We start from the raw sequence: 115,343 nt of genomic DNA on the forward strand, positions 1-115,343 counted from the left end.
GGTGTGGAAGAGGGGAAAAGGCGGAGATTACCTCAAAACCTTACCTATTCTTATTGCTCCGTTCGGGCAGAATTTAGAATGGAAATTCATAAAACCTGATGACTGCTTTCCTTGATGCCGAAGGAGGGCAGTTTTTTGTTTTAGAAGCTCCGGCAACGGCGAGGAGGAATGAGCCTTCCGACTTCCCGCCGGAGGTGAAAGACCCTCCAACCTTTTCCTTCTTGTTGTCCGGAGCGTTGTTTTCTGTCCGATTACGAGACGGTGGCGTTTTTTATCCATTTTGCGTTGCGTCCCCGGGAGAGGAGTTTTATGGCGTTTTCTTTCTGGAGACATTCAAACACTTTGTTAATCGTACTTTGCGACACATCGGCAAATACGGTTCGTATATCTTCTTTTGTAAAAGGGGCTTCCTGCTTCATAATATAAACTTTAATTTTATCACTTTTATTTTTTTTCATTTGATAGTCGGCATCCAGCAATGTACAGGCTTCTAAAATAATATTCAACAGACAATGTAAGATGAAGGTTATATTGTACTCTTGAAAATCCCAGTTGGCAGAGGATTTTTTAAGTGATTCAAAGTAATCGGTTTCGTATTTTTTTATTAATTTATCTAATGAAATGTATTTCACCAAGGAATGTTTACTTTTCAAGAGCAAAAAATAAAGAAGCAGGCGTGCAATTCTTTCATTTCCATATTCAAAGGGGGAGATACAAATAAAATGGAAAATAAAATGAGCACTTAATATTAAAGGATCAATCACTCCCTCCTCTATTAACTCATTATATTCCCGGCAAAGCTGTTCCATGTATGCTGGTATTTGTGCAGACGCTACGGGCGGATGACAACAAAAAATAGGTAATTTTAGTTCCAGATTATCGGGAATTATTATTTCGTTCTTTCTCCATGTTCCGCTATCCGATGAAGCATATTTGAATAGTTGAAAGTGAGTTTCCAGAATAAAACTTGGGTCAATAGTACTGTATTTACACTTATTATGGATAAAGGTTAATGTATCATAGCAACATGATATTTCATTTTCTATCGTACTTTTTGGCGCTTTGTTATAAATTAATAGTTCTTTTAACCGTTTGCTGGTTACTTTCAGGTCTTTGTGCATAGAAAAAAAGTCCTGCGCCTGTTGAACTTTCATTGCTTTATGCAAATTTTCCAAAATGCATGGAAATTCTTTTTCATAAACTTCCAGCCATCCTTTATAATAGTTAATTTTTCCTATTAAGCTTACCGTTTCTAGATCGAGTGATAATTTTTTGAACTTTTCGTCAAAAAAAGACAGTATTCTACCCTTATTTTCCATCGAATTATACAATAACTCCGTTGTTTGTACCATTTTTTTACCTCCAGACTAATTCAAGCAAAGATTTATATACGTGATATTTAAGAAAAAAAGTGTAATTTTTCGTTTTTTTGGCTTATTTTCTGCCATTGTGTATGATAACGGTAGAAAATGCTTAGAAGAAGTTACCAAGTAAAGTTTTTTAAATGCCAGTATAACTCATCATGGAAAGGAGTGCCTAGGCCTCAAGACCATACCTCACCATCTGAGGCGAACTTGTCATCAAGCGATTCCTGCTTCAGAACTAGAAAGGAGGAAAGGATATGGACCGTAAGAGTCCTATCATTTCTATTAAAAGCATCAATAAATCGTACGGCGATTACCAAGTGATTAAAGATTTAAGTTTAGACATATATGAAGGAGAAGTTATCGGGTTATTAGGACCGAATGGAGCAGGAAAAACAACCCTTATATCTATATTATCGACACTGCTGCTCCCTGATGAAGGGGAAGGAGTAATTTGCGGGCGCAATTTGGTCAAAGAGCGGCACGAAATAAAAAAAGTTGTCAGTGTTGTGCCTCAAGATTTAGCTTTGTATCCTACGTTAACGGCCTATGACAATCTATCCTTCTACGCCGATTTGTATGGCTTAAAAGGGAGCAGAAAAAAGAGCCAAATCGCTAAAGCGCTTCAGTTCGCGCAGTTGGAAGACTGGGCAAACAAGAGAATTGATTCTTTTTCCGGCGGAATGAAAAGACGGATTAACTTGGTGGTTGGTTTGTTAAATGAGCCCAAAGTGGTCTTTTTAGATGAACCGACCGTCGGGATTGATCCCCAATCCAGAAATCATATTTTTAGCTGTATTCGCCATCTTGTAGACGATCTGGGGATTACCGTCATCTATACGACTCATTATATGGAAGAAGCGGAAATGCTCTGCGACCGGGTCGCCATCTATGATAAAGGAGAAATTTTAGATTTAGATACTCCTAAAAATCTAATAAAAAAATATGGTGAAAATGATGTGGAGTTTGTCGTACAGGATGCCTCCGGGAGCTTTATTGACAAAGTGGAATCGATTGAAGAGGTCAAGTCTTTTACCCGGAAGGATCAAAAAATCATGATTCAATGTGCGGACAGTTTTGCGGTGACACAAAAAGTAATCGCTCTTGCTCAGCAGGAAGAGGTACAAATTGATTCCTTGCTTGTGAAAAACTCCAATCTGGAACATGTCTTTTTACATCTAACCGGAAAAACACTGAGGGCTTGAAAGGAGGAGATAAGATGAAGTCTTGGTACATAGCCAAGAAAGATTTATTGATCCAGCTCAAAGATATCCCTGGCCTAATCTATTTATTCATTACTCCCATTATCGTTATTGCTGTTGCAAGTTTTGCTTTATCGAATGTGTTCGACAGCAAGACAGAGAAATTCAAAATTCCGATCGTTGTCCAAGATCAGGGTGAATTAGCAGAGAAAGTCGTTACCGAATTGAAAAAAATACCGGCATTGGACATTCAAGAAACTTATAAAGCGGATGGCACAGATAAACCTTATACCGAAGAAGAGGCAAAAAAAGAAGTCCAGACTAAAAAAGCGGCAATCATCATTCCGCAAGACTTTACGAAAAATGCCTATTCGGGCGTGGAGACGAAAATTGTCATTATCGAGGACAAGGTAGACCGCATCATTCCAAGCATCGTTTTCAATGCGGTTACGCAAATCATCGCCGATATCGAAAAAGGGATAACGCAGCAACAAGCTGCTGCAGCAACGCCAAGGAATCTGAAAGTAGAGTCTAAGGAATTAACAGATGAAGGCGAACATAAGCCCACTCCATTTGAATCCAATGTTCCGGGTTATGCGGTTATGTTTGTCCTTCTCGGAACGGCATCAGCAGCGGGTGCCTTTGTAGAGGAACGGGAGAACGGGACATTAAGGAAAATTCTTACTTTACCCGTAAACTCCTTATCCATCATTTTAGGGAAGATGTTATCTTGTTTTATTACGGCTATTGTTCAATGTGCCGTGCTGTTCAGTGTAGGCCATTTTGTATTCGGCATGTGGCTCGGAAAGAGCATTCCGGCATTAGCCCTATTAATCGTTTGCACGGCATTTGCGTCGTCCAGTTTAGCTATTCTGCTCGCTTCCATCTGCAAGTCCAGATCGCAGGCTAACGGGATTTCCATTTTAATTGTGTTATCGATGTCTGCCTTGGGCGGGTCGTGGTGGCCGTTATATATCGAACCGGAATGGATGCAGAAGTTGGCGCACATTACTATTACGGCCTGGGCGATGGGCGGCTTTAACGACCTTTTAATTTATAATAAAGGATTTTCGGCTGTTCTAGGTTCAGCCGCCGCATTAATAGGCATGGGGATTTTGTTCTTGTCCATATCTATCCGGAAATTTCAGGTTTCCGCCAAAAGCAGGTGAAGCAGTTGAATCCGGTAAGAGTTGAAGTCAAAGTTCGGTTCGGGGAATGTGATTTTATGGGAGTCGCCCATCATTCCCACTACTTTCATTGGTTTGAGATGGGAAGGTTTGAACTCCTGCAGAACTCGGCTATAGGAGAATATATAAAAACGAACGGATATTATTTTCCTGTCATTGATATCGGCTGCAAATACCGAAAAGGGGCCGTATTTAACGATATTGTCATTGTTGAGACCTATTTGAGAACGAAGAGCAAAGCTTATTTGGAATTTGATCATAAGCTGTTTAGAAAAAAAGGCCGTGTCCTCTTGGCAGAAGGGTTTTCCAAGCATGTATTGACAACGGCGGACGGCCAAATGTTATACCGGCTGCCGCAAAAACTGTTCGATATGGTTTCATTACTTTGCGAGGAGGGAGTCTCATGATTGCTTTTATTTTCCCGGGTCAGGGATCGCAAACCGTCGGTATGTGTAAAGGCTATTATGATAAGTTTCCTGAGATTTTCAATCCGTTATTTGAAGAGGCAAGCGATACGTTAGGCTTTGATTTGAAAAAAATATGTCTATACGGCCCGATGGAACAATTAACCGAGACAAGTGTAGCACAGCCGGCTATTTTAACCGTGAGTACCGGGATAGCCAAGGTTTTGGCATCCATGAATATTCGGGCGTCGATGGTTGCGGGGCACAGCTTCGGTCAATTCTCGGCGCTGGTAGAGGCTGGAGTATTGCAATTCAATGATGCTTTGCGCATTGTTCGTAAACGCGGACAAGCGATGAGCCAAGTGAAGATTCCGGGGTCCATGCTCGGGGTTGTGACCAATACAAGCGAAAAGATCTCAGAAATTATTGAGAAATCCGGACCGTATCAAATTGACGTCGGGGCTTATAATTCCCCGACGCAGGTTGTATTTTCCGGTGCCAGTGCCAATGTGGAACGATTCCAGAAAGACATCTCCCAGCTACCCGGCGTAAAAGTAAAAATGCTGGCCACCAGTCAAGCGTTCCATTCCCGCTTAATGAGCGAAATGGTGTCAGAGTTCATGGAGTATGTACAATCATTTTCGATGCAGCAAGCCCGGATTCCTATTATTCTTAATTGTTCGGCAGAAAAAACGGTGGATGCAGCGGCGATTTTAGAAGATATAAAGCTTCAGTGTACAGAAACCATTCTATGGGAGACAACGATAAATTCCCTCTTGGATGCCGGGGTCGAACACTTTATCGAAGTAGGTCCGGGAAATACGTTAACGAAGCTATGCTGGTTATTCCAGCGGAATATATCCGTTTCTTCGACCGAAACTCCCATGAAGCTAAAGAAAATGGCCGAATCATGGAAAAAGGAAGGTCAGGGGGAAGGCACAGATGTGTAACGGGATGTTTAACGGGAATGAAGTGTCGCTCGTAATCGGAGGATCAAGGGGAATAGGGAAAGCCATTGCGAAAGATTTGGCCAGGAATGGGCTGATTGTCTATTTTACTTATCAAAGCAACCGGCAGGCTGCCGAAGAAGTGGCGGCAGAAATCGGGAAAGAAGGCGGTAAGGGAATTGCTGTCCAGGCCGATCTTGCCGACCAACAATCTATTCAGGCTTTATACCAACAGATTCACGCTCAGGAAAAAAGAATAGATATTGTAGTAAATAATGCGGGTGTGACCAACGACGGATTCGCCGCGATAATGAGCAAAGAAAAATGGAGTGGCGTGCTGGATGTAAATTTAACGGGGACATTCTTATCCTGCCGCCAGGCATTAAAAATAATGATGAGACAAAGAAGCGGGGTGATTGTCAACGTCACCTCCACAAGCGGAATCGCGGGAGCAAAAGGACAGAGCAATTATTCCGCTTCCAAAGGAGGCATGATTTCCTTAACCAAAACGTTGGCGCTGGAAGCGGCCGAATACGGTATCCGCGTCAATGCAGTCGCACCCGGATACATTAAAACGGATATGACCAAAAGCATGAATCAGCAAGTGTTGCAGAAAATGCTCAAGTTTATTCCGCTTGGAAGAATGGGGGAGCCTGAGGAAGTAGCACACTTAACAACCTTTTTATGTTCAACTTATGCAAGTTATATTACGGGAAAAGTATATACGATCGACGGCGGGCTCCTTCATTCTTAATTCGAGGAAATTTAACAAAAGAGAGGTCAAGAGACATGCTTACGTATGAAAAAACAATAACCCAAGCTGAAGAGAGAAAACAACTTACCAGTCGAATCAAAGAAATTATTATAGACCGGTTAGATTTGAACATTGAACCGCATCTTATTACGGATGACCAGCCATTGTTCGGAAGAGGATTAGGAATAGATTCACTGGATGCATTAGAGCTTTTATTGGCGATTGAAGAAGAGTTCGGAATCGCTTTGTACGATGAAAATATGGTCGTACTGGGTTCTATTAATAAAATTGCGGATTTCATTGAAGAAAATAAGGAGGGGTGATGCGGGGTGAGGCCAGTGCTAACTGCGGATCAAATTCGGGATCTATTGCCCCACAGATGGCCGTTTCTTTTACTGGATAAAGTCATTGAATTGGAGCCGGGAAAACGGGGAATCGGCATTAAAAATGTGACCATTAGCGAACCTTACTTTGAAGGCCATTTTCCGAATGAGTCGATTATGCCGGGGGTTCTTATTATTGAGGCTCTAGCGCAAATGACGGCGGTTGTATATGTAACCGGAGAATTGGAGAAAAAAGGCGGGCAGATGAACGGTGAATTGGAAGTAGACCCGAGTTCATATGTTGGGTATTTAGTATCTTTGCGCAACATGAAATTTTTGAAGCCCGTTGTACCCGGAGATCAACTGCAATTACATGTTCAAATCGGACGGTCGCTAGGATTAATCTCTCAAGTGGAAGTTGAAGCTTACGTAGAAAATAAGAAAGTGGCAGCAGGAAGCATTCAAGTATCTAAAAGGGCTGAGCCGGTATGATTTCTCATGAGCCTATTGGCATTCGCGAATGTACAGAGAGTGATAGTTATCATTTGGCGCAATTTTACAATAAATATCAGTACGGGCCTGTCCGGTACGGGTATCCGTTAACAGAGAAGGATATAAAGCAGCTGTTTCTAGAACGGAAAATCAATTTATATCTGGCGGCAGAGTATAAGGGAGACATCATTGGAACGTTATTATTCTCGAATTTGTCAAGCCAAAGAGCGGCTGAACCGGATGTAGCATGGGCCGGATACTTTTTAATTCACCCGGAGTTTCGTTCGGGAAGCATTCCGGATAAATTTTTTACCTATGCCATCCGGAAACTGATTCAGCAAGGCATCCGATACATTGATACGGAAGTGAACCCGGAAGATAAGCTGGCCATGTCTCTCTATAAACGGGTTGGACTCTACCAGACGAGCAGGTCTTACATTAATTACGACGGCTATTTAAATTTACGAAGTTATTTGCCGTATCTAATCCGTTATTTTGTGGAAGCTTTTCAACCGCCTGACGGGGAATCCTTGGTGTCAAGGGGATGGAAGACGATCAAACCCGTACAGTCCATGCGGAATCTGAACAGTAATGCCATCGTAGAAAATGGCATTGAAACGGTCAAGTATTCCATTGACCTCGGTTCAAGAGAGGCAAACGGCTGGATTGACGTAAAAAGTCAAAAAATGACAAAGATACAAACGAAGCATGTTTTCTTTACAAGCTACATCAAGGAAGGGAACGATCTGGCGGCAGGACAGGAAGTACATGTCCGGTACGTATTTCAGCATCATTTTAAAGAAGCGGTCACAGCCGATATCTCGGCATGGTTGGGCCAACAAGCCATCTCGGAAACCACCCAATCCTTTGAGCCGGATCAGCGATATGAATGGGAAGCTGCCGTCCAATTAACCGAAACCTTTGATGGTGTACTGGTGACAACGTTAAAAACTAACGATTTTCAACTGGAACTCTTTTTTGGAGTGACCATTAAAGCCCCTTTGGAAGTGTATGTGAAGGAACCGCCCAAATTAGTGAGCGGCCGGGAAAGTGTTTATCCTGTCATCGTAAAAAATAATTCCGGCGAAAGTCGGAAATATACATTGCAAGTTCAATCTGATAATCCGGAAGTATTGGAAGCCGCGCTCTTGAAACCGATGGAAGAGCTCGTTGTGGAGTGTGGTGCACAAGTCACGCATGAACTTCAATTAAATGCCCGAAAGAACGGAGTTGCCAACCTGCTGATTTCGGCTGCGGGCCGGCAACACAACGATTCAGATACGGTGAGTATACCCGTTCCCGTCCATTCCTATGGACATGGCAACTCATACGAGGACGAGCAGCATCTGATCCTGGAAAGCATGTATTTAAGCGCAAAAGTAAATAAAAAAACAGGATGCTTGTATCTGTATGATTCTAGAACAGGACAGCAGTTAGCCCAAGAAGCTTGGCCGGATCTGGATTATCCTTTTTGTAATGCTGTGAAGGAACCGAAGCGGAATGATCTTACATGGGGCAAGGATTCGGAAGACCGTATACACATCGTCCACCGGCGGACAGGCTTGAAGCGCCGTATCTCCTTTTTCTCGGAAAAAACGTTGAAAATAGAAGATGATGCCGAATCAGGAGAAAGAATAAAGATTTATCCCTGGTGTATGCTCTATGCCGCGCAAATGACCGTACCTTTGAAAACGCAGGATATAAAGTTTCCCATGATTTACGGGGAAAAACCGTTTTCCTTGCATGACTTTGAATATGTGGACGGGTTTGATTTACCGGCTCGAAGCGAAGAATACCGGATGAACTATACCGTATTTGAAGATCAAAATGTGACATTGGGAATGATGTGGGAGGGCGCGGTAGAACGTGTACTCTACGGGTTACGATGGATGCCCTCACTCGTCTTTACGAAAGGCCCGAATGACAAATATATAAGCAAAACTCATTATTATACGGTGGAAGAAAAGGTAGAAGAGGTCTTCGCGAATATCGTGGAGAGTAAAAATGTTCTCGCTCCCTTTGCCGGTCCGGACGTCGCGTGGGCGGATGAAAAAATTATCAATACGAAAGAAGACCAGCATTATATCCTTCAAAATAATCGCTTTGCTCTCAAAATCGGGAAAAAGCAGGGGGCAATCACCTATGTTGCTTATCAAGGCAAAGAGATTGGAAAAGCAAAGCCTGCCTTGGAGGGATGCTTCTTTTTACCGGGTTTCATGATTCCCGATAATATCCCGTATTCCTTCAATGATAAGGGACTGGTTTTTCAATCTATGGCCGAACACCCCCGAGTTAAAGACGTGCAAACCGCTGATAAAGATGTGAACGGCCATGTTCTAAAGCTGCTTTCCTGCGATATGGGAGCTTGGCAAGTTGAATATTTAGCGAGTTATCATCTTCCGGCACTGCAAGTCAACATGAAAAAAAACAAAGATGATAAACATTTTGTGTTTCACTTTTTCTGGGGGCGGCAGGGAAAATCGTCTATTAAAAAAATGTATGGTTGGCAAAATGGAAAAAAACTCGTTATTTTACCAAAAAACCAAAATAGAAAAATATACGCAGACAGTAAAATGACTATCGAATTTGTTAATGGCTTATTTGTGACTATTTCCGTCACATCGGCCCATACAAAAATGGCTGTCTATGAATGGTTTAAAAAAGGAATCCAAATTGGTCTGTTTACCTGTGATGAGGGGGAAAATCTTACATTTCATTTTGCTGTCGGAGAAACCATGCAGGAGAGTATCTATTTTTCACAAATGCTACTAGAGGAACTGGAGGAATCACATGATGACTAATCAGACAGGTATCCAAACGAGGGAAAGAAGTGCGTATGAGGCCATTCGGAGCGGAATTGGCATAATAGAGTTGTCTTCCGCCGGAAAGATTGTCGTCAAGGGCGATGAGCATGTGGAATTTCTGGATGGGCTTGTGACCAAAGATATTCAATTTATGGAAGAAGAGAAAACCGCTTATGCGCTTCTGCTGCGGGATGATGGAACGGTGATTGATCTTGTCAATCTCTTTAAAAACGAAGATTCTATTACTCTCATTACGGCATCCGATAAGAAGGATCAAGTTCTCGCCTGGCTGCAAGAGAATCGGGAAAAGCAGGAGCATCAGGTAGAGATTGCGGATATCAGTGAAAGCCACTCCTTAATTGGATTTGAAGGACCTTATGCCTGGAAGCTTGCCCAGCAATTTTTGCACTTTGAAATCTCATCGCTTCCGTTTCAGTCGTTTGCCCCGACTACCTTCCAGGGGACAGAAATCATATTGGCAAGAACCGGGGTTACCGGAGAATACGGGTACCAGCTTTTATTTGAAAAAGAGCTCAAAGACGCGGTTGCGGAGAAGGTGAATTCTTTTGCAGAAATCGATCTTCAGGACGTAGATAAAGAGGCGCTGGAAACAGCCATGTTAGAGGTTCGCCACCCTTATTTTGAATTTAAAACAGGACAGGAACTGTCTTTATTTGAAGTTTGCCTGGAGTGGTTTGTTGATTTTTATAAAGATGCTTTTATTGGAAAAGAGTTTCTGGAGCAGCAATTGGAGAAAGGGATTAGCAAAAGAATCGTCGGATTCACAACGGACAGGGAAAATCCCGTATCGCTGGAGGATGAAATCTATGTGGGCGAGCATGCCATCGGAAAAGTCATAGAAATCAAAGAGAGCCCGGGATTACATGCCAAGCTTGGGATCGGATTATTACGCGAGCCATTTGCGGTTTCCGGAATTCACTTCCAAATCAAAGACAAACAAAACCGGGTATTTGAGGCGACAACGCAATCTTCCCCATATATTCTTTGCAAGTCGTGGGAAATGAAAACAATATAAGGGTGACAGCTATGAAGACTAATAAGCAGCGCATTGTTGTAACCGGAATGGGGATTATTTGTCCGAACGGCAAAAATCTGGATGAGTTCTTGGAACGGGTTAAAGCCGGAAAATCCGGCATTAAAGTCGTAAACAATATTGATATGTCCGATATGCTAACGAATTTGGGCGGAGAGATTGCTGATTTTCATCCGGAAGACTATTTTTCAGAAGAAGAGCTCAATGAGATGGACCGCTGCGGCCAATTAGGCGTTCTGGCTGCCAGGGAAGCGGTGACCCGTGCGAATCTGCGGATGAAGTCGCTCGATCCTTACCGGGTCGGAATTTCATTGGGAACCTCTTTGGGCGGGATGCTGAGCGGTGAAGAATTTCATGAGCAGTGGCTGAAAAAGGGCATTCAGCATGCGGATGAAGCTTTGCTTTATAAATATCTCATTCATACTCCCTGCGATAATATTACGCGCGTATTAGGAATAAAAGGACCCAAGATGGTTATTTCCAATGCCTGTGCGGCGGGAACGAATTCCATCGGATATGCATTGGACATCATTCGCAATGATAAAGCTGACGTTATGATCACAGGCGGGGTAGATCCGTTGTCCAGATTATCGTTGAGCGGCTTTAACAGTTTGCAGGCGTTGGTCCCGACTCCGCCGGCTCCATACAGCAAAAGCAACGGGGTAGTCATTGGAGAGGGAGCGGCGATCCTTGTTGTAGAAAAGCTAGAGCATGCTTTGGAACGCGGCGCTTCTATTTTGGCGGAAGTATTGGATTACGATTTATCTTCCGATGCGTATCACCAGACGGCACCGGACCCGGGAGGGGAAGGGGCGTTGCGGTCGATGCAGGGAGCGTTAAGAAAAGCCAATGTCGAGAGTAACGCGATTTCTTATATTAATGGACACGGGACAGGCACCCCGGCCAATGATATGTCTGAACCAAAGGCGATTCTGGCCTTAACGGGCGACCATAAGATACCGGTCTCCTCTACTAAATCCATGATTGGCCATATGTTGGGAGCAGGGGGAGCGGCCGAAGCCGTGACGAGTATTTTAGCCATTCAGCATGGTTTTTTGCCCCCGACCATTAATTTTGACCTGGAAAGCCAGAAATTTGATCTTGATTTCGTTCCGAACGAAGGAAGAGACGAGCATCTCGATTACGTCTTGTCGAATTCGTTTGCTTTTGGGGGGAACAATGCCAGCATTCTATTCCGGAAATACCAGGGCGGAAACGAACGGGCCGCTGAAAAGCCGATCAAGAAAGTGGTAATCACGGGTATCGGCGCTCTTGCCGGAAACGCCGCCAGCCTGGAGGAAGTTAAGGAATGCCTGCTTCAGGGGAAAAGCGGCATCTCTCCGATTGAAAAGTGGGAGGCGGAATCCTCTTCTTGTATGAAGGCAGGTCAAATCCCTGAAATCAATTTCCGGAAAATGATTCATCCCAATTTATTACGGAAAATGGATGCGATCAGCCGGAATGCGGTTGTATCCGTCAAAATGGCTTTAGAACATGGAAAACTGAAGATTGACCGTGATAACAGGGCAAAGATTGGCATCATTTTCGCTACGAGTACAGGCCCTATTGAAACCGTGGAAAGCTTTAACCGGATTATTATCCAAGAAGGGGTAAAGTCGGCCAATGCCAAATTATTCCCAAATACGGTCATGAATGCAGCCGCCGGCCACATTTCATTAAATTTTAAAGTGAAAGGCCCTACATCAACGGTGTCGTGCGGCAATGTATCCGGGATTAGCGCCCTGTATTACGCCTATTCTTTGATTCAGTCCAGTGATTACGACACGTTTATCGTTGTGGCTTCGGATGAAGTCAACAAACCGATCGTAGAGGGACATTCCCGGATTAACAAATTTTTAACATCAGACGAAATTCAACCGTTTGGCTCTGCCAGAAGCGGGACGATTCTCGGAGAAGGCAGTGTTGCTTTTATTATAGAAAGCGAGGAAGCGGCCTTACGAAGAAAGGCAAGAATTTTTGCAGAGCTCAAAGGGTTCGGGTTGACGTCGGATGACAGCAAAATCGGAGGCGTAAACCATACGGGGAAAGCCTGGAAAACATCTATGGAAATGGCCTTGAGCGAAGCGGGAATATGTGCTGATGATATTGGCTATATCGGTGCGGCTGCCAATGGACATCCGTACTTTGACAGTGTGGAAGAAAGGGTCATTCACGGTCTATTCGGAGACAGGGTGCCCGTAAGTGCTTCTAAGTCCGTATTTGGAGAAACCTTTGCTAGCTCGGGACTTCTTTCCTTGATTAGCGCTTTATGTGCTTTCGACGGAAAAATTCCTCCGACCCAAAATGTAACCTGTCATAACGGAAGAATTGATCTTGTCACAGAACAAGCCCGTGAAGCCGAGATAGACCATGCTTTAATTAGTTCGTTTTCTTATGGAGGCAACTACAATACCGTCGTCATTGGAAAGTACGAGCAATGAGAGTATAAAGCAAGGCTATCATGCGAGAGCTAGTTTTCTTGTCGGGTTATGGAAAAACCTGCCTAAATGGCGGTTTTTTAACCATAAATAATAATTTATTAGGAGTGAGAGAAATGAAGAAAAAGTTTTATTGTAGTCTTGTTTTAAGTTTGGCTTTAGCATCAGCAGCAATTGGTGGCAATGCAGCGTATGCGATTGGCGGTGCGGGATCAAGCAACTACTATCGTTATGAAGTGATAGATTCCCGTTCAGCCAAAGATTTTAATGAAGACAGAAAAGCAGCAGAAAAGTGGGGGAATAAAGAATACAAAGCCTGGAACAAAAAACTGAACGCAAGCGAAAAGGAACTCGTTAAAGAGTATACGGGGAATGCCAAGCCCTTTAATACTTATCTGCGGGCTAATGAAGGCAAATTAGGTTTTAAACCGGACATTGATAAAAAGATTGTGAAATTAGATGAAGCATTAAAGAAATCAACTGTAAGTGAAACGGTACTGGTATACAGAGGCGATGACACTTCTATTTTTGGTAAAGAGTTTCAAAATTCTATATACCAGGGGAATAAAGTGGATAGAGAGTTGTTTAGAAAGTTAAGGGATCAATACCAGGGAAAAACAAAAACAGAGTACGGATACTTGAGTACATCCCTTGTTTCTAATCAGCAGTTTGCAATGAGACCTATTTTAACCACATTAAAAGTACCCAAGGGAGCCCATGCCGGTTATGTGGATAACATTAGCCTCTATAAGGGGCAATATGAGCTCTTGTTGCCGAGAAATACAAAGATCAGAATAGATAAAATGTATATTATAGTAAATAAAGGCAGCGAAACTATAAAAATTGAGGCTACTGTACTGCCCTAAGGGCAACTTTTGAAAAAAAGTAAAGTTTTATCTATGCAGTTGGCGCTAGATAGCTCCGTTTTCTAGGATTCCTCTCGGCGTGCCTAACTGCAATACAAAGCGCATGGCCCGCTGTCGAGCCATGCGCGATTTCTACTTCACGATCCGAGAGCGATGTATCCGTCCCCCGCATCATGCGCTTCGTTCGCTTCCTCTTTCCGCCTTTATCCATCCGATGTCAGCGCCTGAACGCGCCCATTCCTCCGGCATCGGCGCTTGCCCCATTCCGCAAATGCGATATAGCTGCGTCAATTCCAGCTTCGTATGATCGCCAAGTACGTAGCGCAACGGATTCGATGCGCTTATCATCTCTGTCGTGAACACCTCGGGACTGGAGACGGAGGTCGCTCACGAAGAGCTGGCTTGACCGAAGGCGTTGTGAACGCCTGAGGGCCGGAGACAGCCGCCTGAAGCGTCCGCCCATGAGCCGCAGCATAGCGAGTGCCGTATGTAAGCCGCCGGCACGACAAGCAACGCCCCATCGATCACAGGCAATCCTGCGTTCGATGGGGCATGTTCGATCATATACAGAATTTTACTTTCCCGTTAAAAATCCATTCCTCCGGGGCGGACTCGCGCTCGAGTAAACGCTCTGCGCCCTGTTCCTCAGCATAGTGCCGCTCTTCCTGTCTTTACCTCACAACACGTATGCAATCCATTTGTTGCCACCAAGTGGATATGGAGATAGGATAGCATCCGGCCGGCGAGAATACAATCAAGCTCGGTATTATTTTATAGCTCGCCTTTTGACAGCCCTTTGGAGCCCATTAGATTTGCGTGGCCACATTTCTTCCATAATTTGATTGACTAGGGTGGATACTTATGGTAATTTAATTAATGATAATGATTATCATTATCACAGAGATGCAACCACCACCTATGCTTCATGCTTATCTTATATTAGCAAAAAGGAGGTTCCCCGTGGTTTCAAAAAAAGAGCTGCCGATAGACAGAAGCTTGCGGTCGCCTGACCGGAGCCGGAAAACCAACTTGAATGAGATCAAAGAATTTATGGATCAGCATTATGACGAATCTCTGTCGATCGGGCAACTGGCACGGATGGCCAATATCAGCCCCAAATATTTTGTCGATCTCTTCAAGAAAACCTATGGCCTAAGCGCTATGGATTACTTGACGGCCGTGCGCATGAACCACGCGAAGCGATACTTGGCGGAATCCGGAGAGCGTCTGCGCGATATTGCCTTGAAGGTTGGGTATAAGGACGAATTCTACTTTAGCCGCAGATTCAAGAAAGAAGTCGGTCTGTCTCCGTCCGACTTCGCGAAGAACGCGAGGCGGCATATCGCCGCCTGCTCCTCTGCGTTGATAGGGCAATTGCTTGCGCTGGATGTCATGCCGGTGGCGGCGCCGCTCGATCCGAAGTGGACGCCTCATTACTACCACGCTTTGCGCACGGAGATTCGATTCCATCTGATGCTTACCGCTCCTTATGCTTATCGCCCGTTCGAAGTGAATCTGAACCGGCTGGTGCAGGCTCGTCCCGATGCGATTATTGGCACCGATCATCTCACTTCCCTGGAGGAGACGAAAGTGAAGGAGATTGCTCCCACTCTCATGGTCTCGGCGGAAGACGGTTGGCGGGATCAACTGCAGAAGATTGGCCATTTTTTAAATAGAGAAGATAAAGCGGCGCAATGGATAGGCCGTTATGAACAGAGGGTTCAGTCCGCCCGGAAGCAGATTGGCGAAGTGTTGGGACAGGACAAGATACTCGCTTTGCGCATCTATGGACACCGCATCCATATCTATGGGAACCGCGGGCTGGAGGAGGTGCTCTATCACGACCTCAAGCTGGAATCCGCATGCCGGCACGAAGCGTCCAGCGGTCCGCCGTTGACATTAGCGCAATTGGCGGAGCTTGCCCCTGACCGAATTCTGGTCCTGGTATGTCCCGAAGCGTCGTCCCGCGCCTTCTGGCTGGCGCTGCAGCATTCAGCCGAATGGCGGAAGCTGACTGCGGTAAAGAACCGGTATGTCTATCCCATTACCTCCGATCCGTGGTGCGAATATTCCGCTGTCGCTATTACGCGTATGCTTGATGAAGCCTTGCTGCTGTTTACCGGAAATTGTCCAAATGGTTTTCTGGATAATGGCTATGGTGAATCCTTCGCCACCTGATCTATACTCAGTTCGGATGAGAATCATTATCACTTAGGGGGGTATACCGTGTCAAAATCTCAACTTCATGCCAAGTCCAGCTTCATGGCCCGCATGTCGGGGTTGCTGTGCTGCGTGCTTCTGGGAAGCGTGCTGACGGCCTGCTCGATGGCAGAGAGCGAGGCCGCGCCGACCGGTCAATCAAGCTCCGCAACCGTCTCGGAAGTGCCTGCGGCAGCGGCGGACAGCGGCGCGAAGCCTTCCGGCGGCGAGCGGACGGTAACGGACGAGCTTGGCCATGAAATCAGCATTCCCGCCGAGCCCAAGAACATTTTCGCTCCCAACATGGAGGACTCCTTGCTCAAGCTGGGCGTCAAGCCGGTAGCGCAATGGTCCAACGGGAGCATGGGGCATGATTACCTGCAAGAGGAATTGAAGGACGTGCCGAAGCTTGATTTGTCGGGAGGACTGCCATCGCCGGAGACGCTAATGGCTTACAATCCCGACCTGATTATTTTGCATACGGAGACCTATGCCCAGAACGGGAACTATGAAAGCTACTCCAAGATTGCACCAACCTATGTATTCAAAAATGCTTCCGGGAATATTGAGAAATCCCTTACTGCCATAGGCGATCTGCTCGGCAAAACCGAGGAGGCCAATAAGGCGCTGCAGGATTATCAGCAAAAAGTGAAGGAAGCCAAAGAAAAGCTGAAGGAAGCGGTCGGAGACAAAAAGGTGGCGATTATCCGCTTTGCCCACAAAGGCGTCAGTCTGATGGGCGGCCAATACCTGTGCGGTTATGTCGTGCACCGCGATCTGGAGCTCGGGATATCCAATCTCGTAGGGAATGAGAATAGCGCCAGCATATCTATGGAGATTCTTCCGGAATTGGACGCGGACTACATTTTTGTTCTCAATGCCTATAACCAGGGGACGGAGCGCATGACAGAAATGATGGAAAGTCCAATCTGGAAGAGCATGCCTGCCGTCAAGGAGGGCCATGTATACGAAGTCAGCAATAAATATTGGCTTGGCAGCGGGCTCATCGCTTACGAAAAAATTGTAGACGACACGGTTCGGCTGCTGACGGAATGAGCGGGGGGATGACATGACACGGAACATCATTACGCTGGATCATCTTGCGCGCCGACAGGTGGGCATTCCCCGCGCGGAGCAGTGGACGCTGCGCTCGCGGGCCGAGAACCGGACCTACCGGATTATTGTGGCGCAACCGGAGGGTGAACCCCCTTCTTCAGGATACCCGGTTATCTATTTACTGGACGGCAACTCGGTATTCGGAACGATGGTCGAAGCGGTGCGCCTGCAGAGCCGCCGTCCTGACAAGACGGGAGTGGCTCCGGCAATCATTGTAGGAATTGGCTATGAGACGGAGGCTTCCTATGCGCCGAATCGCTTTTACGATTACACGCCGATTCCCAATACGGAGTACAAGCGCAGATCCGATGGAGCAGAGCTGCCTGAACAAGGCGGGGCAGCTGAGTTCCTCCAATTCATCGAGGAGGAGCTGAAGCCGCAGATCGCAAGCGAGCTCCGGATTGACCGGAACAGGCAGACGATATTCGGGCACTCTCTCGGCGGTCTGTTCGTGCTGTATGCGCTCTTTACGAAGCCGAACGCGTTCCAGCACTATATTGCAGGCAGTCCGTCCATCCATTGGAGCAAGGAATATTTGCTGGAGCAGGAGCGGACATTCACGGCCCGTGTGCGGGAGGAGCCCGTCAACGTCCGGCTGCTGCTCGGAGTCGGGGAGCAGGAGAAAAGCCATGTCGCCCGCAATTGCGACAGCGCCAGGGAGCTTGCAGAACGACTGTCTTCTCTCTCCGATTCGGGAGTGAGCGCCGTATATAAAGAATTTGAAGATGAAGGGCATGTCTCGGTACTGCCGATTCTGATCAGCCGGGCATTGCGGTTTGCCCTGCATCCGGAACAACAATGAGGGGTTGACTAAGGTGGAGTATCCAGGAATCAAGGGAAAAGTCGCATTGGTTACCGGCGCTGCCCAAGGCATCGGGGAAGCGGTGGCGCGGGCGCTTGCCGGACTCGGGGCGATCGTCGCAGCCGTCGATCGGAATGCCGCAGGCGTCGAGAAGATCGCCGCCGAGCTGCGCGGCGCGGGGAATTACCGTGCCGCAGCATACCCGGCAGATGTCGGTGACCGTAAGGCCGTGGAAGAAGCGGTGGAGCGAATCGAACAGGAGCTGGGTCCGATTGAGATCGTCGTCAATGTGGCGGGGCTGCTGCGGGCAGGGCCCATCGAGTCGCTTAGCGACGAGGATTGGCAGGAGACCTTCAGTGTCAACGTCAACGGCGTATTTTATGTGTCCCGCGCTGTCGTCAGGCACATGGCGCTCCGCGGTTCCGGATCCATTGTGACCGTGGGGTCGAATGCGGCCGGGGTGCCGCGGATGCATATGTCAGCCTATGCGGCATCGAAGGCGGCCGCAGCCATGTTCACCAAATGTCTCGGGCTGGAGCACGCCCGGAACCATATCCGCTGCAATATCGTAGCGCCCGGATCCACGGACACGGATATGCAGCGGGCGCTATGGGGCGGCGAGGACCGCACGGGGGCCGTCATTGCCGGCTCGCCGGAGGCGTTCCGCTTAGGAATTCCGCTGCACAAGCTGGCCATGCCTTCAGATATTGCCGATGCGGTGATCTTCCTCGTATCCGACCGGGCGCGGCATATTACGATGCATGAATTATGCGTCGACGGCGGTGCGACCTTGGGCTGCTGAGATAGATGGAAGGGAGACGGTTGAAATGCTGAAATATGACGATGCGGCTCTTGCGGCATCTGCCACAGAGCTGCTGGAGCAATACCGGACGGGAACGTCCTTCTTTTTTTCTTCGCCGGAACGGACCCTGTTGGCGCGGGGAGAATGGGCGCGGGTGCCCGTTCAGGAGGGGCTCGACGGCTGCCATCGCCTGCCCGAGCGCGTGGCGGCTCTTCTCGCCGTGGCGAGACAGGCGGGCCATGCCATGCCGCTCGTTGCAGGCGCGATTCCATTCGCTCCTGCGAAGCCCTCGCAGCTAATCGTGCCGAACGATGTGCAATGGGCAGGCCCGTTGCGCTTCGATACCGGCCTGCTGCGGGAACGGCCCGTGGCATCGGCATGGGAGATCCAGCCGATTCCGGATCCGGACAGATTTATGGATGGGGTGAACGAAGCGCTGGCCCGTCTTGGCGAAGGCGAGCTTCAGAAGGTGGTGTTGTCGAGAACGCTGCGCATGACGGCGCCGGAAGCGGTCGATGTCCATCAACTATTGCGCAATTTGGCCTGCCATAATACCCATGGTTATACTTTTGCGGTCGATTTGGCGTCGGGAGATGACAGCGCGGCGAAAGCCCATACGGGTCCTCGCACGCTAATAGGGGCCAGCCCGGAGCTGCTCGTCACGAAGACAGGGGGGCGGGTAACGGCCAATCCGTTAGCAGGCTCTGCGGCCCGCAGCGATGATCCTGATGAGGACAAGCGCAGGGCGGCCGCGCTGCTGGCCTCCGGCAAGGACAGACATGAGCATGAAGTCGTGATCGATGCGGTCGTCGCCGCGTTGCGTCCCTATTGCCGAGCCTTGCATGTTCCCGCCGGGCCGTCGCTCGTGCAGACGAAGACGATGTGGCACCTCTCCACCAACATAACCGGGGAGCTTGCCGATCCTGCGGTTTCATCGCTGGAGTTGGCCATGGCGCTTCATCCGACGCCTGCCATTTGCGGAACACCCACGGATCTGGCTCGCGCCGTGATTGAGGACATCGAGCCCTTCGATCGGGCGTACTATACAGGCGCGGTCGGTTGGTGCGACGTGAATGGAGACGGGGAGTGGGCTGTCACGATCCGGTGCGCGGAGGCGGAAGGACGGACGCTGCGCCTGTTCGCCGGAGCGGGAATCGTCGCCGGCTCAAACGCGGCTTCGGAGCTTGCAGAGACATCGGCCAAGTTCCGCACGCTGCTGCTTGCCATGGGACTGGATCAAGAACAATGTTCAACGGTGAAGGAGAGATGAGCATGGTGCTGCCGGGATGTCCTGCATGGCCGGAAGAATGGGCCGAACACTACCGCGAACTGGGATGCTGGCGCGGAGAGACGTTCGGCGGAATGCTGCGTCAGCGCGCCGCGGCTCACGGGGATCGCGTTGCTATCGTCAGCGGCGATCGGCGGATAAGCTATGCGGAGCTTGATGCCAGCGTGGACCGCCTCGCTGCCGGATTCCGCAGCTTGGGGATTCGGCAGCGGGATCGGGTTATCGTTCAGCTGCCGAATATTCCGCAATTTTTTGAAGTTATTTTTGCGCTGTTCCGGTTGGGGGCCCTGCCCGTCTTCTCGTTGCCGGCGCACCGCAAGAGCGAGATCGTCTATTTATGCGAATTCACTGAAGCGGCGGCTTATATTATCCCTGATATCGACATGGGATTTGATTACCGGGAGCTTGCCGATCAGGTGCGGGAGGCGGCTCCAGGCTTGCGCCACGTGATTGTGGCTGGGGATCCGGGGAAGTACGCGGCGCTGGACGAGCTGTATGCCGATCCTGCGGACGATATCGAGGGGCCGCAGCCCGAGGATGCCGCCTTTTTCCAGCTTTCCGGCGGGACGACCGGGCTTCCTAAGCTGATTCCCCGCACGCATGATGATTACATCTACAGTCTGCGGGTGAGCGCCGAGATCTGTGCTCTGGATGAGAACAGCGTCTATTTGGCGGTGCTTCCCGTCGCCCATAACTACCCGCTCAGTTCGCCGGGAACGCTGGGAACGCTCTATGCCGGCGGCAAGGTTGTGCTGGCGCCTGGAGCCAGCCCTGACATTGCCTTCCCTCTGATCGCGAAGGAATGCGTCACGATCACGGCCGTCGTGCCGCCGCTGGCCTTGATCTGGCTTGATGCGGCGGGATCCCGCCGTGATGACCTGTCTTCTCTTCAGGTGCTGCAGGTAGGCGGAGCCAAGTTCAGCGCGGAGGCTGCCAAGCGGGTACGCGACGCGATGGGCTGCACGCTGCAGCAGGTCTATGGAATGGCGGAAGGGCTGGTGAATTATACGAGGCTGGATGATCCGGAAGACATTGTCGTGAACACACAAGGACGGCCGATGTCGCCATATGATGAAATCCGGCTGGTCGATGACGATGACTGCGATGTTGGGCCGGGGGATACGGGGCATCTGCTGACGCGCGGGCCTTATACCATCCGCGGCTATTACAAGGCCGAGAAGCATAACGCCAGGGCGTTCACGACGGACGGATTTTACCGTACGGGCGACCTGGCCCGATTGACCTCATCCGGTTATCTGGTCATTGAAGGCAGGGCGAAGGACCAAATTAATCGCGGCGGAGACAAGGTGGCGGCCGAAGAAGTAGAGAATCACCTTCTGGCCCATCCCGGTGTGCATGATGCGGCAGTGGTGGCGATGCCGGACGATTTCCTCGGGGAGCGCACATGCGCATTCATTATTCCTTATCCGTCCTCGCCGTTGACGGCTGCTGAACTGAAAGCCTTCCTCAGGGAGAGAGGGTTAGCGGCATACAAAATCCCCGATCGGGTGGAGTTCACGGATTCATTTCCCAAGACGGGGGTTGGCAAGGTAAGTAAAAAGGCGCTGCGCGAGTTCATTGCCAGTAAGCAGAATGCGCTCGCCAATCTCTCAAAATAATGATGAAAAGAGGGGATGTTATGGCTCTTCCTTCCATATTGTCTTATCCGATGCCTGCGGAATCTGACCTGCCGGCGAACAAAGTGGCTTGGACGCCCGATCCGAAGCGCGCCGTTCTTCTGATTCATGATATGCAGCAATACTTCGTCGACGCTTTCAACGTAGATGAATCGCCTGTCCCGGAATTATTGGCGAACATCCAGAAGCTTCGCGCGCAATGCACCGCTCTCGGTATTCCTGTCGTGTACTCGGCGCAGCCCGGCGGACAGAGCCCCGAACGCCGCGGATTGCTATGCGATTTCTGGGGACCGGGCATGAACGACGGGCCGGATCAGAAAAAAATCGTGGAAGCGCTGGCTCCCGGCGAGCATGATATCGTGGTGACGAAATGGCGGTACAGCGCGTTTCAAAAGACAGAGCTGCTGGATATCCTGCACCGGAGCGGGCGGGATCAACTGATCGTGTGCGGCATTTATGCACATATCGGATGTCTTATGACCGCATGCGAAGCATTCATGCAGGATGTGCAGCCTTTCTTCGTGGCCGACGCTGTCGCTGATTTCTCGGCAGACAAGCATCGGATGGCTCTCGCTTACGCCGCCGAACGCTGTGCGGTCACGATAACGACCCGGCGTCTCGTCGAGGACCTGGCCAGGCTGGGGGATTCGGCGTCTATTTCTGAATCCGCTCCGGCGTCTGAGCCGGGCCTTCAGGCCCAGCGCGAAGGAGAGCCCTTGCCATTGACGCGGCAAGCGGTGCGCGTTGAAGTGGCAGGACTGCTGCAGGAGCATCCGTCCCGGATTGCGGATGATGACAACCTGATTCATATTTGGGGACTGGATTCGATCCGGATTATGAGTCTGATCGAACGTTGGCGCCGCGGCGGAGCCGAGATAAGCTTCGCGGAGCTGGCCGAACGCCCCACATTGGCCGACTGGTGGCAGCTTATATCTTCCCGGATGAGCCGCTCTTTGCCGAACGGCGATTATTTTACTGTATAGAAGGAGGCGATGCTCATGCATGATCTTGATGATGGCCGCTGGCCTTTGTCAGGGGCGCAGTCGGGCATTTGGTTCGCGCAGCAGCTTGATCCGGACAACCCGGTATTCAATACCGGAGAATACATCGACATCCGCGGACCTGTCGACCCGGATCGCTTCGAGACGGCGGTACGCCAGGCCGTAATGGAGGCGGAAGCGCTGCACGTGCGCTTTGGGGAGGATCAGGACGGTCCTTGGCAGACGATTGCCCCTTCATCCGATTGGACGATGCATAGGATCGATGTCAGCAGCGAGGAGGATCCGCATGCAGCGGCAGAAGCCTTGATGAAGCAAGATCTGGCTCAGCCTGTCGACCTGCGCCGCGGTCCGCTGTTTACCGAAGCGTTATTCAAGCTTGCGCCCGATCGGTTCTATTGGTACCAACGCATTCATCACATTGTCATCGATGGTTACGGCTTCTCTCTGTTGACGCGAAGGGTGGCGCAGATTTATACGGCGCTCGCTCATGATTTGCCGATCAGTGAAGGGGCATTCGGTTCGTGGCGCTCGGTCCTGGAGGAAGATGCGGCTTATCGCTCATCGGAACGGCTGGATCGAGATCGGCAATTTTGGCTGGCCCGCTTCGCCGATCATCCGGAAGCAGCCAGTCTGGGCGAGCGGGCTCAGCGCACGGCGAGAAGCTTCCTTCGCCAGTCCACGGAGCTGCCTTCAAGCGTCATGGACGATTGGCAGGCGGCCGCAAGCGGAATGGGGGCAAGCTGGCCCGATGCCGTGATGGCAGCCGCTGCGGTCTATGTGCATCGGCTCACCGGCACGGACGACATCATACTCGGCGTGCCGATGATGTGCCGTCTCGGTTCCGCGGCAATGCGCGTTCCCGGTATGGTGATGAATCTGCTGCCGCTGCGAATCGCCGTCCGGCCGGATATGAGCGTGAGCGAGCTTGTTGGGCAGATCTCAGAGAATATGCGCGAGATCCGAAGGCATCAGGACTACCGGCATCAGGATCTGCGGCGCGACCTGAAATTAGTGGGAGACAACCGGAGGCTGTTCGGACCTCTCATCAATATCATGCCGTTTATCGAGGAACTGAACTTTGCCGGATACCGTGGCAGCATACGCAATCTGGCGGCCGGGCCTGTCGATGATCTGACGATTCATGTCTCCTGCGGCTCCAGCGGGGGCGGGCCGCGCATCGACTTCGATGCCAACCCCGCAATCTACGATGCAGGTGATCTGAGCGCGCATCTGCGCCGCTTCCTGCATGTGCTGGACAAGCTGGCTGCGTCCGATCCCGGCCAACCGATCGGCCGCCTGGAGCTGCTGCTGCCTGAAGAACGCCTTCAGGTGGTGGACGAATGGAATGACACCGCCCACGCGCTGGCGCAATGGAGCGTGCCGGCGTTATTCGAGGAGCAGGCGGCGAGCACGCCTGATGCCGTGGCGGCAATCTTCGAAGATACGGCGCTCCGTTATGCAGACTTGAACACGCGCGCCAACCGGCTGGCGCATCTGCTGATTGCGCATGGCGCCGGCCCGGATCGGATCGTGGCTCTGGCACTCCCGCGTTCGCTCGATATGGTCATCGCCATCCTGGCGGTGCATAAGGCGGGAGCGGCTTATTTACCGATCGATCCGGATTATCCGCCCGCCCGGATTGCCTATATGCTGAATGATGCCGCTCCGATGTGCCTCGTTACGGTCCAGGAGGTAGACTCCAGGCTGTCTGGTTCCGGCCTGATGCCGAAGATCTTGCTGGATGAGCCTACGACCAGAGACCGCCTGGAGCGGCAAGCCGAACACAATCCGAATGACGCTGACCGGCTATGCCGCTTGTCGCCGCTTCATCCGTCTTATGTCATTTACACCTCCGGATCGACAGGCAGACCGAAGGGCGTCTTACTTACCTTCGAAGGACTGGCCAACCTGCTGTTATGCATGCGGGAGCGGTTCGCGCTGGATAACCGGGATCGGCTGCTGTCCGTGACGACGATCTCCTTCGATATTTCCGTCATGGAAGTGCTGCTGCCGCTCACGACGGGCGCGAGCATCGATATCGCTCCGAAGGATACGATTCTGGATCCGCAAGCGCTGGCCCGGAAAATCAAAGAAACGGGGGCCACGGTTATGCAGGCGACCCCGACGCTATGGCAGGCGCTTGCCGCCAGCCATCTCGGCAGCCTCGACGGGCTGACGGTGATAACCGGGGGCGAGGCCTTGCCGATCGGGCTCAAGCTTGCTCTGCAAGATCTGGATTGCGAGGTTAATAACCAATACGGCCCAACGGAGACGACCATTTATTCGACCGCTGCCTTGCTGGGTCCGGAGCGCACGGGTAAGCCGTCTATTGGGGGGCCGATTTGGAATACGAGGCTATATGTGCTCGATGCGGCGCTGCAGCCGGTTCCGCCGGGGGTCGCAGGGGAGCTGTACATTGCGGGCGCCGGGTTGGCGCGCGGCTATCAGGGGCGGCCGGAGCTGACGGCGGAGCGGTTCGTGGCGGATCCGTTCGGGCCTCCGGGCACCCGGATGTATCGCACGGGCGATCTCGTGAAATGGCTGGCTGATGGCTCCATTGATTATTTGGGGCGTGCCGATCATCAGATTAAGCTGCGCGGCTTCCGCATCGAGACAGGCGAGATTGAGGATCTGCTCGTCCGGCATGCCGACGTCGCGCAAGCTGCGGTGATCGTCCGGGAGGATCGGCCGGGTGAGCGGCGCTTGGCCGCTTATGTCGTTCCGGCCTCGCCTTCCGGGATCGATCCGGACGCTTTGCGCCGCTACGCTGCCGGCCAGCTGCCTGACTATATGGTTCCCGCGGCGATCGTCATGCTGGAGGCCATGCCTCTGACGCCGAACAAGAAGATTGACCGCAAGGCGCTGCCTATGCCCGATTCTGGACAAGCAGCTGCAGGGCGCGGACCCCGCACCCCACAGGAGGAGATGCTCTGCGCACTGTTCGCCGACGCGCTCGGACTGTCCCGCGTCGGCATCGATGATGACTTCTTTGCGCTGGGCGGCCATTCCTTGCTTGCCGGACGAGTCATCCTCCGCATACGCGAGTCGTTGGGCGCCGACATAAGCATTGGCAGCCTTTTTGAAGAACCTACGGTCGCGGGGCTTGTCCGGCGGCTGGACGATTCGCGGGAAGCCCGGCCGGCTATACGGCGAGCCAAGCGGGAGGACGATATTCCGCTGTCCTTCGCCCAACGGCGGTTATGGTTCTTGTATCGTCTGGAAGGACCGGCCCCGACTTATAATATTCCGCTGGTCGCCCGCCTGTCCGGTGAGCTGGACATTCGTGCACTGGAGGCGGCTCTCGGCGATGTGGCGGACCGGCATGAGACGCTGCGTACCGTGTTCCCCGATGATGCATCAGGCGCCTCGCGCCAGCTGATTCTGGATGCCGGCGAGGCACGCCCTCGGCTGATCTTGACCAAGACCAGCGAGGGGGAGCTGCCTGAACGGCTGAAGGAAGCCGTCCGCTACTGCTTCCAGCTAGCGGACGAGCCTTCGCTTCGGGCCGAATTGTTCGAGCTTGGGCCGAATGAATACGTGCTGCTGCTGCTCCTGCACCATATCGCCGGGGACGGATGGTCGCTGTCTCCGTTGACGCGCGATCTGTCTGCCGCCTATGCGGCACGCAGCCGGGGGGAGCATCCGGCATGGCCGCCGCTTCCGGTTCAATATGCGGACTACGCGATCTGGCAGGAGCGCCTACTGGGAAGCGGCGGCGATTCTGACAGCCTGATGGCCCGCCAGCTTGAGTTCTGGACGCGGACGCTCACAGGGTTGCCGGAGGAGTTGGACTTGCCGGCCGATTACCCGCGTCCGGCAGCGGCCAGCCATCAAGGCGGCACCATCCGTTTCCATATTAACAAGGAGCTCCACGGCCAGCTCTTGGATCTGGCCCGAACTGGCAAGGCGAGCCTGTTCATGGTGCTGCAGGCCGCGCTGGCCGTGCTTCTGACACGGCTGGGCGCGGGCACTGATATTCCGATCGGCAGCCCGATAACCGGTCGGAACGACGATGCGCTTGACGGTCTAGTTGGCTTGTTCATCAACACGCTGGTGCTTCGAACCGATACGTCAGGGGACCCCAGCTTCCGCGAATTGCTTGCCAGGGTCCGCGAGGTAAATCTGAACGCGTATGCGCATCAGGATGTGCCGTTCGAGCGTCTCGTCGAAGCGGTGAACCCCGTTCGCTCCCGTTCTCGGCATCCGCTCTTTCAGATTATGCTGGTGCTGCAAAATACGCCGGCTCCCGCGCTCGATTTGCCGGGTGTTGCAGCCAGCCTTCAATTGGAAAGCGCGGACACGGCGAAGTTCGACCTGACCGTGGAGCTGCAGGAACGCCGCGATGCGAATGGCGGACCAGACGGATTAGACGGCATGGTGGAATACAGCGCCGATTTGTTCAAGCGCAGCACGGCCGATGCGCTGGCGGCCCGCTATGTGCGCGTGCTGGAGTCGGCCGCTGCCGCACCGGACAAGCCGATGGGTCAGCTTGATATTTTGATGCCGGAAGAGCGGCGGCGCATCCTGACGGAATGGAGTGCTCCCGAAGCTGCAGCGCAGCCGCCGGTCACCATTCCGGAGCTGTTCGAGGCCCAGGCCATCCGTTCGCCGGAGGCGGCAGCTGTCGTTCATGAAGGCAGCGCATTGAGCTATGAGGAGTTGAACCTGCGGGCGAACCGGCTCGCGCATCTGCTCATGGCGGAGGGAGTAGGTCCCGAGCAGCTCGTGGCATTGGCCTTGCCTCGGTCTATCGAGATGGTTGTCGGCGTATTGGCCGTGCTCAAGGCGGGGGCCGCCTACCTGCCGCTAGACCCGGATTATCCTGCCGAGCGGATCGCTTATATGCTGGAGTACGGGGCTCCTGTCTGCATGGTGACGAACGCTCAAGTATCCTCCAGGCTGCCAGAGACCGGAGGCCTGCCGCGGATCGTGCTGGATGAGGCCGCTGTCCAGGAGCGGCTGCAGCAGCAATCCTCTGCGAATCCAAGCGCTCAGGAACGCAGCGGGCTCCTGTCTCCGCTCAGTCCGGCCTATATCATCTATACGTCAGGGTCTACGGGCAAGCCCAAAGGTGTCGTTATCCCGCACCAAAATGTCTTGCGCTTGTTCGCGTCCACCCGGCACTGGTTCCGCTTTGGAGCGGAGGATGTATGGACCTTGTTTCATTCGTACGCGTTCGATTTCTCGGTATGGGAGATCTGGGGTGCGCTCCTGCATGGAGGCCGTCTCGTCGTGGTGCCTCATGCGGTAAGCCGATCGCCAGACGAATTCCTTCGCTTGCTCGCGCAAGAGGGCGTGACCGTCCTGAATCAGACGCCGTCCGCCTTCTATCAATTGATGCAAGCCGATCGGGAACAACCCGAGCTAGGGCAGACGCTTTCCCTGCGGTATGTTATTTTCGGAGGCGAAGCGTTGGAGCTGGGCCGGCTGGAGGACTGGTATCGCCGCCATCCGGATCATGCTCCGAGATTGATTAACATGTACGGCATTACGGAGACGACTGTCCATGTCAGCTACAATGAGCTGGATCGGGATAGTGCCGCCCCGGGAGCCAACAGCTTAATCGGCGGGCCGATACCGGATCTGCGAGTGTATGTGCTCGACGGGGCGCTGCAGCCGGCTCCGCCTGGAACGGCGGGGGAAATGTATGTGGCCGGCGCTGGACTCGCCCGCGGTTACTGGGGCCGTCCAGGATTGACGGCAGAGCGGTTCGTCGCCGATCCGTTCGGCCCGCCGGGCAGCAGAATGTACCGCACCGGGGACGTGGCGAAATGGCTCGCTGACGGCACCTTGGATTATGTGGGCCGCGCCGATCATCAGGTGAAGATTCGGGGCTTCCGCATCGAACCGGGCGAGATCGAAGCCGTGCTAGCCCGTCATCCCGAGGTCGCCCAGGCGGCCGTCGTGGTGCGCGAGGACCGGCCGGGGGACAAGCGGCTGGCCGCTTATGTGGTGTTCGCCGCGGGCGCAAGCCTCGGGCCGTCCGAATTGCGACGGCATGCCGCCTCCCTGCTGCCCGATTACATGGTGCCATCCGCGATTATCGGCATCGACGCGCTCCCGCTCACCCCGAACGGCAAGCTGGATCGCCAGGCGCTGCCGGCGCCTGAGCTCGCCCTGGAGTTGGACGGCGGCAATCCAAGAACGCCGCAGGAGGAGGTGCTGTGCGATCTGTTCGCCGAAGTGCTCGGGGTGCGGCGCGTAGGGATCGACGACAGCTTCTTCGAGTTGGGCGGCCATTCGTTGCTGGCGGTTCGCCTCATTAGCCGGATTCGCGAGGCGCTGGGCCGGGAGCTTGGCATCGGTAGCCTCTTCGAGGCGCCGACGGTAGCCGGGATCGCGGAGAGGCTCGATATGGACGGAGGTCACAGCGCCCTGCAGGTGCTGCTGCCGCTCCGAACCTATGGCGCGCAACTGCCGCTGTTCTGCGTGCATCCTGCGGGTGGGCTGAGCTGGTGCTACGCCGGCCTGATGAAGCATCTCGGCATGGACTATCCCATCTACGGCCTCCAGGCCCGGGGCATCGCCCAAGCGGAAGAGCTGCCGAAGACGCTGGAGGAGATGACGTCAGATTATATGGAAGCCGTTCGCTCGATTCAGCCGCACGGTCCTTATCGCCTTCTGGGCTGGTCGCTGGGGGGAAATGTGGCGCATGCGATGGCTGTGCAACTGCAAGAAGAGGGGGAAGAGGTCTCGTTTTTGGCTATGCTTGACGCTTATCCGAGCCATTACCTCCCGATTCGGGAAGAGCCGGATGAGGAGGAGGCGTTGACCGCGCTGCTTGCCTTGGGCGGCTACGACAAGGACAGCATTGGCGGTGTTCCGCTTACGGTCGCGAACGCCATCGAGATACTTCGCAGCGACAGCAGCGCTTTGGCTACGCTTGACGAAGCAACCATTCTGAATTTGAAAAAAACGTATGAGAACTCGGTCCGCCTTCTCGGAGCCTATACTCCGCAGCGATTCGAGGGAGATCTTCTGTTTTTCCGGTCGACGATTATACCGGATTGGTTCGATCCGATCGAGCCGGAGATGTGGATTCCCTACATAGGCGGACGGATCGATCGGCATGATATCGCCTGCCGGCATAAGGACCTGTGTCAGCCCGGGCCGCTTGCCGAGATCGGCGCGACGCTTTTGGCCAAGCTGAATTCCACGAACGGCGAGGCCGCCAGACAAGATGGGAGGGAGCTAATCCATGAGTAATCCTTTTGAGCAAGCGGACAGCGCTTATCTGGTGCTGATGAATGAGGAGGGGCAGTATTCGCTGTGGCCTGCCTTCGCCGCGGTGCCGGATGGATGGAGTACGGTCCTGGGCCCGGAGACGCGTCAGGGTTGTCTGGACTATATCACCCTGCATTGGGCCGACTTGCGGCCCCGCAGCCTGCGCGATTCTTCGGACCCTGTCCATGGAGCAACGCAATGAAAGCAGGATTGAACCCGAAAACGGCCGTATGTATCGTATACGTGGCAGCCATGTTCACGGTGGCCATGGACGCCACCGTCCTGAACGTTGCGCTGCAGACGATCAGCCAGGAGCTGCAAGTGCCTCCGGCCGCATCGGGAGTGCTCAATGTGGGCTATCTGGTAAGCCTCGCTGTCGTCCTGCCGGCGGCAGGCTGGCTAGGTGACAAGTGGGGGACCAAACGTGTCTTTATGCTCGCGCTTGCCTTGTTCACGGGAGCCTCGGCACTGTGCGGCTTCGCCGGCAGTTTGACGGCGTTGACCGTTTTTCGGGTCGTGCAAGGGATCGGCGGCGGGCTGCTTACTCCGATAGGAATGGCGATGCTGTTCCGCATGTTCCCCCCGCAGGAGCGGGCCAAAGTATCCCGGGCGCTCATTCTCCCGATCGCGGTTGCACCTGCGGTCGGGCCGATTCTTAGCGGGCTGCTTATTGAGCATCTGTCGTGGCGCTGGATATTTTATGTCCATTTGCCGATCGGGATTCCCGCCTTGCTGTTCGGAATCGTCTTTTTGAAGGAGCATCGGGAGCATGAGGCGGGACGCCTCGATGTTCGGGGCCTCCTCTTATCGGCGCCTGGCTTGGCTCTGTTGATGTATGCCCTTAGCCAAGGCCCTGCGCAGGGCTGGGGTTCTCCCGCGATCTGGGCAACGGGGGGGATGGGCCTCATCCTGATAGCAGCCCTTGTCACCGTCGAGCTGCGGGTGAAGCAGCCGCTGCTTGATCTGCGGTTGTTGGGCGACCGCTTGTTCCGCACGGCAGGTCTCGTCGCCATGTTCTCCGCGGCGGGCCTGCTCGGCATGCTGTACGTGTTCCCGCTAATGTACCAGAATGCGCTGAATGCCTCAGCGCTCGATACCGGCTTGACCACCTTCCCGGAGGCGCTTGGTCTTATGCTTGCTTCTCAGCTTGTGCCCTGGACCTATCCGAGGCTAGGCCCGAAGCGCGTCATGGTTATGGGGCTATTGTGCACGGCGATCTTCTTCGTGATGCTGAGCACGGTTGGCCCTCATACGAATCCATGGCTGATTCGGAGCCTTCTGTTCGGTGTCGGCGTCTTTTTGGGCCATACGGTCGGTGCCGTTCAGATTGCGGCATTTGCCAACATTCCGCCTGCATCGATGGGCCGCGCCTCGACCTGGTTCACCGTACAGAACCGGCTGGGGCCGGCCATAGGCTTGGCGATTCTGTCCGGCATTCTTGCCGTGGCGGGAACCCATACGATAAATGCCGCTGGAGGCATAGAACCGAACATCATGGCGTATCGTGCCGCTCTGCTCGGGGCCGCAAGCTTTCTGCTCATGGGCCTGTGCTGTGCGTTGTGGATTCGCGACAGCGATGCGGCTGTCACCGTTGCGAAGCAACCCCCGGTGAAGCCGGATGGGGGAAAATCGGTTCAAGCGTGAAATGAAGCGAGCGATTAAGCGGCAACGGGAAGGTGAAGGGCGGGACGCTCCTTCAATGCAATAGAGCTGCGGCAAACCGTTAACTCAACAGACCTTGGTTCAGTACGCTGAACTGAGGTCTTTTTTTCGTTGTCTGGGTTGGTCCCCTTTCTTATGCACATGGAATTACCGAACCGTGAAGCGGACTGAAATATTTTTTTCACGCCGCCCGGTTGTAATTATCCCTTCCGGATCTCCTCTATATATGAAAGAACACATATCGCGCAGGGCAGTTAACCGGGGAGAGCCGCCGCGGGGGATGCGCGCCGATCTTCCTTATCCCAATGATGATTCCGGTCTGCGCGGCCAAATTTGAGGAGGTGCAATGATGATTCGATGTTCGCAATCCGACAAACCGATCGTGACCGTGCCCAATGTCGTTCCCCAGGTTCATGTTTACGGGAGAAAAAGCGGAACGACCCGCTTCTTCCTCTCGGACAATCCGGAGACGATCAGCAGCGTCACGACATCATTCACGAACGGCTTTGCCACGCTGTGGCATGATACCGTCCGGGGAAGGAAGCGTGTGCAATATCGGCTGTTCGTATGGCATCTGAACCAGACGGGAGCTCCGATTACATTCGGCGTCACGGTCGAGAACGCATCCTGCGACAGCCCGATACGCGTTCGCCAAGTCAAGCATTCCATCGGCGTGATTGCGGACTTCCCCGCACTCGGCAGATGCTCTGCCAAGGCACTGAACGGGCGTACGCTCGCCCCGCTCATTCCTGACGACCGCTCGATCCGCGGCGGGCAGACCGGGCTGGTGAAGGAGTGGATCGTCCCTGACGGAGAGCTGGTAGGCGGCGTGATGGAATTTACGCTCTCCGGCCCGAAGGCTCTTGACTACCGGGTGCGAACCGTTGCCGCCAATCGTCCGGGGGCCGATGTGAGGCTCAATCATACCCCGGTCGTGCCCGCCTATCGGACGGCTGAGGGCAAGTCGCACCCGCGCGGCTCCTGGGACTTCGCCGACATCGAAGGCTTCGCGGATTCGATGTGCTCGCAGCCTGTCACGTATATCGCCGGAAGCGGAAGCCTAAGCTTCGCCATCCATAACGGCGGCAATGATAATCTGATGACGGCCGCTTCGAGCTATGATCCGGCGAATGCGGAAGTGGCGAACAAGGGGCATTACGGCGTCATCTACAAGCTGAATCTGGCGCTGAGCAATCCGTATCCTCGCCGCAAGACGGTGACCGTCTACTTGACCGGTCGCGGAGGGCTGTATGCGGGAGCCGTTCGCTGGAATCGGGGGCGGACCTATGGAGTGCCCCGGCTGTCGCCCGCCGTCGAAGCGGTCGAGGCTGCGACGGTCACTATTCCGGCCCGGCGCACGGTTGCTTGCCCTATCTATGTGTCGACCGCAGGCGCCTACAGCACGCCGGCCGCGGTATTATGCGTGACCCACGAATAAAGTCTAACACTGCGCCCTGATCGCCGATCAGGGCGTTCTTTTGCGGGAAGAATCGGGTTATAATTTCCGTAAATATCGGAGGAGAGAGGTAGAAAAACGGAAGGCGGACTTGACCTGGCGGATAGACGGTGCTCATTATGGCTATCGTATGTACCGCATCACCTGGAATCGATAATCAGGCGGATGCACTCTCCAGCCGGGACATCATTCGTTCCGGCCGGAATATGCGGCAGCGCCAGGGCTGCGCAGGGCTTGAATTGCGGGCCACGTGAAGGAGGCCAGATTGTCCGGGAGCTGCGACAACGGGAACCAGCGCACATCCTGCAGCGCTCCGCCTTCTTCCCGATTGCTGGCTTCGCCCGCGACGACGAGAGTCTCGAAGATGACCGAGATCCAATGCTCGCCCCGGCCCGGATCGATCGTCTCGGCGGTGCAGAGCAGCCGCTTCACCTGGATGTGAAGCCCGACCTCTTCTAACACCTCGCGAACGGTCGTATCCTCCAGCGTCTCGTATAAGTCCACCTTGCCTCCGGGAATGCTCCATTTGTCCTTCTCCGGCGGGCGTCCCCGCAGCACAAGCAGAATCTCGTTCGCTTCATTCATAATGACGGCGCCGACGCCGATTCTTGGTAAGGATGTTTCCATTTTTGTTCTCCTATGAATCTCTATTTTGGGATGATTATTGGGGATTCGGGAATGGGCCTGCCTCGTGTTTTACTATACATCCATGCGTCTAAGCAAGCAAATGAGAGGTGCATCGACAAGTTGCAAGCAGTAAATAGAAGGAGAAGTTGTTCCTCTTATGCTTGAACATATTGACACCCAAATTTAGTATATGATATATAAAAGGAAGTGTTAGCACTCATTCGTCTAGAGTGCTAAAAAAGAAGTATTATCGAAAGGAGACCCATCATGGCGAAAAAACAATTTAAAGCAGAGTCGAAACGACTGCTCGAGATGATGATCAACTCCATTTACACCCAGAAGGAAATCTTCTTAAGAGAATTGATCTCCAACGCCAGCGACGCGATCGATAAAATCTACTACAAAGCGCTGACCGACGATCAGCTCGTCTTCGACAAGGACAGCTACTACATCCGAATCACTCCGGACAAGGAGAACCGGACGCTGACCATCTCCGACACCGGGATCGGTATGACGAAGGACGAACTGGAGAACAATCTGGGCGTCATCGCCAAGAGCGGATCGTTCGCCTTCAAGAACGAGAATGAGCTTAAGGACGGCCATAATATTATCGGGCAGTTCGGGGTCGGCTTCTATTCCTCATTCATGGTGGCGGATGTCGTTACCGTCATCAGCAAGCCGTTGGGCAGCGAAGAAGCGTACAAATGGGAGTCGAAGGGCGCCGACGGATATACGATCGAGGCATGCGAGAAGGATTCGGTAGGAACGGATATTATTTTGAAAATCAAAGAAAATACCGAGGATGACAGCTACGATGAGTATCTGGACGATTACCGCCTGAAATCGATCATCAAAAAATATTCCGACTTCATCCGCTATCCGATTAAGATGGATGTGAAGGGCCATCGGCCGAAGGAAGACGCCGACAATGAATTCGAAGAATATACGGAAGAGCAGACCGTCAACAGCATGGTTCCGATCTGGCGCAAAAATAAAAACGAGCTTACCGCGGAAGATTACGAGAACTTCTATGCCGAGAAGCGGTACGGCTTCGACAAGCCGATCACCCATGTCCATATCAAAGCGGACGGCGCTGTCGTCTACAATGCGATTCTCTTCATTCCGGAGAAGACGCCGTTCGATTATTATACGAAGGAATACGAGAAAGGGCTGGAGCTGTATTCCAACGGCGTCCTCATCATGGACAAATGCGCCGATCTCCTGCCGGATTATTTCAGCTTCGTCAAAGGGATGGTCGACTCCGAGGATCTGTCGCTCAATATTTCCCGCGAGATGCTGCAGCATGACCGTCAGCTCAGCCTGATCGCCAAAAATATCAAGAGCAAGATCAAGAGCGAGCTGCAGCGCCTGATGAAGGAGGATCGGGAGAAGTACGAGCAATTCTATGAATCGTTCGGCCGTCAAATGAAATACGGCGTCTACAGCGATTACGGCATGAACAAGGAAGTGCTGCAGGACCTGCTCCTGTTCCACTCCTCGAAGGAGAAAAAGCTCGTCAGCCTGGACGAGTATATCTCCCGCATGCCGGAAGATCAGAAGTATATCTACTATGCGTCCGGTGACTCGATCGACCGGATCGAGAAGCTGCCGCAGACGGAGCTGGTGGCTGACAAGGGCTATGAGATTTTGTACTTCACCGATGATATCGACGAGTTCGCGATCAAGATGATCATGAGCTACAAGGAGAAGGAATTCAAATCGGTCTCCAGTGGCGATCTCGGCATCGACGGGGACGAGAGCGAGAAGGAATCCGACACGGAGAATAAGGACAATCAAGAGCTGTTCGATGCGATGAAAGAGATTTTGAAGGACAAGGTCAAGAACGTGAAGGCATCGAAGCGGTTGAAGTCCCATCCAGTCTGCCTCTCGAGCGAAGGCGAACTGTCCATCGAGATGGAGAAAATTTTGAAGGCGATGCCGAACAGCCAGGATGTTCAGGCGGACAAGGTGCTGGAAATCAACGTCAACCATGACGTGTTCCAGTCACTGCAGGACGCGTTGGCGAACGACCGCGAGAAGCTGGGCTTGTACACGAACCTGCTGTACAATCAGGCCTTGCTTATCGAAGGGCTGCCGATTGGCGATCCGGTACAATTCACGAATGATATTTGCAAAGTAATGGTATAGTTGAGGGCAAGGAGAGAACCCGATGCTGGCGTTAGCCGGTGTCGGGTTTTTTACGTACGCCCAGCATGGGCGTCATCTTTAGGGTGAACTTCCCGAACGGGGACTGGCTTGCTCCATCTAGGATCGTTTTCACATACGGTGATGTTAATACAGAGGTGGGGGGAATCTCCCCCTACCCGCAATTGATCATGCTTCTTCTACATTTGTATGTAACAGTTTCAAGCTGGTATCAAACTCTTTTTCGATAGCTTCGTCCCGTTGATAGGTAAACAGGCTTATGACAATACTGACGATAAGGTTGACGATAAATCCGGGAATGATTTCGTATATATCCTTAGTAATTTGCAAGTCAATGTTCTTCCAAATAATCACTGTTGTTGCACCTGCTAACATTCCGGCAATGGCACCCCAATTGGTCATTTTTCTCCAGTACAGGCTTAACACGATAACGGGGCCAAAGGAAGCGCCAAAACCGGCCCAGGCATATGCGACGAGACCTAAAATGGTTTTATTTTCACCGCCCAACGCGAGCAGGCAGGCGATGACTGAAATCGTTAGAACAGCCATTCTTCCAAAGAACACAAGTTCTTTATCCGAGGCATTTTTACGCAGAATCAGCTTATATAAATCTTCTGTTAATGCACTAGAGGTTACGATGAGCTGAGAAGAAACCGTGCTCATTATTGCAGCCAATACAGCAGCAAGGACAAGTCCGGCAATAAACGGATGGAATAAAATTTGTCCAAGTTGAATGAAGACAGCTTCTGGATTAGACAATGTATAATCTGTTTGTGTAAAAAAAGCAAGACCAACCAATGCTGTTAATGAAGCGCCAAGTAATGAGGCAACCATCCAGCCCATACCAATACGTCGCGCAGTTTTGGTCTCCTGTACAGAGCGGATAGCCATAAAGCGGACGATAATATGTGGTTGTCCAACATAGCCAAGTCCCCAGGCAACTGCGGAGATAATACCGAGCCCAGTAATGCCGGTAAATAAATCCAGGAGGGACGGATCTATGGATCTGATTGTATCAACTGTGTTGGCAAACCCACCCGTCTCGCTCATCGCTAACAACGGTACAAGGATAAGGGCAAGCAGCATGATAAGCCCTTGGACAAAGTCCGTCCAACTGACAGCAAGAAAGCCCCCAAACAATGTATAGGCAACAACCACTCCGGAAACGAGGAGCAGCCCCGCTAGGTAAGGAAGGGAGAAGGAGTTTTCAAAAAAGACGGCTCCTGCCACCATACCTGAGGAAATATAGAATGTAAAGAAAATAAGGATAACAATGGAGGAAACGATCCGCAGAAGCTTGGTGCTATCCTTAAATCGATTTTCCAAAAACGACGGAATGGTAATGGAATTCCCGGAAACTTCCGTGTATGTGCGCAAACGTGGGGCAACAAATAGCCAGTTAAGATAGGCGCCAACCGATAAGCCAATGGCAATCCAGGTATTTGACAGTCCCGTTAGGTAAATCCCTCCCGGAAGCCCCATTAACAGCCATCCGCTCATATCGGAAGCGCCAGCACTTAAAGCAGTTACAGCAGGCCCTAAGGAACGTCCCCCTAACATATAGTCCGTCAAGTTTGTCGTTTTGCGGAAAGCATACCACCCTATACCTAGCATAGTCACCATATATATCACGATGGCAATCATTTTTGGGATATTTTCTAACATTTTTCCACCTCCTTAAAATGATTATTATTCAATGTATAACCATCTCATTAACATATTGACCTGAATTTTCGAAACAGCCAGGATGTTCAGGCGGACAAGGTGCTGGAAATCAACATCAACCATGACGTATTCCAGTCGTTGCAGGACGCCCTCACGAACGACTGCGAGAAACTAGGCCTGTACACGAACCTGCTGTACAATCAGGCCTTGCTGATCGAAGGGATGCCGATTGCCGATCCGTTGCAATTCACGAATGATATTTGTAAAGTGATGGTATAGCAAACAATAAGAAAACCCGATGTTAGCAGAGGCCAGCATCGGGTTTTCTTGCATTAGTATAGGCTATAGTTCAATCTAATATCTATTGGTTTTCGTGCATAATATTCTTCTGAATTACCTTGGCTGTATGTTACTTGAAAACCAGCGAGTTGGAATACACTGGCACTGAAGCCTCCACTTCCCTGTTCATTATAGTTTTTTTGATATGTGATTGTTCCGGTTCCATGAGCTCGAATCGCAGTGGCAGGAAAATCTCCTGTGGATGGAATAGCTACAACATCTTTATCTTTTAAAGTAAAACCGCCACTGCTAATTACAGCCATCGTAGCGCTTTCAATCTTGTCTATTTGCCGGAAACTACCCGAGCTATATACGTTCATTTTTACTGTCAATCTTGTTACAGCGGGTCCGTCTTCCCGTTCTTCGTACCTAGTAACTATGTAGTGATCGCCTTGGGAGGAAAAACCGGAAAAGAGAGAAGGAACAGAAAATCTTGTGTCTTTTTCTATTTCCTCTCCATGAGTGGTAATTAAATCATTTGTGTTTTTATCGTATACCTCAACTTTTGCGGATAGTGTATCTTCACTTCTCACTGTATATACTTCGCTGTTGTTAGGGATTGTCACATAGGTGAACTTGAGCTTAATTTTTTGTTCAGAAGAATTTGGTTGTGCTGAGGTAATAGGGATACTTAGCAGAAGAGAGAGACAAACAACGAGGGAAAGTACGGAAAAAAACCTTAGTTTCTTCACAGGAACAACCTCCTAATAAATAATATTTTATATCAAAAATATGATATCATAGGAAATGTTGGGAGTAAACTAGCCGGGGGTTATTTGTAGAACGTTCTTGAAAGACGCGAAGGGGTACAGATCTAACCACGGCACGTGGTGGGACATCTCCACTTGCGGCGATCTCTTCATGATTTCCTCCATCGGACCATTTTGAGATAGATAGAACAAATATTCATGTCATCCTTGATAATGGTAAAAATGTCTTGTACCATCTTCCTCAAACGCCTGAAATTCAGGTCGATTATGGTGCAAATAACATCATGTTCGAGCATAGTATAGATGGGGAGAGAATGTAGGATTCAGCTTCAACTGATATACCCTAAGAGCCTTGTGGCAGGAAACAAACGAATGACCTCATTCTCGGTAAGATAGGCAGTTCGCCCCTCATTGTTTGAGATGAAATAATAGACTTTAACCGAGAGGCTATAATATTTCTAAGGAGGTGAGACAGAATGGAGGGAAGGCAAAAAGTGGATTTTTCGGAACTGACACAATATTTTAATGGCATACGTTCCAGTATTGGGGATGTCGCGGATCGAACCGGGGAATCACTGTGGAGAGTAGAAGCGCAGTTGGGCCAGTTAACGAGACAACTGGTAAAAATGAATACCCTACTTACCGTGCTCGTCGTAGCTGTTATCGTATATTTGGTGGTTAAATTGATCATGTTCAAAAAACATAAATCGCAAGCTTCTCAATAAACCAATGAAAGGGAGGGTGACTTTGAGTATCCGGAAAAAAACGGGAAAGTCACACTTCTTCTTGTCGTTGTGTTCATCATTGGTGCACTGTATATTCCCAAGCTAAATCATACGGCCAAAGTTATTTCATTTAATGAATTCGTTAAAGAGAATGTTAACGAAGAAGAGATCGAATATCTCTTCCTTAGTAAATCGATTATGGGGGAGTCCTCTAGAGATTCAAGCTTTAGAATATATGATACAGAAGAGAGGGAACGAGTACTCCGGATTTATTCCAAGATTAAAATGAAAAGGGAGGATAACCCCGAACGCCCTGTCTCAGAAGGAAAGGATTTACTTGAACTTTGGGAATGTGTATGGACTGCAATATGTGATTATGGTTACTGACCTTGGAATCGCGGATACATTCGATTATAAGTACGCGGCTTATTCGAACACGAACCCGGTGCTGGAACTCCAGTGCCGGGTTCTTTTGCTATGTCTGCTGCACTTGCAGCCGAATGGTTTTTCTCTTTTTTTACAAAACTCTTTCCCTCCAAAAAACAATAACCAGTCTTTACTTTTCCTACGAGATGGTCTAAGATAATAAATAAGTTTCCCTGGGTAAACATTTTTGCATAAAAACATATTTTATGGGGGAGGGGAAAACATGCGTCAATCTATAGATGTTAATAATTTACACATATCGTATTACGGAAAAGAGGTCATCAAGGATGTCAGCTTCTCGATGCAGACCGGCAAGCTTATCGGCATCCTCGGACCGAATGGGGCGGGCAAGTCGACGTTGATGAAGGCCATGCTTAATCTCATTCCCCGCGACGGCGGCGAGATTACGCTCGGGGGAGAACCGCTCACCTCGATGCGCCAAAAAATTGCCTATGTGCCGCAACGCTCTAATATCGATTGGGACTTCCCCATTATCGTGAAGGATACGGTGCTGCTAGGAACGTTTCCGACCCTCGGTCTATTCCGGCGGCCCACAAAGCAAGATAAAGAATGGGCGCTCGAATGTCTCCGCCAGGTAGGCATGGAGAAATTCAAAAACAATCAGATCGGCGAGCTGTCCGGCGGCCAGCAGCAGCGGGTGTTCCTGGCGCGAGCGCTTGCCCAGAAGGCAGAGTATTTCTTCCTTGACGAGCCGTTCGTCGGGATTGATGTCGCCAGCGAGAATGTCATCATTGATATTTTGAAGACGCTGCGGGATGAAGGGAAGACGGTGTTCGTCGTCCACCACGATTTGAGCAAGGTGGAGAGCTATTTCGACAATCTGATCCTAATGAATAAGGAATTGATTGGCTGCGGGCCTGTCGATCACGTCTTCCGCCCGGAATTGATGCAGGAAGCCTATCAGACGCCGTTTACGATGATAGGGAAATTGGGGGTTGGAATGTGATGGAATTCATCCGAGATTTAATGGCCTATGAGTTTTTGCAGCGAGCTTTTGTCACTTCGATTATTGTGGGTATTATTTGCGGCGTTATCGGCTGCTTTATCGTATTGCGCGGGATGGCGCTCATGGGGGACGCAATCTCTCACGCTGTTCTGCCGGGTGTGGCCATCTCCTATATGCTGGGGATCAATTACTTCTATGGGGCGGTCGTTTCGGGGATATTGACGGCGGTTGGGATCGGAGTCATCAATCAGAACAGCCGCGTCAAGAGCGATTCTTCCATCGGGCTGGTGTTCTCCGCCGCCTTTGCTCTAGGCATCATTCTAATTACGAGCGCCAAGAGCGCCACCGACTTGACGCAAATTTTGTTCGGGAATGTTCTGTCGGTGCGGGCATCGGATATGTGGCTGACCGTTGCCGTCGGAGGCATCGTGCTGCTGGCGGTCCTGCTCTTCTACAAAGAACTGCTGGTCTCGAGCTTCGATGAGACGATGGCCGCGGCTTACGGATTGAAGACGCGCCTTATCCACTATTCGATTATGATTCTGCTGACACTCGTCACGGTAGCGTCCCTGCAGACGGTTGGCGTCATTCTGGTTGTCTCGATGCTGATTACGCCGGCGTCCACCGCGTACTTGCTCACGAACAGATTGTCCACGATGATTGGACTCGCGATGTTCTTCGGCGCCTTGTCTTCGATGATCGGCTTGTATGTCAGCTTTCTCTACAACCTGCCTTCCGGCCCGGTTATTGCCTTGGCGACGACGTCCATCTTTGTGCTGGCGTTCCTGTTCTCTCCGAAGCAAGGAGTGATTCGGCGCATGCTGAAGATGAACAAGCGAAGAATGGCCGTCGGGAAGTAATAACGGGATAAGGATAAATCATGATAACAAAAAGGAGTTCAGGAAAATGAAAATGTTACAAAAATTCATGCTGCTGTCAGCGATGGCAGCCCTGCTAGTGCTGGCCGCGTGCGGGCAAGCGAATTCGGGCAAATCGGGGGATGTCCCCGCCTCTTCGGATTCAGCTTCCGAGTCAGGGGCGGAAGGACCGCTTAAGGTCGTTACTTCCTTCACGATTCTTGAGGATTTCGCCCGGGAAATCGGCGGCGAAGATGTCGAGGTTCACAACCTGGTGCCAACGGGCACGGATCCGCATGAGTATGAACCATTGCCGGAGGATATTAAAAAAGCGACGGATGCGGATGTCCTTTTCTATAATGGCTTGAATCTAGAGGGCGGCAAAAGCGGCTGGTTCTTCAAAATGATCGAGTCCGTCGGCCAAAAAGAGGAGAATGTGTTCAACCTGACGGAACGCGTAGAACCGATGTATATCGGTGGTAAAGACGGCCATGAGGAAGAGATTAACCCGCACGCATTCATCGACCCTGCCGTCGGCATCAAGATGGCGGAGGATATGCGGGATGCTCTCATGAAGAAGGACCCTGCACGCAAAGAGAATTACGAGAAGCGGGCAGACGAATATATCACCAAGCTCAAAGAGATTGATAAGGAATATGAAGAAAAAATCAATTCCATCCCGGAAGAGAACCGCATCCTCGTTACGAGCGAACGCGCATTCCAATATATGACGACGCATTATGGACTGAAGGAAGCGTATATTTGGGAGATTGATACGGAAGAGAACGGCTCGCCAACCCAGATTAAATCGCTGGTTGAATTTATTAAGGATCATAAAGTGCCGGTCCTCTTTATTGAATCCAATGTGGACCCGCGTCCAATGGAGACCGTCTCGAACGAGACAGGCGTCCGCATCGCCGAGAAGCGGATCTACTCTGATGAAATCGGGCAGCGGGGAGAAGAAGTCGATACGTATATCAAATATTTGGAATATAATCTTGAACTTATGCATAGCGAATTAAGCAAATCATAGCAGGACGAACCGAGTGCGTTTCCGTTACTCACCCGAGAGGAGCGCGCTTGAAGCATGAACTGCCGGTAGGCAACGAGCCTGATCGCGATTCAGAAAAGGGGGGAGGGCATGCGAACCCCGGGTATGGGGGATTACCTCGAACAGATCTACCTATTGACCAGAGCCAAAGGGTTCACAAGAGTATCGGATATCGCGCAAGCGCTGTCCATTCATGATTCCTCCGCTTCCAAAATGGCGCAGAAGCTGGGGAAATCGGGATATGTACAGTACGAGAAATACGGGAGAATCTGCTTGACCGATAAAGGGTTCCAGGTGGGGCAACAATTGTTCAACCGGCATCAATTGCTGGAGAGGTTTTTGCGGCAGATTGGTGTTCCGGAGGAACAGATCCATCAGGAAGTCGAGCAGATTGAGCATCATTTCAGCTGGAGTACGATTTCCCGGATTCAAGAGCTTGTCCGTTTCTTTGACGAGGAGCCGATCGTGCTGAGGGAGTTCCACAAAAGGCAGACGCTCTAGCTTGGTCTGGATGGCGGCCTGACTGCTTTCAAGCCAGTGCGCACTTTGCAGCCAGGCTTCAGCATCCGCCGAAGGCGTCGAGATGCTCTTCCTCCGCGATTGCCTGGATCTCTTCGGCCCCGATGCGCAGGTACATATAACCGTCCTGGGCCTGCTTCTGCAGCGCGCGCTCCTGGACGAAGCGGGGGCTCGCTTCCCCGGCGTCTTCATCGTAGACGAGAAGAATGCCGTCGGTCTTGCGGAACAACAGATCGTCTCTGGCGACGAACTGCCATTTTCCGATGTAAGGGCCGTTGCTGACTGCGCCGTAATAATCGACCTGCTGTATAAGCTGCTCGAAGAATGCTTTTTTCTCTTCATTCCATTGGTCCGCCTGCTGGCTGTAGGCCGTAATGATCGAGCATTTCAGATGCGGATATTGCGCCTTCAGCGCGAGCGCGGCTTCGCAAGCCCACAGATCGACCCCGTATTGGCCTGGGGTGATGACCCATTCGAGCCCTTCCTCCAGCAGGGGGATCAGCCGGGCTGCGATCGCTTTGCGAATGTAATGGATGCCTTGATGCTTGTTATTATAAATGCCGAGCTCATGAGCGCGGTAACCGGTAACAAGTAAGTTTTTCAAATGAACTGCCTCCAAGTATGGAATCATTGTCAATCGTTCGTTCTCATCCACCATTATACATGAGGCGGCATGAATGTGCCCCAGGCAGGGCGGCATGCGCCGCCGCCCGTGCCAGCAGATGGCTTCCGAGTGAATCGGGAGTCATCTTTTTTTGTTCCTGTCCGCCGCTTGATTAGATACAAAAACTGAAAAACTTGGCCAAATGTGCCGATATCATTAGTAACCTTCAATGGATATTTATTCAAGTTTATCGAAGAATGGGAAGTTGGCGGGACGAGCATAAAAATCTGGCGACGATTCAAGGAGGAGTCAGGCGATGACGCATCTGGATAAGAAGATTATTGAGCTGGAGCAGGCCAAGAAAAGGCTGGAGCAGCAGAAGAGCCGCAGTCAGGAGGCCCAGGAGGACGAGGATCGCGAGGCGCAAGCCGAACGGCATGCGGCCCGTGAGGAGCGGGAAGCGCAGTGGCGGCGGGAGATCCGGGAAGGAATGCGGAGCGGCCGCATCGACATCGCGGGCACTTCCGTCGAATTTCAGCCGGCAAGCTTTTTTCAACCGGGTATTCGTTTCTTGTTCCCCGGGGAGTTCCTCGTCTGCGCGCTTGATACCGAGCAGCAGAAGGTGTACCGGAACGAAGCCCATGCCGTCAATATCCTCTTGCAGTACACGGATCATCCCGGGCAGCCCATCGATATGACAGCGATGAAGAGCGAGATGATTCGCAATATGAAGAGCATGGAGCTGAATACCGAATGGGTGGAGGATGGCGTGAAGGAGGTGAACGGACGGCCGATTCACTACTGCGCATTTTTGAACCCGGTGGCGCACGGGAAGGTGTTTAACTTTTTGTTTTTCGCGGATGCGGGGCGCAAGCGGCTTATCGGGAACATCAATTGCAATGGGAAGGACAGCAAGCTGTGGTCCTGCATTGCCCAGGAAATGATCGATTCGATGGAGGTGGCGCGTAGATGAGCGTAGCGCAATTATCTTATCAAAATGTGAGAATTGCCCCTTTTCCCCATATGCAGCTGTTGGACATGTCTATCGTGCAAGAGGTGAACGAGCATGGGAAGCTCACGTTCACGGGCCGAATGCCGGAGGATCATAAGGACAATGATCTGTTCGCCATGAATGAGCAGACGCCGGTTCAAGTCGTGCAGATCACGGAGCAGGGCGAGGAGCGGGTTTTGTTCTCCGGTATTTTGTCGGAGATGCGGATCGAGAAGTCGCGGGATGTCTATTCCGTCTATGCGGAAGCGCTCACAAGCACGGTCATGCTCGATATCCGCGTGAAGAACCGGTCGTTCCAGGATGCTACGATGACCTACAACCAGCTCGTCCGCCATCTGGGCGGCGGTTACTCGAATTACGACGTGAACTATACGTCGGAACAAAATCCCCCCCTCGGGGCCTTGGTCGTGCAGTACAAGGAAACGGACTGGGCCTTGCTGAAAAGATTGGCCTCCCGTCTTGATACGGTGGTCGTGCCGGCCGAGAACTTCAAGGACATCAAATTCAGCTTTGGTCTGCCGGATACCGGGGCGGTCAAGAAGCTGTCTCCTTCCAACTATGTCATTACGAAAAAGCTGGCTGACTATATGAGCTACCATAAAAATGTCCGCAGGAATGCGATGGAGAGCGATTTTATTTTCTATGAGCTTACGACGGATCAATGGCTGCATCTGGGCGATGCCGTTGATTTCCAAGGGGCGCGGCTCTATGTCGGCAAGGCCGTGTCCACGATGGAACGGGGAAGCGTCACGCACACCTACACGGTTACGACCCGCAAAGGCTTGAACCGGCAATCGCCGTACAATGACGCGATCCGCGGCGCATCGATAGGCGGCACGGTGCTGGCCATTAACCGCGACAAGGTGAAGGTGCGGCTTGATATCGACAAGGAGCAGGATGCCGGCAAGGCCTGCTGGTTCCCGTATTCCACCGTCTATGCCTCCGCGGACGGCAGCGGCTGGTATTGCATGCCCGAGGCAGGCGATAGCGTCCGGGTGACGTTCCCGAGCGAGCGGGAGGAGGAGGCGTTCGCCATCAGCTCGGTCAACTCGTATGCGGGAGAGCCGGCAGGAGGCGGACCTCAGGCTGGACAAGGAGCAATATCCGGCGGCGGATCTGCGGGCGGGGGCTCGCAGGATCGGATGGGCGATCCGAATGTCCGGTATTTCCGCAACTCTTCGGGTATGGAGGTCACGCTGGCCCCCGGTCATGTGTTGATTTCCGCGAGTAACGGCCAGGCGACGATTCGGCTTGCCCAGGACGGCTCGATTACGATTGCCGGGCAGAACGAGGTCTCGCTGACCTCGAAGGAGAACGTGACCATCCGGGCGGACAAGACGCTGATGATGACCGCAAGCGAAGAGATCGCGATCGAGAGCCAGAAAGGCGGCAAGATCGTGCTCAACAGCGGGGGAGACGCGGAGTTGAAGGGGAACAAAGTACTTACGAACTAGTGTGCACTAAGGCGCTCCGCGCAGAAAGGGAGATTCGACGTGACAAGAGATGAGGCGCTGCGGCATTGGATGGATACGGCCGTTGCCACGAACCGGTGGGAGCAAATGCATGCGCTGCATCAGATCGTGATGAGGGACCGAGACAGGCTGGCGGCGGAATTCATCGCGTCGTTCAAGCAACTATGCCGTCACATTCGGCACATGCAGGACGAGAAGCGCAAAGGAAAAATCAAATACATTCATTACTCGGCGCTGCGGAGCCGCCTCTTGAGCGGCGATCACTGCTGCCGGATTGATGCGTATGACAGGCAGTGGTATGCGGATGCCGCGGACTGTTCCGCCGAATATGACGCGGGTTGGGCGTTCGGCCGCCTGGACGAGTTCAGGCGCGCTATTGCGGAGCAGGGTAAAAGGTACGTCGGCAAGGTGCTGCCGGCCGATGTGGAGGCGGTCATGCGAAGCGAGGCCGTCTGGTATACGGCCTACCTCGTCAAGCTGGCCCGCCATGCGATAAGGGAGGCGGTTCGCAGTGACGAGTTCGCCGCCATCGACAAGGAAGACGAGCTGTACATCATGGTCGGCGAGTACAAGGACCGGAGCGAGTTGGTCTATCGCTATGAGGTCCGGGAGAGGGACAGCCGCGAGCTGCGGGAGATGCTCTCCGCGGGCCAGCGGAACGAATATGTCTATGAAGTATTCAGCGGGACGGATCTGAGCGGGATGTATTTCTCCTTGCTCAACTTCAGCTACGCCAATCTGTCCGCAAGCACGCTGGCCGGCAATGCCATCTGGGGTTGCGCGTTCATCGGCTCGGACTTCCGCGGGGCCAATCTGGAAGGAGTCGATATGAACCGCAGCATCGTGCATGGGGCGAGCTTCAAGGAGGCGAACCTGCGGAACGCGAGCCTGGAGCATATTCAGGGAGGACTGTCCTTCCCGGCGCCGGAGGAGCTTCATATTCCGCCCTTCATGGAGACGAGCTTCCAGGATGCCAATCTGGAGCATGCGAGCCTCCGCGGGGCCGATCTGCGGGGGGCGGATTTCCGGGGCGCGGCTTTAAGGCAGGCATGCTTCACCGATGCGGGACTGGAAGGCGCGGTATTTGCGGCCGAGGATGTGAGGCATCTCGATTTGAGCGAGCGGCAGCTCGCGGGCATCGTGATTGTGGAAGGGTGCCGGGCCTGATGCCGTGTGATGAGGCGGGGGCATACGAGTGATCAGGAATGATCAATGGATAGGGAGCGGGAGGTCATATGGACTATTTCATCATTGCGCAGGATGAGAGCGCGGATCAACAATTCCGCTTCGCCGGCTTGAAGTCGACGAATAAAATCATCGAGGTGACGCCGGATCAGGCGGACGATATTCAGGACATTACCATCGTATTCGTCGAGGGCCAGGCCGACAGCGTCTACCCCGATTATATCGGCAAGCCGGTCGTGCTGGTGGCGGATGAGGTCAAAAGAGTGCTGGAGCTGCATGATCCGAAGCTGGTGTTCAAATGCGCCATCCTGTCAGATCCGAAGCACAGCATGCAGAAGGTATATTGGCTCCTGCTGCTTCCGCGGGTCGACTGCTTGTCGGAGCGGACGGAGTTCCAGAAGACGGGCGCGGTCAAACGCATCGTCATCGATCAGGCGAAGGCTGCCGGACATGCCATTTTCCGTGTTCAAGGCTTGCTGGAGAAGCATGTTTTTATCCCTCTCGATGTGGCCGAGAGCCTCCTGCGAAGGGAGCTGCTGGGGATTCGGCTGGAGAAGGTGGAGCATGATCGCGGAGATTCGGACGTATGCCAAGCGGATGCATTCCAACCGGGCGCATTCAAAGAAGGATCGGTGTGCTAGTGATTGATAACCGGAACGTTCAATAGATGGAAAGGTAAGGAGGAATAGACATGCATGAAATGATTGCGGACGGCGGAGGCGGCGAGGGTCAAGCCGAGCCGAAATATGTGGTGCACGGCGCCTTCTGCGCCTGCAGCCAGGGAACGCGCCCCGCTCGGCTCATTATCCCGGCGAGCCACGGGGATTACATCCATGATCAGCCGCAATTGAATGTGGAGGATCAGGTGCCGATGGTCAATATCCGGCCGTTCGGACTATATCAGAGCACGCAGAATCCTGCGGTGCAGGCCGTCATCGACGCGCTGCCGCCGATGCCGAAGCAGGAGGAGGCCGGGTGGTTCGCCAGCCTGTTCATCAAGAAGGAGGCTCCACCGCCGGAAGAGGTCCCGGCGCCCGTATGCGTAGCGATGTGCGTACCCAATGTGACGCCGGGGATGCTCTGGCAGTCGGGCAAGGAGAACGTGTTGGTCGAGGGTGCGCCCGCGCTGCTGAGCGACGGATGGATTACTTGCGCATACGGGGGCCTCATCACGATCGTGCACGACGGGCAAAGGGAATAGAACCTCGAGGAGGGGGAAGAGGATGAGGATTCGGTACGGGGGAGTAATCCTCGAACTCCCGGTTGAGCTTCAACGCCTGACCGGGCTTGTCTTAACGAGAGAGGTCAATGAACATATCCAGCTTCAGTTTAGCGCCATCATCCCGGAAGAGAAGAAGGACAGTTATATTCATGAACTCGGGTACGGCTCGCCGATCATCGTCTACCGGGAGCTGGAGGACAGCGGTGAACCGGACAGCGGGAGCCGGCAAGGGGAAGTGTTGTTCCACGGCTCGATCCGCCAGCTGGATATCCAGTGTGTGCGCGGTGTGTATACGCTGCAGGCTGAAGCCTGTTCCTATACGTGGGCGATGGACATCGAGCGCAAGCGGCGCTCTTTCCAACGGGTCGATATGACCTATGCCGATGTGATTGAGCAGGTGCTGCAGGACTATCCGCATGCCAATATGCAGGATCATGCGACGAATCACGCCCGGATTGGCGGGCTGATTATGCAGTATGATGAGACCGATTGGCAGTTCATCAAGCGGCTGGCTTCGCATTTCGGCGCTGTCGTGGTGCCGGATGCGGCTTCGGGAAGCGCTCGCTTCTCGCTCGGCGTATCTGCGGATCGGGAACCGGTTGAGGTTAGCGATGCGCAATATGTCATCCGGAACGACTTCCGCCGCAGCCTGCTGGCGCGGACGAACGAGAATCCGGAGCTGCAGGAGACCGACTTCATCAGCTTCGAGATCGACACGCCGCTCTGGCTTCCGTTAGGGGGACGCGTCAGCTTCGCCCGGAGGCCGTTCGTTATCCGCGCCGCCACATCAGCCGTGCGGGACGGCCTTCTGCGCCACACGTATACATTCTGCACCGCCGATGGCGTCAGACAAGGCTATCAGTCCAATCGGCGGGTTCAAGGCTTGTCGCTGGACGGGACGATTACGGACATCTCGCGCAACCGCATTCGGGTGCAGCTTGCCATCGATTCCGCCCAGGCGAAGGGCGATACATGCTGGTTCCCTTATTCGACGGGGATAGACAATCAGATCTCGTACCTGATGCCGAAGCCGGGCTCGGGCGTCAAGCTGCATTTCCCGACGGTGAATGAGAGAGAAGCCATTGCGATCGGCTCGGTGAGAAAGGGAGGCGAGGCGAGCAAGTACGGGCATAAGCAGTCCGATCCGAAGGTGCGCTCCTTAACGAATGATACGGGCAAGGAAATGAAGCTGACCGGACAGGATGTCGTCTTCAGCGCCAATGACGAGGGCAGCATCAAAGTGCGTTTGTCCGGAGACGGCACCGTGGAGATCGCTGCGGATACCGATCTGTACCTCAGCGCCGCAAATGCTGTGGCGCTCGGGGTCAGCGAGAGCGCTGCGTCGGAGGCGGCTGCGGCCGTGCCGAAGCGAATCTCAATCTCGGCGGGGGAAGATGTGTTCATCAGCCGGAGTCCGGGGGAATACGTCGATCCGGCGCATGCGATCGCGATCCAGGATTCGACTTATGTTCAAGGAGCGAAGATTATCTATCTGGGCGAGCCCGGCGAACCGCCTGCCGAGACCTTCGACGACAGCGCTCAGCTGGCCGAGGACGCCAAGCTGATGGAAGAGGTCAACGCTCAGGCGCTGGCCTATCGCGAGGCGTGCATTGCCAAGGCGGAGGCGGCGAAGAGCAAGTTCGGGTTCGGCGCCATCGCCTTGGTGGTCGGCGTCGTCGCGGTAGCGGTCGCGACGGTTGCGACCGGAGGCGCCGCACTGCCGCTAATCGTCGGCGCCGCCGGCACCGTCTCGGCCATCGTGGGCGCGAGCGAGATCGCGGAGGGCCGGGAGGATTTCGCCAAGGCTCAGGTCGGCGATCTGAGCCAATCCTATAACTTCATGCGGGATACGGTGCTCGGCGGCGACGAGGAACTGTACAATATCGTCAAATACGGCTCGGTCACCATTTCCGTGCTGGGCGGAGGCTTCTTGGCCGGGGGCACGACTTTGTTGGCCGGCGGTGTGACCGGCGGGACGATGAGTGCGGGGATAACGGCGATATTTGATCCATACCAGCCATTGGACGGCACCTTCAGTTGGAAAGCAATGGCCGGGCATTATTTGAAGAGCTTCTATAACGGGGCCTTGGCCGGAACGCTCTCGGCCGGCGTGTTGAAGGGCGTTCCGTGCGGGGCCGGTCCGCTCACCCAGTTCGGCGGCAGATATAGTGCAAGCTTCGTTGCTTCAAGCGTGCTCGATATCACCAATTCCGGCGATGTGAATTTCCTGAACAATGCGGTAAGCAGCGTATTCGGCGCGGCGTTCTCCTTCATGGGAGGAAAAAGCCGGATCGGCCGCTACGGCGCGTCCGTCACCGGGGATATGGCTGGAGGTTCCGCGATCCAGCTTCTGCAGAACGGGACCATCGACAAGGATACTTTTTTCGACCAGTTGAAAAAATCCCTCGTGAGCAATGTCGGAAATCTGGTGACGAGGTTAGACCCGATTGATGTCGCCAAAGGCCGGTTCTATCTGCAAGCGACTGATCTGGTCGTGCATGATATCGGTGATACGCTGGAGCTGACGCGCAGCTTCAATTCGCAGAACCCGTTCGTGGGCATGCTGGGCAAAGGCTGGCTTAGTTCGCTGGAGAGCTCGCTGACCCGAGTAGAGGATCGCGCCTTCCTTATCTGTATGGACGGCCACTATGAGAGCTTCATCCTCCAGGATGGCGAATGGCGCAATGAACGGTCGGGAGCGCTCGATTACCGGTTAGTCGAGGAGCCGCGCCGAGGGAGATATGTCGTCAAGCATCAACGATACACGTATGTCTATGACGGGTCCACCGGACGGCTGGTCTCGTTCAGCGACGGCAACGGCAACCGCACGGAGCTGGAATATGACGAGGAAGGCCTGCGCTCGTTGACGACGCAAGGCGGCAAGGAGCTTGCTTTTACCTGGAGGAACGGCAAGCTCGCCGCGATCACAGACAACATCGGGCGCATGGTCGAATACCGGTATGCGGGCGATCTGCTGGCCGGGGTCACCTACCCGAACAAGGGCGAGGTCACGTACGCCTATGATAGCGAAGGGCGTCTCACTTCGATTACCGATCAGAATGGCCATACCTATGTGCGCAATGAGTACGACAGCGCCGATCGGGTCATTCGCCAGTATGACGGCGAGGGCCATGTCGCGGATATCGTCTACGACGAGCGGGCCAGGATGACGACCTTTACGTTTCATGCCACCGGAGTCGTGGAGACGTACAAATACAACCGCGATTATTTGGTTACGGAAGCGCACTACGATGACGGCACGCAGGAAGCCTACACCTACGATATCTGGCAGAAAAAGGACAGCCATACGGCCGCCAACGGCACCGTCACGCGCTGGGTGTACGATGCCTATGGCCAGTTGCTGGAGGAGATTCGGCCTGATGGCACGAAGGTGGAGCACCAGTACGACGAAGACGGGAACCGGATTCGCATGGCGACGACCGGTGGGAGCGAGACTCGTTACGCCTACGATACCCGGGGGAATCTGCTGGAGGAACGGGTGCGGATCGACGACACGAACGAATCCGTCACCGCTTATGAGTATGATGAATTCGGACGGCTGATCCGCCGCATCGATCCGATGGGCCAAGCGACAACGTTCCGGCATGAGGTCAAGCATACAGATGCGCCGACCTTCGTACAGGATGCGGAAGGCCAGCAGTTCAAGTATGGCTATGACGCCGCGGCCCGGATGACGAGCATTACGACCTCCTACGGCACGGTGGAGATTGCCTACAATGTGCTGAACCAGCGGACGCGCATCATCGATGCGGCCGGCAACACGACGGTGCTGTTCTATGATCCGATGGGCAATTTGATCAAAAAAGTGCTGCCGAACGAATATGTGGAGCGCTTGGGCAGCGGCATCGGGACGGAATATCGCTACGACTTCATGGACCGCCTCATTCGGACGACGGATCCGATGCAGAACGAGCAGCGGGTCATGTACGATATCCATGACAATCTGGTGAAGGCCGTCCATCCGAACGAATATAGCCGGGCGGAGGATGACGGGGCCGGGGTCGAATATGAATACGATCACCGGAACCGCCGCATACGAAGCTTGTTCCCGGACGGCAGCATCGCCCGCACGAAGTATGATGCTGTCGGCAATATCATCAAGACGATCGATCCGGAACGGTATAATCCCGAGACCGATGACGGTCCGGGCACCGAGTATGTCTACGATGCGATGAACCGCCTCGTTCAGATTACCGATCCGGAGGGCCATGTCATCAAGCGCTTCTTGTATGACGAGGAAGGCAGAGTCGTCAAAATGATCGATGCCCGCGGGTGGTTAAGCGGCGAGACGGACGAAGAGCGCTTCGGTACGCTGTATGCCTATAACCGGGCCGGCTGGCTGATCGAGAAGCGGGAGCCGGTTGAAGCCGAGGGCGGGGCGATTCTGTACAAGCTGACCTTGTACCGGCATGACCAGGCCGGCCGTCTCGTGGAAGAGCGGCGGACGGCGGAGCATGTTGGGGCGACCGAATATGCGAGCCGGTACCATCGTATCCGCTACCGGCATGACAAGCTCGGCCGGGTCATCCTGGTCGAGGATGATACGGGAGCCGAGATCCGCTACACCTATGATTGCCTGAATCAGGTTACGTCCGAGCAGCGCAAGCTGAGCGAGCAGAAGGAACAAGTCACCCGCTATGAGTACAACGCGGTCGGGCTGCTAGAACGCAAGATCGATCTGATCGATGCGGAAGATCTGGCGGAGGGCCGTTCGGTCAACGGAAGCGAGGATCAGATCGCCGCCGAGACCTCCTATCGCTATGACCGGAACGGCAATATGATCAAGCTGGTCACGCCAGAAGGCTATGAGACCGAGATCAGCTACGATCGAGCCGATCGCGTCATTCAGATTAGCCGCCGGGAACGCCAGGACAGCAAGGCGCGGAGCGTCTATTTCAAGTATGACCGTGCGGGCAATGTACTGGAGGAGACGGATACGAACGGCCACCGTGTGGCCTATAGCTATGATCTGATGAATCGCCTCATCCGCACGACAGGCAAGCGGGGTGAGACGACGCGCCTCTTCTATGACAAGACGGGACAGATCATCAAGCGGGTGTCGCCGAACCAGTATAATCCGCTTACGGATGACGGCGATGGCACGATCTATCGGTATGATGTGCAGAATCGGCTGATCGAGGTTCGCGATGCCTGCGGTCAGATCGTGGAGCAGAACCGTTATAATCAGACGGGCGAGTTGATCCGAAAGCTGAGCGAAGGCATTGGCGTGGAATATACGTATACCATCGGCGGCCGGGTGAAGCAGATCCGCACCGCAGAGGCTGCGGCCCGCGGCAAGGTAAGCCAGGAGTACATGTACGACGCGCTTGGCAATATTACCGGCATTGTGGACGGCGAAGGGAACATGACGCGCCACGGCCTGGACGCATGGGGCAACATACGGGTGCTTACCCGTGCGGATGGAAGCGAAGAGCGGTACAGCTACGACCGTGCAGGAAATATCATCAGCTCCACGGACGCCAACGGCCATACGACCTTGTACCGCTACAACAGTCTGGGCAAGCTGGCGGCGGTGGAGGATCCGTCGCAGCAGCATATTAAATACCAATATGACCGCCAGGGCCGGCTGACGCGGCAGATCGATCGAAACGAGCGCGTTACCGAGTATGCGTACAATTTCGACGACCAACTGGTGAAGCGAAGAGAAGCCGCAGGAGGCGCGGAAGAAATCTACGTCTACAACGAGGATGGCACGCTGCGAACGGCCGACAATGATCGGATGCGGTATGACTATACGTATACGCCGGACGGCAGACTGGCGGCGAAATATACGAGCGAACCTCCGCTTGGCATCCGCCGCAAGGGCGATTGGGCCGGATCATCTCCGGTCGCGGACCCGTTGACAAACGCCGGAGCGAAGGGAGCGGACGCTCCCCAGTCTTGGCATCCGATGGATGCGCTTGAGCCGGAGGCTGCGGGTGCGGGTATGCGTAAACTGCTCGAGTTCCGCTATGACCCGGACGGACAGGTAACCGGGTTGACCGACGCCGCAGGCAGACATACGCAATACCGCTATGATAAAATAGGCCGTATCCAGGAAGTGCTGCAGGGCCGGGAACGTCTCGCGCAGTACCGCTATGGCGAAGGCAACCGCATCGCCTCCATTCTGTACGGAAGCGGGATCAGCGTCGAATACGGCTATGACCGGGACGGCCAGATGACGAGTCTGCGGGCGGCCGGCCAAGACGGCCGGGACCTGATGCGCCATACGTACAGCTACGACAATAACGGCAACCAGATTGCCAAGATGGAGCATCATCAGCTTACCCTATACAGCTATGACCGCTTGAACCGTTTGCAGGAAGTGGACTACGGCAGCGGCGCCCAGGAGTCGTATAGCTACGACCCTGCCGGGAACCGCATCCGCCGCGTGCTGGACGGACATGCCACAAGCTATGCCTACGACAGCCGCAACCGTCTGCTGTCGCTGCTCGACGAGGACGACGGCGGCCGTACCGAGTTCGAGTACGACCGCCAGGGCAATTTGCTCTTCGAACGCTCTGGCAGCGGCACCACGACCTATGCCTATGACGCGTTCAATCGGACCGGGCAGGTCGAGAAACCGGACGGCAGCTATGTCCGCCATGAATACGACCCGGAAGGGCTGCGCAGCGGCATATGCGAGAACGGCGTGACCAGCCGCTTCGTGTTCGACGGCTGGAATATGGTGAACGAGCTGGACGAGGAGTGGAATGCCAAAGCCTCCTATGTGCGCGGCCATGAATTGCTGGCGCAGGTGGACGGCCAAGGAGATGCCTACTACTACCTGAACAACCAGCACGGCGACGTCGTGCACATCACGAACCGGCTGGGCGGCATCGTCAACAGCTACGAGTACGATGCCTTCGGCCATACCTTGTCTGCCACCGAAGGCATCCCGAACCGCTTCCGCTATGCGGGCGAGCAGTTCGACCCCGTCACGCAACAATATTACCTGCGCGCGCGGTTCTACAACCCGGTCATTGCCCGCTTCACTCAGGAGGATGAGTATCGCGGCGACGGCTTGAACCTGTACGCATATGTGGGCAACAATCCGATAAAATATGTGGACCCGAGCGGGTATAGCAGCCAGAATGTTGGTTGCGGTGGTGGCGGTAAGAAGGAAGGGCCTTATAAGGGGAATGGTAAATCCTCGAACTCAAAGTTTAAGTTTGATTATGAAAAAGAACGTGAAATAGGCATTAAGCGAATAACAGATGAATTTGGAGGGATGATCGAAAATCTTCCAAATAATAGTGAAACACTTAATCCTAAAGAAATAAGATTCATGCAAAGCTCTATCAGTAACCAAACTGGACAGTATACGGTACTTGATAATGCTAAGACATTTTCAGAAAACCCTTCTAAAATATTTGAATTAAATCCGATAAGAGTTTGGCAAGACGGGAAGGGGAATATATGGACACTAGACCATAGAAGGCTAGGGGCCTCCAGACTTGCAGACCTAGACAGAATTCCAGTTCAGTGGGCTTCTAAGGAAGAGGTTTATCAGGATGCATGGAAATTTTCTACAAAGATCGACGGTAAATCTATTGTCTTAAAAATTGGAAAAGGGATGAAGGAAATTATCGAATAGGAGGACTTGAATTTGAGTATTCATGAAAAATTGGAAAGTGTAAGAGATGTGGAAGGGTTTATAACTTTTATTCATGCACTAGCTGAAGATTTAGAACAAAATCCAAGTCAGTGGGCAAATACAGACCTTGCAGATTACCTTAATGGAATTGCATCTTGGGTTGAGGATAGATACGAAATTGAAGAATCCAAGAGAGAGTTTTCGGAGGGTGTAGATTGGGATTCGTTAGCTTTTATTTTATTTGTTGGGAGTAGATACGAGTAATCGTTCTCCTCCTTCAAATAAAATACTCTGCAATATACTTGAAAAACTTTTAGAGGCTTATTCCAACTTCAACAATGGGGAGGAATAAGCCTTTTTGGATGCCCTGATGCACAAGATCATAACTGGATGCATTAGGAACATCCGGGAGCTGGCTTATGCGGAAGGAACAATGTTGGTACAGGGACACACCCAGTGCAAGGTTACGAGATATAGCGGCACGGCCAGGGAACGAGCTATGCGTACAGCAGCCGCACCGACTTCGAATACGACCAACAGGGCAATTTGCTCTTTGAACGCTCTGGCAGCGGCACCACGACCTATTTCTATGACATGTTCAACCGGGACCGCCAAGGGAAAACTACTCCGATAATTTCTTTCCTATAAGTTATTTGGACATTTTCGAAGGGGTACAAGGTGATATTTATATGTGTGCGGTAATCGTCTTGTTAATGGGAAAACTAATAATTTTTATGAAAAAGTGTTCGACTTTATCAATCTGGAGGATGGGCTGTGGATGGGAAGGGAAATACCCAGATGGCCAAATCATCGCTTATTCCATCAAATTGTTAACGTAACGGTGGCTCGGCGGCATCGTCAACAGCTACGAGTACGACGCCTTCGGCCATACCTTTTCCGCCACCGAAGGCTGGCATCCCGAACCGCTTCCGCTACGCGGGCGAGCAATTCGACCCCGTCACGCAGCAATATTACCTGCGCGCGCGGTTCTACAACCCGGTCATTGCCCGGTTCACCCAAGAGGACGAGTACCGCGGCGACGGCCTGAACCTGTACGTGTACGTGGGCAACAACCCGATAAGGTATGTGGACCCGAGCGGGTATAGCAGCCAGAATGTTGGTTGCGGTGGTGGCGGTAAGAAGGAAGGACCTTATGGAGGGACGAATGATCCTCAACAATGGTCTTCTGATAAGGGAATATATTCGGTTGCTTATGAAGTAAAATTACCGAAACATATGTACCCTGGTGTAAGTGATGCTAGACACTTTCAAGAAGCAAACAGACAATTACATGAGGCTTTCCAAGTAGATCCGAGGTTTGCTCAAAAAATGGAGGCATTGTATCCAGGAATTACCGATGGGGTAAAACCAGGGAAAAGGGGAGCATTTCCACGTAAAGCCCCTACTCAAGATGTTACTTGGCATCACGAGCCGAGTAGAGAGGGGATACTACAATTAGTACCTTATGATCAGCATACAGCAAAGGGTAAAATACAGGGTATTTTCCATCCTGATGGAAAAGGAGGGATGGAAAATTGGGGAGGTGGTAGGAAAAGAAAAAAATAATACATTTTCTTCTCTACTTATCTTGATAGACTCTAGTGCTTTATTAAAGTAAAATCCAATTAATAACTTTTTAATGGGGGGAAATATGGAAAAACTTATGGCAGTGCGAAATATACTAAATAATATTGAACAATTCGAGTGGTCGGATGCGTTGTTTCTTCCAGAAGACGAGACGTGGAGTCTAGATACACAAGGTGCTATACTCGATCCAGATGATGTGGAAGATGACAGTGATGAAGTTCCTAAATTTGCAAAGGATAATAATTTAATGTATGTATTAGATATACAAACCGTAAAAGGAATCATCAAGAACATTTCTGAACAAAAGGCTGAGTGTACAGATAATGATTTATTTGAAGCTTTCTTATACTACTATGATAATGATGCTTTTATAGTACTAAAATAATAGAACAACGAGAGCATAAAAAAATTTTTTGGTAATTTGAGTTAATTTTGACCTTGAATGCTTCAGCCATTCAAGGTTTCTTTATTTGTGGGGCTACCCAATGTGGAATGAAGAATAGCACACGTAACCCATGTATTTGTTCAAGTGGCATTAAGGCAGTAAGAATCAGGTTTGTGGCCGGCTACAAGGTAGTAAGGTTAGTTTCTGAGTAATTGACAAATTTCTTTCAGGTTCAGGAGTGGGTTATCTTCAATCAGCATGGAATGGTAGAGTCCGAATTGCGAATTGCCCTGTAATATTAAATCAAAAACTGATAGCAAATATATATTTTAATAAATTAAATGAATTTCCTAAAATAAAATATTAATGGTGTTCCGACTTTCGAGTAACATTTACCCAAATGAGCGGTCTAATAGCTTATTTGCGGTAAATTATTATTTGCATGCAAAACGGAAGGACACATGGTTTTAGAATGCTCTCACGACCTATGCGCAGGTCGAGAAGCCGGACGGCAGCTATGTCCGCCATGACTACGACCCGGAAGGGCTGCGCAGCGGCATTTGCGAGAACGGCGTTACCAGCCGCTTCGTGTTCGACGGGTGGAATATGGTGAACGAGCTGGACGAGGAGTGGAGCGCCAAAGCCTCCTATGTGCGCGGCCATGAATTATTGGCCCAAGTGGACGGCCTTGGAGGTGCCTACTACTACCTGAACAACCAGCACGGCGACGTCGTGCATATCACGAACCGGTTGGGCGGCATCGTCAACAGCTACGAGTACGATGCCTTCGGCCATACCTTGTCCGCCACTGAAGGCATCCCGAACCGCTTCCGCTACGCGGGCGAGCAATTCGACCCCGTCACGCAGCAATATTACCTGCGCGCGCGGTTCTACAACCCGGTCATTGCCCGGTTCACCCAAGAGGACGAGTACCGCGGCGACGGCCTGAACCTGTACGTGTACGTGGGCAACAACCCGATAAGGTATGTGGACCCGAGCGGGTATAGCAGCCAGAATGTTGGTTGCGGTGGTGGCGGTAAGAAGGAAGGGCCTTATCGAAGAAACGAGAATGAAAATGAAGGCGTAAAGATATACAGAAAAATGAGTATGGAAGAGGCTGTTCCTACTATTGACCAAGAAAAGTTGCAACCTGCTCTTCCTGGAAAAAACCCGGAAAAATGGACTACAACAAGTTTGGATAAATTAACTGCACCAGAAAGTATGGGTGGGTTTACCAACTACGGAGTAAATAAAGGGACAGTAGAAGTTGTTGTCGAATTTGAGTTGAAAAGTCAGTATTTTGAGTACATTCAAAAAACGGCAGTACCTCAAAGAGGATCAAAGAAATCCCCTAATATTAGATATCATTATGAAGGGTTACCAAAAAAAGGTGAACATATTAACTATGGAATTACTCCATCAGAATTGGAGACCTTTAATGACAATCTAATTAATGTAAAAATGCTAGAAGATACTATTAAGAAAAAGTAACTCGTACAAAAAGAACTGTGAGGATTATATTTCGCAGTTCTTCCTTTATTTGGAGGTCATGTGATGTCAGAATATAAAATAATTCATGCGAAATATAATGAAAATACGGTCACAGTTTATCAAGCTTTTAATAATAAAATTGCAGATGAAGTTTTGAACGAAGGTAGATTTGGATCATCTTTTAATATAAATAGAATGACCTGGATAAAACCGTCATTCCTTTGGATGATGTATAGATCTGGTTGGGGAACAAAGAAAGATCAGGAAAGAGTGTTATCTATAAATATAGTGAGGGAGGGTTTTGATTTGATTCTTTCTAGGGCAGTACTTACAAAATATAAATCAAAAATTCATGGTACCCCTGCAGAATGGAAATCAAAATTAAAGAACTCTGAAATAAGATGTCAATGGGACCCTGACAGAGATATTTATGGAAACAAACTAGAGAAAAAAGCTATTCAACTTGGTTTAAGTGGGGGAGCAGTAAATCAATATTTAAATGAATGGATTTGTAGCATTAATGATATTTCAACAACCGTTTGTGAATGGAGAGAACAAATTAAGCTTGGAACGTTTGAGATTATGTTATTACCTACTGAAATAGAGTATAAAGTTGATTACTCGGTAAAGAAAAGTTTGGGAATGATAAAATAAATTTTGATTTGGAACTGGAGGGAAAAAACAATGTATGATAAAGATTTAATCAGAGATCTTTTAATAGACTCCACACACAGTATACAAGAGGCGAACACTTTTTTTCAGGAAAGACTTAATGATAAGGCATTATTAGATATCCTAGTTGAGTTTGCATTAGACGATTATTCTAGTGACGCCTCAATGACGGCTTCTTACTGGATTTCGAACTTTACAGAGAATTTACTGCTTACTATTGAGGATAAATTGTTAATTATCCAAGAATACGAATTGGATAATATTTCTGTACATGCATGGATCGCACTTGGAAAAATTAAATCCAAGAAAGGATTAATATATCTAATAGAAAAAAGAATATCACCAAACTTAAGTTGGGAAGCAGAAGCTCTAAAACATCATCTAAAAGAATCTCTTAACGAATAATGATATACCGACTTCCAAACAAAGAGAGGCAGGGCATCACACTGTCATGTATAGAGATTGTAAGACTTCCTTAGAGAACGGGGGCGTAATATATGTCAAAAATGAAAATTATGCCTGTTAAGGTGCCGTGGATGATAAGTCCATCTCATGATTTTGCTAAATTTATTGGTTATGAAGATCGTGAAGTAAGAGTGCAAGTTATGTGTGGATATAATAAGAATTATTATGACAAAGTTATTTCTAAACTAGAACAGCAATATGGAGGTGCAATCCCGGATGAAGAATATAATAAAGCTGGAAGCGTAATTATCGAAATCAAATTTAAGCCAATATGCCTTTTTAATATATATGGTAAAATGGAAGGCTATGAAAAATATGATTTTAGCATATTTGACCCATATTATTATGGAGGCTTGTCTTTAAGTGAAGAGTGGAACAAAACTGATGTTTGTCCAAATCCAGGATTCTATGAGGTTGTTGAATCGAATTTAAAAGAAAATTATGGGTTTACAGCCCCAAAAGTAAAACATTGGGTATTATGTGGCCATGATTCATGTATTGATGTTTTAGCATATTCTTTTGAATGGAAAGAGATAGGGTGGTAATAAACTATCAAATATATATTACACAAATATACTGTTCCAAAAGTCGTTAAACCTTGACTTATATGCTCCCCTCATAATAGACAGGTAAAATAATAAAACCTGCTAATATGAGGGGAACTTTTTTATGCCTAAAGTACAATAGAGCAAATGGAAGTTGTTTTGTGGAGTATAGTTGGAGCGGTAGCTTTACCAAATCTCGATATTCAATTAGCTTCTCATCTGAGGTCCTTTGTTACACCACCTCAAAGTGGGGCATTTTTCGTCATTTTGTATGGGATTAAAAGAAATGAAAGAGAAAGTGATCATCAACAGAACGTGCAGGACGCCTTCGGGCATACCTTGTCCGCCACCGAAGGCATCCCGAACCGCTTCCGCTACGCGGGCGAGCAATTCGACCCCGTCACGCAGCAATATTACCTGCGCGCGCGGTTCTACAACCCGGTCATTGCCCGGTTCACCCAAGAGGACGAGTACCGCGGCGACGGCCTGAACCTGTACGTGTACGTGGGCAACAACCCGATAAGGTATGTGGACCCGAGCGGGTATAGCAGCCAGAATGTTGGTTGCGGTGGTGGCGGTAAGAAGGAAGGGCCGTATGAAGAGTCGGATAGTCTGAAAATACAGCCACCTAAATCAGCGGCTAATAGGCGAAACAGTCCAGGCACTATTACAGGTGGGTATAAAACAAAGACTATACTAAGAGGGACTGATGGAAATATTGATCTTATTCCAAAAGAGGTTTCAGATCAATTGGCAGGAAAATCCTTCAGGAGTTTTAGTGATTTTCAAAAGAACTTCTGGAAAGCAGTTTCAAATACGAAGTACGCAGATGAATTTGTATCTTACCATATAGCTAATAAAGCACGGATGCGTAATGGGAATGCTCCTTTTGCAGATATTAGCCAACAATTAGGACAAGCGGCATGGCCTTATAATATTCATCATCGAACTCCCATTGGTAGAGGTGGAGCTGTATACGATTTAGATAACTTACTTGTTATTGCTCAAAGGACACATGCTGAAATCCTTGAAGTTTCATACCATGGATATAATGGATTTAAGAGGAATTGAGAATTGTGAGGAGGATGCAACATGAGAGATAAATTACCTCAATTTAGATATAATCCAAATGCCTATGATATTGGTATTTTTACAAAAGCACTCAATCAGAAATGCGAAGTTTGTAATCAAGAAACGGATTACATCTATTCAGGGGCTTTTTTTTCGATTGATGAGATTGAAAGTATCTGTCCGTGGTGTATTCATGATGGAAGAGCTGCTAAAAATCATAGAGGCGTCTTTCAAGGAGCAGTAGAATATAACAATCAATTGCTCTCAGTTACTTATAACGATGAAACTAATCAGTATGAGTATTATATTGGATATGATGAAATTAAGCCAATTAATGAAAAAAAGCTAGATGAACTACTTTTCTGTACACCTAGCTATGTATCTTGGCAAGAGCCACAGTGGTTGAGTCATTGTAATGAGTACTGTATTTTTATTGGTTATTTGGATAAAAATCAATTGATCAGTATGGAAGTTGAATTGAAAGACGAAGTAAAAAGATTAGAGGAAGATTGTGGTCTATCTCTTGAACAACTAGGGGATGACATAGGACTTTATCAGTGTGTAGAGTGTGGACAATATAGGTTACACTATGATCACACTTAAACGATAGAAGGAGATGCTTAAGATGAGTAGTTCGATCGGATCTATTGTTAATTAGATTTATAATTAACCCATAGAGCTAGGGAATTCAAAAACCCAGTGCCTCTATGGGTTTGTTTTATAGAGAACATTCCCAAACTATCTTTAACCACGCAAATATAGCGAAGAGCGATTATATATAGTATTATCGCTACAGGATTTGAAATGGTGATAACTGAAGGTAGATAGTTGAGCTAATAAAAATGTTTTTAAACCTTGATTGGCCAAATGCCTTTCAAGGTTTCTTTTTTGGCTTCTGCGTGCCCAGCCAAGCACGCATCTTATTAGGAAAATTGGAATGGATATGAATCATGCTTCTAATAGAATATTTCTTCCAGAGCCAGACCCATCTGTTAGTGGTATCAAGGCATAGGGGTTATCATAAAGTGGATAATGATGTTACAAGCGGATGTACCAAGCGCTGCATCCTGACATTCAGGTCGGCAGCGCCTGATTGTTATTTACGTTTTTTACTTGACGGGTAAGGCTCCTTAAGATCCGTTCGGTTTAAAAGATAGTCTGTACTCGTGTTGTGCAGGTCAGCCAGTTGGATTAGGATTCTGGTTGGTATGTCGACATCACCGCGTTCGTAGTTACTGTAAATACGTTGGCTGCAATTGAGATATGCGGCTATTTGTGTCTGTGTCATGTTCTTCATTTCTCGCAGATCTCGAATTCGTTTGTACAATTGCACCACCTCAAATATCATTATAGTTTAGCGAGTAATTCGCTATTTACTTTTAGCGAATTACTCGCTAAACTAACCTCAAGGTTCTGATTATAGAAGAGAGGGGGTGCACATATGAAAACCATCTTAGGAGAACTGTATCACGGTAATCTTTGCCCGGAAGCGCAGATCGTATCCAAAGATCCGGCATGCCGTGACACGACCCAAAAAATTACGGAGGAGATGAAAAGGTGGCGGGAGCGACTGCCCGAAAGCGAGTATGATCGGCTTGAAGATTTGATGAATTTGGTTGCTGAAATGAATGCGCCGGACTCTTTTGTACACGGCTTTAAACTGGGAGCAATGATGATGATCGAAGTTTTAGGCGCTGGGGAGAAATAAGGGACAGGGACAGTGAAGACTATGTGCGCGAGAGCTAGAATCGGTTGCTGGGAAAGTCCAGAAGGAAACGGTTATACTGTCGCTGCTGGAGGACGACGGAAGCCGCACCGAATTGGAGTACGACCGCCAGGGCAATTTGCTCTCCGAACGCTCTGGCAGCGGCAAAATGCCTGATAAGGAGGAGTGAGCCTTTTTTCTCCCGAGTTTTGTCATAATCTGATTGATTTTGAACGAAAAGTGAACGAAAATAATAAAAAGTGACTGATTCTGATTGAATATGATTGATTTTTGTTGGCGGTTTCAATACAATAGCGTTGAAGGAGATGATAAGATGTTAACCCCGGAACGACATCGAATTATTTTGGAACTGCTCAAGGAAAAGGGAGTCGTCAAGATTCAAGAGCTCGTTCATGAGACCGCTTCCTCCGAAGCAACGATTCGGCGAGATCTGAGCCATCTGGAAAGCGAGAATCTGCTGAAGCGGGTTCACGGCGGTGCAGCCCTGCTCCAAGGTAAAGGGATGGAATCTTCTTTAAGTGAAAAGTCCACCAAGCAGTTAAGTGAAAAGAAACGAATCGCTGAGCTTGCCGTTTCTCTTATTCAAGACGGGGATTGCATTTATCTCGATGCCGGGAGCACCACCTACGAGATGATTCCTTTGCTTGTTGATAAAGAGGTGACCGTCGTGACCAATGGACTTATGCATCTTGAATCTCTTTATGAATATGACATTCAGGCTTATGTTGTTGGGGGAAAGATAAAGGGGCTCACCAAAGCGTTAATTGGCAGTCAAGCAGTACGCGGCTTGCAGGATTATAGATTTGACAAATGCTTTCTTGGCACAAATGGCATTCATGAGGAGCTTGGCTATACGACGCCAGATCCCGAAGAGGCCAACATCAAGAAGATGGCGCTCCATTTATCCGAAAAGAGCTACGTCGTTGCCGACAGAAGCAAGTGGAACAAGGTCTGCTTTGTACAGTTCGCGGCTATCGATGAGGCAGCGCTTGTTATTGATCAGTTGGAACCGGAAGAAGAGAGCTCCATCAACAATAAGACGAAAGTAATAAAGGTTGTGAAATAAATGATTTATACAATGACGCTCAATCCTTCGATTGATTACTACGTGTACGTGGACCAATTCCAGGTTGGCGGGTTGAATCGAATGACGAAAGATCAGAAATATCCGGGCGGCAAGGGAATTAATGTCTCGCGGGTATTATCCCGGATCGGCGTACCCACGAAAGCTCTTGGATTTGTCGGTGGCTTTACGGGACAGTACATTCAAGACGGTTTGAATAACGAAGGCATCGAGACCGATTTTGTGAAGGTCGAAGGAGATACCCGGATTAACATCAAGCTGAAGACCGGGGAAGAGACCGAGATCAATGGCGCAGGTCCTGCCATCTCGGAAGATAAGGTCCATGAACTGTTTGTCAAGATTGAGGGGATGAGCAACGGCGACACGCTGGTCCTTGCAGGCAGCATTCCTTCAAGCTTGGACCCAGGGTTATACGGCGATATCATGAGGCGCTGCATGGATAAGCGCATTCGAGCCGTTGTCGATACAAGCGGACAGGCCATGCTTGAGCTGCTGCCCTACCGTCCGTTTCTCGCAAAGCCCAATCAGCAGGAGCTGGGAGAATTCTTCAATGTGAACATTGAATCCTTAGAGGATGTCTTGCTCTATGGCCGCCAATTGGTTGATCGGGGTGCACAGCATGTCATCGTCTCCATGGCTGGTGACGGCGCAGTGCTTATAACCACAGAAGCAGCTTACGTGGCGAATGTGCCGCAGGGCAAGGTGATCAACTCGGTAGGTGCAGGAGACTCGCTCGTTGCAGGCTTTATCGGACGTTATGCCATAACCGGTTCCATTCAGGAGGCTTTCGCTTATGGCGTGGCAACCGGCAGTGCAACGGCATTTTCAAGTGACTTGTGCAAGAAGGAATATATTGAAGAACTGCTTCCGCAAATTAAACTGATACAAGTGGGGGAGAGTACATCATGAGAATTACAGATCTACTGAAGCAGGACACGGTCATCCTCGATCTTCATTCGACGGGGAAAGAAGCTGTTATTGATGAGCTGATTGCTAAGTTAGAAGAAGCAGGACGCCTAAGCGATCCTAAGGCTTTTCGAGAAGCGATTATGCTTCGTGAAAGCCATAGTACAACAGGGCTTGGGGACGGAGTGGCCATCCCTCATGCGAAGACGGCTGCGGTAAAGGTGCCTGCGATATGCTTTGGACGATCCGTCGAAGGCGTGGATTTTGAGTCGCTGGATGAGCAGCCGGCGCATTTGTTCTTCATGATCGCTGCGACGGATGATGCGCATGATACCCATGTCGAGACGCTGTCAAGATTGTTTACGCTGCTGGATGAGAATATGCGTGAGGCAATGCTGAAGGCGGATTCGGTGGAGCAATTGCTAAGCATCGTGGACCAGCGTGAAAATGAAGTGCTGGCAGAGCAAGCGGCGGAAGCGGCCAAAGCGGCCGAAGCGGAAGAAAAGGCGCAAGCCGAGAAGCGAACCGGGGATCAAACCAAGGATCAAGCCAAGGCCCAAGGGTCGAGTGAAGATTCTGCTGCGAATGCTCGGCCGGCATCTGAACAGGATCGTCCATACCTTATTGCTGTTACGGCTTGTCCGACAGGCATCGCTCATACCTATATGGCCGCGGATGCATTAAAGCAGAAGGCGAAGGATATGGGCATCGATATTAAGGTCGAGACCAACGGTTCGACAGGTGTTAAAAATGGGCTGACCGCAGATGACATTGTTCGAGCTACGGCGGTTATCGTGGCCGCGGATAAGCAAGTCGAGATGAATCGTTTTGCCGGTAAGCATGTGGTTCAGGTTCCTGTTGCAGATGGAATTCGCAAGACCGAGCAGCTCATTGAGCGGGCACTCAAGCAAGACGCACCTGTTTACCGCGCTTCCGAAGAAAAGACGGAGCAGAAAGAGGGCAGCGGCGGGAAGCGCGGCGTCTACAAGCACCTGATGAATGGGGTAAGCAACATGCTTCCATTCGTTGTTGGGGGCGGTATCTTGATAGCGTTATCATTCCTTGTTGGAGGAATTAACGCCGAGGGTGAGATCGCAGAGCTTCTATCCATGATCGGGAAAGCCGCCTTTATGTTTCTAGTGCCGATTCTGGCTGGCTTTATTGCAAGCAGTATCGGAGATCGCCCCGCGTTTCTGCCGGGTATTGTGGGCGGTTATCTTGCGGCTGAAGCCGGTGCCGGCTTCCTTGGCGGGCTTGTTGCCGGCTTCCTGGCCGGTTATGTTGTTATTCTGTTGAAGCGTCTCCTTCAGAACCTGCCTCAAGCCTTGGAAGGAATTAAGCCAGTTCTACTGTTCCCGCTGCTAGGGTTGCTCATCGTGGGCATCTTGATGGTTACGGTTGTTAATCCTCCAGTCGCGGCTTTGAACGGCATGATGACGGATTGGCTGAACAGCTTGAATGGAGCAAATGCGATTCTGCTCGGTCTTATCCTAGGCGGTATGATGGCGGTTGACATGGGCGGCCCGATTAACAAAGTAGCCTTTACGTTCGGGATTGCAGCGATTGAAGCGGGCAACCTCGGTCCTCATGCTGCAGTCATGGCAGGCGGTATGGTTCCGCCGCTAGCGATCGCACTGGCGACAACGTTCTTCAAGAGCAAGTTCACCGAGAGCGAGCGAAAATCCGGCGTGACCAACTATGTCATGGGTTTGTCGTTCATTACGGAAGGAGCGATTCCATTTGCTGCGGCTGATCCGCTCCGTGTACTGACGAGCTGTATTCTTGGATCTGCGATTGCGGGCGGTCTTGCGATGGCCTTCGGCATTACGCTCCCTGCTTCACACGGGGGAATCTTCGTTATCGCTTTAGTCAATAAGCCATTCTTGTATCTTCTTGCGATATTGATCGGTTCGATCGTATCCGCCCTTGCGCTGGGCGTATGGAAGAAGAAAGTAAGAGTCTAATTTGAAGTAAAAGATCTGCGAGGTCAGCATGTTAAGCTCATGACGTGACCTGAGATAAATAATCGTTCCAGCTATAACGGCCGTTCCAAGCATGCGAACCCTCGGAACGGTCTTTTTTTGATATTGTGCATGAAAACTACATGCAAATAGGAGAGATAAGGGGATTGGAGCAATAGAGGAAAAAAGGAACGATTTTCAATCATGAAGGTGACGGAAGTTGCCGAGGCGGTTGGAATCGAGAATATGGCGCATTTTTACGAGCTGTTTAGAAGATATACGGGCTGCAAAGCTAAGGAGTATACCGCCAAGCTGGAAGCAGATCCTTACAACCCGTTGATCAAGGTCCAAGAGTGAATCTCCACAAAGGCCATTCGCAAGACCAGGATCGTCCCCGGCGTAACGAGAGAATAAAACGTCATTATTTTCTCAGTTCAAATTCCTTTATTTTATTTTCGACAAATTGTTTGAAGTTATATTGTTTTTTGAGCTTGAACAGCATAATGGCTTGTTCGAAATCCGCTAATGCCGATGTATGCTGATTTAAAAAATAGTGATTTAACCCTCTTTCATAATACAGCTCTCCAAAAAGATAGAGAGAATTGTATTTCAAGCATTGTTCGATTCCTTTGCTGCAATAGTGTATACAGTTGTGATAGTCCTGATTTCTTGATAACGAACGTGCGAGCGCGTAGATGTTTTTGATTGGCAATGTCCTGTCTTCGATATAATAATGCCGATGAATATGGCGGTACGTCCAATGTAAAATGCGCAGAGCCTTGCGGTTTTGGCTGGATTCAGATAGCAAGATGCCAATACTGTTAATAATCGTCAATTCCTGTTCCGAACAAAACTTTAAGCATTTGCAAGTTTTTCTTAATGCTGTTTTCAGCATCGTTAAGCATGAACTAGAGTCCTTAGAGGAATAGTAATGAGATATCGCTTTCGCCCAGAGGAGGAATTGCTGATCTTCGGATCCTTCAAAAAGATGGCTTTCTTCTTCCAGAATCTTTAGCACTTGTCCGAAATCATTTTCTTCAATAAAGGAGTGGACAATAAATTTAATATTATTTTTGTAAGTGATATTGGAATCGTTGTGGATATCAAATAAATATTTGACATTCACTCTTAATTTTTTGGACAGTAAGTATAATATGAAGCCAGATGGTATTTCTCGCCCATTTTCTATGTTGCTGATATGAGGTTGCGTACAAATCCCCTTCGCCAGAGCCTGCTGGCTCAATCCTTGTTTCACACGCAAGTCCTTAATAATTTTCCCAATTTCAATGGCATTTAACGTATAAACCATATAGTCCCTCCTCTTTACACAATTTTACACTTATTTATCGGATGCTGGAGGAAATATGCTTGTCCTGGCAGGGAATTTAAATTCCTCCTTTTGTATTTTTCGGAATAATACAGATGTATTTTTATGGCTTTTCGGTAATTTTTTTCACTTCCCTGCCGATTTGGGTCGGATTCCGGACGGTTTCACATTATTGGAACAAAATATAACTATCCTTATTTATCGATCGAATTCGAACCATGTTATCGTTAAATTAGAGTTAGTGAATAAATAGCTATGTGAGAAAGGGGAAAAATTATATGAATAAGATCGCGAGTGCATTTTTGGTTATCGCCTTATTTTTTGGTTATCAGCAAGCAGCTTCGCCCGACACCGATTCATCATCAACAGCCGTAAAATTAGAATTGCGCAGTGACCATCATCTGATTGGAGGGCATTAAGGAAGAGTTGCTAATCATCTTGAATGCTGTCATTTTATCTACAGCAAGTACGGTTCCGATTGCATCCGAATCTTATATCGATACGGTGTAACTGAGGATTACAGAGAGGGATAGGCAGTCAAAATTGACGAAAAAGCCTATTAATATGCAGGAACAAGTATTGGATAGCTGGTTCCACCAAGCCAACCGGTTTATTTCACAAAGCAGTGACTAATGACCTGAATATAGGAAAAAATGCACCTCTCTCACGAATAAAGTGAGGGGGGATTTTCATGTTATAGGCCGCTCGGAATTATTGGAGTTGGCGGTTCAAATTATCAAACAATAGAACAAAAATAAATGAATTCTTCATACGAAAAGGAGCAGAAGCGATACTCCAGATACAAGATTTACTCCTTGCATAGTAATTTAACTTTGATCATCACTTGGGTGATGATTTTATGGAGGCGCTTCATAATGCGGTGAATGGTGTGACCTTAGAAGTGATTACGGTTGACGATGTGCCCAACTATTAATAAATTACCTGGAGGGCTCAAAGTGCCAAATTCAAAAGAACAACATATGGGAGCTACGATGAAAAATGAGAAGCACATCTATTTTTCAGCTATGGATTTTGAGGGAGTACCACTTCCTGAACAAGTCAAATCGTTTTTAATAGAATCTGGATTGCCTGAATTTGCTCCCCCTTACTTGGAATTTGGAACATCGCAAACGAACTTTTTTAAGATCAAAAATACCAGACATAGGAGTGAACATTATTTTTCGATAGGTACGACAGGCGGACGAGATAAAGCGAATTGACCTCAACTCTGTAGCGGATGGCGGGTTCTGGGCCACTGAGCTTGAGGAAATAATAAACGGTTAAGAGGTGTAGCGAATGGGTGTACAAGAAGCATTGCGGCATCATTTCGATGACGTGTTGAGTTATTGGAGTTACAGCTTTGGAACTTTGCCAAAGTTACCATATGATGAGGCTGCAAACCCGATGTTGTACCAGGGTGAGCCCGATGAAGAGGATTATATTTTTTGGAAGCCGGCTGAAAAGGAGAAAAAAGATAATTTTGAAGTAATAGAGGAAAACTTGGGTTTGGGCTTGCATCCTTCAATACAACAATATTTCAATTCATATTGGTTTTTGGAACTCCAAGGATTTTATCATTCAAAGCGAATTTTTCTAGAACCTGTGGAGCCCGATAAGGATATGATTAGCTTTTTCATGACTCAAAAAAGATACGAGGAACGTCAGGCTACCCCTTTCCGGCATATTCAGATTGGGTTCATAGCACCGGAAGATGCGGCTTTACTCATAACGAGACGGGAGAAATAATGCAAGAGAATGACGAAACAGGAGATACCATTGTAGTAGCCGAATCTTTGGAAGCTCTGATTAGGGACATGCGAATATCAAAATAAGTATATGTTCAATCGACCTTGATTGGCTCCGTGCCCTTCAAGTCTTTTGTATTTAGACGTATACTATGACATAAATCACACTTTGTATATTTGAATGTGTCTAAATATTGACACTCATTATGAGGCCGTGATATTATAACGTTAAAATAACGGACCATCGAAAAAACGTATTATAATTTGCGATGAACCCCATGAAGAACCTCGATATCCGGTTGCAACTCCAGCAAGACACTGCGCATCTATGTATACACGTTTACGTAACATTCCGCATCTATGCTACCAGGCAGCAGCGCTTAGCTTCCAGGCCAAGCGCATTCACATTAACCTTCCATGCAAACGCAGCACGCAGACCTGCTCGAACGAACTTTCCATGAAGCATCAGAGGAACACATTTCATGTCTCGATGACCGCAAGAGAGCTTGACACTCAGACAACTCGCCAATACGCGTTTTATCTATTTATTATCATGAAAGCGCAAACAATTACAATCCTTATTGTAAAGGAGCGAGATTGGATGAAACCGTTTTTTTCGATTGTTATGGTTTGTTCGCTGCTGCTGCTGGCGGCATGCGGGAACTCGAGTGAACCAAAGGACACAGGCAAGAATGACGACGGTAAAAAGGTGGTCAAGATCGGCATTGCGCAGTACGCGAATCATCCTTCGCTGGATGGGGCGAGAGAAGGCTTTTTGCAGGCGCTGAAGGATGCCGGGTACGAGGAAAATGTCAATTTGCAAGTGGATTTCCACAATGCGCAGGGTGACATGAACAACAACCTCACGATAGCCCAAAAGCTGGTCGGCGACAAAAACGACCTGATCCTGGCGATCGCCACGCCGACCGCGCAGGCGGTTGCGAAGGCGACGAAAGACATCCCCGTTCTATTCACGGCCGTGACGGATCCGGTCACATCGAAGCTGGTCGACAGTCTCGAGAAGCCGGGAGGCAATGTGACAGGCACGCGCGACACGAATCCGGACTCGATCAAGAAGACGATGGAGACGATCAAGAAATTTTTCCCCGAGGCCCGCAAGATAGGCGTTATTTACAATTCCGGCGAGCAGAACTCCGTCGTCAATATCGCTAACGTCAAGCAGGTGCTGCAAGACAGCGGACTGGAGACGGTCGAGGCCACCGTAACGAACAGCTCCGAGGTGAAGCAGGCCGCTGATTCGCTGGTAGGGCGCGCGGATATTATCTATCTTACGTCGGATAATACGGTCATTTCGGCGCTCAGCTCGGTCGTGTCGGTCGCGAATGACAAGGACATTCCACTGTTCTGTGAGAGCAGTGAATCGGTCGGGGAAGGCGCGTTCGCCTCGATCGGATTCCAGTACTACGATCTGGGCTACACGACAGGCAAGATGGCGGTGGAGGTGCTGAAGGGCGCATCGCCGGCAGACATCCCCGTCCAGTTCTCCGAGAAGCTCGAACTGATGATTAATCCGAAGGCGGCGGAGGCGCAAGGAATCACTTTGACGGAAGAGATGACACAAGGCGCAATCCTGATTGAGAAATAAGTCGTTCCAAATTAGGAGGATGCTATCGTGCTATATGCGCTGACGGGTTCTTTGGAAGCAGGGGTCATTTACGCGTTGATGGCCCTGGGCGTTTACTTAACGTTTCGGATTCTCGACTTTCCCGATTTGACCGTCGATGGCAGCTTTGCCACCGGGGGAGCCGTGGCGGCGGTCATGATTACGTCCGGCTATTCCCCGCTGCTCGCCACATTGGGCGCGCTGCTGGCGGGATGCGTGGCAGGAACCGTAACCGGCCTGCTGCATACGAAAGGGAAAATCAATACGCTGCTATCCGGTATTATTTCGATGATTGCTTTGTATTCGATCAATTTGCGGATTATGGGCAAGGCGAATACGCCGCTGTTGGGGGAGAACACCTTGTTCACGCAGCTTGTCTCCTTTGTGTCCAGCCTGCAGCCGATTGCGATTTTGGCAGCCGTAGGAATATTCGTCCTCCTCATCAAATGGGCCATCGACTGGTTCCTGGATACGGAGATTGGCTTGGCGATTCGCGCCACCGGCGACAATGCGAAAATGATCCGCAGCCTCTCCGCGAACACCGACAATATGAAAATTATCGGGCTGAGCCTGTCCAACGGATTGGTAGCGCTATCCGGCGCGCTTATCGCCCAATATCAAGAATTTGCGGACGTCTCGATGGGGATTGGAATTATCATCATCGGCTTGGCCTCCGTCATTATGGGGGAAGCCGTCTTTGGCCATGCTTCCATCCGGCGGGCGACCTTCGCCGTAGTCGGAGGAGCTATCCTTTATCGTCTCATTATTATGCTCGCTCTCCGCATCGGATTGGATCCGAATGACCTGAAGCTGCTGACCGCCGCGATTGTGGTCTCCGCCCTCGTCATGATGCGGGTTCTCGCTACATGGAAAGACAGGCGGATGAAATCCTCCGAGGAAGATGTTCCGCATGTGTCCATCGACATCGACCAGGGAGCAAGGGGGGAAAGCCATGCTGAAACTTGACGGGATTCGGAAAGTGTTCAACCGCAGGACGGCGAGCGAGAAGATCGCTTTGCAAAATACGAATCTGACGCTTCGCGAGGGCGATTTCGTAACGATTATCGGTTCTAATGGAGCGGGCAAGTCCACGCTGATGAATATTATCTCGGGCGGGATGGCGCCGGATAGCGGGACCATCGAGATCGACGGCGAGAACGTAACCGGCCTCTCCGAATTCGAGCGCTCGCGCAAGATCGGACGCGTGTTCCAGGACCCGATGGCCGGAACGGCGCCGACGATGACAATCGAGGAGAATCTCGCGGTCGCCTTCTCGCGCGACAAAAGACGCACCCTCCACCGGGGCGTGAACAAGAAGCGGAAGGAACTGTTCCGGGAGAGCCTGGCGTCGCTGCATCTCGGGCTCGAGAACCGGCTGTCGGCCAAGGCCGGCCTGCTGTCAGGCGGCGAGCGGCAGGCGCTCAGTCTGCTGATGGCGACCTTCACGCAGCCGAAGGTGCTGCTGCTGGATGAGCATACGGCCGCACTTGATCCGGCGCGGGCGCAGTTGATTACGGCGCTGACGAAGGAAGTGGTCGAGCGTTCCAACTTCACGACGCTGATGGTGACGCACAATATGCAGCAAGCCATCGAGCTCGGCAACCGCCTGATTATGATGGACGCCGGCCAGATTATTTTGGATGTGCCGGAAGAGGAGAAGAAGCATCTTACGATCGAGGTGTTGTTGAAGAAATTCGCCCAGTTGAAGGGAGTGGCGGATGACCGCTTGCTGTTGGGATAGATAAAAAAGGGGAGGGAGCGGTAATGATGATTCAAAGTCAGGGGTATCCGTCTGCCCCGCCAATCGAAGAGCCGGAACGAGCCGGAACGCGGCATGAAGACAAGCGCGGGCTGCTTGAGCCTTATCAGGTGCTGGCGCCGGACGGGGAGCTTCGCCACCCTATCGAGGGAGCCATTGACGAGGATCTGATGATACAAATGTACGAGAACATGGTGCTGTCAAGAATGTTCGATCGGAAGGCGGTCAACCTGCAAAGGCAGGGCCGAATGGGCACATACGCCCCTTATGAAGGCCAGGAAGCTTCGCAGGTCGGGAGCGCGCTCGCGCTGTCTCCCAATGATTGGCTGTTCCCCAGCTATCGCGATCACGCAGCCGCGATGACGCATGGGCAGGCGCTTAGCCGAGTCCTTCTCTATTGGATGGGGCATATGGAAGGCTCCATCAGCCCGGAAGGCCGCCATATTATGCCGCCGTGCGTGCCGATAGCCACGCATTTGACGCATGCCGTAGGCACGTCGTGGGCCGCCAAGCTGAAGGGGGAGAGGCAGGCGAGCATCGTGTACTTCGGCGAAGGGGCGACCTCGGAGGGAGACTTCCACGAGGCTTTGAATTTTGCCGGGGTGTATCAGACCGCGACCGTCTTCTTCTGCCAGAATAACGGGTATGCGATCAGCGTGCCGTTCCATGCGCAGTCCGCTTCCCGGACGATCGCCCAGCGTGCGGACGCTTATGACATGCCGGGGGTGCGGGTGGATGGCAACGATGTGTTCGCCGTATGGCTGACCGTGCGCGAAGCGATCGAGCGTGGCTTGAACGGCGGCGGACCGACGCTTATCGAGGCGGTTACATTCCGTTACGGGCCGCATACGACCAGCGACGATCCGCGCAAGTATCGCGATCAGGCCCGCCTATCCGCCGAGTGGAGGGAGCAGCGCGATCCGATAGAGCGCTTGAAGCGGCATCTCGTGAAGAGGGGAGCCTGGAGCGAGGAGCATGAGGAGCGTCTGGCGGAGCGGGTCAGCGGCCTGATCGAGGCCGCGGTCGTGGAGGCGGAGAGCTATCCGAATTCCCGTCCTGAAGATATGTTCATGCACGTAAGCGCTGACATGCCGTGGCCTGTGGCCGAGCAGCGGGAACAGAGCGGCCTGTGTGCGGAAAGGCAGGGTGAGGCATGAGCCGGAGGTTCACGATATTGCAAGCGATTCATGAAGCGCTAGATCTGAAGCTGGCGGACGATCGGCGCGTCATGCTGACGGGCGAAGACATCGGTGTCAACGGCGGCGTGTTCCGGGCGACAGAGGGGCTGTTCGACAAGTACGGCAAGGAACGGGTCGTCGATACGCCGCTGGCTGAAGCCGGCCTTATTGGCTCGGCTATCGGGCTGGCACTGAACGGCTTCATTCCGGTCGTTGAAATTCAATTTTTGGCCTTCATTTATCCCGGCTTCGAGCAGCTCATTACCCATGCGGCCCGCATGCGGTATCGGACGCGGGGACAGTACAATGTCCCTCTTGTTATCCGCACGCCATATGGAGCGGGAATTCGCGGGCCGGAGCTTCATTCGGAGAGCGTGGAAGCATTCTTCGTCCATACACCCGGCCTCAAGGTGGTCGTGCCGAGCAATCCTTATGATGCCAAAGGCCTGCTCATTAGCGCCATCGAAGATCCCGATCCGGTTGTTTTTCTGGAACCGGCCCGGATCTATCGCGCCTTTAAGGAGGAAGTGCCGGAGGAGATGTACCGCATTCCGTTAGGGAAGGCGAATATCGTCCGGGAAGGCACAGACGTGACGCTGATATCGTGGGGGGCCATGATGCGGGTGGCGCTTGAAGCGGCCAGTCAGTTGGAGCAGGAGAAGGGCTGGTCCTGCGAAGTCATCGATCTCCGCTCGCTGTATCCGCTCGATCGGGATGCGATTGCGGCATCCGTGAAGAAGACGGGCCGGGCGCTGATTGTTCATGAGGCGCACAAGACGGCTGGCGTCGGCGCGGAAATTGTCTCGCTGATCAATGACGAAGCGCTGATGTATTTGCGGGCTCCGATTCAGCGGATTACCGGCTTCGATGTGCCGGTTCCGCAGTTCTCGCTCGAGGACGTCTATGTTCCGACGGTCGATCGGGTGAGAGCGGGAATCGCCACTGCAATTCAGTTCTGACCGTTCAGGAGGGGGAACGCAAATGATAGAGTTCAAGCTTCCCGACGTGGGAGAAGGCATTCACGAAGGGGAGATCGGGAAATGGCTGATCAAGGAGGGAGAGCGGGTTGCCTGCGATCAGCCGATCGTCGAGGTGCTGACGGACAAAGTGAACGCCGAGCTGACCGCTCCGGCAGGCGGCGTAGTGCGCAAGCTGATGTTCGCCGAGGGGGACGCTGTCCAGGTAGGCGAGGTGCTGTTCCTTCTTGAAGCGGAGGGGCGCGTACCTATGGAGGGATTGGGGAAAGCGGAACAGGCAGCCTCTGCCGTGGCCGCTCCTCCGCCTCCGCTCGCAGTATCCGTGCCGCCAGCCGCACCCGCATCCCCGGCAGGAAGAGTGCGTGCGGCCCCCTATGTTCGCCAGCTTGCGCGGCAATTGAATGTCGACATCGAGCAGGTAAAGGGGGGCGGAGCGGACGGCCGCATTACCGAAGAGGATGTGCGGCGCTATGCGGCGGGGGGCACGGCGAAGGAACCGGAAGGCTGTGACAAGCCGCTGCCGAATGAGGCTCAGCTTCAGCAGGAGCGGACCGATGCCGCTGCCCGGCTGGAGGGTTCCGGACTGGCACCCGCTTGCCCCGAGGAACGTATCCCGCTGCGGGGCGTGCGCCTGAAGATCGCCGAGCGGCTAGTCAAGGCGGTGACCATCATCCCGCATGTCACGCAGGTGGATGAACTGGAGGCCGATGCGCTGCAGGCGCTGCGTGAACGTCTTCAGCCGCAGGCGGCCGAACGGCAGGTGAAGCTGACGTACTTGCCGTTTTTTATCAAGGCGATCGTAATCGCGCTCAAGGAATTTCCGGCCTTCAACGCGTCGCTCGACGATGAGAGCAAGGAGATCGTCTTGAAACGCTATTATCATATCGGGATTGCGACCGATACGCCGAACGGCCTTATCGTTCCGGTCATCCGGCACGCCGATCGGAAGACCGTCTTCGAGTTGGCGGAAGAGATTGGGCGGCTGTCGGAGCGGGCCCGCGCAGGGAAGCTGGCGCTGGAGCAGATTACCGGCGGCACCTTCACGATCAGCAATGTCGGGCCGATCGGCAGTCTGCTCGCGACGCCGATCATTAACCATCCGGAGGCGGCCATTCTGGCGCTGCACAAGATGGAGCCGCGCATGGTCGTCCGCAACGGGGAAGGCGTCATCCGTATCATGATGAATATGGCGCTCTCCTTCGATCACCGGATTATCGATGGAGCGGATGCGATTCGGTTCACGAACCGGATCAAGCGGCTATTGGAGCAGCCTGACTTACTATGGGCGGAGATGGTATAGATGGTTGTCGGCGAGATTGCAGTAGAAACGGAAGTTGTTGTTATTGGCGGCGGTCCGGGCGGGTATTCGGCGGCCATTCGCCTGGGCCAATTGGGGAAATCGGTTGTTCTGGTGGAAAAAGAAGAGCTGGGCGGCGTCTGTCTTCATTCGGGCTGCATTCCGTCCAAAGCGTTGATTCATGCGGCCGGCCTATATGACGATGCCAAGTCGTCCTCCAAGCTGGGGCTGCAGCTGGACCCGGGGGCGCTTGCCTTCGATATGTCCGTATGGCAGCTGTGGAAATCCGGCATCGTCGGCAAACTGCGGAGCGGAGTGGAACAGCTCTGTGCCGCCAACGGGGTTGCGGTCGTGAAGGGGAGCGCCGTCTTCCTGTCCGCCGACCGCGTCGGGGTGGAGACGGAATCCGGCTTCGAGACCTATAAGTTCCGGCAGGCGATCATCGCGTCGGGATCACGGCCGCATCTCCCGGCATTCGCAGCAGTTGGCGGTCCACGCATCCTCACTTCGGCGGAGGCGCTGGAGTCGCAAAGTCTGCCGGAGCGTCTGGCCATTATCGGGAGCGGCTATATCGGCATCGAATTGGGCATGGCCTTCGCCAAGCTCGGATGCCGCGTGACGCTCATTGAGCGGGAGGAGCGCATCATCCCGCTTGTAGACGGGAGCCTCGCCGCAGAAGTGAAGCGGCGCGCCAGCAAGCTGGGGATGGTCATCAAGACGGGGATGGAAGTGCGCGCGGTGGCTGAGCATGACGACCATGTCGAGCTGCGCCTCGAATCGCGGAAGCATGGAGAGGAAAGCATCCTCTGCGACAAGGTGCTGGTGACGACCGGGCGCATGCCGAACACGGAGGGGCTCGGCCTTAGCCAGGCGGGGGTGCAGGTGGATGAGCGCGGCTATGTTCCGGTCGATGCGGAGTGCCGGACGAATATGCGCCACATCTTCGCCATTGGGGATATTACGCCAGGGCCCGCTCTTGCCCACCGGGCCTCGAAGCAGGGCACGATCGCTGCAGAGGTTATCGGCGGACTGCCTAGCGCCTTCGATTCGCCCTATGTGCCGTATGTCATTTTCTCCGATCCGCAGATTGCGGGCGTGGGGCTGACGCGGGCGGAAGCCGAGCGGCAGGGCATGAAGGTGAAGACGGGCCGCTTCCCGTTCCGGGCCAACGGATACGCGCTGGCGGCCGGGAAGACAGACGGCTTCGCGGAAGTGGTCGTCGAAGCGGATTCCCACCTGCTGCTGGGCATGCACGCGGCAGGCACGGATGCCGGCAGCTTAATCGGCCAAGGCGCGCTCGCCCTCGAATTGGCGGCGAGAGCGGAGGACGTGGCCATGACGGTGCATCCGCACCCGACGCTCAGCGAAGGCTGGCTGGAGGCGGCAGCTGCCGCCTTGGGGCATGCCATACACATTGTGAATGAGAGGAGGCTGGAAGATGAGTAATCGGACGGACCCGGATAGATCGCTGGACGACGAGCGTCTGGCGCATTTCCTGAACCGGATTGACCGGGGCGACAAGATTGAAGCGGACGATTGGATGCCAGACGATTACCGCAACCAGTTAATCAAGCTGATATCGATGCATGGCGTGAGTGAAATTATGGGGGCGCTGCCCGAGAAGGAATGGGTCCCGAAGGCGCCGACGCTGCGCCGCAAGCTGGCGATCATGGCCAAGGTCCAGGATGAGATGGGGCACGGACAGCTGTTGCTGCGCGTCGCCGAGGATCTGATGGCGCCGCTCGGCCAGACCCGCGAGGATCTGCTGCGCAATCTGTTCTCAGGGAAGTTGAAGTTCCACAATGTCTTCCATATGGAGGCGCCCACCTGGGCGGATGCCGGCGTCATCGCCTGGCTCGTCGACGGCGCAGCGATCATTACCCAGACGATGTCGCTGGAGACATCCTACGCGCCGTATGCCCGCGCGCTCCAGCGCATCTGCGCGGAAGAGAAATTCCATGCTCAGCACGGGGAGAGCATCGTGCTGGAGCTGGCCGAAGGGACGCCGGCGCAGCGCCGGATGCTGCAGGAGGCCGTGAACCGTTGGTGGCCATCCTTGTTGATGTTCTTCGGCCCGCCGGAAGGCGGGACCGTGTCCAGCAATCAGCAGATGAACATGCGCTACAAGATTCGCTCGCAGACGAACGAGGAGCTGCGGCAGGCCTTTTTCCATAAATATGTGAACCGGATTTTTCATCTGGGCTTGACGCTTCCGGACGACACGATCCGTTATGACGATGTGGAGGGCGTCTGGCATTACCGGCAGCCTGACTGGGACCGCTTCGTGCAGATTGTGCGCGGGAACGGGCCTTGCTCGGCACAGCGGCTGCGGCTGCGGAAGACATCCTACGAAGAGGCGAAATGGGTGCGCGACGCAATGCTGGCGCCCCGCACATCCTATGCGGCAGGAGGAGCGATATGAGCAGCGAACGTGAGGAGCAGTTTGCCATCTATGAGGTGTTCAGCCAGAAGAGCCCGTCTGCCGGCTTCGCGCACCAGTTCAGCTTGCTGGCGCCCACCCCGGAAGCCGCGCTCATGATGGCGAGGGAGAATTTCATGCGCCGCGAGCCCTGCATCAATATCTGGGTCGTGAACCGTGACGATATCCATGGATTGCCGCCGGAGGAACGGGCGAGCCTCGAACGGCTGGACAACAAAAGCTACCGCGAAACGAAGGGCTACGGCGATGTGCAATCGAGGTGGCGCCGCCACAAGGAAGTGTACGAGAGCACAGCGGATATCGTACGGAAGGAGGGCTGACATGGCAGAGCATATTGGCGTAGAGACGGCGGAAGAGGCCAGGCGCAGCCCGGAATATGCGCGGGCCTTACAGGAATTGCTGCTGCAGATTGCAGACGATGATTATATTTTGGCTTACCGGGGATCGGAATGGCTGGGGCTGGCCCCTCACATCGAGGAAGATGTCGCCTTCTCGTCGATGGCGCAGGACATGATGGGGCATGCGGCGATGCTGTACGGGATGCTGGAGGAGCTGGGGGCCGGCAAGGCGGATGATCTGGCGCATTTGCGCAGCCCGGAGGCGTTCCGCAATGCTATTCTGGTGGAGCGTCCGAACGGACCGGGCGAGTATGCGGATGAGCCGCATTATGACTGGTCCTATGCGATTGCCCGCTGCTGCCTATATGGCCTGTTCAAGGACATCCGGCTGGACGCGTTGCGCCGGTCTTCGTATGTGCCGCTGGCGCAGACGGCAAGCAAAATGCAGCGTGAGCATCACTATCACATCCGGTATTGGCGCTCATGGTTCATGCGGCTGGCAGACAGCACGGGTGAAGCGCGCTTGCGCTTGAACGCGGCTGTGGCTCAGGTGTGGAGCGATGTCGGCAGCCTGTTCCCGCTTGGCAGCGAGGAGGAGGCGATCGTCCGCTTCGGGCTGAGCATAGGCGGCGACGAATTGGCGCGGCGGTGGAAGACGGCGGCGCAGAGCTTGTTCGAAGCGAGCGGGCTCGCCTGGCCGGGAGATTGGGCCATTCCTGTTCGGAATGGACGCGACGGGCAGCATACCGACGATCTGGCGCAAGCCGTCGCCACCTTGTCGGAGGTGTACCGGATTGATCCGGCGGCTGGCTGGTAAAGGGGGAGGTTCATCATGACGCAGCATACCCAGCAAATGCTGACGGGGCTGGAGGAGCGAATCTGGACTTTGCTGCGGGAGGTCAAAGATCCGGAAATACCCGTCATCAGCATGATCGAGATGGGCATGATCCACAGGGTGATTATCGACGAGGGCGCCGTGGACGTTGAGGTGCTGCCGACCTTCATTGGCTGTCCCGCTCTGGACATGATGAAGAGTGAAATTCAGGAGAAGCTGCTCTCCATCGAGGGAGTGCGCGAGGTAAGCGTCCGCTTCCTGCGGGAGCCGGCCTGGACCTCGGATCGGATTAGCGACGAAGGCAGGGAGAAGCTGTGCTCGTTCGGCATTGTTGCACCGCCGCGCGGCTGCCTGCCGGGCGAGGATTGGGAGGTGCGGTGCCCCTACTGCGATTCTCCGCATACCCGTATGGACAATATGTTCGGTCCGGCAGCTTGCCGCAGCATTTTATATTGCAAGCACTGTAAAAATCCGTTCGAAGCCTTGAAAGTGTTGTGAGGGTCTGATGAAGCAATAGGCGAACGACGGGGAAAGAAGGCAAGCATGGGCTAACGAAGGCAAGCAACGCAGGAAGAAAAGGCATGCTTAGGAAACGGCAAGCAAGAACGAGAAAAATTTTGAAACATTATCGCGCACGATTGCGCGTCCTCTGAAGCGGAGCAAGCTGCAGAGGAAGAGGGAGGGTATCCAATTACAATGGAAAAAAGCATGCAGACCGTGGAAGTGAAGTCGATGTTCATTAACGGAGAATGGACGCAGTCGCAGGGCGGCGGCACGCTCCGTGTCGTCAATCCGGCAACCGGAGAGGAAGTCGGGACGGTAAGCTACGGCGACGGCAAGGACGCGAGAGCCGCCATCGAGGCGGCCCATCAAGCCTTCCCAGGCTGGTCCCGTCTGACTGCCCGTGAGCGCTCGAAATATTTATATCAATTGTACGAATTGGTGCGCAGCCACCGCGATGAGCTGGCAGGCATCATCTCGGCCGAGATGGGCAAGCCGCTCCGGGAGGCCAAGGGCGAGGTGCTAGGGGCAGCCGACAACTTCATGTGGTATGCAGAGGAAGCGAAGCGGGTGTACGGCGAGACGGTTCCGTCCTCCGTGCCGAACAAGCGGATTATGGTCAGCCGCCAGCCGGTCGGCGTCGTCGGAGCGATTACGCCGTGGAACTTCCCGGTCAATATGGTCGCACGGAAGATTGCGCCCGCGCTGGCCGCAGGGTGCACCGTCGTGTTGAAGCCGGCGGAGAGCACGCCGCTGAGCGCGATTCGGCTGTTCGAGCTGATTGCGCAAGCCGGGTTCCCGGCTGGAGTCGCCAATCTGGTCATCGGCCAGCCGGAGGCGGTCGGCCAGGAATTGCTCGACAATCCGAAGGTGCGCAAAATCGCGTTCACCGGCTCGACGCGCGTCGGCAAGTTGCTGATGGAAGGGGCAGCCAAGCATGTCAAGCGGGTCAGCCTGGAATTAGGCGGGCATGCGCCATTCATCGTGTTCGAGGATGCGGATCTGGACGCGGCGGTCGCGGGGCTATTCGAGAGCAAATTCCGCAACTCGGGGCAGATGTGCATCTGCACGAATCGCCTATACGTGCATGAAGCTGTGGCGGAGGCCTTCAGCGCCAAGCTGGTCGAACGGTTGAGCAAGGCGAAGGTCGGTGACGGCCGCAGCAAGGAAACGGAAATCGGCCCGCTTGTCAATCAACGGGCGCTCGATAAAGTATTGCGCCATATCCAGGATGCCCAGGATAAAGGCGGGCAGGTCGTGTTCGGCGGCAAGCGCTTGACGGAGGGCGACTACGGCAAAGGCTTCTATTGCGAGCCTACCTTGATTACGGACGTGACCAAGGAGATGGAGATCGCCTGCGAGGAGACGTTCGGTCCGGTCGTGCCGATGATGACGTTCACGGACGAAGCCGCCGTCATCGAGATGGCGAACGACACGACGTATGGCTTGGCCGCGTATGTGTATACGCGTGACAACAGCCGCTGCTTCCGCCTGGCGGAGGCGCTGGAATACGGCATCGTAGGCATTAACGACGGCTCGCCGACGCAGACGCAGGCGCCGTTCGGCGGCTGGAAGGAGAGCGGGCTCGGACTGGAGGGTGGACGGTACGGGATGGACGCCTTTTTGGAGACGAAGTTCGTCTCGTTCGGGATGTAATTGGAATTGGGATTGATGGATTCGATGAATTGATTTTGATAGATAAGGGAGGACAAATTCATGGTCAAATTAATAGCCATTTATCGCAAGCCCGAGGATGTCGAAGCGTTTAACGAGCATTATTTCCAGACCCATGCCCCGCTGGCGGCGAAGATGCCTGGCCTCGTGAAGATGGAGGTGGGGACGATTTATGGAACGCCTATGGGCGAGAGTGATCTGCATCTGATTTGCGAGATGTATTTCGAGTCGAAGGAGGCCTTGAAGGCGGCCTTGTCGTCCCCGGAGGGCAAGGCGTCGGGCAAGGATCTGATGGGATTCGCCGGCAAAGTGGTGTCGATGCATATGGCGGAGGTTCACGAGTGAGCCAGCCGACGCATCGCAACCGGTTCAACGATCTGCTCGGAATCGAGGTCGTTCAGCTTCAACGCGACGGCTGCGTCCTGCAATTGCATATCCGTCCCGATCTCCATAACAGTCTCGAAGGCGTCGTGCACGGCGGCGTGACGAACACGCTGGCCGACGCCGCCATGGGTCATGCGGCTGCGCCCCCGGTGGACGGGGTGCAGCAGTGCGTGACCGTGGAGAGCAAAATCAATTATTTGTCCCCGGCCATCGGAGAACTGCTCGTGGCGGAGGCCCGAGTGCTGAAGCGAGGGCGCAATCTGAGCGTGACGGATGCGCGCATCACCTGCGACGGGAAGCTTGTCGCTGTCGCTTCGGGAACCTACGCGCGCGTCAACCCGGAACGGTGGGGACAGGGCGCGAAAATGCCGCCGGAGGAGCAGGTGTAAGGCGATGGGACAGAAGGAGTATCCCGACACGATGGAACAGCGGGAAGAGAGGGGGCTGAACGAATTGATGGAGCAGCAGGAACTGAGGCAGAGGCAGGTACCGGTGCAGGATCAAGAGCAGGTGCCGGTGCAGGAGCTGGAGGCGGGGCAGTCAGTGATGCTGGCGCATCACGGTCAGGTCGCCATCATTACGCTGAATCGGCCTGGCGAATTGAATGCCTTCAATTATGAGGCGCTGGTGCGGCTCGGCGGGATCGTCGAGGAGATCCGGCAGGACCGCCAGCGGATTCGGGCCGTCATCGTGACGGGAACGGGCCGCGCCTTCAGCGCGGGGGCCGATCTGAAGGAGCGGCGCACGCTGAATGAGCAGCAGGTGCGCCGCAATGTGCGTGCGATCCGCGAGGTGTTCACCGCCGTCGAGGAGCTTCCGCAGCCGACGATCGCGGCGGTGAACGGATATGCGTTCGGCGGCGGCTTCGAATTGACGCTCGCTTGCGATTTCCGCTTTGCGGTCCGGGATGCCCGTATGGGCCTCCCCGAGGTGAGCCTGGGCATCATACCCGGGGCGGGCGGAACCCAGCGGCTGCCGCGGCTCATCGGACCGGCGAAGGCGAAGGAGCTCGTCCTGACCGCGCGGAAGATTAGCGCCGAAGAGGCGCTGCAATACGGTCTGCTGAGCGGAATAGCCGAAGATTCGGAGCAGCTCCGCCGGATCGCGTTCGAATTGGCGAACGAGATTGCCGCCAATGCGCCGCTCGCGGTCTATCAGGCCAAATATGCGATGAATCGGGGCAGCAGCGTTGATCTGCACTCCGGCTTGGAGGTTGAGGCGCAAGCTTACGAGATGATTATCCCGACGAAGGATCGGGCAGAGGCGTTAGCAGCCTTTGCGGACAAACGAAAGCCTGTCTTCCGTGGGGAGTAGGAGGGTAGCGCGTGATATTCAATGTCGAAATGGAAACGATGCCGCGCGAGCGGATGCGGGCGCTCCAGTTGGAAAGACTCCGGCACACTGTCAAGCGGGCATATGACCGGGTGCCTTTTCATCGGGCCGCGCTGGATCGGGCCGGCCTGGCGCCGGAGGACATTCGCAGTCTGGAGGACCTCCGCCGTTTGCCGTTCATGCAGAAATCCGATCTGCGCGATCATTATCCGTTCGGATTGTTCGCGGCCGAGATGAGCGACATCGTGCGCATCCACGGCTCATCCGGGACGAGGGGCAAGCCGATTGTTGTCGGTTACACGAGGCGGGACATTGGGGTCTGGGCGGACATTGTCGCGCGCGCCATCTGCTGCGCGGGCGGCCGGCCCGGGGATATTTTTCACAATGCGTATGGTTATGGCTTGTTCACGGGCGGACTGGGCCTGCATTACGGCATCGAGCGTCTGGGCGCGGTCGCCGTGCCCGTGTCGGGAGGGAATACGCCCCGGCAGATTACGCTCATTCAGGATTTCAAGCCGCGCGGCCTGTCGGGCACGCCGTCCTATATTTTGAATCTAGTGGAGGAAATGCGCAAGCAGGGCATCGACACCCGGGAGACGAGCGTCGAGTACGGCATTTTCGGCGCGGAGCCGTGGTCGGAGGAGATGCGCCGCCATCTGGAGGAGGTTCTTGGCATCAAGGCGATCGACATTTATGGCTTGAGCGAGGTGCTCGGGCCCGGCGTCGCGATTGAATGCCAGGAAGCGCAGGATGGCCTGCATATTGCCGAGGATCATTTTTTGGCGGAGGTGGTCGATCGCGAGACGGGCGAACCGCTGCCGTACGGGCAAGAAGGCGAGCTGGTGTTCACCTCGCTGACCAAGGAAGCGTTCCCGGTCATCCGGTACCGGACGGGCGATATTGCGTCGCTTCATCCCGGCACATGCCAATGCGGCCGCACGACGATGCGGATGTCGCGGATTAAGGGAAGAGTGGATGACATGCTGATTATCCGCGGCGTCAACGTCTATCCGACGGAGCTGGAGGCGGTGCTGCTTAATTACTCCCAACTCGCTCCCCATTATCAAGTCGTCATTGAGCGTGATAATGCTCTCGACCGCTTCGAGATTCATTGCGAGATTACGCCGGAATTCAGAAGCCAGGTAGGCGGAGTTCAGGGGAGCCGGGAAGTGGCCGAACTGGTGAAGGAGATCGGCAAGGAGATCAAATGCTCGCTCGGTGTCTCGGTCCTGCTGCATGTTAACGAGCCGAATTCGATCGCGCGCAGCGAAGGCAAAGCCGTCCGCATCGTCGACAACCGCAAGCGGGCGGCAGCAGTTCAAGAAAACGAAGGGGTGGAGGCGGGATGACGACGAAGCTTGGCAACATTGTGACCGTGTCGTCGGACGGAGCGGTGGGCGTGCTTGCCCTGAACCGGCCTGACGTGCTGAATGCCTTGAATCGCGAGCTGATGCAGGAGCTTGTGACGGAGCTGGAGCGGATGGACCGGGACGATGCCGTGAAGGCGATCATCATTACGGGAAATGATCAGGCCTTCGCGGCCGGAGCGGATATTAAGGAAATGGCGGATGAATCCGCCGTATCGCTGCTGCTGAAGCGGCAGTTCGATGTCTGGGATCGCATCGGCGGCATTGCGAAGCCGATCATCGCGGCCGTGAGCGGTCATGTGCTCGGCGGAGGCTGTGAGCTGATGATGAGCTGCGATCTCGTCGTCGCCTCGGATACGGCGCGCTTCGGGCAGCCGGAGATTCGGCTTGGCGTCATGCCTGGCGCCGGTGGTACGCAGCGGCTGACGAGGGCGGTGGGGCTGCGCAAGGCGATGGAGCTGCTGCTGACCGGGGACACGATGCCGGCGGAAGAGGCTCTGCGCTGCGGGTTGATTAACAAGGTGGCGCCGGTCGAGCTCTATCTGCAGGAGGCGTTGAAGCTGGCGCACCGCATTACTGCGCAGCCGCCGCTGGCTGTTCGCCTTATCAAGCAGGCGGTCCGCAAGGCGGAGGATCTTCCGCTGGCCGAAGGGCTTGATTATGAGCGACAATGCTTCCATCTGCTGTTCGCGAGCGAGGATCAGAAGGAAGGCATGCGCGCTTTTCAAGAGAAGCGAAGTCCCCAATTCGAGGGCAGATAGGAGGAGACATAGCCGTGTACGAGACGATTCTGTACGAAGTATCAGCGGGCGTGGCCCGAATTACGATGAACCGGCCGGATAAGTACAATGCCTTCACCGGGCGGATGATTGCCGAGATGATCGCAGCGTTCCGCCAAGCGGGCAAAGACGCGGCAGTGCGCTGCATCATCCTGACCGGGGCGGGCAAAGCGTTCAACGCGGGACAGGATCTGGGCGATGTGCTGGGAGCCGATGGGCAAACTGCAGACGGTAAAGCTGCAGACGGGCAAGCCGCGGCCGGAAATCATGGCGATATGCTGCGTTCGCGCTACAATCCGCTGATTACGTTGATCCGCAACACGGAGCTGCCGGTTATCGCGTCCGTGAACGGGGTGGCAGCAGGAGCGGGGATGAGCCTCGCTCTCGCTTGCGACCTGCGCGTGATGTCCGAGCGGGCTTATTTCGTCAGCGCGTTCGTCAATATCGGGCTTGTCCCCGACTCGGGGGGCTGCTACTTCCTGCCCCGTCTCGTCGGCCTGGCCAAGGCGATGGAGATCGCCACGATCCGGGATCGCGTTACGGCGGAAGAGGCGCATCGAATAGGTCTGGTCAATCGCATTTGCTCCGCCGAACGGCTGGACGAGGAAGCAGACGCGCTTGCGGCCAAGCTGGCTCAGCTTCCGACGCGCGCCGTCGGGCTGATGAAGCGGACGATGAACCGCGGGCTGGAGATGGATCTGGCGCAGACGCTGGAGCAAGAGGCGTATGCCCAGGAGATCGCCGGGCGCACGGAGGATCACCGGGAAGGCATGCAAGCTTTTATGGAAAAGCGGACGCCTGTGTTCAAGGGGGTGTAGCCGATGGGAGGCCATGTTCCCGGGGGTGGCCCCGCCGCGGTCGGCATTATCGGCGCCGGCACGATGGGAGCGGGAATCGCTCTCGTCTGCGCCCGGCGGGGCCGACGCGTTTATTTACAGGACATTAAGCCGGAGGTGCTGGACGCCGCGCAAGCCTATATCGATTCTATCCTGACGAAAGACGTCGCGAAGGGGAGAATTTCAGAGGAGGAGAAGCGGAAAACGCATGATCTCGTCGGGCCGGTGCAGGATATGGCAGCGTTAAGCTCATGCCCGATCGTCATCGAGGCGGTTCCCGAAAAGCTGGAGCTGAAGCGTTCCGTGTTCGCCCGCTTAACGGAGCTGTGCGGCAGCAATACGCTGCTGCTGAGCAATACGTCTTCCCTCTCTATTACGGAGCTTGCGGCGGGCTTGCCCCATCCAGAGCGCATTATAGGATTTCACTTTTTCAACCCTGCGCCGGTTATGCCGCTCGTTGAAGTCATTCGCGGGCACAAGTCGGGTGAAGCTTGCGTCGCTGCCGCGCGCCGGTTCGCGGAAGAGCTGGGCAAGGTGCCCGTACTGGCGGAGGATTCGCCCGGCTTCATCGTGAATCGCGTCGCGCGCCCCTACTATAATGAAGCGCTGCGCATCATGGGTGATCGGGTGGCCCGCCCGGAGCAGATCGACCGCATTATGAAGCAGGCCGGCGGCTTCAAAATGGGGCCGTTCGAGCTGCAGGACCTGATCGGCCTCGACGTGAATCTGGCGACGACGGAATCGGTCTACACCCGCTTCTATCACGAGAGCCGCTTCAAGCCGAGCCGCATCCAGCAGCGCATGGTGCAGGCGGGAAGCTTGGGCAGAAAGACAGGGGAGGGATTTTATCCATATGACCAATAATGCGGTCCTGTTGGCTGGAGCCAGTCCCTTGCGAGACGGCCTGCATGCGCTGCTGGAACGAAGCGGCTACCGGGTCGTGTCCTTGAACGAGGCCGAGGAGAGCGGAGCTTCCCTGGCGATTCGGTACGGCGTGGAAGTAACCAATGATAATATGGCGGAGAAGCAGGCCATCATCGTGAGGATGGATCGGCTGCTCAGCCCGGAGGTGCCGATCGCGGCCACCTCGCTCGGTCTGTCGGCAACCGAGATTGCGTCATGGGCATCACGGCCGGAGCGGATATGCGGCTTCGGCACGTTCGCATCTCTGGAAGAACGCGAGCTGGTCGAAGTGGCTCCTGCCCTGCAGACGTCGAAGGAAGCGCTCCGTGGTCTGGAGGAGTTGTTCCTCACCCTGGGGAAGCAGGTGGAGATTGTGCAGGATGAGGCGGGGCTTGTCTTCCCGCGCATTCTCGCCTTGATCGTCAATGAAGCCGCCTTCGCTCTGATGGAAGGAACGGCTTCCGCTGCGGATATCGATACGGCCATGAAGCTGGGAACCGGTTATCCGCACGGCCCGCTCGAATGGGCCGATCGCATCGGGCTGGATGACGTGCTGGCGGTCCTGCGCGGGCTGCACTGCGATCTGGGGGAAGAGCGGTATCGTCCGGCGCCGCTGCTGCGCAAGCTGGTGCTGGCTGGCCGGCTCGGCCAGCGCAGCGGCCAAGGCTTTTATTCCTATGATATTGGGGGGGGAACGAGATGGGCATACCCGTAATCATTGATGCGGTGCGGACGCCGATCGGCCGCTATGGCGGGGCGCTCAAGGATGTGCGCGCCGATGATCTGGGGGCGCTCGTCATTCGCAGCCTGCTGGAGCGGAATCCGGTCGGCCCGGACCGGATGGACGGGGTCATTCTCGGCTGCGCGAATCAGGCGGGGGAGGATTGCCGCAATGTGGCGCGGATGTCGCTGCTGCTGGCCGGGATGCCGGTAGAGGTACCGGGCGTGACGGTGAACCGCCTGTGCGGATCCGGCATGGAGGCCGTCCATCAGAGCGCCTATGCGATTATGGCGGGGGCGGGGCACGCGTATATTGCCGGCGGAACGGAGAGCATGACGCGGGCTCCGTATGTGATGCTGAAGCCGGAAGCCGCTTACCAGCGGGGGCATCAACAGATCTATGACACCACACTGGGCTGGAGGATGACGAATGACAAGCTGGCCGCCCTCTATCCGCCGATCAGCCTGGGGGAGACGGCGGAGAACGTCGCGGAGCAGTACGGCATCAGCCGGGAGGCGCAGGATGAGTTCGCGATCTCCAGCCAGCGGAAGTATGCCGAAGCCCAGGCGGACGGGAGATTTGCCGCCGAGCTCGTGCCGGTGGAGGTGACCGGGCGCAAGGGCGAGATTATGCGGTTCGAGCAGGATGAACACCCGCGCCCCGAGACGACGCTGGAGCAGCTGCGGAAGCTGAAGCCGGCCTTCAAGCAAGGGGGAACCGTGACGGCGGGGAACTCGTCGGGCCTGAATGACGGGGCAGCGGCGCTGCTCATGATGGGGCAGGAGACGGCTCATTCGCTTGGACTGCGGCCGCGTGCCCGGGTGATTGCTTCGGCGTCTGCCGGCGTCGATCCGTCCGTTATGGGAATCGGCCCCGTGCCGGCCGCGCGCAAGGCGCTTCAGCAGGCGGGGCTGTCGATTCAGGATATCGATCTGTTCGAGCTGAATGAAGCGTTTGCCGCACAGGCGGTTGCCAGCATGAGCGAGTTGAACATTGATCCGGAACGGGTGAACGTGAACGGCGGCGCGATTGCCATCGGCCATCCGCTCGGGTGCAGCGGGGCCCGGATTTTAACGACGCTGCTCTATGAGATGGAGCGCCGGGAAGCCCGTTACGGCTTGGCCGCGATGTGCATCGGCGTTGGGCAAGGCATCGCTACGATTATCGAGCGAGTATGACCGGACCAGGGCAACGCGAATGGACACGGTTGATTGTTAGCCAGGCGAGGAGGAATCGACATGAAGCCAGGATTGATTCCGGGCGCCGAAGTTTCTTTTGTCGTGACCGTCACCCCGGATATGTACCCTGCCTTTGACGGCATCGTCATTCACAAAGTGATGTCCACCGTCTCAATGATCTACTATATGGAGAAGGCAGGCCGCGAGATGATTGTTCCTTTTTTGGAAGAAGAGGAGGAAGGATCGGGGTTCGCCCTCAATATTAAGCATGTGGGGCCGGCCGTCGCCGGGCAGGAGGTGATGTTCCGCGCCATCTGCACCGAGGCGGGCCCGAAGCGCATCATCTGCGATGTGACAGCCGAGACGAAGTTCAATCTGGTTGGGATGGGGTCATTCACGCAGGCGATCTTCGACAAAAGAACGATGGCGGACCGGTTCGCGGCCCTGCGCCGCAAGGTGGAAGAAGAGCAAAAGGTGACCTGACGGCATAAGCGGCGGTTCCTCCACTCCGGCGGTGCCCCCCATTTTGCTTGAGCTACGGAGGGGCAAGTGATACAATTTGACAAAGATGCAACATTTGGCAATCATACGGACGACTAGGAGTGGTGAACATGAGGCCGCAATCGATGCTGTTTACCATATACGGCGAGTATGTACGTCATTATGGCAGTGAAATCTGGGTCGGGAGCCTGACCGGTCTGATGGGAGAATTCGGCTTGACCGAACAGGCCGTACGGGCCGCCATCTCGCGTATGCTGCGCCAAGGCTGGCTGGAGTCGCGCAAAGTGGGGAACCGCAGCTATTATTCCATGTCCCCGCGCGGCAAGCGGCGCTTGAACGAGGCGGCGGCCCGCATCTATAAGCAGGAGACGGATACGTGGGACGGCAAGTGGTGTATTGCCAGCTACAACATTCCCGAGAAGGAGCGGGGCATACGGGATCAGCTTCGCAAGGAGCTGGCTTGGCTCGGCTTCGGCATGCTGACGACAAGCACCTGGATTAGCCCGAATGATCTGACCGACAAGGTGAGGGATATCGTGGAATCTCGCGGGATTTCCGGGTATGTAGAAATTTTTAGGGCGGATCATGTCGCTTGGAGCGAGCCTGGACAACTGGTGCAGAAGTGCTGGAACATCGATGAGATCAATGCGGCTTATGCCGAGTTCATTGAGGCGTACCGTCCGAGCTATGAGAGATTAGTGACGATGACGGAGCAGGGGGAGGCCGTACCCGACGGCTATTGCTTCGTGGAAAAGACCAAGCTGGTCCACCAGTACCGGAAGTTCCTGTTCATCGATCCTGACTTCCCCGAAGAACTGCTGCCGGATGTGTGGCTGGGCAAGGAAGCGGATCAATTGTTCCAGAACTACTACGATTTGCTGCATCCGGGCTCCAGCCGTTTTTTTGAGCAAGTCTATGAACCTTCGCCAGATGCGCTTCCGGTTCGCGACAGGGAGCATGCATGAGGCCCGTAAGGCGAGACGGCCGAATTACGGCCAAGGGCCCTCCTGGATTTACGTTTTATCCGGCCTTTTGCGGCATTTTTGCTTCTATGCTTTAACGTGGGGTCGCATTACCGCCGGATATTTAAATGAAGACTTTGGCTAACCATCGGGCCACGCAAGTATTTTCCGACCAATTACAGGTACAAGTCGATGTGCTCTATATATTAATGATGTACTGCCTGTTCTTAAGGTATGTGGAGTTTTTAACCGTTTCGGTAAGCACGCCTCCGATCTGCAGACGGCATGGACCGAATCTGTCGGGATTACGTTTAGCTAGACTGTCCATAAGTACTGCAACACAGTTGCTCGTGATATACTAAGTTGTGGAATGGATAGGTGACGCCGCGAAAGAAGGGAGCATACCGAGACAGTAAGTTTTGCCGAGAAATCAGCATGCTTCATTTCGGTGCGAATGTGTAGTGCACATGAAATCCCCGGGAGATTCGCACCAATTTTATTGCAAAAATATCCATTTTAGGTGATGGAATTTAATTTGCTGAAGCTAACTTGATTCATTTTCTTCTAGTTATTACCTAAGAAATTTTTATTTTGGTATCTTTTGTGCTATTTTTTGCTGTCGCATCCTACGCGGATGCGTGGATTGAAATTCGACTCTAACCCCTAGTAGCTCCATTTCACCACGTCGCATCCTACGCGGATGCGTGGATTGAAATACTGCGCATCCACAAATGGCATCGGTATTCGGGCGTCGCATCCTACGCGGATGCGTGGATTGAAATCTTAAAATGTCTTCTGCATCCCCAGATTTGAGTAACAGTCGCATCCTACGCGGATGCGTGGATTGAAATCGTTGTTGAGCCTTCGGTGTCGATAAAGATCGGATGTCGCATCCTACGCGGATGCGTGGATTGAAATTTTCCCAATCAAGGATGAGCACGCCGGCGATAAAGTCGCATCCTACGCGGATGCGTGGATTGAAATTCAAATGGTGCCCGGTCCCCACCTTCAAGTAAGGTCGCATCCTACGCGGATGCGTGGATTGAAATAAATAGACCGAGAGTTCTTTTCTACATTTCGTACGTCGCATCCTACGCGGATGCGTGGATTGAAATCGTCGGTGCGGAAGAGGTGTACGGACGTTTTGATGTCGCATCCTACGCGGATGCGTGGATTGAAATTCTCCTTTGTATATAGTGTACTATAATATCTATAGTCGCATCCTACGCGGATGCGTGGATTGAAATTATTGCAAAAGCCCTGGACAAGGCCATCTTGGTTGTCGCATCCTACGCGGATGCGTGGATTGAAATTGACCGCCGGAGGCAAAGCGAAAGGAGTAGTTTGGTCGCATCCTACGCGGATGCGTGGATTGAAATTAGCGTCTCTAGTAGGTCGTAGAGGTCTTTGACGTCGCATCCTACGCGGATGCGTGGATTGAAATAAGCAGGTGGAGTCTGCGTTTGATAAAGTCGGAGCGTCGCATCCTACGCGGATGCGTGGATTGAAATCCGGAGGCCGGCAAGCTTCCGCTGCTGGACATCAAGTCGCATCCTACGCGGATGCGTGGATTGAAATTCCTGCAGCTTGCTTTTCCGTGAATCATTAAACGTCGCATCCTACGCGGATGCGTGGATTGAAATGTCCTGTTGGTTCGGATAGCCGATGTCGCAATAGGTCGCATCCTACGCGGATGCGTGGATTGAAATTCTGGCTCTCTCCGTCCCCGTCCGTGGTTGGAAAGTCGCATCCTACGCGGATGCGTGGATTGAAATGATTATGTAGCGGCCATGCTCATGAGTGGAATTACGTCGCATCCTACGCGGATGCGTGGATTGAAATTTGGAGCCAGTATGGAAGTGCAACGCTAGCTTTGCAGTCGCATCCTACGCGGATGCGTGGATTGAAATGATATCCACCGGATATCCGATCTTCTCCAGGTGCGTCGCATCCTACGCGGATGCGTGGATTGAAATGCCTTGCCTGGGGGCCTTGTGTATGGTACACCATGTCGCATCCTACGCGGATGCGTGGATTGAAATCCGAGGGCATATGATCCAAAGAAGTCGAGAGACTACAGTCGCATCCTACGCGGATGCGTGGATTGAAATGATCCCTATCCCTCGGACCATCATCAGGCGGTTAATGTCGCATCCTACGCGGATGTGTCGATTGAAATCCAGGCGCAGGATGCGCATCGTCAAGGGAAAAAATGTAACACTCCAAGTGAATCCCTGATAAACTGACTTGTCGACTGTTAACTGGCTCTCAAACAGCATGGTGCAAAATCGGCTGTTGAAGATGATAGGTATTAGCCCTTACTGAAAGGAAGGAGCGAGAATCATTGGGTTCTGCTACGAGAGCCGGGCCAATAATCTTTCTCCTGCTTTTGTGGTCGCTTTATGTAGTTCAAGCATTGGTTTCCTTATTCGTGCTTATAAGGGAATAACTCTTATATCTTGCTGTTCACATCCCCAAGCGGGATGTGTTCGCTTCGCTTATGGAGCGAACACTTATCCGCGACTATTCCCATAGCTTTGGATTAGTTTATCTTCGCATTTCTTGGACGTTTTCCATCCTATCTTCTGATTGGGCGAGGAACTTTCGCGTGTTATAGGCCCTGGCTTTGCCCAATGATATCAAGGCTTTTGCTCCTTTTCATCTTGTCACAATTTAGTGAAATTGTGACAACTGCAACTCTCACTCTCTCCACAATATGGTATTCTAATAGTGTTTGATAAGTTAATTTCAGGTGTGAATGGGAGGAAGAAGGATGCCGACCGAAGTAGAACGCTGTAAACCCGAAACGGAGATCAAAACGATAAACGACATCATTCACAACTATGTCGAAACCGAGCGTTCCATGGTAAGCCAACTATTTTTCAAGCATCAGCATGGAAGTTCAATTGGGGGATTTCGCGAGGAAATATGGAAGGAGTTTTTCCAGCAGGTTGTTCCCCGCAAATTTGTTGTTGAACAATCTGTGTTTATAATTGACTCGTTTGGACAAGTGTCGAATGAGGTCGATCTTGCCATCTTTGATGAAACGTATACGCCCTATATTTTTCGCAAGGGGAAATTAAAATTTGTTCCGATTGAAGCGGTTGCGGTAGCGGTTGAATGCAAAAGTTTATCGGGTGACAATGACGATTTGAAAAAATGGAAAAAGAGCATTACAGCTCTGAAGACGTCGCGAAATGCCATTGCGAGAATGCATGGTTATATCGCCACCGAAAATCTAGGAAAAGAGTCAACCCAAACAGGCACAAGGCCGTTGCTTGTTTATTGTTATATGGGCAAAAATCAGCCCCAAAATGCCGGGCTGTTCGATTTTGCCTTGCGGGCTGATAAGGAGCTTTGCCGCATCTCGATCCATCGTAATGATGAGCTATGCACGTTAAAGGAATGGTTTAACTCATTGAATCATAATGCTCCCGAAGTGACAGAAAGTTCGATTAATAGAGGAACAGGGTTCGTGAACGATTCGAGTGAACAAAATCGGAGAACAAACTATGCCCTGGATGAATATCGGGTTTTTGCCGGCGATCAACAGGAAGTCTCGTTGTTGTCGTTCAACTTCCAGCTCAACCAGCTTCTGATGCTGATCAATAATCCGATGCTGTTTCCGCACAAAGCGTATGTGGACTTGTTTAACAAGAACACATGGATGGCCGCTGCCAAGGCAGGTGTTGGGGAGGCTGCTCCATGAAGACATGCACTTTGAACTGTACGATTATCAGTCCCATGTTCAGCGCTGGGAACCGTCGACCCGAATTACGGCCTTCCGAATTGAAGGGCCTTATGCGTTACATGTACAGAGCGGCGATTCTTGAGACGGATACAAAGAAATTGTATAAGTTGGAATCAAAATATTTTGGCAACGCTGAAAAAATTGCTTCTCCGGTTCGGCTCCAGTTCAAGCCGCCAACGGTCCCGGCGACTCGCCAAAAATTTTTGTTACATAGAAAAGAAAGAACTAACAATGAGCAGGACGGTTTCCGGCACGATACCACCTTTGAGCTTGTGATCCGAACAAGGCATAACAATGACAAGGATAGCAAGAAATATCCGGACATCAAGGAATATGAGGAATGGTTAGCCCTGTCTCTTGTATTGGGAGGAATGGGCAAGCGAACCCGCCGGGGGAGAGGTTGTGTCGCGCTCGATGAACAACATAGTGTCCCCAAGGAGAAGTTGCTGACTTGGATTGCTGAGAAACTGAACGAATGGAACCACAAAGCAGGCATCACGAACGGTGCGGTTTGCGGCGATTTTCCCTATCGAGTCATAGACGATCATACAATAGAAACGGCTGAAACGGTCGATCTGAACGGGTTCTGTCGCCCTGTCATCGAAAAAATTATTCTTGGCAAGGAAATCAAGGACAAGGATGTGCGCAAGTTCCTGGAAGTAGTGGATGATGCCTCCCATGAAATTAAACGTAGGCATCCCAAGAAGAGATTCGCTACAGGATTTGCCGTCGGTAAGGAACGCTTCGCTTCCTCTGTCATTGTCAGTGTAACGCGAACCGCCGATCAGATACTGCTGCCGGTGTATACGTATGTCAAGGCCGTCTATCAAAAAGACAATCAGAAAGACGATCAAAAAAACGGTGCTTTTGACACCGATTATAAAGAGCGCAATACATTCATCTCTTTTATCGAGGGGGGATACGATTGAGCGACGCATTGTTTTTGTTCACGATCGGACCTGTAAAATCATTGATCGAGCAATCCAGAAAAACAAGGGATCTGTATGCGGGAAGCTTCCTGCTATCTTATCTGCTATCCAGGGCGATAGAGGAGCTGGACAAGCAGAGCGAAGATGTGGACATCATTTTTCCCTCCTGGCACAAGGATACGAATATACCGAATCGGCTTGTCGCTATTGTGAAGGGCTACGGTCCAGCGGAGCAAAAGAAGCTCGGACGAACGCTCGCCCGGTACGTCCAGGATCGTTTCATGGACATTTGCCTAGGTGTTTTTCACAGGGCGGGCGTGACGCCGAATCGTTGGGCGCTAGAGCAATTAGAACGGTTTCTGGAAGTTTATTGGGTGTTTGAACCTCTTGAACAATATGAACCATCTTATAAGCAGTTGATCCAGAGCATGAATAACATCAAAAGATTGCGCGTCTTTACGCAAAGCAACGAGCTTTACGGCCGCAAATGCGTGATTTATCCAGAATACAATGCTATTTTTATCAAGAGAACAAGAGAAGGCAATCTTCCTGATTTTGTAGTGCCGGATCATGCGGTGGACGTGTCCAGCGTTCCGGCTTGCATGTATGCGCTCAAACCGGGGGAAGGACTGTCGGCCATTGCGTTCGTCAAGCGAATGCTGCATCTGTTGACTGAGCCTGAAGCCGGGGATAAGGCGGCGTTAAGCGGGTATCGGTTGAACATCTCATCGGTCGCTTATATGCTTCTGCACAGCCGACTGAGTTCGTCTTACGCGGACAAGCTGGCACGGTTGAAGGATGAAGCATCGGAAGCGCTTTTTGATCTGCAAAATGGGCAGACGCTTTCCATCGAGGAATACAGTCCGGACAGTATCGACATCGCACTAAAGTTATACCGTGAAATACAGAACCAGTACCGCATCAGTCCCTACTATGCTCTCGTTAAATTTGACGGCGACGGCATGGGCAGATTGTACCAGGATTATGCGGATAGAGCTGCGCATCGGCAGTTGAGTCAGGATATCAGTCATTTTGCTTCCAATGTCAGGGCGATCATTGCCGAGCATCGCGGCATTTGCATCTACGCAGGCGGAGAAGATTTTTTAGGCTTCCTTCCTTTGGATACGCTATTCTCCGCGCTATTGAAATTGCGCGAGGAGTTTTCTCTTCAGGTAAGGGCTCCTTTGGGCCACCCGAAGCCTTTAACATTTTCGGCGGGCATTGCCATTGCCCATCTTATGCAGCCGCTTCAGGAGGTTCTTGCCCGAACGGGAGAACTGGAATCGCTGGCTAAGGGGATTGATGAGGACAAAGATTCATGTGCGTTGTCTAGCGATGCTTGCAAGGTGGCCAAAAATGCGTTTGCGATTGAACTGATGAAGCGCAGTGGAGAAAATGTCACGATCAAAAATAAGTTCGGGGAGAAAGGGGAAAACCTGCAAGTTATACAACATGCGCTGGCCGCGATAACGAATAATCAGGATTCCAAGGCGTTTATCCATAACTTATCCAGAATGCTCGCCCGGTTGCAAGACAAGGACGAGCACCCTCTGGATGCTGCCGTTCGGGTGCTGATTCGGCAAGCGTATCAGCGTGCCAATCCGGGCATGGGACGGGATGAGCGCGATCAGCATACAGAACGATTTTATGCGCTGTATCAGGCGTTCGGCGCCAACATTTCCCGCTTTATCCCGGTGTTGCAAATGACGGCATTTTTATCACGGGAGGTGGATCCATGTTCTATGCCATCGATGCGGTAGATACGCTGTTTTTTCGAAATGGCAGACCTTTTGACGCAGGGCTGAATCATGCAGCATCAAGCGCATTCCCTCCGTTGCCATCCGTCTATGCTGGAGCTTTGCGCACAGGGGGGCTGTCCCAGGACCGATGCGATCAGAAGGCCGCAAGGCGAATCAAGATCGGCTTCAGCGGATTAATGGCGAGCAATCAGTTCCTGTTCCCACAGCCGTTGGATAGTGTCGTATGGAAGCAAGACGGCTCGAAATGGTTGCAAAAGCTGTTGCGACTGACTCCTGCTCCGACAGGCAGCACTCCTCTGGACTGGTGTCTATCGGCAGAACCATCTGCTTCGAAGGAAGTCGCTCCTCGGGGCGGGGGATATATAAGCGAAAATGAGCTGCAAGCTTATCTGGAAGGGAAGGAGTGGAATTGCTCCGTTCAAGCCCTTGCCGATTATATTCATGATGAACGCCATATCGGAATTCAGATGGATCCTGGGTCAGGCGCCGCTCGTGATCGGAGATGGTATTCCATTCACAAGTTGCGGCCCGCAGACCAACACAATCGCAAGTGCAGTCTCGTCGTGGAGGCCGAAGGACTATCGATCAGTCACCCGACGGTGATTAAAATAGGCGGCGAATCGAAAACAGGCAGCCTCTATCCGATAGAACAGCGTTTTGCTCTTCCCCCGGTCGTGGATACGGGATGTTTGTTCAAGCTCTATCTGGCTACGCCAGCTATTTTTAAGCAGGGATGGCTTCCGTGGTGGATTGATCCGGCCACGATGGAAGGGTGGTTTGCCTATAAAAAACGCCGGATCCGGGTGCGGCTGCTCAGTGCTGCGGTTGGCAGGTATGTGCCTGTTGGCGGCTTCGGAACTTTCAAGGATAAGGGCACGTTTAAGTCGAAGCCTCGGGAAATGCGCTATGCGGTTCCGGCCGGGAGCGTGTATTTCTTTCAAATTGTAGATGGAACCTTCGAGGACGCGAACAAACTTTTTCATCAAAAATGTATTAGCGATTATCGGGAAAACTTGGGGTTTGTCTACGATAACTGGGATCGGCTGCGCTATTGCGACAGAGGCTTCGGATACAGTCTGATTGGAAGGATTGGAGAAGAACAAGGAGGCATGATACCGTGTACAAAATAAAGAAAGCCATGTTTTTGAATGTGTTGACTTCTATGCATGCCGGCGGAGGCAGCGAGCTAAGTGTCGTGGATCTGCCCATTCAACGGGAAGGACACACTGGTTTTCCCAAGATCGAAGCGTCCAGTCTAAAAGGAAGCCTGAGAAATGCTGTCCGACATAACAACGTCGAGAAGAGTATTATGGATCAAATATTTGGTTCAGATGATTTGGAAAACAGGGAGGATACGGAAAACAAGTTCGCGTCGGCTGTTGCCTTCTCGGACGCCCGCTTGTTGTTTTTCCCGGTTCGTTCGGCCAAAGGGGTGTTCGCCTTTGTCACCTGCCCGATGGTGCTTCGCCGTTTTTTCGATGATATGGAATTGGCGGGGATCGGCGAATTGGCGCAGCGTTTTGCGTTAACGCCTTGTCCCCTTGTGGCAAAGGGAAGCGCCTTGGTGCTGGAAGCTAACAACAAAAAGACCGTGATGTTGGAGGAATATGTTTACGATGTTACGGAGGAGGACAAGGATGATGCGCCTTTTGGAGGTTTCCTGGATCGGTTGTTGAACGTAATGCCGTGCAATGAGTTGCTCCGGGATTTCCTAAAAACGAATGCGATTGTGGTGCCGGATGATGATTTTTCCGACTTTGTTCGTATGTCAACCGAGGTGGTCACTCGGATTAGGATAAATAATGACTCAGGAACAGTCCAGGGCGGGGCATTATTTAATGAAGAGTACTTGCCGTCTGAAAGCGTCCTGTACAGCCTGCTCTTCATCGCGGACGCGTATCAACCCCAACCCGGGCGTCTGCAACCCGAAGAGGCGGTTGCACCGCCACGCAAAAAGGCTGCGGAAATTGCCGCACAATTGAAAGATTGCATTCCGCCGACATTCCAGATCGGAGCCAATCAGACTTTAGGGAAGGGCTTTGTCGCATGCCGGCTTGTAACCGGAGGTGGGGTAGATGTCCAATAAATTGGAAAACGGCAGAGCGCTGTTTGCCTATGAGAAAGTAAGCCTGGCTGCAGATCATGAGAATAAGAACTATGCCAAGGAGTATCGGGCGCTGGTTCGGGCATTGCCGGCCATGATCCATACGAACGGATTCGGAGCTGCCGTCGGATTTTTATTTTCTAAAAGCAACAAAAAAGACGGGAAGGGTGCAGACAGTCCTCACCAGGCGGTGCTAACTGTTCTCTCAGAGTGGTTGAAAAGGCAAGGAATGATTGAGGATCCGGATTTTTTGATGAAGGCCATTACCGAACAATCGAGAGACGGCTACAAACGGATGACGCGAGAAACGATGAGTCTGGTGATGTGGATGAAACGCTTTGCGGAAGGGATGATTGAAGGTGACGCGGAATCAGTCGAATAACCGTAATCATAAAAGTCATAAAGATGAAAAGCGTAATGCTGAAAACTATACTGATGGCAAAGGGTTTCTTCCAAAGGATACAGAGGAATTTATTAATAATATTAAGATTAAAAATGAAGAAATCGATAACCTGTTCTTGAGTCTCTATCGGTTGCCTCGCAAAAAAATAACGAAGAAGGGAGAGACTGCGATTGAGCCGTATGGATATTATGCTTTGCAGAAGAAGAAGCGAATTCAATCGCGTGGTAAGAACATTGAGTCTATCCTGAATGCCCTTAACAACCGGATGAAGCGGTGTGCGCAACAGTTCCCCAGTAAAATTCCATTGGAATATGAGCCTGCCGACAAACTGTTGCTGGGCATCGGAGCGCTGTCGCCCTATAGCAATATTTTGCTGATGACGCTTCATCCCGTCTATGGGATTCCTTATATCCCGAGCAGTTCCTTGAAGGGAGCCGTTCGCCATTGCTGGATACAAGAGAGGTATGAAGGCAATGAAAGCGAAGCGCTGAAGGATGCTCTATTTGTGAAATGCTTTGGCACGGGTGCCGAGAATGAGGACGCTGTGGCCGGGCAACTTATTTTTTTTGATGCGTTTCCTGCAAAATCTTACACGATCGTTCTCGACGTGCAGACGCCACATTTCAAAGACTATTATGAAACCAAAGGGGAGAAGCAGCCAACGGACGCGATATCTCCCGTCCCTATCTTTATTCCGGCGGTCACGAAGACGAAGTTTACGATTTTCATTGGCGCAGCGAAGGAGCTGTCGGAGGAAGAAGAAAGCACAGTGTGTGAAATGGTCAAGAAGACATTAAGCGAATATGGCTTGGGGGCGAAGACGGCCCTCGGTTACGGGTTGGGAAAATAGCAAGGGCTAGCGATTCAGGACACAAAGCAGCTGCTGCCAAGGCGCTGCGGATATTACAGCAGTACATCTTTCAATCATAAGAGGGGCATTCCAGCCGCATCATGTCGGCTAGAATGCCCCTTGTTTAATATGGCTACGCCTGCAGCGCCTGCTTGAACTGCTCGGTCAGAAGCGGCACGACCTCGAACAGATCGCCGACGATGCCATAGTCGGCAATCTGGAAGATCGGCGCTTCCGGATCCTTGTTAATCGCGATGATGACGCGCGATTGGCTCATGCCGGCCACATGCTGGATCGCGCCGCTGATGCCGCAGGCGATGTACAGCTCCGGCGTAACGACCTTGCCGGTCTGGCCGATCTGCAGCGCGTAGTCGCAATAGCCCGCATCGCATGCCCCCCGGGAAGCGCCGACGGCGCCGCCCAGCACCTCGGCCAGCTCCTCCAGCGGCTTGAAGCCGTCGGCGCTGCGGACGCCCCGGCCGCCGGAGATAATAATTTTCGCTTCGCTCAAATCCATCTTGCCGGCCGTGTTCTGCACCACCTCGCGAATGACGGCGGCCAGCGGCGGCTCGGGGTACGCGATGGCCGATACCGGGGCAGTCCGGCCCGCTTCGGCTGCCGGCGGCTGGATATTGTTCGGACGGATGGTGACAGTCCATGGGCTCGCCAGGAACTTTTTCTTCTCCATCGCTTTACCTGCATACAGAGGGCGAGTGAATAACAGCTCGCCGCTGTCGTCCGCATCAATGGCGATGACATCGGAGATCTGTCCCGCGCCTAATGCGGCGGCCAATTGCGGGGCCAAATCTTTGCCCTGCGCGGTATGGCCGAAGAATACGCCATCCGGCTTTGCTTCCTGCACGACAGCCTGCAGCGCCGCAAAATAAGCTTCCGGATGATAATGAATAAGAGCGGAATGCTCTACGGTATAAATATGATCCACGCCATATGGGGCCAGATCGGCTGCAAAGCGCGCTGCCTCCGCCCCTATCACTGCTGCGGCCACGGTGCCGCCATCGCCTGCGGCCATTCGGGCCGCGCTGATCGCTTCATAGGATACCTGGCGGAGAACGCCGCCTTTCGTCTCTGCTACGACAAGAATCGTTTTGGACATATTAAATCCGCCTCCTCGGGAATATGGGGCTGCTCAAAAACCCCGTTTTGAACAGGTACTGTCATTGGCAATCTGGCAGAAGACACCGGCTAGACAACCTTGGCTTCCGTGCGCAATAGCCGGAAGAGCTCCTGCGCCTGCGCCGACGGCTCGCCGGAGATCAGCTTGCCCGCTTGCCGCTGCGGAGGCAGGAACAGCTCCGTCTGTGCCGTGCGCGCTTCGGCGGTGACGCCGAAATCATCCAGCGTCAGCTCGCGGAGCGGCTTCTTCTTCGCCTTCATAATGCCCTGCAGCGAAGGATAGCGCGGCTCGTTCAGCCCTTGCTGGGCCGTGAACAGCGCCGGAAGCGGCAGCTCCACGACCTCGGTGTCTCCTTCGGCATCCCGGGAGCCGACGGCGCGACCGTCGGCGATATCCAGCTTCGTGATAGCTGACACATGCGGAATGCCGAGCAGCTTCGCCATTCGCACAGCCACTTGGCCTGCGCCGTTGTCGACCGAGAAGTTGCCTCCGAGCACGAGGTCGGCGGATTCCGTCCCGACGAAGGCGGCCAATGCTTGCGCGACGGCATGTTCATCCGTGCCGATGCGCTCGTCGTTGATCAAGACCGCTTCGTCAGCGCCCATAGCGAGCGCCGTGCGCAGCGCCTCGATTGTCCGCTCCGTCCCCACGGAGACGACGGTGACTTTGCCCCCTTGGTCATCGCGAATGCGAATGGCTTCTTCTACCGCATACTCGTCATAGGGGTTGAGCACGAATTTGACATCGTCGTCCACGACTTTGCCGTCCTTGATGACGATCTTTTCCTCCGTATCGAATGTCTGCTTGACTAATACGATGATATTCATCGTTCATTGCCCCTTTCGCTTGATTTACCATGAAGGAAAGTGGAAAGTGCAATTCTGGATGAAGGATGCAGCGCGTGTGGTGTTTTCCCCATGGCGGATAATTATAAGTATTTAACTGATGGTTCAAAAAGTTCAAAAAGTGCGGCTTTCAGCACCAAAAAGGTTATAAACCGGACGTGTGGAACAACCTCTAAAACTTAGGCCTCCAGTCCTTTGAGGAAGAAGGCTATGGTCCCATCCAACTGGCCGGTGAGCGAATATTTCTGCCCGGAAATAAGCCATGACGTCACAACTTCGTCCATAGAGCCGAATATAAGCAGGCGGGTAAGCTTGACGTCGAGATCGGCACGGAACACTTTTTCCTCGATGCCTTGCGTAATAATTTTTTCAATGAGCACAATGTATGGCTTAATGATCTTTCCGATCTCTTTGCGGAGCTCAAGCGAGCTTTGTCTGAGCTCGATCTGGGAGACAAAGGCGAAATCCGGGTTGTTTTCCAGCTCGGTAAAATGAATTTCGCACACGTTGCGCAGCGCTTCCTTGGCTCCGGTCGTTTCTTCGAGACTCGCGTGAAACTTGCCGATCAGCTCGCCAAGCTTCTCGCGGAACAAAGAAATAAGGATATCCTCCTTTCGCTTGAAATAAAGATAGATCGTACCGTCAGCGACCCCGGCCGTCTTCGCAATCCTGGAAACTTGCGAACGGTGAAATCCGTGTTCGGCGAATACTTTGACCGCTGCTTCGAGGATTTGGGAATATTTTTCTTTTTTCTGACTTGCCATGGAATCACCTCAGTGCTAAAATGTGAATCACGAATGAATGAACGCTCATTCATTTTCTGCTGATATCATAAAATAGAACCGAATCCTTGTCAATGATTGGATCGGGAACCGGGTAATCGCCCAGCGGAAGAGCAGTGGTATGAGCGCGCTGTAAGCGCCCGCCGCAATGAGTTCATTCATTTGCAAAAGGGGAAAGGAGATGGTTCCGATGCCGGGAGCGATCGTGCAGCTCGTCCTATTTTTGGCCGTCACGGGACTCGGCGTCTACGCGTTCGCCAGAGCGGTCATTCACCGGTATATGTATGTCAAGCTGGGGCAGCCGGTGGACTGGGACGGGCGCGCGAAGCGCAATTTGCGCGACTTTGCGGTTCAAGTGTTCGGTCAGACGAAGCTACTCAAGGACAGGAAGAGCGGTCTTATGCACATTGTCATTTTTTATGGGTTCATTATTTTGCAAGTCGGTGCGCTGGATATTATCTATAAAGGATTGTCCGGCCGCCCGCTTCCGATTCCCGGCTATGAGGCATTCGTGCTGCTGCAGGAAGTGACGGTGACGCTGGTGCTAATCGCCATGGGGTATGCCGCTTACCGCCGATACGGCGAGAAGCTGGATCGGTTGAAGCGCGGATGGAAGCCCTCCATCGTCGTCTTCTTCATTTTCTCGCTCATGCTGTCGGTCTTGCTGACGATGTCGTTCGAGCGTCTCTTGGAAGGGAATGACTTCTCGCTCTACGCGCCGATTGCATCTCTCATCGCGATGCCGCTGGCCGGCCTGTCCCAGACCGCTGCAGAGGTGCTGTACATGGTATGCTGGTGGGCTCATCTGCTTATATTGCTGGCATTTCTCGTTTATGTGCCGCAGAGCAAGCATTTTCATCTGTTATCGGCTCCGGTCAACCTGCTGCTGCGCCGCACGGATCCCGTCGGCCGCTTGCGGAAGCTCGATCTGGAGGATGAAGAAGCGGAATCATTCGGCACCGGCAAAGTGGAGGATTTCACCCAAAAGCAGCTGCTCGATCTATACGCTTGCGTCGAATGTGGGCGCTGCACCAACGTCTGTCCGGCCGCGGGAACGGGCAAATGGCTGTCGCCCATGCACATGATCGTCAAGCTGCGCGATCATTTGACAGAAAAGGGAGCGGCCGTCACCTCGCGTTCGCCCTGGATTCCGTCCTTCGTCTTCTCAACGAACGGCACGCACGGCATGCGGGCAGACGGATTGGATCTCGGCGAGTGGCAGGGGGAGGGCGTGACCGACATCGGTCCGACGATGCGGGCGCAAGCGGCGTCGTGGCAGACGGCGGGAGACCGCCCGCCGGGCGAGCTGGAGCTGATCGGCGACGTCATGTCGGAAGCCGAGATCTGGGCGTGCACGACGTGCCGCAATTGCGAAGACCAGTGCCCCGTCGGCAATGAGCACGTCGACAAGATCGTCGACATGCGCCGTTATCTTGTGCTGACGCAAGGGAGCATGCCGCATGACGGACAGCGGGCGCTGCAAAATATCGAACGCCAGGGCAATCCGTGGGGAATCAGCCGCAGCGACCGGGTGAAATGGGTGCGTGAGGTCGATCCCGAAGGCATGCTGCATGTCCCGACTGTGAAGGAGAACCCGGAATTCGACATCCTGCTGTTCGTCGGTTCGATGGGCTCGTACGACAACCGCAGCCGCAAGGTGACACGATCGCTCGTGCGGCTGATGAACGAGGCCGGCGTGAACTTCGCCATCCTCGGCAACGAGGAGAAGAACTCGGGCGATACCCCGCGGCGCATGGGCAATGAATTTTTGTTCCAGCAGCTGTGCGAGGAGAATATCGCCGCATTCCAGAAATACAACGTGCGCAAGATCGTTACAGCCTGTCCGCATACCTACAACACGTTGAAAAATGAATATCCCGAATTCGGCCTGGAAGCCGAAGTTCTGCATCATAGCGAGCTGCTTGACGAGCTGGTTCGCACCGGGAAGCTGGTTCCGCGTCATGAGGTGGAGGAACGCATTACGTATCACGATTCCTGCTATCTGGGGCGATACAACGGCGTCTACGAACAGCCGCGCAACGTATTGCGTGCCATCCGGGGAGTCACGCTGCTGGAGATGGAGCGCACCCGCGAGAACGGCATGTGCTGCGGGGCCGGCGGCGGCATGATGTGGATGGAGGAGACGGCAGGCAAGCGTGTCAACCTGGCCCGCACGGAGCAGGCGCTCGCCACGCAGCCGACCGTCATTTCCTCGGCTTGCCCGTACTGCCTGACGATGATGGAAGACGGCACGAAGCTGCTGGAGGCGGAAGAAGCGGTACAGACGCGCGACATCGCCGAAATTTTGGAGCTGGCCGTGTTCGGTTCCGTGAAATCGGACGACAGGCAGCCGGTTTCCGTGTAAAGGGATGACACAACGCATCTTTTTATCATTGAAATTCACGGGAACTAGTGGAAAGTCATTGAAAGCTAGCAAACAACAACCTCTTCTTATGTAATCGCACAAAACAACCTCTAAGATTCAACACCGCCAATAAATATCGCCAACCAAGACCTACTTAATATAGCCATTCATCTATGCGTCAACATCATGCATACCCAAGAACCTGCTTCGGCAGGGGCATCCAGAGCAAGGCAACCGCATATCAACGTTGTTCTCATCATGTGAAAACAGACCATTTCAATTTGGGAGGGATCTCGCATATGGTTCAACCGATTCAACGCGCCGCCGTCATCGGCTCCGGCGTCATGGGAGCGGCCATCGCCGCCCACTTGGCAGGCGCGGGCATTCACTGTCTCTTGCTTGACCTCGTGCCAGCCCAGCTCACCGAAGCAGAGGCTAAGAAGGGGCTCACGCTCGAGCATCCCGCAGTACGCAACCGTTTGGCCGTTGACGCCATCGCACGCTTGAAGAAGACGAAGCCGGCGCCGCTGTACAGCGAGGCATTCGCGGCACGGATCACGCCGGGCAATCTGGAGGACGATCTATCGAAGCTGGCCGGCGTCGATTGGATTATCGAGGTCGTCGTCGAACGGCTCGATGTCAAGCGCGAGCTGCTCGGACGCATCGAAAAAGTATGGAAGCCGGGCACCATCGTGTCGTCGAACACTTCGGGCATATCCATCAATGACATGGTTGCTTCCTGCGGCGCAGAATTCAAACGGCATTTTTTAGGCACTCATTTCTTCAATCCACCGCGTTATATGAAGCTGCTTGAGATTATTCCGGGAGAGACGACCGATCCGGAGATCGTGTCCTACATGCATGGGTTCTGCGAGCGCCGGCTGGGCAAAGGCGTCGTCGTGGCCAAAGACACGCCGAACTTCATTGCGAACCGCATCGGCACCTTCGGGCTGCTCGTGACGCTCCGCAACATGCTGGAAGTCGGATACACCGTGGAGGAAGTCGACGCCGTCACCGGGCCGGCCTTGGGGCGGCCGAAGAGCGCTACCTTCCGCACGCTCGATCTGGTCGGGCTCGACACGTTCGTTCATGTGGCGGCCAATGTGCATGGACAGACGGCGGCGACGGCGGAGAAGGACGTGTTCAGCGCCCCAGATGTGCTGAGCCGCATGGTGGACCGGGGCTGGATTGGCGAGAAGCAGGGCCAGGGCTTCTATAAGAAAGTGAAGACGGATTCGGGCACGCAGATCCAGGCGCTCCGCTTCGACACGATGGAATACGAGCCGGTGCGCAAAGTATCTTCCGCTTCGCTCGAAGCGGCCAAGTCCGTCAAGGGAGCCGGCAACAAAATCAAGGCCCTGCTCGGCACGAAGGATCGGTATTCCGACCTTGGCTGGAATACGCTGAAGCCGGTGCTGCTCTATGCGGCGCACAAGCTGGGCGAAATCGCCGATTCGATTGCCGACATCGACAACGCGATGAAGTGGGGCTTCAACTGGGAGCTCGGCCCGTTCGAGGTATGGGACGCGATCGGCTTGGTAAAGGCCGCCGAGCGGATGGAGGCCGAGGGCGACGTGCTGCCCGACTGGGTCCGCGCCTGGATAGACGCGGGGCATACCAGCTTTTACGAGCAGCGGAATGACCAACGCTTCTACGCCCATAGCGGGGCGTGGAGCGAGCTGGAGACGCCGGCGGAGCATATTTCGCTGCGGCGGCTCAAGCAGCAGAACAAGGTCGTGCTGTCCAACCCGGGCGCGAGCCTGATCGATATTGGCGACGGGGTCGCGTGCCTGGAATTCCATTCGCCGAACAACGCTATCGGGGCGGATATCCTGACGATGATTCAGCAGAGCGTGGAGGAAGTGCGCCGCAATTATCGCGGGCTCGTCATCGCGAACGAAGGGCGCCACTTCTGCGTCGGCGCGAATGTGATGCTGCTTCTGATGGAGGCCCAGGAAGAGGAATGGGATGAGATTGATCTCATCATCCGCCAGTTCCAGAATACGATGCTGACACTGAAAAGACTGGAAAAACCGGTCGTGGCGGCGCCGCATCAGATGACGCTCGGCGGAGGCGTGGAGGCGTGCCTGCCGGCCGATAAAATCATTTTCTCGGCGGAGACGTACTTCGGTCTGGTCGAGACGGGGGTCGGCCTCATTCCGGCGGGCGGAGGCTGCAAGGAGATGGCGCTGCGATCCAGCCGGATGGCTGGCAGCACGGATGCGGATTTGCAGGCGTTCGTGAACAGCTATTTCGAGACGATCGCGATGGCCAAGGTCTCGACAAGCGGCCATGATACGAAGCGGCTCGGGTATATGGGACCAAGCGATTCGGTCATTATCAATCAAGACCGCCGCGTCTATGAGGCGAAGATGGCGGTGCTGGAAATGGATCGCGCCGGATACGAGCCGCCGGAAGAGGAGCGCATCCGCGTCGTCGGCGAATCGGGCAAGGCGGTGATGCAGCTTGGCGCCTATACGATGCAGCTTGGCAACTACATCTCGGATCATGATCGGCTGATCGCCAACAAGCTGGCGCATGTGCTGGCGGGGGGCAACGTGCCGGCGAACAGCCTGGTCAGCGAGCAGTATATGCTCGATCTGGAGCGTGAAGCCTTCCTGAGCCTGTGCGGCGAGCCGAAGACGCAGGCGCGGATGCAGCATATGCTCGCCAAGGGCAAGCCGCTGCGCAATTAATGTCCTTCTACACTATGAAATGAGGGGAGATCGCAATGAAAGAGGCAGTCATTGTATCGATGGCGCGCACGCCGGTCGGCAGAGCCAAGAAGGGGAGCCTCGCGCAGACGCGCGCTGAGGACCTGGGCCGCATCGTATTGGAAGAGGCTGTCCGGCGCGCGCCGGGCTTGAATAAGTCGGATGTCGAGGACGTCATTCTCGGCTGCGCCATGCCGGAAGGCGAGCAAGGATTAAATATGGCGCGCAACATCTCGCTGTATGCCGGTTATCCGGATACGGTACCGGCCGTAACGATTAACCGGTTCTGCGCCTCGGGCCTGCAGTCGATCGCGTTCGCGGCGGAACGAATAATGGCAGGGGGCGCGGAGACAATCGTCGCTGGCGGCGTGGAAAGCATGAGCGCGGTGCCGATGACCGGGTTCAAGCTGGCCCCGCACCCGAAGATGGTGTCTGATATGCCGGAGGTCTACATGGGCATGGGATATACGGCGGAAAATGTAGCGAAGCGGTTCGGGATCAGCCGCGAAGAGCAGGATCGCTTTGCGGCGGACAGCCACCGCAAGGCGGCAGCCGCTCTCGCCGCAGGGAAATTCCGCGACGAGATCGTGCCTGTAGCCACTGTGCAGAAAGGGGTCGGCAGCGACGGACGGCCGTGGGAGAAGGAGATCTCCTTCGACATGGACGAATGCGTCCGCCCGGATACGACGGAGGAGGTGCTCGCCAAGCTAAGGCCGGCATTCGCTCTCGGAGGCAGTGTCACGGCGGGCAACAGCTCGCCGATGAACGACGGGGCGGCGGCCTGCGTGCTGATGAGCGCCGAGCGTGCCCAGGAGCTCGGGCTGAAGCCGCTTGCGGCGTTCCGCAGCTTCGCCCTTGCCGGCGTGGCGCCCGACATTATGGGCGTCGGGCCTGTCGAAGCGATTCCGAAGGCGCTGCGCAAAGCCGGCATTTCGCTGGATCAGGTCGATCTGATCGAGCTGAATGAAGCGTTCGCCTCGCAATGCTTGCAGATTATCCGCCAACTGGAGCTGGATGAGAGCAAGGTCAATGTGAACGGCGGCGCGATTGCGCTCGGCCATCCGCTCGGATGCACGGGCTCGAAGCTGACGGCGTCGCTGGTCCATGAGCTGCGCCGCCGGGGCGGCGGCTATGGTGTCGTCTCGATGTGTATCGGCGGCGGGATGGGGGCCGCTGGCGTGTTTGAAGTCTTTGCCTAAATCCCGGAAGAGGTTGTTCAAAAAGGCCGCTTCGAGTTCCTGCAACCTTCTCGGTGCCGAAAACCGGCCTTTTTGAACTCACATTAAAATGAGAAAGGAAGATAACGATGACTGTGTTGGATCAGAAAATCAAAGGCGGCAGCTTTGTCATTGATGATATCACGCCGGATGCGATCGTTACGCCGGAAGATTTCACCGAAGAGCAGCGCATGATGATGGATACCACTCGTGATTATGTGGAAGGAGAGGTGCTACCGAACGACGAAGCGATCGAGAAGCTCAACTACGATCTGACGGTGAAGCTGATGCGCAAGGCCGGCGAGCTCGGCTTGCTCGGCGCCGACATTCCGGAAGAATACGGCGGCCTGGGGCTCGACAAGGTCAGCTCCACGCTGATCGGCGAGACGCTTACGAAGGCGTCGGCCTTCGCGCTCTCGATCGGTGCGCATGTCGGCATCGGTACGCTGCCGATCGTGTTCTTCGGCACGCCGGAGCAGAAGAGCAAATATTTGCCTGACCTTGCGACAGGAGCTAAAATCGCCGCTTACTGCCTCACCGAACCGTCATCCGGCTCGGATGCGCTGAGCGCCAAGACGACGGCGAAGCTGTCGGAGGACGGCAGCCACTATGTGCTCAACGGCTCCAAAATCTTCATCACGAACGCAGGCTTCGCCGATATCTTCATCGTGTATGCGAAGGTGGATGGCAAGGACTTCACCGCCTTCATCGTGGAAAAAGGCATGGAGGGCTTTACGCTCGGACCGGAAGAGAAGAAGATGGGGATCAAAGGCTCTTCCACCTGCCCGCTCTTTTTCGAGGATGTCAAGGTTCCGGTGGAGAACGTGCTCGGCGAGATCGGCCGCGGGCACATCATCGCGTTCAATATTTTGAACATCGGCCGCTTCAAGCTGGGCGCGGGTTGTCTCGGCGCATCGAAGGAGGCGATCGAGCTGAGCGTGAAATACGCGAGCGAGCGCAAGCAGTTCGGCAAGGCGCTCACGACCTTCCCGCTTATCGGCAATAAGCTGGCGGATATGAACATTGCCACCTATGTGACGGAATCGATGGTATACCGCACGTCCGGCTTGGTGGATTCTGCACTCAAGGATATTGATTATATGCAGCCGGATTCGGGCCAACTGATGGCCAAAGCGATTGCCGAGTACGCACTGGAATGCTCGATTAACAAAGTGTTCGCGTCCGAGACGCTTGATTTCGTCGCGGATGAAGGCGTGCAAATTCACGGTGGCTACGGCTTCACGCAAGAATATAAAATCGAACGCATTTACCGCGACTCGCGCATCAACCGCATTTTTGAAGGCACGAACGAGATCAATCGCCTGCTTATTCCGGGCATGCTGCTCAAAAAGGCGGCAAAAGGCGAGCTTCCGCTTATGCAAAAGGCGCAGGCACTGCAAGCCGAGCTGATGTCGATCGTCACCATGCCGGATTCGGGCGAAGCGATGGAGCTGGAAGGACATCTGGTCTCGATGTCGAAAAAGGTATTTCTCATGGTCGGCGGTCTGGCGGCGCAAAAATACGGCACGTCGCTTGAGCAGCAGCAGGAAATCTTGAGCAACCTCGCCGATCTGATGATCCTCGTTTATGCGATGGAGAGCGCCCTGCTGCGCACGCGCAAGCTGATCGCAAAGAGCGGCGAAGTTAAGGCGAAGCTCGCCATGCAGATGACGTCCGTCTATGTGCATGAGACGCTCGCCGATATCGAGCGCATTGCCAAGAACACGCTGGCGGCGATGGAATCCGGCGACATGCTGCGCACGCAGCTGTCGATTCTGAAAAAACTGACGAAAAGCTCACCGATCGACGCAATCAGCATCAAGCGTGATATCGCGGCACGTGTCATTCAAGCGGAAAAATACGCGGTCTCGTAATACGCGGGCATTACCCGCGAGGAAGGGATGGTTAGGTATGCCATTGGAGAAGCCATGGCTCCGTCATTACCCGCAGGAAATTGACCCGACGTATCAGTACCCGCGACAAAACGTCGCTCAATTTTTAATCGATGCGGCGCGGGATTATCCCGATCGTCCCGCGCTCGAATTCATGGGTAAGCAGCTGCGGTATGAACGGCTGCTGGAGGAGAGCTGCCGCTTCGCCAATGCGCTTGCGCGCCTTGGCGTCGGCCGCGGGGAGCGGGTGGCGATAATGCTGCCCAACTGCCCGCAGACGGTGATCGCCTATTACGGTACGCTGATGGCCGGCTGCATTGCCGTGCTCACGAATCCGCTCTACAAGGAGCGCGAGGTGGAGCTGCAGCTGGCCGATTCCGGCGCCGCGGCGATCGTGACCCTTGACGCCCTGTATCCGCGGGTGCGCGCCGTAATGGCGCGTACCCGGCTGCGTCATGTCATCGTGACGTCCATCAAGGATTACTTGCCGTTTCCGAAAAACATGCTCTACCCGATAAAAGCGAAACGGAGCGGCCACTCGGTCGAGGTGGAGTACGGCGAACAGGTCCATGCCTTCACTTCGCTACTGAAAAGCGTTCCGCCTTGGTTCACCTGTGTCGAGGTCGACCCGGAGCAAGATCTGGCGCTGCTGCAGTATACTGGAGGAACCACGAGCACACCCAAGGGAGTGATGCTGACTCACGGCAACTTGGTTGCCAATACGATACAATCGGGCGCCTGGTTCTATAAGGTGAAGCGGGGGGAAGAAATTTTTTTGGGAGCGCTTCCTTTTTTCCATGTGTTCGGCATGACCGTATTGATGAATCTATGTATGCTCTGCCGGGGAATGAACGTGCTCGTGCCGAAGTTCGTGCCTGCCGAGGTGCTGCGCATCATCCATCGGCTGCGCCCGACGGTGTTCCCGGGAGCGCCGACGATGTATATTGGGCTCATCAATCATCCTGATCTCCACAAATATGATCTGTCTTCCATCCGCACGTGCATCAGCGGCGCCTCTTCGCTCCCGCTTGACGTCCAGGAGAGATTCGAGGGGCTGACCGGCTGCGTGCTCATCGAAGGCTACGGCTTGACCGAAGCTTCGCCGATTACGCATGCGAATCTGTTATGGGGCAAGCGCAAGCACGGCTCCATCGGCATTCCGTTCCCGGACACGGAGGCGAGGATCGTGGACGCGGAATCGGGAGAAGAGGTGGCCGAGGGCGAGGTCGGAGAGCTTGTTGTCCGCGGCCCGCAAGTGATGAAGGGATATTGGAACAGGCCGGAAGAGACGATGAAGGCGCTTCGGGACGGCTGGCTGTTCACCGGCGACTTGGGGCGGCAGGACGAGGACGGTTTTTTCTCGATTGTCGATCGGAAAAAAGATCTGATCATTGCCGGTGGCTTCAACATTTATCCGCGCGAGGTGGAAGAGGTGCTGTTCGAGCATCCGAACGTGCAGGAAGCCATCGTAGTCGGCATGCCCGATGCGTACCGCGGGGAGACGGTCAAGGCTTATATCGTGCCGCGCGCCGGAAGCACGCTGACGGCAGAAGAGCTCAATGTCTGGTGCCGCGAGCGGCTCGCTTCCTTCAAGGTGCCGCGCCAATACGAATTCCGCAGCGAGCTGCCGAAGACGATTGCCGGGAAGGTTCTGCGCCGCAAGCTGCTTGAGGAAGAAGAAATGCTGCTGAAACGGTAACTGCCGGCCGGCCGCCGCAGCAATGAACGAAGGAACGGCGGAGGTGAGAAGATATGAAAAGACAATCGGCACCCGAGCCCATCGGCAGCGTGCCGCTTGAACACCTGTTCGAGCAGGTACGGGGCACCTTCTGGGAACATCTCGGCTGCGAGGTGGTAT

The 115,343-nt window shown here is 53.2% G+C and carries 98 protein-coding genes, 2 pseudogenes and 1 CRISPR repeat array (1 of these 101 running past the window's edge); of the genes and pseudogenes, 89 read left to right on the plus strand and 11 right to left on the minus strand.

Annotated elements, in window-relative coordinates; all coding sequences use genetic code 11:
* Positions 1-251 precede the first annotated feature (251 nt).
* Positions 252-1,352: a Fic family protein gene (locus tag DQX05_RS04995; RefSeq protein WP_259391781.1), complete on the minus strand. Its 1,101-nt coding sequence runs from the start codon at positions 1,350-1,352 to the stop codon at positions 252-254.
* 269 nt (positions 1,353-1,621) lie between these two features.
* Between DQX05_RS04995 and DQX05_RS05000 the strand changes: the two genes are divergently transcribed.
* The 11 genes from DQX05_RS05000 (at position 1,622) to DQX05_RS05050 (ending at position 13,835) form a co-directional block, all read left to right on the plus strand.
* Positions 1,622-2,569 carry an ABC transporter ATP-binding protein gene (locus DQX05_RS05000; protein ID WP_119791468.1) on the plus strand — a complete coding sequence of 316 codons (948 nt, stop codon included), beginning with the start codon at positions 1,622-1,624 and terminating at the stop codon, positions 2,567-2,569.
* A gap of 14 nt (positions 2,570-2,583) precedes the next feature.
* Complete coding sequence (locus DQX05_RS05005) at positions 2,584-3,735, plus strand: ABC transporter permease (protein ID WP_119791470.1); 1,152 nt, start codon at positions 2,584-2,586, stop codon at positions 3,733-3,735.
* A 5-nt stretch (positions 3,736-3,740) separates the two neighbouring features.
* Positions 3,741-4,160 (plus strand): acyl-CoA thioesterase, encoded by a 420-nt coding sequence (locus DQX05_RS05010; RefSeq protein ID WP_119791472.1) that lies wholly within the window; start codon positions 3,741-3,743, stop codon positions 4,158-4,160.
* The gene (locus tag DQX05_RS05015) at positions 4,157-5,107 is read left to right on the plus strand and encodes an ACP S-malonyltransferase (protein WP_119791474.1); all 951 of its coding nucleotides are present in this window, start codon (positions 4,157-4,159) and stop codon (positions 5,105-5,107) included. The genes DQX05_RS05010 and DQX05_RS05015 overlap by 4 nt, the downstream gene beginning before the upstream one ends.
* Positions 5,100-5,858, plus strand: coding sequence for a 3-oxoacyl-[acyl-carrier-protein] reductase (gene fabG / locus DQX05_RS05020; protein ID WP_259391782.1), 759 nt, complete (start codon positions 5,100-5,102; stop codon positions 5,856-5,858). Before DQX05_RS05015 ends, fabG begins: the two co-directional genes overlap by 8 nt.
* Before the next feature lie 35 nt (positions 5,859-5,893).
* Positions 5,894-6,181, plus strand: a complete 288-nt coding sequence (locus DQX05_RS05025; RefSeq protein ID WP_119791476.1) for a phosphopantetheine-binding protein — start codon at positions 5,894-5,896, stop codon at positions 6,179-6,181.
* A gap of 6 nt (positions 6,182-6,187) precedes the next feature.
* Complete coding sequence (gene fabZ / locus DQX05_RS05030) at positions 6,188-6,673, plus strand: 3-hydroxyacyl-ACP dehydratase FabZ (RefSeq protein WP_119791478.1); 486 nt, start codon at positions 6,188-6,190, stop codon at positions 6,671-6,673.
* A complete protein-coding gene (locus tag DQX05_RS05035) occupies positions 6,670-9,474 on the plus strand; it encodes a GNAT family N-acetyltransferase (RefSeq protein ID WP_119791479.1) in 2,805 nt (934 codons plus the stop codon). Before fabZ ends, DQX05_RS05035 begins: the two co-directional genes overlap by 4 nt.
* Complete coding sequence (locus DQX05_RS05040) at positions 9,464-10,513, plus strand: aminomethyl transferase family protein (protein WP_259391783.1); 1,050 nt, start codon at positions 9,464-9,466, stop codon at positions 10,511-10,513. Before DQX05_RS05035 ends, DQX05_RS05040 begins: the two co-directional genes overlap by 11 nt.
* A gap of 11 nt (positions 10,514-10,524) precedes the next feature.
* Positions 10,525-12,972, plus strand: coding sequence for a beta-ketoacyl-[acyl-carrier-protein] synthase family protein (locus DQX05_RS05045; protein WP_119791481.1), 2,448 nt, complete (start codon positions 10,525-10,527; stop codon positions 12,970-12,972).
* Between the two features lie 113 nt (positions 12,973-13,085).
* Complete coding sequence (locus tag DQX05_RS05050) at positions 13,086-13,835, plus strand: ADP-ribosyltransferase (protein WP_119791482.1); 750 nt, start codon at positions 13,086-13,088, stop codon at positions 13,833-13,835.
* A 171-nt stretch (positions 13,836-14,006) separates the two neighbouring features.
* Here DQX05_RS05050 and DQX05_RS30555 read toward each other — a convergent pair whose 3' ends face one another.
* Entirely contained in the window at positions 14,007-14,183 is a 177-nt protein-coding gene (locus DQX05_RS30555) for a hypothetical protein (RefSeq protein WP_182914627.1), read from the minus strand.
* A gap of 612 nt (positions 14,184-14,795) precedes the next feature.
* On the opposite strand from DQX05_RS30555, the gene DQX05_RS05055 reads away from it, so the two are divergent.
* From DQX05_RS05055 to DQX05_RS05105, 11 genes are all read left to right on the plus strand, one after another.
* The gene (locus tag DQX05_RS05055) at positions 14,796-16,013 is read left to right on the plus strand and encodes an ABC transporter substrate-binding protein (protein WP_119791483.1); all 1,218 of its coding nucleotides are present in this window, start codon (positions 14,796-14,798) and stop codon (positions 16,011-16,013) included.
* A 48-nt stretch (positions 16,014-16,061) separates the two neighbouring features.
* The gene (locus DQX05_RS05060; RefSeq protein ID WP_259391784.1) at positions 16,062-17,090 is read left to right on the plus strand and encodes an ABC transporter substrate-binding protein; all 1,029 of its coding nucleotides are present in this window, start codon (positions 16,062-16,064) and stop codon (positions 17,088-17,090) included.
* Positions 17,091-17,103: 13 nt separating this feature from the next.
* The gene (locus DQX05_RS05065) at positions 17,104-17,952 is read left to right on the plus strand and encodes an alpha/beta hydrolase (protein ID WP_119791484.1); all 849 of its coding nucleotides are present in this window, start codon (positions 17,104-17,106) and stop codon (positions 17,950-17,952) included.
* A gap of 13 nt (positions 17,953-17,965) precedes the next feature.
* Entirely contained in the window at positions 17,966-18,754 is a 789-nt protein-coding gene (locus DQX05_RS05070) for a 2,3-dihydro-2,3-dihydroxybenzoate dehydrogenase (RefSeq protein ID WP_119791485.1), read from the plus strand.
* Between the two features lie 25 nt (positions 18,755-18,779).
* Positions 18,780-20,024: an isochorismate synthase DhbC gene (gene dhbC / locus DQX05_RS05075; protein ID WP_119791487.1), complete on the plus strand. Its 1,245-nt coding sequence runs from the start codon at positions 18,780-18,782 to the stop codon at positions 20,022-20,024.
* Positions 20,025-20,029: 5 nt separating this feature from the next.
* Positions 20,030-21,661, plus strand: a complete 1,632-nt coding sequence (locus DQX05_RS05080; RefSeq protein ID WP_119791882.1) for a (2,3-dihydroxybenzoyl)adenylate synthase — start codon at positions 20,030-20,032, stop codon at positions 21,659-21,661.
* Between the two features lie 20 nt (positions 21,662-21,681).
* Entirely contained in the window at positions 21,682-22,662 is a 981-nt protein-coding gene (locus DQX05_RS05085) for an isochorismatase (protein ID WP_119791489.1), read from the plus strand.
* A gap of 15 nt (positions 22,663-22,677) precedes the next feature.
* The gene (locus DQX05_RS05090; RefSeq protein WP_119791491.1) at positions 22,678-29,886 is read left to right on the plus strand and encodes an amino acid adenylation domain-containing protein; all 7,209 of its coding nucleotides are present in this window, start codon (positions 22,678-22,680) and stop codon (positions 29,884-29,886) included.
* Positions 29,879-30,106 (plus strand): MbtH family protein, encoded by a 228-nt coding sequence (locus DQX05_RS05095; protein WP_119791493.1) that lies wholly within the window; start codon positions 29,879-29,881, stop codon positions 30,104-30,106. Before DQX05_RS05090 ends, DQX05_RS05095 begins: the two co-directional genes overlap by 8 nt.
* On the plus strand, positions 30,103-31,548 hold the full coding sequence (locus tag DQX05_RS05100) for a DHA2 family efflux MFS transporter permease subunit (protein WP_119791494.1): 1,446 nt from the start codon (positions 30,103-30,105) through the stop codon (positions 31,546-31,548). Before DQX05_RS05095 ends, DQX05_RS05100 begins: the two co-directional genes overlap by 4 nt.
* A gap of 364 nt (positions 31,549-31,912) precedes the next feature.
* Positions 31,913-33,004, plus strand: coding sequence for a hypothetical protein (locus DQX05_RS05105; protein ID WP_147385153.1), 1,092 nt, complete (start codon positions 31,913-31,915; stop codon positions 33,002-33,004).
* 204 nt (positions 33,005-33,208) lie between these two features.
* Here DQX05_RS05105 and DQX05_RS05110 read toward each other — a convergent pair whose 3' ends face one another.
* Positions 33,209-33,649, minus strand: coding sequence for an NUDIX domain-containing protein (locus DQX05_RS05110; protein WP_119791497.1), 441 nt, complete (start codon positions 33,647-33,649; stop codon positions 33,209-33,211).
* A 267-nt stretch (positions 33,650-33,916) separates the two neighbouring features.
* Between DQX05_RS05110 and htpG the strand changes: the two genes are divergently transcribed.
* Positions 33,917-35,797: a molecular chaperone HtpG gene (gene htpG, locus DQX05_RS05115; RefSeq protein WP_119791499.1), complete on the plus strand. Its 1,881-nt coding sequence runs from the start codon at positions 33,917-33,919 to the stop codon at positions 35,795-35,797.
* 186 nt (positions 35,798-35,983) lie between these two features.
* Here the strand turns inward: htpG and putP are convergent, their stop codons facing one another.
* Positions 35,984-37,480 (minus strand): sodium/proline symporter PutP, encoded by a 1,497-nt coding sequence (gene putP / locus DQX05_RS05120; RefSeq protein WP_119791501.1) that lies wholly within the window; start codon positions 37,478-37,480, stop codon positions 35,984-35,986.
* A 72-nt stretch (positions 37,481-37,552) separates the two neighbouring features.
* On the opposite strand from putP, the pseudogene DQX05_RS05125 reads away from it, so the two are divergent.
* A pseudogene (locus DQX05_RS05125) lies at positions 37,553-37,759 on the plus strand (molecular chaperone HtpG); the annotation flags it as partial.
* A 53-nt stretch (positions 37,760-37,812) separates the two neighbouring features.
* Here the strand turns inward: DQX05_RS05125 and DQX05_RS05130 are convergent.
* Positions 37,813-38,511 (minus strand): hypothetical protein, encoded by a 699-nt coding sequence (locus DQX05_RS05130; protein ID WP_119791503.1) that lies wholly within the window; start codon positions 38,509-38,511, stop codon positions 37,813-37,815.
* Between the two features lie 494 nt (positions 38,512-39,005).
* Here DQX05_RS05130 and DQX05_RS05135 point away from each other — a divergent pair, with 494 nt between their 5' ends.
* The 5 genes from DQX05_RS05135 to mntR all read left to right on the plus strand — a co-directional run bounded on the left by DQX05_RS05135 (position 39,006) and on the right by mntR (position 43,056).
* Positions 39,006-39,254, plus strand: a complete 249-nt coding sequence (locus DQX05_RS05135) for a hypothetical protein (RefSeq protein WP_119791504.1) — start codon at positions 39,006-39,008, stop codon at positions 39,252-39,254.
* Positions 39,255-39,903: 649 nt separating this feature from the next.
* Positions 39,904-40,647 (plus strand): metal ABC transporter ATP-binding protein, encoded by a 744-nt coding sequence (locus DQX05_RS05145; protein ID WP_119791508.1) that lies wholly within the window; start codon positions 39,904-39,906, stop codon positions 40,645-40,647.
* The gene (locus DQX05_RS05150; RefSeq protein WP_119791510.1) at positions 40,647-41,507 is read left to right on the plus strand and encodes a metal ABC transporter permease; all 861 of its coding nucleotides are present in this window, start codon (positions 40,647-40,649) and stop codon (positions 41,505-41,507) included. Before DQX05_RS05145 ends, DQX05_RS05150 begins: the two co-directional genes overlap by 1 nt.
* Before the next feature lie 46 nt (positions 41,508-41,553).
* Complete coding sequence (locus DQX05_RS05155) at positions 41,554-42,537, plus strand: metal ABC transporter solute-binding protein, Zn/Mn family (protein WP_119791512.1); 984 nt, start codon at positions 41,554-41,556, stop codon at positions 42,535-42,537.
* 108 nt (positions 42,538-42,645) lie between these two features.
* Positions 42,646-43,056, plus strand: a complete 411-nt coding sequence (gene mntR / locus DQX05_RS05160; protein WP_119791513.1) for a transcriptional regulator MntR — start codon at positions 42,646-42,648, stop codon at positions 43,054-43,056.
* A gap of 58 nt (positions 43,057-43,114) precedes the next feature.
* Here mntR and DQX05_RS05165 read toward each other — a convergent pair whose 3' ends face one another.
* The gene (locus DQX05_RS05165) at positions 43,115-43,678 is read right to left on the minus strand and encodes an SLOG family protein (RefSeq protein WP_119791515.1); all 564 of its coding nucleotides are present in this window, start codon (positions 43,676-43,678) and stop codon (positions 43,115-43,117) included.
* A 316-nt stretch (positions 43,679-43,994) separates the two neighbouring features.
* On the opposite strand from DQX05_RS05165, the gene DQX05_RS05170 reads away from it, so the two are divergent.
* The 16 genes and pseudogenes from DQX05_RS05170 (at position 43,995) to DQX05_RS05245 (ending at position 63,006) form a co-directional block, all read left to right on the plus strand.
* On the plus strand, positions 43,995-44,651 hold the full coding sequence (locus DQX05_RS05170; RefSeq protein WP_119791517.1) for a hypothetical protein: 657 nt from the start codon (positions 43,995-43,997) through the stop codon (positions 44,649-44,651).
* Entirely contained in the window at positions 44,648-46,144 is a 1,497-nt protein-coding gene (locus DQX05_RS05175; protein WP_119791519.1) for a phage baseplate assembly protein V, read from the plus strand. The genes DQX05_RS05170 and DQX05_RS05175 overlap by 4 nt, the downstream gene beginning before the upstream one ends.
* 39 nt (positions 46,145-46,183) lie before the next feature.
* Positions 46,184-47,329: a pentapeptide repeat-containing protein gene (locus DQX05_RS05180; RefSeq protein WP_119791521.1), complete on the plus strand. Its 1,146-nt coding sequence runs from the start codon at positions 46,184-46,186 to the stop codon at positions 47,327-47,329.
* A gap of 68 nt (positions 47,330-47,397) precedes the next feature.
* Entirely contained in the window at positions 47,398-47,988 is a 591-nt protein-coding gene (locus tag DQX05_RS05185) for a hypothetical protein (RefSeq protein WP_119791523.1), read from the plus strand.
* 50 nt (positions 47,989-48,038) lie between these two features.
* A complete protein-coding gene (locus DQX05_RS05190; RefSeq protein WP_119791525.1) occupies positions 48,039-48,548 on the plus strand; it encodes a DUF4280 domain-containing protein in 510 nt (169 codons plus the stop codon).
* Between the two features lie 22 nt (positions 48,549-48,570).
* On the plus strand, positions 48,571-56,187 hold the full coding sequence (locus DQX05_RS05195) for an RHS repeat-associated core domain-containing protein (RefSeq protein WP_119791526.1): 7,617 nt from the start codon (positions 48,571-48,573) through the stop codon (positions 56,185-56,187).
* Between the two features lie 12 nt (positions 56,188-56,199).
* Positions 56,200-56,451 carry a DUF7660 family protein gene (locus DQX05_RS05200; protein ID WP_119791528.1) on the plus strand — a complete coding sequence of 84 codons (252 nt, stop codon included), beginning with the start codon at positions 56,200-56,202 and terminating at the stop codon, positions 56,449-56,451.
* Positions 56,452-56,804: 353 nt separating this feature from the next.
* Positions 56,805-57,026 (plus strand): annotated as a pseudogene (locus DQX05_RS33020) (cytoplasmic protein); the annotation flags it as partial.
* Between the two features lie 76 nt (positions 57,027-57,102).
* Positions 57,103-57,753, plus strand: coding sequence for an RHS repeat-associated core domain-containing protein (locus DQX05_RS05210; protein WP_259391818.1), 651 nt, complete (start codon positions 57,103-57,105; stop codon positions 57,751-57,753).
* 85 nt (positions 57,754-57,838) lie between these two features.
* Entirely contained in the window at positions 57,839-58,159 is a 321-nt protein-coding gene (locus DQX05_RS05215; protein ID WP_220483156.1) for a DUF7716 domain-containing protein, read from the plus strand.
* A gap of 609 nt (positions 58,160-58,768) precedes the next feature.
* A complete protein-coding gene (locus DQX05_RS05220) occupies positions 58,769-59,650 on the plus strand; it encodes an RHS repeat-associated core domain-containing protein (RefSeq protein WP_220483157.1) in 882 nt (293 codons plus the stop codon).
* Between the two features lie 63 nt (positions 59,651-59,713).
* Entirely contained in the window at positions 59,714-60,304 is a 591-nt protein-coding gene (locus DQX05_RS05225; RefSeq protein WP_119791533.1) for a DUF4291 domain-containing protein, read from the plus strand.
* Positions 60,305-60,334: 30 nt separating this feature from the next.
* The gene (locus DQX05_RS05230) at positions 60,335-60,727 is read left to right on the plus strand and encodes a hypothetical protein (RefSeq protein ID WP_119791535.1); all 393 of its coding nucleotides are present in this window, start codon (positions 60,335-60,337) and stop codon (positions 60,725-60,727) included.
* 92 nt (positions 60,728-60,819) lie between these two features.
* On the plus strand, positions 60,820-61,332 hold the full coding sequence (locus DQX05_RS05235) for a hypothetical protein (RefSeq protein WP_119791536.1): 513 nt from the start codon (positions 60,820-60,822) through the stop codon (positions 61,330-61,332).
* A 159-nt stretch (positions 61,333-61,491) separates the two neighbouring features.
* Complete coding sequence (locus DQX05_RS05240) at positions 61,492-62,403, plus strand: RHS repeat-associated core domain-containing protein (protein ID WP_259391786.1); 912 nt, start codon at positions 61,492-61,494, stop codon at positions 62,401-62,403.
* A 21-nt stretch (positions 62,404-62,424) separates the two neighbouring features.
* Positions 62,425-63,006 carry a CbrC family protein gene (locus tag DQX05_RS05245; RefSeq protein ID WP_119791540.1) on the plus strand — a complete coding sequence of 194 codons (582 nt, stop codon included), beginning with the start codon at positions 62,425-62,427 and terminating at the stop codon, positions 63,004-63,006.
* A 493-nt stretch (positions 63,007-63,499) separates the two neighbouring features.
* Here the strand turns inward: DQX05_RS05245 and DQX05_RS05250 are convergent, their stop codons facing one another.
* A complete protein-coding gene (locus DQX05_RS05250) occupies positions 63,500-63,751 on the minus strand; it encodes a helix-turn-helix domain-containing protein (protein WP_310735644.1) in 252 nt (83 codons plus the stop codon).
* Positions 63,752-63,844: 93 nt separating this feature from the next.
* Between DQX05_RS05250 and DQX05_RS05255 the strand changes: the two genes are divergently transcribed.
* The 5 genes from DQX05_RS05255 to DQX05_RS05280 all read left to right on the plus strand — a co-directional run bounded on the left by DQX05_RS05255 (position 63,845) and on the right by DQX05_RS05280 (position 68,437).
* Entirely contained in the window at positions 63,845-64,111 is a 267-nt protein-coding gene (locus DQX05_RS05255) for a DUF6809 family protein (protein ID WP_119791544.1), read from the plus strand.
* Between the two features lie 331 nt (positions 64,112-64,442).
* On the plus strand, positions 64,443-65,195 hold the full coding sequence (locus tag DQX05_RS05265; protein WP_119791546.1) for a DeoR/GlpR family DNA-binding transcription regulator: 753 nt from the start codon (positions 64,443-64,445) through the stop codon (positions 65,193-65,195).
* Positions 65,196-66,122, plus strand: a complete 927-nt coding sequence (gene pfkB / locus DQX05_RS05270; RefSeq protein WP_119791547.1) for a 1-phosphofructokinase — start codon at positions 65,196-65,198, stop codon at positions 66,120-66,122.
* Positions 66,119-68,083 (plus strand): PTS fructose transporter subunit IIABC, encoded by a 1,965-nt coding sequence (locus DQX05_RS05275; protein ID WP_119791549.1) that lies wholly within the window; start codon positions 66,119-66,121, stop codon positions 68,081-68,083. Before pfkB ends, DQX05_RS05275 begins: the two co-directional genes overlap by 4 nt.
* A 201-nt stretch (positions 68,084-68,284) precedes the next feature.
* The gene (locus DQX05_RS05280; protein WP_259391787.1) at positions 68,285-68,437 is read left to right on the plus strand and encodes a helix-turn-helix domain-containing protein; all 153 of its coding nucleotides are present in this window, start codon (positions 68,285-68,287) and stop codon (positions 68,435-68,437) included.
* A gap of 64 nt (positions 68,438-68,501) precedes the next feature.
* On the opposite strand, the gene DQX05_RS05285 is transcribed toward DQX05_RS05280, so the two are convergent.
* A complete protein-coding gene (locus DQX05_RS05285; protein ID WP_119791551.1) occupies positions 68,502-69,389 on the minus strand; it encodes a helix-turn-helix domain-containing protein in 888 nt (295 codons plus the stop codon).
* 296 nt (positions 69,390-69,685) lie between these two features.
* Here DQX05_RS05285 and DQX05_RS30560 point away from each other — a divergent pair, with 296 nt between their 5' ends.
* From DQX05_RS30560 to cmr6, 33 genes are all read left to right on the plus strand, one after another.
* Positions 69,686-69,826 (plus strand): hypothetical protein, encoded by a 141-nt coding sequence (locus DQX05_RS30560; RefSeq protein ID WP_182914628.1) that lies wholly within the window; start codon positions 69,686-69,688, stop codon positions 69,824-69,826.
* Positions 69,827-70,363: 537 nt separating this feature from the next.
* Positions 70,364-70,627: a hypothetical protein gene (locus DQX05_RS05295; protein WP_119791552.1), complete on the plus strand. Its 264-nt coding sequence runs from the start codon at positions 70,364-70,366 to the stop codon at positions 70,625-70,627.
* A 76-nt stretch (positions 70,628-70,703) separates the two neighbouring features.
* A complete protein-coding gene (locus DQX05_RS05300; RefSeq protein WP_119791554.1) occupies positions 70,704-71,153 on the plus strand; it encodes a SecY-interacting protein Syd in 450 nt (149 codons plus the stop codon).
* 600 nt (positions 71,154-71,753) lie between these two features.
* Positions 71,754-72,758, plus strand: coding sequence for an ABC transporter substrate-binding protein (locus DQX05_RS05305; RefSeq protein WP_119791555.1), 1,005 nt, complete (start codon positions 71,754-71,756; stop codon positions 72,756-72,758).
* Positions 72,759-72,785: 27 nt separating this feature from the next.
* On the plus strand, positions 72,786-73,742 hold the full coding sequence (locus DQX05_RS05310) for an ABC transporter permease (protein WP_119791888.1): 957 nt from the start codon (positions 72,786-72,788) through the stop codon (positions 73,740-73,742).
* The gene (locus tag DQX05_RS05315) at positions 73,729-74,517 is read left to right on the plus strand and encodes an ABC transporter ATP-binding protein (protein ID WP_119791557.1); all 789 of its coding nucleotides are present in this window, start codon (positions 73,729-73,731) and stop codon (positions 74,515-74,517) included. The genes DQX05_RS05310 and DQX05_RS05315 overlap by 14 nt, the downstream gene beginning before the upstream one ends.
* Before the next feature lie 23 nt (positions 74,518-74,540).
* Entirely contained in the window at positions 74,541-75,692 is a 1,152-nt protein-coding gene (gene pdhA / locus DQX05_RS05320; RefSeq protein ID WP_397334938.1) for a pyruvate dehydrogenase (acetyl-transferring) E1 component subunit alpha, read from the plus strand.
* The gene (locus tag DQX05_RS05325; protein ID WP_119791558.1) at positions 75,689-76,672 is read left to right on the plus strand and encodes an alpha-ketoacid dehydrogenase subunit beta; all 984 of its coding nucleotides are present in this window, start codon (positions 75,689-75,691) and stop codon (positions 76,670-76,672) included. Before pdhA ends, DQX05_RS05325 begins: the two co-directional genes overlap by 4 nt.
* A gap of 22 nt (positions 76,673-76,694) precedes the next feature.
* A complete protein-coding gene (locus DQX05_RS05330; protein WP_119791560.1) occupies positions 76,695-77,990 on the plus strand; it encodes a dihydrolipoamide acetyltransferase family protein in 1,296 nt (431 codons plus the stop codon).
* Complete coding sequence (lpdA, locus tag DQX05_RS05335) at positions 77,991-79,433, plus strand: dihydrolipoyl dehydrogenase (protein WP_119791562.1); 1,443 nt, start codon at positions 77,991-77,993, stop codon at positions 79,431-79,433.
* Positions 79,426-80,409 carry a 1,2-phenylacetyl-CoA epoxidase subunit PaaA gene (gene paaA / locus DQX05_RS05340; RefSeq protein WP_119791564.1) on the plus strand — a complete coding sequence of 328 codons (984 nt, stop codon included), beginning with the start codon at positions 79,426-79,428 and terminating at the stop codon, positions 80,407-80,409. The genes lpdA and paaA overlap by 8 nt, the downstream gene beginning before the upstream one ends.
* Positions 80,406-80,747: a 1,2-phenylacetyl-CoA epoxidase subunit PaaB gene (gene paaB / locus DQX05_RS05345; protein WP_119791565.1), complete on the plus strand. Its 342-nt coding sequence runs from the start codon at positions 80,406-80,408 to the stop codon at positions 80,745-80,747. Before paaA ends, paaB begins: the two co-directional genes overlap by 4 nt.
* A 1-nt stretch (position 80,748) precedes the next feature.
* A complete protein-coding gene (gene paaC, locus DQX05_RS05350) occupies positions 80,749-81,582 on the plus strand; it encodes a 1,2-phenylacetyl-CoA epoxidase subunit PaaC (protein ID WP_119791567.1) in 834 nt (277 codons plus the stop codon).
* 15 nt (positions 81,583-81,597) lie between these two features.
* Positions 81,598-82,098: a 1,2-phenylacetyl-CoA epoxidase subunit PaaD gene (paaD, locus tag DQX05_RS05355; RefSeq protein ID WP_119791569.1), complete on the plus strand. Its 501-nt coding sequence runs from the start codon at positions 81,598-81,600 to the stop codon at positions 82,096-82,098.
* 198 nt (positions 82,099-82,296) lie between these two features.
* Positions 82,297-83,757, plus strand: a complete 1,461-nt coding sequence (locus DQX05_RS05360) for an NAD-dependent succinate-semialdehyde dehydrogenase (RefSeq protein WP_119791571.1) — start codon at positions 82,297-82,299, stop codon at positions 83,755-83,757.
* A 60-nt stretch (positions 83,758-83,817) separates the two neighbouring features.
* Positions 83,818-84,120, plus strand: coding sequence for an EthD family reductase (locus DQX05_RS05365; protein ID WP_087443198.1), 303 nt, complete (start codon positions 83,818-83,820; stop codon positions 84,118-84,120).
* The gene (locus DQX05_RS05370) at positions 84,117-84,548 is read left to right on the plus strand and encodes a PaaI family thioesterase (RefSeq protein WP_119791573.1); all 432 of its coding nucleotides are present in this window, start codon (positions 84,117-84,119) and stop codon (positions 84,546-84,548) included. Before DQX05_RS05365 ends, DQX05_RS05370 begins: the two co-directional genes overlap by 4 nt.
* Positions 84,549-84,705: 157 nt before the next feature.
* Positions 84,706-85,473, plus strand: coding sequence for an enoyl-CoA hydratase-related protein (locus DQX05_RS05375; protein ID WP_119791891.1), 768 nt, complete (start codon positions 84,706-84,708; stop codon positions 85,471-85,473).
* An 11-nt stretch (positions 85,474-85,484) separates the two neighbouring features.
* A complete protein-coding gene (locus tag DQX05_RS05380; RefSeq protein WP_119791574.1) occupies positions 85,485-86,840 on the plus strand; it encodes a phenylacetate--CoA ligase family protein in 1,356 nt (451 codons plus the stop codon).
* A complete protein-coding gene (locus DQX05_RS05385; RefSeq protein ID WP_119791576.1) occupies positions 86,837-87,619 on the plus strand; it encodes an enoyl-CoA hydratase-related protein in 783 nt (260 codons plus the stop codon). Before DQX05_RS05380 ends, DQX05_RS05385 begins: the two co-directional genes overlap by 4 nt.
* 14 nt (positions 87,620-87,633) lie before the next feature.
* Positions 87,634-88,455: an enoyl-CoA hydratase-related protein gene (locus DQX05_RS05390; RefSeq protein WP_119791577.1), complete on the plus strand. Its 822-nt coding sequence runs from the start codon at positions 87,634-87,636 to the stop codon at positions 88,453-88,455.
* A 3-nt stretch (positions 88,456-88,458) separates the two neighbouring features.
* The gene (locus DQX05_RS05395; RefSeq protein ID WP_119791579.1) at positions 88,459-89,337 is read left to right on the plus strand and encodes a 3-hydroxyacyl-CoA dehydrogenase family protein; all 879 of its coding nucleotides are present in this window, start codon (positions 88,459-88,461) and stop codon (positions 89,335-89,337) included.
* On the plus strand, positions 89,327-90,091 hold the full coding sequence (locus tag DQX05_RS05400) for a 3-hydroxyacyl-CoA dehydrogenase family protein (RefSeq protein ID WP_310735645.1): 765 nt from the start codon (positions 89,327-89,329) through the stop codon (positions 90,089-90,091). Before DQX05_RS05395 ends, DQX05_RS05400 begins: the two co-directional genes overlap by 11 nt.
* Positions 90,076-91,275 (plus strand): thiolase family protein, encoded by a 1,200-nt coding sequence (locus DQX05_RS05405; protein WP_119791582.1) that lies wholly within the window; start codon positions 90,076-90,078, stop codon positions 91,273-91,275. Before DQX05_RS05400 ends, DQX05_RS05405 begins: the two co-directional genes overlap by 16 nt.
* A 60-nt stretch (positions 91,276-91,335) precedes the next feature.
* The gene (locus DQX05_RS05410) at positions 91,336-91,758 is read left to right on the plus strand and encodes a thioesterase family protein (RefSeq protein WP_119791584.1); all 423 of its coding nucleotides are present in this window, start codon (positions 91,336-91,338) and stop codon (positions 91,756-91,758) included.
* A gap of 128 nt (positions 91,759-91,886) precedes the next feature.
* On the plus strand, positions 91,887-92,741 hold the full coding sequence (gene paaX, locus DQX05_RS05415) for a phenylacetic acid degradation operon negative regulatory protein PaaX (protein WP_119791586.1): 855 nt from the start codon (positions 91,887-91,889) through the stop codon (positions 92,739-92,741).
* 615 nt (positions 92,742-93,356) lie between these two features.
* Positions 93,357-94,917: a CRISPR direct-repeat array (repeat unit 32 nt; unit sequence GTCGCATCCTACGCGGATGCGTGGATTGAAAT).
* 594 nt (positions 94,918-95,511) lie between these two features.
* Complete coding sequence (locus DQX05_RS05420) at positions 95,512-96,447, plus strand: DUF6602 domain-containing protein (RefSeq protein ID WP_119791587.1); 936 nt, start codon at positions 95,512-95,514, stop codon at positions 96,445-96,447.
* A complete protein-coding gene (gene cmr1 / locus DQX05_RS05425) occupies positions 96,444-97,418 on the plus strand; it encodes a type III-B CRISPR module RAMP protein Cmr1 (protein WP_182914629.1) in 975 nt (324 codons plus the stop codon). The genes DQX05_RS05420 and cmr1 overlap by 4 nt, the downstream gene beginning before the upstream one ends.
* A complete protein-coding gene (cas10, locus tag DQX05_RS05430; RefSeq protein ID WP_119791591.1) occupies positions 97,415-99,178 on the plus strand; it encodes a type III-B CRISPR-associated protein Cas10/Cmr2 in 1,764 nt (587 codons plus the stop codon). The genes cmr1 and cas10 overlap by 4 nt, the downstream gene beginning before the upstream one ends.
* A complete protein-coding gene (locus DQX05_RS05435; protein ID WP_119791593.1) occupies positions 99,154-100,308 on the plus strand; it encodes a type III-B CRISPR module-associated Cmr3 family protein in 1,155 nt (384 codons plus the stop codon). The genes cas10 and DQX05_RS05435 overlap by 25 nt, the downstream gene beginning before the upstream one ends.
* Complete coding sequence (gene cmr4 / locus DQX05_RS05440; protein WP_259391788.1) at positions 100,296-101,264, plus strand: type III-B CRISPR module RAMP protein Cmr4; 969 nt, start codon at positions 100,296-100,298, stop codon at positions 101,262-101,264. The genes DQX05_RS05435 and cmr4 overlap by 13 nt, the downstream gene beginning before the upstream one ends.
* Positions 101,254-101,664 (plus strand): type III-B CRISPR module-associated protein Cmr5, encoded by a 411-nt coding sequence (cmr5, locus tag DQX05_RS05445; protein WP_119791594.1) that lies wholly within the window; start codon positions 101,254-101,256, stop codon positions 101,662-101,664. The genes cmr4 and cmr5 overlap by 11 nt, the downstream gene beginning before the upstream one ends.
* Entirely contained in the window at positions 101,642-102,535 is an 894-nt protein-coding gene (cmr6, locus tag DQX05_RS05450) for a type III-B CRISPR module RAMP protein Cmr6 (protein WP_119791596.1), read from the plus strand. Before cmr5 ends, cmr6 begins: the two co-directional genes overlap by 23 nt.
* Before the next feature lie 133 nt (positions 102,536-102,668).
* On the opposite strand, the gene DQX05_RS05455 is transcribed toward cmr6, so the two are convergent.
* From DQX05_RS05455 to DQX05_RS05465, 3 genes are all read right to left on the minus strand, one after another.
* Positions 102,669-103,649 (minus strand): electron transfer flavoprotein subunit alpha/FixB family protein, encoded by a 981-nt coding sequence (locus DQX05_RS05455; RefSeq protein WP_119791598.1) that lies wholly within the window; start codon positions 103,647-103,649, stop codon positions 102,669-102,671.
* Between the two features lie 89 nt (positions 103,650-103,738).
* Entirely contained in the window at positions 103,739-104,497 is a 759-nt protein-coding gene (locus tag DQX05_RS05460; protein ID WP_119791600.1) for an electron transfer flavoprotein subunit beta/FixA family protein, read from the minus strand.
* A gap of 197 nt (positions 104,498-104,694) precedes the next feature.
* Complete coding sequence (locus DQX05_RS05465) at positions 104,695-105,279, minus strand: TetR/AcrR family transcriptional regulator (RefSeq protein WP_119791602.1); 585 nt, start codon at positions 105,277-105,279, stop codon at positions 104,695-104,697.
* 208 nt (positions 105,280-105,487) lie between these two features.
* Here DQX05_RS05465 and DQX05_RS05470 point away from each other — a divergent pair, with 208 nt between their 5' ends.
* The 6 genes from DQX05_RS05470 to DQX05_RS05495 all read left to right on the plus strand — a co-directional run.
* Positions 105,488-107,662, plus strand: a complete 2,175-nt coding sequence (locus tag DQX05_RS05470) for a (Fe-S)-binding protein (protein ID WP_182914630.1) — start codon at positions 105,488-105,490, stop codon at positions 107,660-107,662.
* A gap of 299 nt (positions 107,663-107,961) precedes the next feature.
* On the plus strand, positions 107,962-110,358 hold the full coding sequence (locus DQX05_RS05475; RefSeq protein ID WP_119791606.1) for a 3-hydroxyacyl-CoA dehydrogenase/enoyl-CoA hydratase family protein: 2,397 nt from the start codon (positions 107,962-107,964) through the stop codon (positions 110,356-110,358).
* Between the two features lie 35 nt (positions 110,359-110,393).
* Positions 110,394-111,575, plus strand: coding sequence for an acetyl-CoA C-acyltransferase (locus DQX05_RS05480; protein WP_119791607.1), 1,182 nt, complete (start codon positions 110,394-110,396; stop codon positions 111,573-111,575).
* Positions 111,576-111,682: 107 nt separating this feature from the next.
* Entirely contained in the window at positions 111,683-113,467 is a 1,785-nt protein-coding gene (locus DQX05_RS05485; protein ID WP_119791609.1) for an acyl-CoA dehydrogenase family protein, read from the plus strand.
* A gap of 37 nt (positions 113,468-113,504) precedes the next feature.
* Positions 113,505-115,184 (plus strand): AMP-binding protein, encoded by a 1,680-nt coding sequence (locus tag DQX05_RS05490; protein ID WP_119791611.1) that lies wholly within the window; start codon positions 113,505-113,507, stop codon positions 115,182-115,184.
* 53 nt (positions 115,185-115,237) lie between these two features.
* Positions 115,238-115,343: the beginning of a PaaI family thioesterase gene (locus DQX05_RS05495; RefSeq protein ID WP_119791612.1), read on the plus strand. 320 nt of this gene lie beyond the right edge of the window; 106 of the gene's 426 nt are visible here — the first part of the coding sequence; its start codon is at positions 115,238-115,240; the stop codon falls past the right edge of the window.

This window comes from Paenibacillus thiaminolyticus, from assembly GCF_003591545.1.
GTDB lineage: Bacteria > Bacillota > Bacilli > Paenibacillales > Paenibacillaceae > Paenibacillus_B > Paenibacillus_B thiaminolyticus_A.

Coding starts and splice junctions, on each gene's coding strand:
- DQX05_RS04995 (WP_259391781.1), bottom strand. CDS start 1,352: ATGGTACAAACAACGGAGTTATTGTATAATTCGATGGAAAATAAGGGT.
- DQX05_RS05000 (WP_119791468.1), top strand. CDS start 1,622: ATGGACCGTAAGAGTCCTATCATTTCTATTAAAAGCATCAATAAATCG.
- DQX05_RS05005 (WP_119791470.1), top strand. CDS start 2,584: ATGAAGTCTTGGTACATAGCCAAGAAAGATTTATTGATCCAGCTCAAA.
- DQX05_RS05015 (WP_119791474.1), top strand. CDS start 4,157: ATGATTGCTTTTATTTTCCCGGGTCAGGGATCGCAAACCGTCGGTATG.
- fabG (WP_259391782.1), top strand. CDS start 5,100: ATGTGTAACGGGATGTTTAACGGGAATGAAGTGTCGCTCGTAATCGGA.
- DQX05_RS05025 (WP_119791476.1), top strand. CDS start 5,894: ATGCTTACGTATGAAAAAACAATAACCCAAGCTGAAGAGAGAAAACAA.
- DQX05_RS05035 (WP_119791479.1), top strand. CDS start 6,670: ATGATTTCTCATGAGCCTATTGGCATTCGCGAATGTACAGAGAGTGAT.
- DQX05_RS05040 (WP_259391783.1), top strand. CDS start 9,464: ATGATGACTAATCAGACAGGTATCCAAACGAGGGAAAGAAGTGCGTAT.
- DQX05_RS05045 (WP_119791481.1), top strand. CDS start 10,525: ATGAAGACTAATAAGCAGCGCATTGTTGTAACCGGAATGGGGATTATT.
- DQX05_RS05050 (WP_119791482.1), top strand. CDS start 13,086: ATGAAGAAAAAGTTTTATTGTAGTCTTGTTTTAAGTTTGGCTTTAGCA.
- DQX05_RS30555 (WP_182914627.1), bottom strand. CDS start 14,183: ATGATAAGCGCATCGAATCCGTTGCGCTACGTACTTGGCGATCATACG.
- DQX05_RS05065 (WP_119791484.1), top strand. CDS start 17,104: ATGACACGGAACATCATTACGCTGGATCATCTTGCGCGCCGACAGGTG.
- dhbC (WP_119791487.1), top strand. CDS start 18,780: ATGCTGAAATATGACGATGCGGCTCTTGCGGCATCTGCCACAGAGCTG.
- DQX05_RS05085 (WP_119791489.1), top strand. CDS start 21,682: ATGGCTCTTCCTTCCATATTGTCTTATCCGATGCCTGCGGAATCTGAC.
- DQX05_RS05090 (WP_119791491.1), top strand. CDS start 22,678: ATGCATGATCTTGATGATGGCCGCTGGCCTTTGTCAGGGGCGCAGTCG.
- DQX05_RS05095 (WP_119791493.1), top strand. CDS start 29,879: ATGAGTAATCCTTTTGAGCAAGCGGACAGCGCTTATCTGGTGCTGATG.
- DQX05_RS05100 (WP_119791494.1), top strand. CDS start 30,103: ATGAAAGCAGGATTGAACCCGAAAACGGCCGTATGTATCGTATACGTG.
- DQX05_RS05105 (WP_147385153.1), top strand. CDS start 31,913: ATGATGATTCGATGTTCGCAATCCGACAAACCGATCGTGACCGTGCCC.
- DQX05_RS05110 (WP_119791497.1), bottom strand. CDS start 33,649: ATGGAAACATCCTTACCAAGAATCGGCGTCGGCGCCGTCATTATGAAT.
- htpG (WP_119791499.1), top strand. CDS start 33,917: ATGGCGAAAAAACAATTTAAAGCAGAGTCGAAACGACTGCTCGAGATG.
- putP (WP_119791501.1), bottom strand. CDS start 37,480: ATGTTAGAAAATATCCCAAAAATGATTGCCATCGTGATATATATGGTG.
- DQX05_RS05135 (WP_119791504.1), top strand. CDS start 39,006: ATGGAGGGAAGGCAAAAAGTGGATTTTTCGGAACTGACACAATATTTT.
- DQX05_RS05145 (WP_119791508.1), top strand. CDS start 39,904: ATGCGTCAATCTATAGATGTTAATAATTTACACATATCGTATTACGGA.
- DQX05_RS05150 (WP_119791510.1), top strand. CDS start 40,647: ATGGAATTCATCCGAGATTTAATGGCCTATGAGTTTTTGCAGCGAGCT.
- DQX05_RS05155 (WP_119791512.1), top strand. CDS start 41,554: ATGAAAATGTTACAAAAATTCATGCTGCTGTCAGCGATGGCAGCCCTG.
- mntR (WP_119791513.1), top strand. CDS start 42,646: ATGCGAACCCCGGGTATGGGGGATTACCTCGAACAGATCTACCTATTG.
- DQX05_RS05170 (WP_119791517.1), top strand. CDS start 43,995: ATGACGCATCTGGATAAGAAGATTATTGAGCTGGAGCAGGCCAAGAAA.
- DQX05_RS05175 (WP_119791519.1), top strand. CDS start 44,648: ATGAGCGTAGCGCAATTATCTTATCAAAATGTGAGAATTGCCCCTTTT.
- DQX05_RS05185 (WP_119791523.1), top strand. CDS start 47,398: ATGGACTATTTCATCATTGCGCAGGATGAGAGCGCGGATCAACAATTC.
- DQX05_RS05190 (WP_119791525.1), top strand. CDS start 48,039: ATGCATGAAATGATTGCGGACGGCGGAGGCGGCGAGGGTCAAGCCGAG.
- DQX05_RS05195 (WP_119791526.1), top strand. CDS start 48,571: ATGAGGATTCGGTACGGGGGAGTAATCCTCGAACTCCCGGTTGAGCTT.
- DQX05_RS05215 (WP_220483156.1), top strand. CDS start 57,839: ATGGAAAAACTTATGGCAGTGCGAAATATACTAAATAATATTGAACAA.
- DQX05_RS05225 (WP_119791533.1), top strand. CDS start 59,714: ATGTCAGAATATAAAATAATTCATGCGAAATATAATGAAAATACGGTC.
- DQX05_RS05230 (WP_119791535.1), top strand. CDS start 60,335: ATGTATGATAAAGATTTAATCAGAGATCTTTTAATAGACTCCACACAC.
- DQX05_RS05235 (WP_119791536.1), top strand. CDS start 60,820: ATGTCAAAAATGAAAATTATGCCTGTTAAGGTGCCGTGGATGATAAGT.
- DQX05_RS05245 (WP_119791540.1), top strand. CDS start 62,425: ATGAGAGATAAATTACCTCAATTTAGATATAATCCAAATGCCTATGAT.
- DQX05_RS05250 (WP_310735644.1), bottom strand. CDS start 63,751: ATGATATTTGAGGTGGTGCAATTGTACAAACGAATTCGAGATCTGCGA.
- DQX05_RS05255 (WP_119791544.1), top strand. CDS start 63,845: ATGAAAACCATCTTAGGAGAACTGTATCACGGTAATCTTTGCCCGGAA.
- DQX05_RS05265 (WP_119791546.1), top strand. CDS start 64,443: ATGTTAACCCCGGAACGACATCGAATTATTTTGGAACTGCTCAAGGAA.
- pfkB (WP_119791547.1), top strand. CDS start 65,196: ATGATTTATACAATGACGCTCAATCCTTCGATTGATTACTACGTGTAC.
- DQX05_RS05275 (WP_119791549.1), top strand. CDS start 66,119: ATGAGAATTACAGATCTACTGAAGCAGGACACGGTCATCCTCGATCTT.
- DQX05_RS05280 (WP_259391787.1), top strand. CDS start 68,285: ATGAAGGTGACGGAAGTTGCCGAGGCGGTTGGAATCGAGAATATGGCG.
- DQX05_RS05285 (WP_119791551.1), bottom strand. CDS start 69,389: ATGGTTTATACGTTAAATGCCATTGAAATTGGGAAAATTATTAAGGAC.
- DQX05_RS30560 (WP_182914628.1), top strand. CDS start 69,686: ATGAATAAGATCGCGAGTGCATTTTTGGTTATCGCCTTATTTTTTGGT.
- DQX05_RS05300 (WP_119791554.1), top strand. CDS start 70,704: ATGGGTGTACAAGAAGCATTGCGGCATCATTTCGATGACGTGTTGAGT.
- DQX05_RS05305 (WP_119791555.1), top strand. CDS start 71,754: ATGAAACCGTTTTTTTCGATTGTTATGGTTTGTTCGCTGCTGCTGCTG.
- DQX05_RS05315 (WP_119791557.1), top strand. CDS start 73,729: ATGCTGAAACTTGACGGGATTCGGAAAGTGTTCAACCGCAGGACGGCG.
- pdhA (WP_397334938.1), top strand. CDS start 74,541: ATGATGATTCAAAGTCAGGGGTATCCGTCTGCCCCGCCAATCGAAGAG.
- DQX05_RS05325 (WP_119791558.1), top strand. CDS start 75,689: ATGAGCCGGAGGTTCACGATATTGCAAGCGATTCATGAAGCGCTAGAT.
- DQX05_RS05330 (WP_119791560.1), top strand. CDS start 76,695: ATGATAGAGTTCAAGCTTCCCGACGTGGGAGAAGGCATTCACGAAGGG.
- lpdA (WP_119791562.1), top strand. CDS start 77,991: ATGGTTGTCGGCGAGATTGCAGTAGAAACGGAAGTTGTTGTTATTGGC.
- paaA (WP_119791564.1), top strand. CDS start 79,426: ATGAGTAATCGGACGGACCCGGATAGATCGCTGGACGACGAGCGTCTG.
- paaB (WP_119791565.1), top strand. CDS start 80,406: ATGAGCAGCGAACGTGAGGAGCAGTTTGCCATCTATGAGGTGTTCAGC.
- paaC (WP_119791567.1), top strand. CDS start 80,749: ATGGCAGAGCATATTGGCGTAGAGACGGCGGAAGAGGCCAGGCGCAGC.
- paaD (WP_119791569.1), top strand. CDS start 81,598: ATGACGCAGCATACCCAGCAAATGCTGACGGGGCTGGAGGAGCGAATC.
- DQX05_RS05360 (WP_119791571.1), top strand. CDS start 82,297: ATGGAAAAAAGCATGCAGACCGTGGAAGTGAAGTCGATGTTCATTAAC.
- DQX05_RS05365 (WP_087443198.1), top strand. CDS start 83,818: ATGGTCAAATTAATAGCCATTTATCGCAAGCCCGAGGATGTCGAAGCG.
- DQX05_RS05375 (WP_119791891.1), top strand. CDS start 84,706: ATGCTGGCGCATCACGGTCAGGTCGCCATCATTACGCTGAATCGGCCT.
- DQX05_RS05385 (WP_119791576.1), top strand. CDS start 86,837: ATGACGACGAAGCTTGGCAACATTGTGACCGTGTCGTCGGACGGAGCG.
- DQX05_RS05395 (WP_119791579.1), top strand. CDS start 88,459: ATGGGAGGCCATGTTCCCGGGGGTGGCCCCGCCGCGGTCGGCATTATC.
- DQX05_RS05400 (WP_310735645.1), top strand. CDS start 89,327: ATGACCAATAATGCGGTCCTGTTGGCTGGAGCCAGTCCCTTGCGAGAC.
- DQX05_RS05405 (WP_119791582.1), top strand. CDS start 90,076: ATGGGCATACCCGTAATCATTGATGCGGTGCGGACGCCGATCGGCCGC.
- DQX05_RS05410 (WP_119791584.1), top strand. CDS start 91,336: ATGAAGCCAGGATTGATTCCGGGCGCCGAAGTTTCTTTTGTCGTGACC.
- paaX (WP_119791586.1), top strand. CDS start 91,887: ATGAGGCCGCAATCGATGCTGTTTACCATATACGGCGAGTATGTACGT.
- DQX05_RS05420 (WP_119791587.1), top strand. CDS start 95,512: ATGCCGACCGAAGTAGAACGCTGTAAACCCGAAACGGAGATCAAAACG.
- cmr1 (WP_182914629.1), top strand. CDS start 96,444: ATGAAGACATGCACTTTGAACTGTACGATTATCAGTCCCATGTTCAGC.
- DQX05_RS05435 (WP_119791593.1), top strand. CDS start 99,154: ATGTTCTATGCCATCGATGCGGTAGATACGCTGTTTTTTCGAAATGGC.
- cmr5 (WP_119791594.1), top strand. CDS start 101,254: ATGTCCAATAAATTGGAAAACGGCAGAGCGCTGTTTGCCTATGAGAAA.
- DQX05_RS05455 (WP_119791598.1), bottom strand. CDS start 103,649: ATGTCCAAAACGATTCTTGTCGTAGCAGAGACGAAAGGCGGCGTTCTC.
- DQX05_RS05460 (WP_119791600.1), bottom strand. CDS start 104,497: ATGAATATCATCGTATTAGTCAAGCAGACATTCGATACGGAGGAAAAG.
- DQX05_RS05465 (WP_119791602.1), bottom strand. CDS start 105,279: ATGGCAAGTCAGAAAAAAGAAAAATATTCCCAAATCCTCGAAGCAGCG.
- DQX05_RS05470 (WP_182914630.1), top strand. CDS start 105,488: ATGCCGGGAGCGATCGTGCAGCTCGTCCTATTTTTGGCCGTCACGGGA.
- DQX05_RS05475 (WP_119791606.1), top strand. CDS start 107,962: ATGGTTCAACCGATTCAACGCGCCGCCGTCATCGGCTCCGGCGTCATG.
- DQX05_RS05480 (WP_119791607.1), top strand. CDS start 110,394: ATGAAAGAGGCAGTCATTGTATCGATGGCGCGCACGCCGGTCGGCAGA.
- DQX05_RS05485 (WP_119791609.1), top strand. CDS start 111,683: ATGACTGTGTTGGATCAGAAAATCAAAGGCGGCAGCTTTGTCATTGAT.
- DQX05_RS05490 (WP_119791611.1), top strand. CDS start 113,505: ATGCCATTGGAGAAGCCATGGCTCCGTCATTACCCGCAGGAAATTGAC.